This window comes from Streptomyces sp. NPDC031554, assembly GCF_055580685.1.
Genome location: NZ_JBVIKX010000019.1, coordinates 1 through 112,535, shown reverse-complemented (window position 1 = coordinate 112,535; position 112,535 = coordinate 1). Strand labels below are relative to the sequence as shown.

At 74.5% G+C, this 112,535-nt stretch carries 97 protein-coding genes and 2 pseudogenes; 57 read left to right on the top strand and 42 right to left on the bottom strand.

Going from position 1 to position 112,535, the window contains the following annotated elements:
- Positions 1-194: 194 nt before the first annotated feature.
- From ACZ5FU_RS33450 to ACZ5FU_RS33440, 3 genes are all read left to right on the top strand, one after another.
- Complete coding sequence (locus ACZ5FU_RS33450; RefSeq protein ID WP_451530842.1) at positions 195-563, top strand: hypothetical protein; 369 nt, start codon at positions 195-197, stop codon at positions 561-563.
- A gap of 146 nt (positions 564-709) precedes the next feature.
- Entirely contained in the window at positions 710-2,725 is a 2,016-nt protein-coding gene (locus ACZ5FU_RS33445; RefSeq protein WP_468645399.1) for an NADPH-dependent 2,4-dienoyl-CoA reductase, read from the top strand.
- Between the two features lie 40 nt (positions 2,726-2,765).
- Positions 2,766-3,314 (top strand): PadR family transcriptional regulator, encoded by a 549-nt coding sequence (locus ACZ5FU_RS33440; protein WP_451530840.1) that lies wholly within the window; start codon positions 2,766-2,768, stop codon positions 3,312-3,314.
- Between the two features lie 321 nt (positions 3,315-3,635).
- On the opposite strand, the gene ACZ5FU_RS33435 is transcribed toward ACZ5FU_RS33440, so the two are convergent.
- The 5 genes from ACZ5FU_RS33435 to dhaK form a co-directional block, all read right to left on the bottom strand.
- Complete coding sequence (locus ACZ5FU_RS33435; protein WP_451781020.1) at positions 3,636-4,175, bottom strand: hypothetical protein; 540 nt, start codon at positions 4,173-4,175, stop codon at positions 3,636-3,638.
- A 195-nt stretch (positions 4,176-4,370) separates the two neighbouring features.
- Positions 4,371-5,342, bottom strand: coding sequence for a fibronectin type III domain-containing protein (locus ACZ5FU_RS33430; RefSeq protein WP_469047714.1), 972 nt, complete (start codon positions 5,340-5,342; stop codon positions 4,371-4,373).
- Positions 5,343-5,938: 596 nt separating this feature from the next.
- Positions 5,939-6,349 carry a PTS-dependent dihydroxyacetone kinase phosphotransferase subunit DhaM gene (locus ACZ5FU_RS33425; protein ID WP_469047712.1) on the bottom strand — a complete coding sequence of 137 codons (411 nt, stop codon included), beginning with the start codon at positions 6,347-6,349 and terminating at the stop codon, positions 5,939-5,941.
- 8 nt (positions 6,350-6,357) lie between these two features.
- The gene (dhaL, locus tag ACZ5FU_RS33420) at positions 6,358-6,957 is read right to left on the bottom strand and encodes a dihydroxyacetone kinase subunit DhaL (RefSeq protein WP_451530837.1); all 600 of its coding nucleotides are present in this window, start codon (positions 6,955-6,957) and stop codon (positions 6,358-6,360) included.
- Between the two features lie 47 nt (positions 6,958-7,004).
- The gene (dhaK, locus tag ACZ5FU_RS33415) at positions 7,005-7,997 is read right to left on the bottom strand and encodes a dihydroxyacetone kinase subunit DhaK (protein ID WP_451530836.1); all 993 of its coding nucleotides are present in this window, start codon (positions 7,995-7,997) and stop codon (positions 7,005-7,007) included.
- A 907-nt stretch (positions 7,998-8,904) separates the two neighbouring features.
- On the opposite strand from dhaK, the gene ACZ5FU_RS33410 reads away from it, so the two are divergent.
- Positions 8,905-10,536 carry a molybdopterin-dependent oxidoreductase gene (locus ACZ5FU_RS33410; RefSeq protein WP_451530835.1) on the top strand — a complete coding sequence of 544 codons (1,632 nt, stop codon included), beginning with the start codon at positions 8,905-8,907 and terminating at the stop codon, positions 10,534-10,536.
- A gap of 100 nt (positions 10,537-10,636) precedes the next feature.
- On the top strand, positions 10,637-11,296 hold the full coding sequence (locus ACZ5FU_RS33405) for a fasciclin domain-containing protein (RefSeq protein ID WP_468839665.1): 660 nt from the start codon (positions 10,637-10,639) through the stop codon (positions 11,294-11,296).
- A gap of 633 nt (positions 11,297-11,929) precedes the next feature.
- On the opposite strand, the gene ACZ5FU_RS33400 is transcribed toward ACZ5FU_RS33405, so the two are convergent.
- From ACZ5FU_RS33400 to ACZ5FU_RS33370, 7 genes are all read right to left on the bottom strand, one after another.
- Positions 11,930-12,679 (bottom strand): anti-sigma factor, encoded by a 750-nt coding sequence (locus ACZ5FU_RS33400; RefSeq protein ID WP_469047710.1) that lies wholly within the window; start codon positions 12,677-12,679, stop codon positions 11,930-11,932.
- Positions 12,676-13,260, bottom strand: a complete 585-nt coding sequence (locus tag ACZ5FU_RS33395; protein WP_451530832.1) for a sigma-70 family RNA polymerase sigma factor — start codon at positions 13,258-13,260, stop codon at positions 12,676-12,678. The genes ACZ5FU_RS33400 and ACZ5FU_RS33395 overlap by 4 nt, the downstream gene beginning before the upstream one ends.
- Positions 13,261-13,953: 693 nt before the next feature.
- Positions 13,954-14,640 carry a DUF5825 family protein gene (locus tag ACZ5FU_RS33390; RefSeq protein WP_469047709.1) on the bottom strand — a complete coding sequence of 229 codons (687 nt, stop codon included), beginning with the start codon at positions 14,638-14,640 and terminating at the stop codon, positions 13,954-13,956.
- 143 nt (positions 14,641-14,783) lie between these two features.
- The gene (locus tag ACZ5FU_RS33385) at positions 14,784-16,724 is read right to left on the bottom strand and encodes a RiPP maturation radical SAM C-methyltransferase (RefSeq protein ID WP_469047707.1); all 1,941 of its coding nucleotides are present in this window, start codon (positions 16,722-16,724) and stop codon (positions 14,784-14,786) included.
- 319 nt (positions 16,725-17,043) lie between these two features.
- The gene (locus ACZ5FU_RS33380) at positions 17,044-19,044 is read right to left on the bottom strand and encodes an alpha/beta hydrolase family protein (RefSeq protein WP_469047706.1); all 2,001 of its coding nucleotides are present in this window, start codon (positions 19,042-19,044) and stop codon (positions 17,044-17,046) included.
- On the bottom strand, positions 19,041-20,558 hold the full coding sequence (locus ACZ5FU_RS33375) for an MFS transporter (protein ID WP_469047704.1): 1,518 nt from the start codon (positions 20,556-20,558) through the stop codon (positions 19,041-19,043). Before ACZ5FU_RS33375 ends, ACZ5FU_RS33380 begins: the two co-directional genes overlap by 4 nt.
- 961 nt (positions 20,559-21,519) lie before the next feature.
- The gene (locus ACZ5FU_RS33370) at positions 21,520-22,395 is read right to left on the bottom strand and encodes an NAD(P)-dependent oxidoreductase (RefSeq protein ID WP_451530844.1); all 876 of its coding nucleotides are present in this window, start codon (positions 22,393-22,395) and stop codon (positions 21,520-21,522) included.
- Positions 22,396-22,538: 143 nt separating this feature from the next.
- Between ACZ5FU_RS33370 and ACZ5FU_RS33365 the strand changes: the two genes are divergently transcribed.
- Positions 22,539-23,135 (top strand): TetR/AcrR family transcriptional regulator, encoded by a 597-nt coding sequence (locus ACZ5FU_RS33365; RefSeq protein ID WP_451530827.1) that lies wholly within the window; start codon positions 22,539-22,541, stop codon positions 23,133-23,135.
- Between the two features lie 75 nt (positions 23,136-23,210).
- On the opposite strand, the gene ACZ5FU_RS33360 is transcribed toward ACZ5FU_RS33365, so the two are convergent.
- Positions 23,211-23,813 carry an MTB12 C-terminal domain-containing protein gene (locus ACZ5FU_RS33360; RefSeq protein WP_468839649.1) on the bottom strand — a complete coding sequence of 201 codons (603 nt, stop codon included), beginning with the start codon at positions 23,811-23,813 and terminating at the stop codon, positions 23,211-23,213.
- Between the two features lie 633 nt (positions 23,814-24,446).
- Here ACZ5FU_RS33360 and ACZ5FU_RS33355 point away from each other — a divergent pair.
- From ACZ5FU_RS33355 to ACZ5FU_RS33335, 5 genes are all read left to right on the top strand, one after another.
- Complete coding sequence (locus ACZ5FU_RS33355) at positions 24,447-24,953, top strand: hypothetical protein (protein WP_468645417.1); 507 nt, start codon at positions 24,447-24,449, stop codon at positions 24,951-24,953.
- Between the two features lie 173 nt (positions 24,954-25,126).
- Positions 25,127-26,065 carry an SCO6745 family protein gene (locus ACZ5FU_RS33350; protein WP_451781042.1) on the top strand — a complete coding sequence of 313 codons (939 nt, stop codon included), beginning with the start codon at positions 25,127-25,129 and terminating at the stop codon, positions 26,063-26,065.
- A 276-nt stretch (positions 26,066-26,341) separates the two neighbouring features.
- A complete protein-coding gene (locus ACZ5FU_RS33345) occupies positions 26,342-26,839 on the top strand; it encodes an RpiB/LacA/LacB family sugar-phosphate isomerase (RefSeq protein WP_468645420.1) in 498 nt (165 codons plus the stop codon).
- Positions 26,840-27,127: 288 nt separating this feature from the next.
- Positions 27,128-29,512 carry a phosphoketolase family protein gene (locus ACZ5FU_RS33340; protein ID WP_469047702.1) on the top strand — a complete coding sequence of 795 codons (2,385 nt, stop codon included), beginning with the start codon at positions 27,128-27,130 and terminating at the stop codon, positions 29,510-29,512.
- A gap of 343 nt (positions 29,513-29,855) precedes the next feature.
- Positions 29,856-30,872, top strand: coding sequence for an ATP-grasp domain-containing protein (locus ACZ5FU_RS33335; RefSeq protein ID WP_468839643.1), 1,017 nt, complete (start codon positions 29,856-29,858; stop codon positions 30,870-30,872).
- 138 nt (positions 30,873-31,010) lie between these two features.
- On the opposite strand, the gene ACZ5FU_RS33330 is transcribed toward ACZ5FU_RS33335, so the two are convergent.
- Entirely contained in the window at positions 31,011-32,549 is a 1,539-nt protein-coding gene (locus tag ACZ5FU_RS33330) for a PAS domain S-box protein (RefSeq protein ID WP_451530843.1), read from the bottom strand.
- Positions 32,550-32,918: 369 nt separating this feature from the next.
- Between ACZ5FU_RS33330 and ACZ5FU_RS33325 the strand changes: the two genes are divergently transcribed.
- Positions 32,919-35,306, top strand: coding sequence for an ATP-binding cassette domain-containing protein (locus ACZ5FU_RS33325; RefSeq protein ID WP_469047700.1), 2,388 nt, complete (start codon positions 32,919-32,921; stop codon positions 35,304-35,306).
- 156 nt (positions 35,307-35,462) lie between these two features.
- Here ACZ5FU_RS33325 and ACZ5FU_RS33320 read toward each other — a convergent pair whose 3' ends face one another.
- The gene (locus ACZ5FU_RS33320) at positions 35,463-35,828 is read right to left on the bottom strand and encodes a DUF6479 family protein (RefSeq protein ID WP_469047699.1); all 366 of its coding nucleotides are present in this window, start codon (positions 35,826-35,828) and stop codon (positions 35,463-35,465) included.
- Positions 35,829-35,986: 158 nt separating this feature from the next.
- Between ACZ5FU_RS33320 and ACZ5FU_RS33315 the strand changes: the two genes are divergently transcribed.
- The 3 genes from ACZ5FU_RS33315 to ACZ5FU_RS33305 all read left to right on the top strand — a co-directional run bounded on the left by ACZ5FU_RS33315 (position 35,987) and on the right by ACZ5FU_RS33305 (position 38,687).
- The gene (locus ACZ5FU_RS33315; RefSeq protein WP_469047698.1) at positions 35,987-36,361 is read left to right on the top strand and encodes a four-helix bundle copper-binding protein; all 375 of its coding nucleotides are present in this window, start codon (positions 35,987-35,989) and stop codon (positions 36,359-36,361) included.
- 407 nt (positions 36,362-36,768) lie between these two features.
- A complete protein-coding gene (locus ACZ5FU_RS33310) occupies positions 36,769-37,674 on the top strand; it encodes a universal stress protein (RefSeq protein WP_469047696.1) in 906 nt (301 codons plus the stop codon).
- Positions 37,675-37,790: 116 nt separating this feature from the next.
- Entirely contained in the window at positions 37,791-38,687 is an 897-nt protein-coding gene (locus tag ACZ5FU_RS33305; RefSeq protein ID WP_451530399.1) for a universal stress protein, read from the top strand.
- A gap of 171 nt (positions 38,688-38,858) precedes the next feature.
- Here ACZ5FU_RS33305 and ACZ5FU_RS33300 read toward each other — a convergent pair whose 3' ends face one another.
- The 3 genes from ACZ5FU_RS33300 to ACZ5FU_RS33290 all read right to left on the bottom strand — a co-directional run bounded on the left by ACZ5FU_RS33300 (position 38,859) and on the right by ACZ5FU_RS33290 (position 41,345).
- A complete protein-coding gene (locus ACZ5FU_RS33300) occupies positions 38,859-39,350 on the bottom strand; it encodes a pyridoxamine 5'-phosphate oxidase family protein (protein WP_451530394.1) in 492 nt (163 codons plus the stop codon).
- Between the two features lie 140 nt (positions 39,351-39,490).
- A complete protein-coding gene (locus ACZ5FU_RS33295; RefSeq protein WP_451530393.1) occupies positions 39,491-39,976 on the bottom strand; it encodes an FMN-binding protein in 486 nt (161 codons plus the stop codon).
- 7 nt (positions 39,977-39,983) lie between these two features.
- Positions 39,984-41,345 (bottom strand): ferredoxin reductase family protein, encoded by a 1,362-nt coding sequence (locus ACZ5FU_RS33290; protein WP_469047694.1) that lies wholly within the window; start codon positions 41,343-41,345, stop codon positions 39,984-39,986.
- Between the two features lie 262 nt (positions 41,346-41,607).
- On the opposite strand from ACZ5FU_RS33290, the gene ACZ5FU_RS33285 reads away from it, so the two are divergent.
- The 6 genes from ACZ5FU_RS33285 to ACZ5FU_RS33260 all read left to right on the top strand — a co-directional run bounded on the left by ACZ5FU_RS33285 (position 41,608) and on the right by ACZ5FU_RS33260 (position 50,575).
- Positions 41,608-42,357 (top strand): response regulator transcription factor, encoded by a 750-nt coding sequence (locus tag ACZ5FU_RS33285; protein WP_451530391.1) that lies wholly within the window; start codon positions 41,608-41,610, stop codon positions 42,355-42,357.
- Between the two features lie 77 nt (positions 42,358-42,434).
- On the top strand, positions 42,435-43,922 hold the full coding sequence (locus ACZ5FU_RS33280) for a sensor histidine kinase (RefSeq protein ID WP_451781095.1): 1,488 nt from the start codon (positions 42,435-42,437) through the stop codon (positions 43,920-43,922).
- A 166-nt stretch (positions 43,923-44,088) separates the two neighbouring features.
- The gene (locus tag ACZ5FU_RS33275; RefSeq protein ID WP_468646468.1) at positions 44,089-45,003 is read left to right on the top strand and encodes a universal stress protein; all 915 of its coding nucleotides are present in this window, start codon (positions 44,089-44,091) and stop codon (positions 45,001-45,003) included.
- Positions 45,004-45,391: 388 nt separating this feature from the next.
- Positions 45,392-46,294, top strand: a complete 903-nt coding sequence (locus ACZ5FU_RS33270) for a universal stress protein (RefSeq protein ID WP_469047692.1) — start codon at positions 45,392-45,394, stop codon at positions 46,292-46,294.
- 626 nt (positions 46,295-46,920) lie between these two features.
- On the top strand, positions 46,921-48,498 hold the full coding sequence (locus ACZ5FU_RS33265) for a phytoene desaturase family protein (protein ID WP_468646470.1): 1,578 nt from the start codon (positions 46,921-46,923) through the stop codon (positions 48,496-48,498).
- Between the two features lie 577 nt (positions 48,499-49,075).
- A complete protein-coding gene (locus ACZ5FU_RS33260; protein WP_469047690.1) occupies positions 49,076-50,575 on the top strand; it encodes an acyl-CoA synthetase in 1,500 nt (499 codons plus the stop codon).
- Positions 50,576-50,608: 33 nt separating this feature from the next.
- On the opposite strand, the gene paaK is transcribed toward ACZ5FU_RS33260, so the two are convergent.
- Positions 50,609-51,907, bottom strand: a complete 1,299-nt coding sequence (paaK, locus tag ACZ5FU_RS33255; RefSeq protein WP_469047689.1) for a phenylacetate--CoA ligase PaaK — start codon at positions 51,905-51,907, stop codon at positions 50,609-50,611.
- A gap of 165 nt (positions 51,908-52,072) precedes the next feature.
- On the opposite strand from paaK, the gene ACZ5FU_RS33250 reads away from it, so the two are divergent.
- The 5 genes and pseudogenes from ACZ5FU_RS33250 to ACZ5FU_RS33230 all read left to right on the top strand — a co-directional run bounded on the left by ACZ5FU_RS33250 (position 52,073) and on the right by ACZ5FU_RS33230 (position 54,967).
- Entirely contained in the window at positions 52,073-53,026 is a 954-nt protein-coding gene (locus ACZ5FU_RS33250; protein WP_469047688.1) for an alpha/beta fold hydrolase, read from the top strand.
- 82 nt (positions 53,027-53,108) lie between these two features.
- Positions 53,109-53,351, top strand: coding sequence for a DUF397 domain-containing protein (locus ACZ5FU_RS33245; RefSeq protein WP_451530384.1), 243 nt, complete (start codon positions 53,109-53,111; stop codon positions 53,349-53,351).
- Between the two features lie 206 nt (positions 53,352-53,557).
- A pseudogene (locus ACZ5FU_RS33240) lies at positions 53,558-53,725 on the top strand (universal stress protein); the annotation flags it as partial.
- A 41-nt stretch (positions 53,726-53,766) separates the two neighbouring features.
- A complete protein-coding gene (locus tag ACZ5FU_RS33235) occupies positions 53,767-54,366 on the top strand; it encodes a CGNR zinc finger domain-containing protein (RefSeq protein WP_451530383.1) in 600 nt (199 codons plus the stop codon).
- Between the two features lie 103 nt (positions 54,367-54,469).
- Positions 54,470-54,967 carry a hypothetical protein gene (locus ACZ5FU_RS33230; RefSeq protein WP_401481367.1) on the top strand — a complete coding sequence of 166 codons (498 nt, stop codon included), beginning with the start codon at positions 54,470-54,472 and terminating at the stop codon, positions 54,965-54,967.
- Between the two features lie 6 nt (positions 54,968-54,973).
- On the opposite strand, the gene ACZ5FU_RS33225 is transcribed toward ACZ5FU_RS33230, so the two are convergent.
- Positions 54,974-56,944 (bottom strand): N-acetylmuramoyl-L-alanine amidase, encoded by a 1,971-nt coding sequence (locus tag ACZ5FU_RS33225; RefSeq protein WP_469047687.1) that lies wholly within the window; start codon positions 56,942-56,944, stop codon positions 54,974-54,976.
- A gap of 333 nt (positions 56,945-57,277) precedes the next feature.
- A complete protein-coding gene (locus ACZ5FU_RS33220; protein ID WP_451530381.1) occupies positions 57,278-58,423 on the bottom strand; it encodes an aminoglycoside phosphotransferase family protein in 1,146 nt (381 codons plus the stop codon).
- Here ACZ5FU_RS33220 and ACZ5FU_RS33215 point away from each other — a divergent pair.
- Positions 58,422-58,598, top strand: a complete 177-nt coding sequence (locus tag ACZ5FU_RS33215; protein ID WP_469047685.1) for a hypothetical protein — start codon at positions 58,422-58,424, stop codon at positions 58,596-58,598. The genes ACZ5FU_RS33220 and ACZ5FU_RS33215 overlap by 2 nt on opposite strands.
- A 57-nt stretch (positions 58,599-58,655) precedes the next feature.
- On the top strand, positions 58,656-60,161 hold the full coding sequence (locus ACZ5FU_RS33210) for a DNA-binding protein NsdB (RefSeq protein ID WP_469047684.1): 1,506 nt from the start codon (positions 58,656-58,658) through the stop codon (positions 60,159-60,161).
- Between the two features lie 21 nt (positions 60,162-60,182).
- Here the strand turns inward: ACZ5FU_RS33210 and ACZ5FU_RS33205 are convergent, their stop codons facing one another.
- Complete coding sequence (locus tag ACZ5FU_RS33205) at positions 60,183-61,535, bottom strand: PP2C family protein-serine/threonine phosphatase (protein ID WP_469047683.1); 1,353 nt, start codon at positions 61,533-61,535, stop codon at positions 60,183-60,185.
- 414 nt (positions 61,536-61,949) lie between these two features.
- Between ACZ5FU_RS33205 and ACZ5FU_RS33200 the strand changes: the two genes are divergently transcribed.
- Positions 61,950-62,372 (top strand): SsgA family sporulation/cell division regulator, encoded by a 423-nt coding sequence (locus tag ACZ5FU_RS33200; RefSeq protein ID WP_468839610.1) that lies wholly within the window; start codon positions 61,950-61,952, stop codon positions 62,370-62,372.
- 13 nt (positions 62,373-62,385) lie between these two features.
- Here ACZ5FU_RS33200 and ACZ5FU_RS33195 read toward each other — a convergent pair whose 3' ends face one another.
- Positions 62,386-63,417: a Gfo/Idh/MocA family protein gene (locus ACZ5FU_RS33195; RefSeq protein ID WP_469047682.1), complete on the bottom strand. Its 1,032-nt coding sequence runs from the start codon at positions 63,415-63,417 to the stop codon at positions 62,386-62,388.
- A 58-nt stretch (positions 63,418-63,475) separates the two neighbouring features.
- Positions 63,476-64,570: a baeRF3 domain-containing protein gene (locus ACZ5FU_RS33190; protein ID WP_469047680.1), complete on the bottom strand. Its 1,095-nt coding sequence runs from the start codon at positions 64,568-64,570 to the stop codon at positions 63,476-63,478.
- 258 nt (positions 64,571-64,828) lie between these two features.
- Here ACZ5FU_RS33190 and ACZ5FU_RS33185 point away from each other — a divergent pair, with 258 nt between their 5' ends.
- Positions 64,829-65,644 (top strand): alpha/beta fold hydrolase, encoded by an 816-nt coding sequence (locus ACZ5FU_RS33185; protein ID WP_451530374.1) that lies wholly within the window; start codon positions 64,829-64,831, stop codon positions 65,642-65,644.
- 15 nt (positions 65,645-65,659) lie between these two features.
- Here the strand turns inward: ACZ5FU_RS33185 and ACZ5FU_RS33180 are convergent, their stop codons facing one another.
- Both ACZ5FU_RS33180 and ACZ5FU_RS33175 read right to left on the bottom strand, forming a co-directional pair.
- On the bottom strand, positions 65,660-67,114 hold the full coding sequence (locus tag ACZ5FU_RS33180; protein WP_451530373.1) for a glutamate synthase-related protein: 1,455 nt from the start codon (positions 67,112-67,114) through the stop codon (positions 65,660-65,662).
- On the bottom strand, positions 67,115-68,737 hold the full coding sequence (locus ACZ5FU_RS33175; protein ID WP_451530372.1) for an alpha/beta hydrolase: 1,623 nt from the start codon (positions 68,735-68,737) through the stop codon (positions 67,115-67,117).
- A 265-nt stretch (positions 68,738-69,002) separates the two neighbouring features.
- Here ACZ5FU_RS33175 and ACZ5FU_RS33170 point away from each other — a divergent pair, with 265 nt between their 5' ends.
- From ACZ5FU_RS33170 to ACZ5FU_RS33160, 3 genes are all read left to right on the top strand, one after another.
- A complete protein-coding gene (locus ACZ5FU_RS33170; RefSeq protein ID WP_469047678.1) occupies positions 69,003-69,683 on the top strand; it encodes a chaplin in 681 nt (226 codons plus the stop codon).
- Between the two features lie 54 nt (positions 69,684-69,737).
- The gene (locus ACZ5FU_RS33165) at positions 69,738-70,532 is read left to right on the top strand and encodes a GNAT family N-acetyltransferase (protein WP_451530370.1); all 795 of its coding nucleotides are present in this window, start codon (positions 69,738-69,740) and stop codon (positions 70,530-70,532) included.
- Between the two features lie 380 nt (positions 70,533-70,912).
- Positions 70,913-72,625: an alpha/beta hydrolase gene (locus tag ACZ5FU_RS33160; protein WP_451530369.1), complete on the top strand. Its 1,713-nt coding sequence runs from the start codon at positions 70,913-70,915 to the stop codon at positions 72,623-72,625.
- 87 nt (positions 72,626-72,712) lie between these two features.
- On the opposite strand, the gene ACZ5FU_RS33155 is transcribed toward ACZ5FU_RS33160, so the two are convergent.
- Positions 72,713-73,153: an SPW repeat protein gene (locus tag ACZ5FU_RS33155; RefSeq protein ID WP_451530368.1), complete on the bottom strand. Its 441-nt coding sequence runs from the start codon at positions 73,151-73,153 to the stop codon at positions 72,713-72,715.
- 168 nt (positions 73,154-73,321) lie between these two features.
- Here ACZ5FU_RS33155 and ACZ5FU_RS33150 point away from each other — a divergent pair, with 168 nt between their 5' ends.
- Positions 73,322-74,275 carry a MerR family transcriptional regulator gene (locus ACZ5FU_RS33150; protein WP_451530367.1) on the top strand — a complete coding sequence of 318 codons (954 nt, stop codon included), beginning with the start codon at positions 73,322-73,324 and terminating at the stop codon, positions 74,273-74,275.
- Between the two features lie 138 nt (positions 74,276-74,413).
- On the opposite strand, the gene ACZ5FU_RS33145 is transcribed toward ACZ5FU_RS33150, so the two are convergent.
- A complete protein-coding gene (locus tag ACZ5FU_RS33145; RefSeq protein ID WP_451530366.1) occupies positions 74,414-75,109 on the bottom strand; it encodes a type 1 glutamine amidotransferase domain-containing protein in 696 nt (231 codons plus the stop codon).
- Between the two features lie 153 nt (positions 75,110-75,262).
- On the opposite strand from ACZ5FU_RS33145, the gene ACZ5FU_RS33140 reads away from it, so the two are divergent.
- On the top strand, positions 75,263-76,171 hold the full coding sequence (locus ACZ5FU_RS33140; protein ID WP_451781083.1) for a LysR family transcriptional regulator: 909 nt from the start codon (positions 75,263-75,265) through the stop codon (positions 76,169-76,171).
- A 171-nt stretch (positions 76,172-76,342) separates the two neighbouring features.
- On the opposite strand, the gene ACZ5FU_RS33135 is transcribed toward ACZ5FU_RS33140, so the two are convergent.
- The gene (locus ACZ5FU_RS33135; protein ID WP_451530364.1) at positions 76,343-77,704 is read right to left on the bottom strand and encodes a cryptochrome/photolyase family protein; all 1,362 of its coding nucleotides are present in this window, start codon (positions 77,702-77,704) and stop codon (positions 76,343-76,345) included.
- Positions 77,705-77,774: 70 nt separating this feature from the next.
- Complete coding sequence (locus tag ACZ5FU_RS33130; protein WP_468646481.1) at positions 77,775-79,301, bottom strand: SDR family oxidoreductase; 1,527 nt, start codon at positions 79,299-79,301, stop codon at positions 77,775-77,777.
- Positions 79,302-79,462: 161 nt separating this feature from the next.
- On the opposite strand from ACZ5FU_RS33130, the gene ACZ5FU_RS33125 reads away from it, so the two are divergent.
- The 6 genes from ACZ5FU_RS33125 (at position 79,463) to ACZ5FU_RS33100 (ending at position 85,190) form a co-directional block, all read left to right on the top strand.
- Positions 79,463-79,969: a MarR family winged helix-turn-helix transcriptional regulator gene (locus ACZ5FU_RS33125; RefSeq protein ID WP_451530362.1), complete on the top strand. Its 507-nt coding sequence runs from the start codon at positions 79,463-79,465 to the stop codon at positions 79,967-79,969.
- 161 nt (positions 79,970-80,130) lie between these two features.
- Complete coding sequence (locus tag ACZ5FU_RS33120) at positions 80,131-82,257, top strand: MMPL family transporter (protein ID WP_468646482.1); 2,127 nt, start codon at positions 80,131-80,133, stop codon at positions 82,255-82,257.
- 73 nt (positions 82,258-82,330) lie between these two features.
- Complete coding sequence (locus ACZ5FU_RS33115) at positions 82,331-82,498, top strand: hypothetical protein (protein WP_398098241.1); 168 nt, start codon at positions 82,331-82,333, stop codon at positions 82,496-82,498.
- Between the two features lie 472 nt (positions 82,499-82,970).
- The gene (locus ACZ5FU_RS33110) at positions 82,971-83,054 is read left to right on the top strand and encodes a putative leader peptide (RefSeq protein ID WP_451530906.1); all 84 of its coding nucleotides are present in this window, start codon (positions 82,971-82,973) and stop codon (positions 83,052-83,054) included.
- 342 nt (positions 83,055-83,396) lie between these two features.
- The gene (ssuE, locus tag ACZ5FU_RS33105) at positions 83,397-83,951 is read left to right on the top strand and encodes an NADPH-dependent FMN reductase (RefSeq protein WP_451530902.1); all 555 of its coding nucleotides are present in this window, start codon (positions 83,397-83,399) and stop codon (positions 83,949-83,951) included.
- 99 nt (positions 83,952-84,050) lie between these two features.
- On the top strand, positions 84,051-85,190 hold the full coding sequence (locus ACZ5FU_RS33100) for an LLM class flavin-dependent oxidoreductase (protein WP_468646483.1): 1,140 nt from the start codon (positions 84,051-84,053) through the stop codon (positions 85,188-85,190).
- Between the two features lie 80 nt (positions 85,191-85,270).
- Here ACZ5FU_RS33100 and ACZ5FU_RS33095 read toward each other — a convergent pair whose 3' ends face one another.
- On the bottom strand, positions 85,271-86,341 hold the full coding sequence (locus ACZ5FU_RS33095; protein ID WP_469047677.1) for an acyl-CoA dehydrogenase family protein: 1,071 nt from the start codon (positions 86,339-86,341) through the stop codon (positions 85,271-85,273).
- A gap of 119 nt (positions 86,342-86,460) precedes the next feature.
- Here ACZ5FU_RS33095 and ACZ5FU_RS33090 point away from each other — a divergent pair, with 119 nt between their 5' ends.
- Both ACZ5FU_RS33090 and ACZ5FU_RS33085 read left to right on the top strand, forming a co-directional pair.
- Positions 86,461-87,879 (top strand): aldehyde dehydrogenase family protein, encoded by a 1,419-nt coding sequence (locus ACZ5FU_RS33090; protein WP_468839674.1) that lies wholly within the window; start codon positions 86,461-86,463, stop codon positions 87,877-87,879.
- 252 nt (positions 87,880-88,131) lie between these two features.
- Positions 88,132-89,022, top strand: a complete 891-nt coding sequence (locus ACZ5FU_RS33085; protein ID WP_469047676.1) for a glycoside hydrolase family 19 protein — start codon at positions 88,132-88,134, stop codon at positions 89,020-89,022.
- Positions 89,023-89,489: 467 nt separating this feature from the next.
- Here the strand turns inward: ACZ5FU_RS33085 and ACZ5FU_RS33080 are convergent, their stop codons facing one another.
- On the bottom strand, positions 89,490-89,705 hold the full coding sequence (locus tag ACZ5FU_RS33080; protein WP_451781089.1) for a hypothetical protein: 216 nt from the start codon (positions 89,703-89,705) through the stop codon (positions 89,490-89,492).
- A gap of 273 nt (positions 89,706-89,978) precedes the next feature.
- Between ACZ5FU_RS33080 and ACZ5FU_RS33075 the strand changes: the two genes are divergently transcribed.
- Entirely contained in the window at positions 89,979-90,887 is a 909-nt protein-coding gene (locus ACZ5FU_RS33075) for an alpha/beta hydrolase (RefSeq protein WP_469047674.1), read from the top strand.
- An 82-nt stretch (positions 90,888-90,969) separates the two neighbouring features.
- Positions 90,970-91,863, top strand: a complete 894-nt coding sequence (locus ACZ5FU_RS33070; protein ID WP_469047672.1) for a helix-turn-helix domain-containing protein — start codon at positions 90,970-90,972, stop codon at positions 91,861-91,863.
- Between the two features lie 252 nt (positions 91,864-92,115).
- On the opposite strand, the pseudogene ACZ5FU_RS33065 reads toward ACZ5FU_RS33070, so the two are convergent.
- The 3 genes and pseudogenes from ACZ5FU_RS33065 to ACZ5FU_RS33055 form a co-directional block, all read right to left on the bottom strand.
- A pseudogene (locus tag ACZ5FU_RS33065) lies at positions 92,116-92,394 on the bottom strand (Tn3 family transposase); the annotation flags it as partial.
- Between the two features lie 130 nt (positions 92,395-92,524).
- A complete protein-coding gene (locus tag ACZ5FU_RS33060) occupies positions 92,525-93,010 on the bottom strand; it encodes a hypothetical protein (RefSeq protein ID WP_468839116.1) in 486 nt (161 codons plus the stop codon).
- A gap of 16 nt (positions 93,011-93,026) precedes the next feature.
- Positions 93,027-93,275, bottom strand: coding sequence for a hypothetical protein (locus tag ACZ5FU_RS33055; RefSeq protein ID WP_468839113.1), 249 nt, complete (start codon positions 93,273-93,275; stop codon positions 93,027-93,029).
- 97 nt (positions 93,276-93,372) lie between these two features.
- Between ACZ5FU_RS33055 and ACZ5FU_RS33050 the strand changes: the two genes are divergently transcribed.
- Both ACZ5FU_RS33050 and ACZ5FU_RS33045 read left to right on the top strand, forming a co-directional pair.
- A complete protein-coding gene (locus tag ACZ5FU_RS33050) occupies positions 93,373-93,765 on the top strand; it encodes a VOC family protein (RefSeq protein ID WP_451530890.1) in 393 nt (130 codons plus the stop codon).
- Between the two features lie 104 nt (positions 93,766-93,869).
- A complete protein-coding gene (locus ACZ5FU_RS33045) occupies positions 93,870-94,940 on the top strand; it encodes an adenosine deaminase (protein WP_451530889.1) in 1,071 nt (356 codons plus the stop codon).
- On the opposite strand, the gene ACZ5FU_RS33040 is transcribed toward ACZ5FU_RS33045, so the two are convergent.
- Both ACZ5FU_RS33040 and ACZ5FU_RS33035 read right to left on the bottom strand, forming a co-directional pair.
- Complete coding sequence (locus ACZ5FU_RS33040) at positions 94,922-95,437, bottom strand: mycothiol transferase (protein WP_451530888.1); 516 nt, start codon at positions 95,435-95,437, stop codon at positions 94,922-94,924. The genes ACZ5FU_RS33045 and ACZ5FU_RS33040 overlap by 19 nt on opposite strands.
- Positions 95,438-95,530: 93 nt before the next feature.
- On the bottom strand, positions 95,531-96,418 hold the full coding sequence (locus ACZ5FU_RS33035; RefSeq protein WP_451530887.1) for a LysR family transcriptional regulator: 888 nt from the start codon (positions 96,416-96,418) through the stop codon (positions 95,531-95,533).
- Between the two features lie 142 nt (positions 96,419-96,560).
- Here ACZ5FU_RS33035 and mgrA point away from each other — a divergent pair, with 142 nt between their 5' ends.
- On the top strand, positions 96,561-97,553 hold the full coding sequence (mgrA, locus tag ACZ5FU_RS33030; protein WP_451530886.1) for an L-glyceraldehyde 3-phosphate reductase: 993 nt from the start codon (positions 96,561-96,563) through the stop codon (positions 97,551-97,553).
- Between the two features lie 280 nt (positions 97,554-97,833).
- Here mgrA and ACZ5FU_RS33025 read toward each other — a convergent pair whose 3' ends face one another.
- Positions 97,834-98,217, bottom strand: a complete 384-nt coding sequence (locus tag ACZ5FU_RS33025) for a nuclear transport factor 2 family protein (protein WP_451781930.1) — start codon at positions 98,215-98,217, stop codon at positions 97,834-97,836.
- A gap of 304 nt (positions 98,218-98,521) precedes the next feature.
- Here ACZ5FU_RS33025 and ACZ5FU_RS33020 point away from each other — a divergent pair, with 304 nt between their 5' ends.
- From ACZ5FU_RS33020 to ACZ5FU_RS33005, 4 genes are all read left to right on the top strand, one after another.
- The gene (locus ACZ5FU_RS33020; RefSeq protein ID WP_451530884.1) at positions 98,522-98,932 is read left to right on the top strand and encodes a hypothetical protein; all 411 of its coding nucleotides are present in this window, start codon (positions 98,522-98,524) and stop codon (positions 98,930-98,932) included.
- A gap of 132 nt (positions 98,933-99,064) precedes the next feature.
- Positions 99,065-101,410, top strand: coding sequence for an ABC transporter ATP-binding protein/permease (locus ACZ5FU_RS33015; protein ID WP_469047670.1), 2,346 nt, complete (start codon positions 99,065-99,067; stop codon positions 101,408-101,410).
- Between the two features lie 7 nt (positions 101,411-101,417).
- Positions 101,418-102,050: an SH3 domain-containing protein gene (locus tag ACZ5FU_RS33010; protein WP_451781927.1), complete on the top strand. Its 633-nt coding sequence runs from the start codon at positions 101,418-101,420 to the stop codon at positions 102,048-102,050.
- Complete coding sequence (locus tag ACZ5FU_RS33005; protein ID WP_469047668.1) at positions 102,047-103,051, top strand: serine/threonine-protein kinase; 1,005 nt, start codon at positions 102,047-102,049, stop codon at positions 103,049-103,051. Before ACZ5FU_RS33010 ends, ACZ5FU_RS33005 begins: the two co-directional genes overlap by 4 nt.
- 6 nt (positions 103,052-103,057) lie before the next feature.
- On the opposite strand, the gene ACZ5FU_RS33000 is transcribed toward ACZ5FU_RS33005, so the two are convergent.
- Positions 103,058-104,335 carry a streptophobe family protein gene (locus tag ACZ5FU_RS33000; RefSeq protein WP_451781923.1) on the bottom strand — a complete coding sequence of 426 codons (1,278 nt, stop codon included), beginning with the start codon at positions 104,333-104,335 and terminating at the stop codon, positions 103,058-103,060.
- 162 nt (positions 104,336-104,497) lie between these two features.
- Between ACZ5FU_RS33000 and ACZ5FU_RS32995 the strand changes: the two genes are divergently transcribed.
- Both ACZ5FU_RS32995 and ACZ5FU_RS32990 read left to right on the top strand, forming a co-directional pair.
- Positions 104,498-105,784 (top strand): DUF6777 domain-containing protein, encoded by a 1,287-nt coding sequence (locus ACZ5FU_RS32995; RefSeq protein ID WP_469047666.1) that lies wholly within the window; start codon positions 104,498-104,500, stop codon positions 105,782-105,784.
- Between the two features lie 108 nt (positions 105,785-105,892).
- Positions 105,893-106,348 carry an ATP-binding protein gene (locus tag ACZ5FU_RS32990; protein ID WP_451530878.1) on the top strand — a complete coding sequence of 152 codons (456 nt, stop codon included), beginning with the start codon at positions 105,893-105,895 and terminating at the stop codon, positions 106,346-106,348.
- Between the two features lie 35 nt (positions 106,349-106,383).
- Here ACZ5FU_RS32990 and ACZ5FU_RS32985 read toward each other — a convergent pair whose 3' ends face one another.
- Positions 106,384-107,271 (bottom strand): RNA polymerase sigma factor SigF, encoded by an 888-nt coding sequence (locus ACZ5FU_RS32985; protein ID WP_451530904.1) that lies wholly within the window; start codon positions 107,269-107,271, stop codon positions 106,384-106,386.
- A gap of 227 nt (positions 107,272-107,498) precedes the next feature.
- Here ACZ5FU_RS32985 and ACZ5FU_RS32980 point away from each other — a divergent pair, with 227 nt between their 5' ends.
- A complete protein-coding gene (locus ACZ5FU_RS32980; RefSeq protein WP_451530877.1) occupies positions 107,499-107,900 on the top strand; it encodes a helix-turn-helix domain-containing protein in 402 nt (133 codons plus the stop codon).
- A gap of 21 nt (positions 107,901-107,921) precedes the next feature.
- On the opposite strand, the gene ACZ5FU_RS32975 is transcribed toward ACZ5FU_RS32980, so the two are convergent.
- Positions 107,922-108,524 (bottom strand): ClpP family protease, encoded by a 603-nt coding sequence (locus tag ACZ5FU_RS32975; protein ID WP_451530876.1) that lies wholly within the window; start codon positions 108,522-108,524, stop codon positions 107,922-107,924.
- Position 108,525: 1 nt separating this feature from the next.
- Positions 108,526-109,179 (bottom strand): ATP-dependent Clp protease proteolytic subunit, encoded by a 654-nt coding sequence (locus ACZ5FU_RS32970; protein WP_451781917.1) that lies wholly within the window; start codon positions 109,177-109,179, stop codon positions 108,526-108,528.
- 287 nt (positions 109,180-109,466) lie between these two features.
- Here ACZ5FU_RS32970 and ACZ5FU_RS32965 point away from each other — a divergent pair, with 287 nt between their 5' ends.
- Together ACZ5FU_RS32965 and ACZ5FU_RS32960 are read left to right on the top strand one after the other, a co-directional pair.
- Positions 109,467-109,955 (top strand): VOC family protein, encoded by a 489-nt coding sequence (locus ACZ5FU_RS32965; RefSeq protein WP_451530874.1) that lies wholly within the window; start codon positions 109,467-109,469, stop codon positions 109,953-109,955.
- Between the two features lie 706 nt (positions 109,956-110,661).
- The gene (locus tag ACZ5FU_RS32960; protein ID WP_451530873.1) at positions 110,662-112,320 is read left to right on the top strand and encodes a catalase; all 1,659 of its coding nucleotides are present in this window, start codon (positions 110,662-110,664) and stop codon (positions 112,318-112,320) included.
- Positions 112,321-112,535: the final 215 nt, after the last annotated feature.

The following is a 112,535-nucleotide window of genomic DNA, read 5'->3' as shown; positions in this document are numbered from 1 at the left end:
CAGCGCCCGAGACCACCCTCCTGAACCCGGCGCCGTCCGGGACCCGGGTGTCGCCCCGCACCGCCGGGGGGGGGCGGGGGGGCCGCGGGGGGGGGGGGGGCGGCCGGGGCGGGCGGGGGGGGGCGGGGGGGGGGGGGGGCGGGGGGGGCGCCCCCCCCCCCCCCCCCGCCACCGCCACGAGAGGAGCCATCACGATGGACCGCGAGCGATCCCATCCGGAGTCCGTCACCCTCGAGATCAGCGACTGCAGCAAGGAGGACGCCCGGATCGTCTTCGACACGCTGTGCGCCTGCTTCGCGTCCGACCGCTGCGCCGAGGACGTGCCCGAACAGCTCCACGAGAGTCGTCCGATGGTGTGGCTCGGCACCTTCGAGGTCGGCGACGCGAAGGACTGCGCCCGTCCGGCCCGCCTGTCGTCGCCGGTCACGGCCGACGTCCAGGGCGGCTACTGGGCGATCGACCGGTTCCGCGCGACGCTGGACTCCATGTTCCGGGTCAAGGACCTGTCCTCCGCCTCCGGCGACCAGGAGACGGAGCTGCACCTGCTGCTCGAGAGCCGGTGACGCGTCCGGGGGCGACGCCGGAAGCCGGTGACATGAGAGGGGCGACGTGAGAAAGGCGACTCCCGGGCCATTGTGCAACTAGTTGCACAACCCGTGCGCGGTCCTCTACAACTACAGGGGCACGACACCGCGCACGGAGGGCCCCGATGAGCCGATACCCGCACCTGCTGAGCCCGCTCGACCTGGGCTTCACCACCTTGCCCAACCGCGTCCTCATGGGCTCGATGCACGTGGGCCTGGAAGAGGCCGAGAACGGCTTCGCGCGCATGGCGGAGTTCTACGCCGCCCGCGCGCGCGGCGGCGTGGGCCTGATCGTCACCGGCGGCATCGCCCCCAACGACGAGGGGCGCCCCTACGAGGGCGGCGCCAAACTCACCACCGACGCGGAGGCCGAGCAGCACCGCACGATCACCGGGGCCGTGCACCGCGAGGGCGGCCGCATCGCCCTGCAGATCCTGCACTTCGGCCGCTACGCCTACCACGAGGACCTGGTCGCGCCGAGCGCGCTGCAGGCGCCGATCAGCCCGCACGTCCCCCGCGAGATGACGGACGCCGAGGTCGAGCGGACCGTCGACGACTACGCCCGCACCGCCCGCCTCGCCCGGCAGGCCGGCTACGACGGCGTCGAGATCATGGGCTCCGAGGGCTACCTCGTCAACGAGTTCATCGCCCTGCAGACCAACCGGCGCACCGACCGCTGGGGCGGCTCCTACGAGAACCGCACGCGCTTCCCCCTCGAGATCGTGCGGCGCGTGCGCGAGGCGGTCGGCGAGGACTTCATCGTCATCTACCGGCTCTCGATGCTCGACCTGGTCCCCGGCGGCTCCACGCTCGACGAGGTCGTCGCCCTCGCCAAGGCCGTCGAGGAGGCCGGCGCCACCCTCATCAACACCGGCATCGGCTGGCACGAGGCCCGCATCCCCACCATCGCCACCTCCGTGCCCCGCGGCGCCTACACCTGGGTGACCAAGCGGCTCATGGGCGAGGTGTCGATCCCGCTCGTCACCACCAACCGCATCAACACCCCCGAACTCGCCGAGCAGTTGCTCGCCGACGGCTGCGCGGACATGGTGTCGATGGCCCGCCCGATGCTCGCCGACCCCGACTTCGTCGGCAAGGCCGCGGCGGGCACGCCGGAGGCCATCAACACCTGCATCGGCTGCAACCAGGCCTGCCTCGACCACACCTTCAGCGGCCGGATCACCTCCTGCCTGGTCAACCCGCGCGCCTGCCACGAGACCGAGCTGGTGCTCGGCCCCGTCCGGCGCCGCAAGAGCGTGGCGGTCGTCGGCGCCGGACCCGCCGGCCTCGCCTGCGCGGTCTCGGCGGCCGAACGCGGCCACGCCGTCACGTTGTTCGAGGCCGCGTCCGAGATCGGCGGCCAGCTCAACGTGGCCCGCAAGGTCCCCGGCAAGCAGGAGTTCGACGAGACGCTGCGCTACTTCCGCCACCAGCTCGACGCCCACGGCGTCGACGTACGCCTCGGCACCTTCGTGAACGCCGGCGACCTGGGGGGCTACGACGAGGTCGTGGTCGCCACCGGCGTCAGCCCGCGCACCCCCGACATCCCCGGCGTCGACCACCCGAGCGTGGTCGGCTACCTCGACGTCCTGCGCGACAAAGCCCCCGTCGGCGACCGCGTCGCGATCCTCGGCGCGGGCGGCATCGGCTTCGACGTCGCCGAGTTCCTCACCGACGGCGGCGACAAGGCGAGCGAGGACCCGGCGACGTACTTCCGCCAGTGGGGCGTCGACATGGACTACCGGGCCCCCGGCGGCCTCGCCGCCCCCGAGCGGAGCGCCCCGCCGCGCACCGTCCACCTGCTGCAGCGCAAGACCGGCAAGGTCGGCGCGGGCCTGGGCAAGACCACCGGCTGGATCCACCGCACCGAACTCAAGCACCGCGGCGTGCGCATGGTCCCCGGCGTGCGCTACGACCGCATCGACGACGCCGGCCTGCACATCACGGTCGGCGACCGGAGCACCGTCCTGGAGGTCGACACCATCGTGCTGTGCACGGGCCAGGACCCGCGCCGCGACCTGTACGAGGAGCTGGTCGCCGCCGGGGTGAGCGCGCACCTCATCGGCGGTGCCGACGTGGCCGCCGAGCTGGACGCCAAGCGTGCCGTCAAGCAGGGCACGGAGCTGGCGGCGGCCCTGTAGGGGCGGACCCGCAGGCCCCGCCCGTCCCTAGGATGAGCCCATGTCACTCCCGCACGCGATCCTCACCGCTCTGCTCGAGAAGCCGTCGTCGGGGCTGGACCTGACCCGCCGGTTCGACAAGTCGATCGGCTACTTCTGGTCGGCGACGCACCAGCAGATCTATCGCGAGCTGGGACGGCTGGAGGCCGAGGGCCTCATCCGCGCGCTGCCCGCCGAGCAGCCGGCCCGCGGGCAGCGCAAGAACTACGAGGTCCTGCCCGCGGGCCGCGCCGAACTCCGGCGGTGGACGGCCGCGGCGCAGGACCCCAAGCCGCACCGCGACCCGCTGCTGCTGCGGCTGCGCGCCGCCGCCGTCGTCGGCACGGCGGGCCTCCAGGACGACCTGCGCCGCCATCTCGACCTGCACCGGAGGCAGTTGGCCGAGTACGAGGAGATCGAGAAGCGGGACTTCCCGCCCGGCGACGACAGCGCCCAGAGCAGGATCCAGCACCTGGTGCTGCGCGCCGGCATCGAGCTGGAGACCTTCTGGACCCAGTGGCTGACCGAGGCACTGGAAGGCCTGCCCGACCCCGCCGAGCAGACACCGTAGGCCGGGTGCCGGGTGCCGGGTGCCGGGTGCCGGGTGCCGGGTGCCGAGGGCGACGGGCCGGGGGTGGTTCCGTGGTGCCGTGTCCGGCACGCCGACCGCGGCCACCGGCGGCGCGCGGCGGGTGGTGTCTGTTCGGCGGGGCCGGGCTTTCGCGCTGTGCGCGGACGGGGCGAGGGTGCGACGACGCGAGGGCGCGACGACGCGGGGACACGAGGACGCGGGCGGGCGGTGGCGACGGAGATCCGCCGCCCGCCCGACCCGCGCCGGCCGTGGCGACGGGCCGGCCGTGGTGATGCGCCGGCCGTGGCGACGGGCCGGCGTTCAGAACCGGTGCGGCTTCGTGCGACGGCGCAGGAACCACACCGTCGCGGCGACCCCCGTGCCGACCAGGGCGCCGCCCGCCGCGAGCGTGACGGTGCCGTAGTCACGGGTGGCGCCGCCCATGCCGCCCAGCACGCCGCGGGTCGGCGAGGCCGTCGCGGAGATCGTCGGCGTGGTGACGGGGGACACGATCACGGACTGGGTGCCGGCGGTGCTGCCGCTGGAGCACATCACGACGACCGTGTGGGTGCCCTGGGCGACGTTGGACCAGGCCGCGGACTGGCTGACGCTGGTGCCCGACAGGGCCACCTGGCGGCCCTGGGCGAAGTTCGCCTGGTTGCTGTCGAGCAGCGCCGCCGTGCCCCAGCTGCCGTTGATCTGTGCGCACGCGCTGGTCACCACGGACACCGTGGAGCCGGACGTGCTCACGGAGATGCCCGAGACCCGTGCGGCGGCGGGCTGGGCGGTCACGGCCAGGGGCAGCGCGGCGGCGGCCGCCATGGTCAGCCCGCAGCGGGCGAGGAAAGGGCAAGTACGCATCGGATGTCCTCCGGCGGCACGGTCGGCGACCTTGCGCCGCCGGAGGGTCGGGTACGCCCGTGCTGCCATCAGGGGCAGCCAACGTCCGTCCGGCCCGGCCCGCACCCCGGCCGCCGCCGGGCAGGTGACGGATTCCGCCGGACGGCGCAGAACGGCACCCCGCCCGCTGGTGCTCCCGCGGTCGGCCCCCTCCGGTCAGGGTGCGTCCGTGCTCCCCGTGGTCACCGCCCGCTCCGCGGAGAAGGCTCCCCACGTGCCGTCCGGCAGCCGTGCCCGCAGCCGCATCCGGTGCCCGGCGCCGGCCTCGTGCCCCGCGTAGAAGCTGTGGGCGGCCCTGTCCCGCGGCGCGGTCCCGCCCCAGACCAGCGAGGTGGCCAGCTGCCCGTCGAGCTGGATCTGGTACTCCGTGACCGCCCCGTCGACCCGCGGCGGCACCCAGGACAGGTCGATGTAGTACGCCCCGTCGGCCCGGCGGGTCGTCGCCCGGAAGTCCGCCGGCGCGGTGTCCTCCCCCTCGTCGCCGTCGCCGCCCGGCGCGGTGCTCAGGCGCACGGCCGCGCCGGCGGGGGAGAGGTTGCCGGCCGCGTCGCGCGCCCGGACGGTGAAGGAGTACCGGGTGCCCGGCCGGAGGCCCGTCACCAGGGTCGCCGTCTGGTTCCCGCCGACACTGTGGATCTTCGTCCCGCCCTGGAAGACGTCGTACGACACCACCCCGTGGTCGTCCGTGGCCGCCCTCCAGGACAGCTGGACGGCCCGGCCGCCCGCCGCCCGGCCCGTGGCGCCGCCCGGCCGGGTCGGTGCCGAACGGTCCGCCGCGACCGAGGCCGGAGTCGTCGCCCGCACCGGCCGGCTGCGCGGCCCGAGCCGGCCCTCGGCGTCGCGGGCCTGGACGCTGAAGACGTAGGCGGTGGACGGCGTGAGACGGGTGACGTCGAGCATGTGCTGCGAACCGGGCACGTCCGCGACCTTCGAGGCGCCCCGGTACACCTCGTAGCCGCTCACCGCCGGGAGCGCGTTCCACATCACGTGCACGCTGGTCGCGCTGCCCGCCTCGGCGATGACCCCCGTCGGCGCCCCCGGCGCCCGTCCCTCGCCGCCGTCGTCGTCCGGCGCGGCACAGCCGCAGCACAGGGCGAGGATCCCTCCGCACAGCACGATGCGTCGCACGGCTTCGCCTCCCGGCCCGGCACGGCGGCAATGGTCCGGACCAATATGGCGTGCCGATGTGGACACATCAAGAGGGGGTGCGGTGCGGGGTTGGCGGGCGATTCGGGGAGTTACGTATGCTGATCCTCCTCGCGGCTGAACCCTGCCTCTGCGTACGGCAGTTCACGCCGGTGGCGCGGGCCGCTGTCGTCGCTGATCCCGCGCCGACGAGGCTGCCGGGCGGCCGGCGCCGGGAAGGCGCCGGCCCCCGTTCCCGGTCCGCCCGCCCCGTCCCCGGGCGTGGTTGATCCCGCGCGGTCGTGTCGCCGGTACGGGACCGCCCGCGCGGGCCGGCACCGGGGACTCGGACCGCCGACCGGCCGTCGTGGAGCCCCCGCGCGGCCGTCGAGCAGTCCGCCCGGCACGGCGCCGCCCCGCGCGCGGACACGATGGCGTGAGAGGGAGGGAACGAACCTGTGGCCGTCCGTCCGGCCGTCGCCGTCACCGTCGCCGAGGAGGGACCGGGCCGAGGCGACGGCGGGGCAGGCGCGGGTCGCCGGGGCGGCGCGCCCCCCCGTGCGGACGTGCGCCGCGCCGCGCCGCCCCGCGCCCGTCCGTCAGACCTTGCGGTAGGCGTACGCCTCCGAGGCGGCCGCCTCGACCGCGTCCAGGCCGGCCCCCGTGGAGGCCGTGACGACGGCGGCCACCGCGCCCTCCACGAACGGCGCGTCCACCAGACGCGTGCTGTCGGGCAGTTCGTCGCCCTCTGCGAGCAGCGTCTTCACGGTCAGCACGGCGCTCCCGAGGTCGGTCAGGACGGCGACCCCGGCACCGCGGTCGACCGAGGCGGCAGCGGCGGCGATCAGGTCCGCGCTCGTCCCCAGCCCACCCGCCTCCGTGCCGCCCGCCGGCGCGACGGGCACGGCGGTGCCGCCGCCCGCCAGCCCCCGGGCCAGCTCGGCGACCGAGGCCGCCACCTGCGCGCTGTGCGACACGAGCACGATCCCCACCAGCTTGTCGTCGGTCATGACCGCCCTCACTCCCCGTTCGTTTCCGCGAGCCCCGCGACCAGCAGCGCCGACGAGGTGGCGCCCGGGTCCTGGTGCCCGATGCTGCGCTCGCCCAGGTAACTCGCCCGGCCCTTGCGGGCCTGGAGCGGAACGGTGGCGAGCGCGCCCTGCTCGGCCGCGGTCCGCGCCGCCCCGAAGCCGTCGGCCAGGGCGTCCGCGGCGGGCACCAGCGCGTCGATCATCGTCTTGTCGCCCGGCGCCGCCCCGCCCAGCTGCATCACCGCGTCGACCCCGGCGCGGAACGCCTGCGCGAACTCCTCCTCGCTGACCTCGGCCGCGTCCCCGAGCGCCTTGCCGGTGCCACGCAGCAGCGTGCCGTACAGGGGGCCGGACGCCCCGCCGACGGTCGAGATGAGCCGGCGCCCGGCGAGGACGAGGACGGCCCCGGGAGTCGCGGGGGGCTCCTTCTCCAGGGCGGCGACGACGGCGGTGAACCCCCGCTGGAGGTTGCTGCCGTGGTCGGCGTCGCCGATCGGCGAGTCGAGGGCGGTGAGCCGTTCCGCCTCACGGTCGACGGACACGGCGGTCGCCGTCATCCAGCGGCGGAAGAAGTCGACGTCGAGCACGGGATCTCCTTGCGTGGTCGGTACGTTGGTCGCTCGCGTCCGCCCGGTCACATGCCCCAGCGCAGCCCCGGCGTCCGTACGGGCGCGTCCCACAGCCGCAGCGTCTCCTCGTCGACCTGGCACAGGGTCACCGAGGCACCGGCCATGTCGAGCGACGTCACGTAATTGCCGACGAGCGTACGGGCGACGGCGACCCCGCGCTCGCCGAGCACCCGCTGGACCTCGGCGTTGAAGCCGTACAGCTCCAGCAGGGGCGTCGCCCCCATGCCGTTGACCAGGACCAGGACCGGGTTGTGCGGCGGCATGTCCTCCAGCAGCGCGTGCACCGCGACGTCGGCGATCTCGCCGGACGTCATCATGGCCCGCCGCTCCCGTCCCGGTTCGCCGTGGATGCCGATGCCCAGTTCCAGCTCGCCGGCGGGCAGGTCGAAGGTCGGGCTGCCCTTGGCCGGGGTCGTGCAGGCGCTGAGCGCGACGCCGAAGCTGCGGGAGTTCTCGTTGACCTGCCGGGCGATCGCCTCGACCCGCTCCAGGGGCCGGCCCTCGTCGGCGGCCGCGCCCGCGATCTTCTCCACGAACAGCGTCGCGCCCGTGCCGCGCCGCCCCGCCGTGTAGAGGCTGTCGGTCACCGCGACGTCGTCGTCGACCAGCACCTTCGCGACCTGGATGCCCTCGTCCTCGGCGAGTTCCGCGGCCATGTCGAAGTTCAGCACGTCACCCGTGTAGTTCTTCACGATGAACAGCACGCCCGCCCCGCTGTCCACGGCCGCGGCGGCGCGCACCATCTGGTCGGGCACGGGCGAGGTGAACACCTCACCGGGACAGGCCGCCGACAGCATCCCCGGCCCCACGAACCCCCCGTGCAACGGCTCGTGCCCGGACCCGCCCCCGGACACCAGCCCCACCTTCCCCGCCACCGGCGCGTCCCGCCGCACGATCACCCGGTTCTCCACGTCCACGGTCAGTTCGGGATGCGCGGCGGCCATCCCCCGCAGCGCGTCGGACACCACGGTCTCCGGGACGTTGATCAGCATCTTCATGGGATCTCCCAATGAGCTCAGCAGATGGCCTTCGGCCTGTGTCTTCGCTGGTCAGAGTGGTTCGGTTACTGCTCGATCTCGGCGGTCCGTAGCGGTCGGGAACGGGTGGTGACGGTACTGATGCCGGCTCGACGCCGGCCCTGATGGCGCTGCGTCAGATTCTGCGACGGACCGACGGCATGCGGACCGGGGCCCTACAGAGGCAGTATCGACCTTGCGGCAGCGAAGGTCACGTGGGCGGCATCCCGGGCAGGCCGGACCCTCCGTCAGCCTTCTGCGGGAGGGGTCTGCTCGGTCGGTCCGCGGCGGGCACGGTGAGTTACTACCGACGGCGACTGATGGCGCCCTGTCGATGTTGCTGAACTGGTCCCGACGTCCCCTCCCAAGAGGGGACTGAAGGAAAACAGCTAACCTGCTTGGTAACGTCCCTGCTCAGCAAGTGTCGACCCCGCGCCCGCAGGGATGCTCCGCGCCGATGGGTGAGGGCAAGACGGAAGCCGCTGTCGACCCCGCGCCCGCGGGGATGCTCCGATCTGCGAGTGCACGCCGGCGCCGGCCGATGTTCCGGTCACCGGCGCACCGGCATCCCCGTCGACGCCCGTGGTGACACCGTCAGTGCGATCGGCTCGCCGAGCCCGGCCTTCAGCAACACCGGTGTCGGCACCGGCCGGCACGTCGGCAGGGAGGAAGCAGGGCCGCCGCGAGGTGAGCGCCGGAGGTCCGGGCCCCGCACGGCCCCCCGGGGCAGCACATCGTCCGTACTCCGGGGGCAGCGGTACCGGCGACGTCCGCCGACCGGCAACCAGGTGATCCGTTGCGGAACGCGGGGCGGACGGGTGCGAGATCTCTTTTCACCCGATCGGGTCCGGGACCAATCCGCGCCGGTGCGCGGGACCGGATTCCCCATGTGAGCGACGAGGAGAAGGACCAGCGAGTGCGGCCGGGTCGGCCGCGTCCGGTGCTGGGTGCGCTGAGCGGGGCGCTGGCCGGCTTCACCGCGCTGGCGGTGGCCGAACTGGTCGCGGCCGCGGTGCGTCCGCGGTCAGGTCCGGTCGTCGCGGTGGGTGGCGCGTCCATCGACGCGACGCCCGCCGCGGTCAAGGACTGGGCGATCCGCCACTTCGGCACCGACGACAAGCTCGTCCTGCAGCTCGGCATCCTCGCCGTGCTGACCGTGTCGGCTCTGGTGCTGGGCGTGCTCGCGGTGCGGTTCCGGCGGGCCGGAGCCGCCGGAGTCCTTCTCCTCGGGGCCGTCGGGGCGGCTGCCGCCGCCGGCCGGCCCGACTCCACCGGCCTCGCCGACACGCTGCCCTCGGCCGTGGGAGCCCTTGCCGGGGCTCTGCTCCTGTACGTCCTGACGGGACGCCTGACCACGGTGAGGCGGTCACCGGCGTCCGGGCACGAGGTGGTGCCCGAGGAGGGAGGGGCCGGTCCGTCCGCGTCCGGGGGACGGGACCGGCGGGGATTCGTCCTCGTGGCCACGTCCGCCGCGGCAGCCTCTGCCCTGGCGGGCGGGGCCGGCCGGTTCCTGAACGCCTCGCGCGGCCGGGACGCGGTTGCCGCACGGGACGAGGTCGCGCTGCCGCGGCCGGGGTCACCGGCGCGGCCGGTACCCGCGAGGGCCGCGCTGCGTGTCGCAGGGGTCAGCCCCTTCATCACCCCGAACAGCGGTTTCTACCGGGTGGACACCGCGCTGGTGGTGCCGAGGGTGGATGCCACCACCTGGCGGCTGCGTGTCCACGGCCGAGGCGTACGCCGTACGGCCGCCTACTCCTTCGACGACCTGCTGCGCAGGGAGCTGATCGAGCGGGACATCACGTTGACCTGCGTCTCCAACGAGGTCGGCGGCCCGTACGTGGGCAACGCCCGCTGGATCGGTGTGCGGCTGGCCGACCTGCTGGCCGAGTGCGGGGTGAGACCGCCCTCCCGCGGAGGCCCGGCGGACCAGCTGGTGGCGCGCTCGGTGGACGGCATGACGATCGGCAGCCCGGTCGAGGACCTCATGGACGGCCGCGACGCGCTGCTCGCCCTCGGCATGAACGGCGAACCGCTGCCCTTCGCACACGGCTTCCCGGTGCGGATGGTGGTCCCGGGCCTGTACGGGTTCGTCTCGGCCTGCAAGTGGATCGAGGACATCGAACTGACCACCTTCGACGCCCACGCCCCCTACTGGGTCAAGCGCGGCTGGGCCCGCGAGGCCCAGGTCAAGACCGCCTCGCGTATCGACACCCCCAAGCCCTTCGCCCGGCCCGGCGCCGGCACGGTGATGGTCGCCGGGGTCGCCTGGGCCCAGCACCGGGGCATCGACAAGGTCGAGGTCCGCATCGACGACGGGCCCTGGCAGCAGGCCCACCTGGCCGCCGAGGACACCCGGGACACCTGGCGGCAGTGGTCCCTCTCCTGGCAGGCCACCCCGGGCAGCCACACCCTCACCGTACGGGCCACCGACCGCACCGGCGCCGTGCAGACCGACCGGCGTACCCGCACGATCCCCGACGGCGCCGACGGACGGCATTCCGTCGTCGTGACCGTCGACTGACCGCCTGCTCCAAGAGCCGTGCGTTCCTTTCCGGACCACCTTTCCGTGACAACCCCCTTGCGCAGCCGCATCGTGCTGCCTCGTTCCCCAGGAGATCATCATGAACACCCGTGTCCGTCGTACCGCCGGTCTGTTCGCCGCGGCCGCCGTCCTTCCCCTGGCCCTGACCGCTTGCTCGGGCAGCAGCGATTCGGGCAAGTCCGCCGCCTCCACCAAGGCGTCGGCCTCGGACACCAAGGGCAGCGACGACATGGCCGGTTCCGACGGCACCGCGAGCAGCATGGACGAGCCGTTCGGTGCTGCCTGTTCCGCGGTGCCGAAGGACGGTGCCGGCTCCTTCGACGGCATGGCCCAGGACCCGGTGGCCACCGCCGCCTCCCACAACCCCGCGCTGTCCACCCTGGTGGCGGCCGTGAAGAAGGCCGGCCTGGTCGACACCCTCAACAACGCGCAGGACATCACCGTGTTCGCACCGACCGACGACGCCTTCGCCAAGATCCCGAAGGCGACCCTGGACAAGGTCCTGGCCGACAAGGCCCAGCTGACGAAGATCCTCACCCACCACGTCGTCGGCCGGAAGCTTGCCCCTGAGGACCTGGAGAACGGCTCCTTCGACACGCTGGAGAAGTCGAAGCTCACCACCTCCGGTTCGGGCGAGTCCTACACGGTCGACGACTCCGCCCAGGTCGTCTGCGGCAACGTCAAGACCGCCAACGCCAACGTGTACATCATCGACACCGTTCTCATGCCCCAGAGCTGACACCCGCGGGCCGAGGACGCCGCCCCCGCCCGGATCGCTTGACGGGAGCGATCCGGGCGGGGGCACGTCGACGGGGTGGAGGTGCGATGCCGCCCGGACCCATGGCGTCACCCCGGGCGGACGGGACCGCGTGGATCCCGACCCCGTGCCGGCCCGCACGACCTGCGAACATCCGGTGCGCACGCCGGAGTCGGTGCCCGCCCGGCGCCGACTGCCGGATCCGAACACGGCCGTGACCGTGTTCTCGGGTGGCCGTCGCCGCCGGGGGTTCCACGAGGACGGCTGCCGCAGCGGTGCGGCGGCCGCCTTCGCCCCGGGGGTGAGAGGGCGACCCCTGCGCCGGCCGGCCGGTCGCGGCGGCCGGGGCCGCCGGTCCCGCATCCGTCACGATCAGCCGTCTGCGGCGGGGAGACCTGAACGGCCTGCCGGCGCCGCGTCCGCCGAGGCGACCCGCCCGCTCCCACGGAAGCGGGAAACGGCTGCCGGAACGGCACATGACGGGGCGTCCCGGCCGGGGCGCGTGCACGGCACGCACCGTCTCCCTCTTCCCCCGGTCACCCCGCGCGGCCGGTGAACCACGTGCAGGGGTGGGGGAGTCCGCCGACCGGCAGGCTCTCCTCCCGCCCGCACGCGTCAGGACGGAACGCCGAGCAGGGCGATCGGTGCCGAGGTGGGCTGCTTCGATCCACCGGCCGGTTCCACCGTGATGCCGATGCCCGAGGCGCCGTCGACCGCACCCTCCATGAGCACGGTCTGACTGCCGCGGCCGGGGTCCATCAGCCCGGCGGAGCGCATCCTCCCGCCGTCGGCGAACCACAGCTGGTACACCTTGCCCCGTGGCGGCGTCGCCGTCCCGGAGACCGCGAACACGGCCCGGTCCCGGCCCGCGGAGACCACCAGCGTGCCCGCTCCGCCCGCCATCCTCGCCGAACGCGACCTGGCGTCGGGGGCGGCCAGCACTCCCGCCACGTCCGCCGCGTGCCGCTCCACCCGCGCCGCCCGGTCCAGGGCGCCCTGCGCGCGTCCGTACTGCCACACGGCCGTGCCGCCCGAAGCGGCCGCGGCGGCCACGCAGGCGGCCAGCGCCCACCGTCCCAGGGCCCGCCCTCCCCACCCGCCCCGGCGCACCCGCTCCGCTGCCGCGGCACCGGGCGGCACCTGCCGCACCGTGGTGATGCGCCGCAGAACCTGCTCCCGCACGGCGGGGCGCACGCGCACCGTGGCGGCCCCGGCCAGACGGCCGGCAGTGGCCGCGAACTCCGCGACCTCCTGCCCGCAGGCATCGCAGGAGGCCAGGTGACGCTCGAAGGCGGCACGTTCCTCGCCGTCCAGCGCGTGGAGTGCGTAGGCGCCTGTCATCGCGTGCAGATCCGTCGCGGTCACGCGGTCACCCCCAGGCAGTCACGGAGTCGGATGAGACCGTCGCGCAGCCGCGTCTTGACGGTCCCGACCGGCAGCGTCAGAGCCTCGGCGACCTCCCGGTAGGTCAGACCGCGGTAGTACGCGAGGGTGACCGACTGCCGCTGCAGTTCGGTCAGGGTGCGCAGGCAGCGCCGTACCTGCTCCTGCTCCAGCCGGGTCTCGACCTCCTCGGTCACCTGGTCGTAGGCGGGCTGGTGATCGAGCAGAGCGGCTTTGGTGTCACGGGCCGCCGCGGCCTCCACCGACCGCACCCGGTCCACGGCCCGCCGGTGCGCGAGGGTGAGGATCCAGTTGACCGCCGTGCCCCGCTCGGGCCGGTAGCGCGGGGCAGTGCGCCACACCTCCACCAGCACCTCCTGTGTCACCTCCTCCGACTGCGCCTGGTCACGCAGAACGGCCCGGACCACCCCGAGGACGGAACCGGCCACGGCGTCGTAGACCGCGGCGAACGCCTCCTGATCACCCAGCGCCACCTCGTGCAGCAGACTCTGCAGGTCCGGTTTCACGGACTGTCCGGCGCCGATACGTACTGGTTCCTTCACGATGGTTCTCCCGTGTGCGTGACAGGCCGGAACGGCCTTGTGTAATCCGGGGCCGCGAAGGCCGCGGATTGGTCGCACGCAAAAGGCGGGCGGCGTACGGCATTCCTCCGGGCCGGACCGACGCACGCGGCCGGTGGCAGGGCTCCGCCACCGGCGCCAGGCCGGGCCGGGCCGTCGAACGTTCCGTACCTGGTTCCGACGCAGAGCCGTCACGACGGGCGTCGGCGCCTCTCCTTCGGAATCGGGTTCGACCGGAAGCCGGAGAGCGGCAGAGCCCCTGTCGTGATCGCTGCGACCTGCGGCGGAGACCCCCCGCCGGGGCGAGGTGCGTGCCTTTACCGCGGCGGCGGGCGTGAGAGGGGTGGGCGCGTGCCGGTCGGGCCGGCGAACGTTTCGGAGGGTGGGGGCGTGTATCCGGTGCTGCGTGCCCGGAGGGCGCTCCTGCCCGTTCCTCCGACCGTGTGAGCCGCGGCGGGAGGGGCGAGCGATGGGCGTCCACGGCGCGTGACGCAGGCGGATTCCTGGTCCGGGGGGCACGTCGAACGGGACGCGGGCCCCTGTTGACGAGGGGCCGAACCGAAAAGCGTCCCGCCGGAGGACTCCGCGGGTGCGGGGCCGGCCGCCGGGACGCTCCGCCGGGAGGGGAGGAAGGGAGCAGGGGGAGGAAGGGAGGGGCGGGCGGGCCCCCGGCGCTCAGATCGTCATCGCTTCCTGTATCCAGCGGTTGACGCGGTACGGCAGCCACCACTGCACCCCGCCGACCGCGAGCACGAGCCGCTCCTCGCGGAAGTCGGCGAGCGCGTCCGGCGGCACCACCGACGCGGGAGCCCCGTACGACAGGCGTTCGATCGCTTCCCGGTAGTGCGGCTCGTCCACCGTGAACCGGCGGAGGTCTCCCCAGCGCCGGTCGCGGATCTGGACGAAGCCCGGCCCCTGCCGCCAGAGGCACTTGCCGAGGTAGTGGCCGTTGCGCCAGGTCCGCAGCGCGTCCTGCGCCGACGCCGGGTCCACCCCCTCGATCCGCTGCGGCGGCTGGAGGTGGCTCAGGAGGCTGCCGATGTCCTCGGCGGCCGTGGGGCCCCCGTCCGGATCCGGCCGCAGGTCCCACTCGACGAGCACCGCTCGGGCCGTCAGGTCCCTGACCAGACTGAGGGTCCGTACGGCACGGGCCGCCGCGTCCGGCGTTCCCGTGTCCGCGAGATCCACGACACCGGACAGCCGGACGCGGCGCGCGCCCAGTTCCCACAGCCGGTCGCACTCCTCGGCGACGGGACCGGTCAGCGCGATGTCGCCGAGGAACATCCCCGGCAGCGCGCAGGCGACGGGGTCGTAGTCACGCCAGGCGGTGGCGGACGGGGTGAGGATGGAGCGGGGACTCATCGGACTGGCCTCCAGGTGCGCCTGAACGGCCGGACGTCGGACCGCGGTGGGACGACGCCCGGGCGAGGACTGGGAGAAGGGGAGGGAAGGGGGAGGGACGCGGGAGAGGGGAGGAAGGAAGGGGAGGGAGGCGGGAAAGCAGGTCAGACTCCGGTCATGTGCGGTTCGGCTGGTTCGGCCGGCGCGGCGTCCGGTGCGGGGGCCGCGTGCCGGTGCCGCATGAAGTCCAGTCGCAGCAGGTCCTCGTTCACCGCCGAGGGCGCGATGTGCACGTACTGCCCGTTGTCGGTGAAGACCAGCCCCAGCTCCACCCAGCGGTCGAGCAGCTCCTGGACCGCGTCCTCCCGCAGCGCCCCGTCCGGTACCCGGCCCGCGGCCTTGCGGGTGACGGCCGAGGGCGTGTGCGGCTGGTCCAGCAGCCGGAACAGGGCGATCTCGTACGGGTCGGTCAGTTCCATCGCCCGCCAGTCGAAGGCCCGGCGCTTGCTGACCAGGACGATGCGGTCGCCCAGGTCGGCCTGGGTGAGACGGGCGTCGGCGTGGTGCTTGCGCCAGGCGGCGAGCGCGGCGTTGAGCGCGGTCACGGTGGGTTTGCCGATGCCCCGCTCCGGTGCCTCGAAGACGTAGGCGAGGCCGTAGAGCTCCTCCTCCGGCAGGTCGTAGGTGAAGCGGTAGTGCGCCTCCGGGCGCAGGCCGGAGAAGCCCAGCTCGGGCCGGTTGAAGTAGGGGCTGAACCGTTCGATGGCGATACGCGCCGAGAGGTCGACCGGCGGGTTGAGGTGCTCCAGCGCCGGTATCTGCGCGATGACCGGGTCGTAGTCCTCCGCGCTCTCTCCCGGGAAGCCGTGCAGGTAGTTCCAGGACACCGACAGGCCGGTCTCGGCGCCGTCGCGGAGCATGCGTACGTTCTGGCAGCCGCTGACGCCCTTGTCCATCAGGTCCAGGACGCGGCTGTTCAGGCTCTCGATGCCCGGCTGCACGTAGATCAGGCCCGCGTCGGAGAGCGTACGGAGCTGGGAGCGGCGCATGTTGGCCTTGATCTCGATGTGCAGCCGCAGGTCGTAGCCGCTCTCGATGATCCGGGGCAGGACGGTGGAGAGGTAGCCCATGTCGAGGATGTTGTCGACCACGTACATGTCGAGCACCCGGTGGCGGCGGGCCAGGTCCATGATCTCGTCGTAGAAGGTGTCCGGGCTCTTGCTGCGGAACTGCATGAAGGAACCGTTGAGTCCGCAGAACGTGCAGTGGTGCTTCTCGCCCCACCAGCAGCCCCTGGCACCCTCCACGACGAGCTTGGGCTCGACCCAGTTGCGGGCCACGGAGGCACCGAGACGTTCGAAGTAGCCGCTGTAGTCGGGCGGCAGGATGGTGGCGGGCGGCAGCGGGCTGGTGGCCATCGCGTTGGCGGTGCTCGCGCCGTCCGGACCGCGGTGGCACAGCCCGGCCACGCTGGACAGGTCCGGGTGTTCCTCCCCGAGCGCGGACAGCAGCTGCGGGAAGGCGGCCTCGCCCTCGCCCCGGATCACGTGGTCCACGAACGGGAAGTTGCGGTGCACCGTCGCGCCCTGCTCGCCGTCGCAGTTGGCGCCGCCCATGACGGTCACGATGTGCGGTGCGAGCCGCTTGACCTGGCGGGCGGCCGCGAGCGCGGCGGTGTTCTGCTGGAAGGTGGAGGTGAAGCCCACGACGTCGGGTGCCTCGTCGACGATCCGCCGGGCGATGTCCGACACGAACTCCGGTACGAGACGGTGCAGTTCGCGGGTCATCTGCATCCGGGACGCGCCGAGCTTGCCCTTCATCGCGGCGACGAACTCCTCCTCCCGCCAGGTGGGGTCGTCGTAGAGCGCGGAGGAGAAGACCCAGTCGCCGCAGCCCATGAAGTAGGAGGCCAGCGCGTAGTACTCGTAGTCCTCGGCGGTGAACTCCATGCGCCGGGTGATCCAGTCGGTGAACTCCAGGTTGGCGTGCAGGACTTCGGCACTGCCGTCCGGCACGTGCTCGTCCACGCTCCGCTTGAGGATTCCCAGGGCCAGCGACGGAAGGTCGATGGGCGACCAGGGCATGTTGACCAGCAGTACACGCATGTCAGCTCCTCGTGGGACAGCCGGAAGACGGGGAACGGGGAACGGGGAGGGCGGCGGAAGAAGGAGGGGGCGGCGGCGGGGCCTTCGGGTGACCGACCGCGGTCGTGGCGGCACGCCCCCGGCCCCGTCGGCACGCCCCCGGCCCCGTCGGGACCGACGTCCCCGTTGCGGCGGAGGTCCCTGTGGTGCCGGGCCGACCGGCCGGCCCGGCATGGTGGCCGCCGGGCCGGCCGGCGAGGATCAGCCCTCTTCCGCGTCTTCCGCGTTGCGGAACGGGATGGTGATCGTGACGCCGATGCTCGGCTTCCGGTTCTCCTCGTCACCCTCGAGCGGGTCGTTGTGGATGATGTCCTTCTGCATGGGCGGTTCTCCTCTCGGTGTGTTCGGCGGTACCCGTCCCGGCCGCCGCCGTGGTACGGACGCGGCCGGAATCCCCCCTCCGGTCGGCGGGGGGCGTCTTGGGGGAGCGGTGCGCGCCGCGCAGCTCCCGGTCGAGGAAGACCACGGCACGGCGCAGTACGGCGACGTGGTCGCCGCCCTCGTAGCCGTCGTGTCCGCTGTCGAGCCACATCGACTCGTGGCGGACTCCGGCGGCGCGCAGCGCGGCGAGGTAGCCGCGCACCTGGCCGGGCGGGCACTTGGCGTCCCGGGTGGCGGCCACGACCAGCAGCGGCGCCCGCACGCGCGAGGCGTACCGGATCGGCGAGCTGCGGGCGTACGCCTCGGGCACCTCGTCGGGTGTGCCTCCGTACAGGCGCTCGTCCAGGGCGCGCAGCGCGGGCGTGGTGGTGCGATAGGCGGCGACGCCGTCGGCGACGGGCTTGACGGCGACGCCCGCCTGCCACAGTCCGGGGCGGGTGCCCAGGGCCAGCAGCGTGAGGTAACCGCCCCACGAGGTGCCCCACAGCCCGACGGCGTCCGGGTCCACCAACCCGCGTCCGATCAGATCGGCGCGCACCGCCACCAGGTCCTCGACCTGCGTGAGTCCCACGCCCGCGCCGAAGGCCCGCCGCCAGCGGGGGCCGTAGCCGGTGGAGCCGCGGTAGTTGACGCGTGCGACGGCGAAGCCCGAGGCCACGAGCGAGTGCACGACACCGTCGTAGGCGTCGCGGTCGTGGTCGGCGGGACCGCCGTGGACGAGGAAGACGACGGGCGGCGGCACACCTCGCCCCCCGGTCGCCCGCTCCTCGCGGGCTCCGCCCCGCGGGGGCCGGGGCTCCCGAGGCAGTCCGTGGTCCTCGGACGAGCCGTGGTCCTCGGGCAGGCCGTGGTCCTCGGGCAGGCTGAGCCAGGTGTGCACGGGGCCGTCCGGGGTCGGCGTCCACAGGTCGCGGTGGTCGCCCGGCACGCGCCCCGGCACGGTGGCGAGGGCCGGCAGCGCGGTACCGGCCGTGGAGTGCATCCGCGGCGGATGGGACGTGTCCGTCCACAGGTAGTGCACGTCGCCCCCGGCTCGCGGTGCCGCGTCCAGCAGGCTGCCGGGCGGTGTCGGCACGCGCGTGAGGGTGGCGGTGTCCAGGCGGGCCCGGTGCAGGGTGCTGCGGCCGTGGCGGTCCTCGCGGATCAGGACGGCACGCCCTTCGTCCCCGTCCGGGTACCAGCGGGCGGTGATCTCGCTGTCGAACGCGCACCACGGGTACGTACGGACACCGGTCTCCGGCCGCCAACTGGCCAGCAGGTAGCGGTCGTCGTCCTCGCGCACCAGCAGCAGCTCGTCGCGTGCGGCGGTGGGCGCGAAGCCGAGCGACCACAGTCTGCCGTGCTCACCGTTGCCGGGGAGCACGGCGCGCGGCGTGCCGTCCGCGGCCAGCACGGTCACCGCGTGCGCGGAACCGGCGGGCCCGCTGAGCGCCAGCAGACCGGCCGAGGCGGTGATCCCGGACAGCGTGGCGTGCCGGTCGACGCGCGTCACCTCGTGTGCGCGAGCACCGCGCCGACCCAGGTGGACGGTGGTCGTCCGGCCGTCCCCCAGCCCCATGGCGACGATCCCGTCGTCGCTCACGGCCAGACCGCGCGGGGTGCCCGCGGGCAGGCCGGTCAGCCCGAGGAGGTCGGGGCCGCCGCGGAAGGGCTGGAACCGCCAGTGCCCCGCGCCGTGCGCGTCCTCGTCGAACCACCACACGTTCGCGTCCCGGTCGATCGTTCCGTGCAGGGTGCCCCGCGGCCGGTCGGTGACCTGGCGGGCGTGCCCGGTCCCGGCGTCCCAGGCGAACACCTCGCACCGGCCCTCCGCGTCCGCGGTGAACGCCATCCGTTCGGGGTCGGCGGCGCAGACCTCGGGCAGGGCGGCGAGGTAGACCTGGTACCGGGGGCCGGTCACGCCTCTCGCCCCCTCACCGGAACGTCCTGTGCCGGAGTGCCTTTCGGCGGGACGTCCTTCGGCGGGGAGGCCTTCGGCGGTGCGCCCGGCGCCAGTACGCGTCCCGCGCCGAGGGTCGTGTGCACGGCGAGCAGGACCAGCACTCCGGCGGAGGCCAGCGCGGGTACGGCGGCCCCCGCGTGAGCCGCCAGGAACCCGGCGAGCGCGGGCGCCACGGCGGCGGACCCGCCGGCGGCGGTGGCGAGCACGGAGCCCGCGCGGGCCTGCAGGCCGGGCGGTGTCCCCTGGACGGCACGGGCCTGGAGGATCACGGTGGCCGGCGGCATGATCAGGCAGAACGCGCCGAACAGCGCCCCGTACGTCCACGGTCCTCCGGCCGTCGCGAGCGCGGCGGCGAGCGGGACCATGAGCCAGGACACCGTCACCACCGCCCGCACGGGCCTGATCCGGCGCACCAGCCGGGGCGCGGTGAGCGAACCGACGAGTCCGGCGGCGCCGGACAGCGCCAGGACCAGGCCCATGGGCGTGCCGCCGTGGCCGCTCTCCTGCAGGGTGAAGACGGCGTCGTAGTACAGCGCGGCCAGCACGCCGTTGACGGTGGTGGTCCACACGAGCACCAGCCGCAGCAGGGGTGTCGACCGCACGAGGCGGACCCCGGCGCCCGCCTCGGTGGCCAGGACGGACCAGGTGCCGCGTGCGGAACGGGGAGCGGGTCGCGCCGCGGGCCCCGGAACAGAACCGTCCCGGACCGCGCTCCCCGTCGGCCCCGCCGCGCCGTCGGCCCGGTCCGCGGTGTCCGCGCGGTGCGTCACGCTCACCGCGTCCGCGCCGTCGGTCCGGTCGGCCCGCAGGTCCGAGCGCATGGCCCGGACGCACACGGCCGTGACGGCGTACGAGACGGCGTCCAGCACGAAGGGCAGCGCGCGCGAGAGCTGGTACAGCATGCCGCCCAGAGCGGGTCCCGCGACCAGGGCGCCCCGGTCGCCCGCCTCCAGCCCGGCCACCACGCGCGGGAGGTTCTCCGGCGTGGAGATCAGGGCCACCGTGCCACGGGCGGCCGCCTCGTGGCAGGCGGTGGCGGTGCGCTCCACTAGCACGGCGGCGAGCAGGTGGACCAGCGAGGGCCGTCCTTGCGCGACGGCCGCGGCCACGGAGCCCATCGCGAGCGCCGAGACCACCGCCGACCAGAACATCACCCGCTTGCGCGCGCCACGGTCGGCGGGGACGGCGACGAGCGGACCGAGCACCAGCCCGGCAGCCGTGGACACCCCGGCGACGAGCCCCACCACCGCCGGCGAGTGACCGAGTCCGAGGAGCAGCAGCGGCAGGACGACCCCGGACGCCTGGCTCCCCAGGGAGTCGGCGGCGTTCGCGCACCAGAAGAGCCGGACGTCACGGGTGGCGGGTCCGGTGTCCCCGGTGTCCCCGGCGGGCCCGGTGTCCTCGACCACGGCCGGCGGAGGCGGAACGGCCCGGACGCGCGAGGCCCTCGCTTCGGGAACGGAAGATCCCATGCGCAGCCCACCCCGTTTCCGCCGTCACACTCGACATCGCATGCGAGAGCGCATGCGAAATAGCGCCATGGTTGACAAAGATGTGTAGAAAAGGTGCAAGAATTGCAACACTCGGGAGCTTAATCAGGCGCCGACGGCGAGGACAAGGGTGCCCGAGCGAAGGCTGGTTCGATTTCTCGCGGATGGCGCGGGGTGCGCGCCGGGGGCCGGTGCGGCAGCACCGGGGCGAGCGTTCCCGCCGCGCCCGCCGTCCGCGATCACCGCGCCGGGGCGCGCGTCCGGGCGGCGACGGCGCGGCGCCGGGGGTTCCCGCTTCGCTCCGGCACTCGCGGCGCCGAGCGGGTCCTCCGGGCGGGCGGGTCCCCTTCGCGGATCGCCGCCGGTCACGCCGGGCATGAGCCGGAATTCGCCACTCCGCGGGGACGACGGCATCTGAACTGCGGGGGGAACGGGCCGGGACGCCGTCGGCCGGCCTCGGCCGCGCCATGTGCCCGGCGTCCCACCACGACCGCCGGGCACGGCCGCCACACCCGCCGCCGACACCGCGCGCGGCCTTTCCGATGGCGAACGCGTTCCCGCCGCCGACGCGCCGCCCGCCGCGTGCCGCGGCGGAGGAAAACATCCTGCCGGAAGGAGGCGGGTCCGTGCGATGTCCGGAATCCCACTCTCCGGATATCGCCGGACCGAGGACAATGGCTTGAGTTATTGGCCGGAAACGGACGAGAGGAAAGCGGAAGAACTCGGGCAGGAAAGGGAATTCTAGATCGTCTTCACGGCCCCGTGGCTTGCCCCGTGGCCTACCCCGTGGCGCCGGGCGACCCGTCCCGCGTCGCCGACCTCCGACCGCCCCGACCTCCGACCGCCCCGACCTCCGGCCGCCCCGACCTCCGACCGCCGAGCGCCCCGATCTCCGCCTCGTGGCCGTCCGGCGCCGGGTCTTCTCCCGGCTCCGGGTGCGGGTTCAGCCCCGGGTGCGGGTCTCCAGGGCGTGCAGGACGGCCACCATGTCCTCGTCGCCGTGTCCCTGTGCGACGGTCTCGCCGTAGAGGGCGTGGCAGACGTCGAGGAGCGGGGAGGCGAGGCCCGCCGCGCGGGCGGCCCGTGCGATCAGGCGGTTGTTCTTCAGGACGTCCGTGGCCGCCGCCTGGACGGTGAAGTCGCGGGCCAGCAGTTTGGGCGCCTTCCCCCGGGAGACCGCGCTGGCCATCGGGCCGGCGTCCAGGACGTCCCGCAGCAGGCGCCGGTCGAGCCCGTGCCGGTCGGCGAAGTGGAAGGCTTCGGCCAGACCGGTGACCAGGGTGATGAGGAAGAGGTTCACCGAGAACTTCATCAGCAGCGCGCCCGGCACCGGGCCGCACGCGAAGGTCTCGCGGCACAGCGGGGCGAGCAGCGGGCGTACGGCCGCCACGGCGTCGTCGTCCCCGGCCAGCATGGCGACCAGTTCGCCCCGCTCCGCCGGGATCCGCGAGCCGGAGACCGGCGCCTCCGCGTAACGGCCGCCCGCGGCCAGGATGTCGTCCCGCAGGCCACTGGAGTACTCGGGCGCGGTCGTGCCCATGTGCACGACGGTGCGGCCGGCGACGCGCGCCGCGAAGCCGGGGGTGCCGCGGCCGAGGACCGCGTCGACGGCCGTCTCGTCGGCCAGCATGAGGATCACCGTGCCGGCCCGCCCGAAGACCTCGGCGGGGTTCGCCGCGACCTCGGCGCCGGCGGCGCGCAGGGGATCGCAGCGGCCCGGGGTGCGGTTCCACACGAGGAGGGGCGTCCCGGCGCGGGCGAGGTTGAGCGCCATGGGCTGCCCCATGACCCCGAGGCCGAGGAAACCGACGTACGTCATGCGCTGCCTCTCCCGGCCCGCGCCGGGGCGGGGCCGTTGCCGTCGGCCCGGGCCGGCGATTATGACAGCCGTCATGATAGAGGCTTCCATGACCGCTGTCATAGGGTGGGCGTCGGCCAGTCGCGACATCCTGGAGGTCGACCATGACGCCGTCCGGACGGGGGCCGCGCGAGCGGATGGTCTTCAGCGCGGCCCAGCTCATCCGGCGCGACGGCGTCGGCGCCACCGGCATGCGCGAGGTGGCCGCCCACGCGGGGGCGCCGCGGGGCTCGCTCCAGCACTACTTCCCCGGCGGCAAGGAGCAGCTGGTCGACGAGGCGCTGGCCTGGGCGGGCCGTTACGCGGCCGGCCGGGTGACCCGGTTCCTGGCCGTGCTGCCCGAACCGACGCCGAGCGCCCTGTTCGGCGAGATGGTGCGGCAGTGGACCGACGAGTATGCGTCGGCCGGGTTCGCGGGCGGCTGCCCCGTCGCCGCGGCCACGGTGGACCGCGCCGGGTCCGTCGGGTCCGTGCGGGAGGCAGCGTCCGCCGCGTTCGCCGCCTGGAACGGCGCCGTGGCCGACGCCCTGGCCGGCATGGGCGTCCCGCCGGAACGGACCGTACCGCTGGCCACGCTCATGATCGGGGCCCTGGAGGGGGCGATCCTCATCGCCCGCGCCGAGCGGGACGTGCGCGCGCTGACGAGCGTGGCCCGCGAACTCGGCCCGCTGCTCGACGCGGCGGTGACCCGCGAGGGCTGAGGCGATCGGCGAGGGCCGGGACGATCCGCGGAGCCCTGGGCGACCCGCGAGGGCGGAACGGACGGCTGACGGGGCCTACGGCCGTGCCCCCGCGGTGGCCGACGGGGAGCCGGGCTCGTCGCACCTCGGCGCCCTGGGCGCGTCCTCGGCGTACCGCGTCAGGTCGCAGACCGTGCGCAGCGCGACCTTCCAGGTGTCGCCCTGCCGGACCGCCGCCCCCGGCCCGCCGGGCTCCAGCTCCCGGCCGTCGCGGGTGAGGGCGTAGCCGACGGCGGCCTCCTGGGACGTCGTGTACGCCACGGAGGTCACCGTGGCGCGCAGCCGGCCGCCGAGGCGGTCGGCGAAGAGGTTCTCGATCATCAGCGCGTTCTGGGGGCCGTCCTCCACCACCCCGCTGCGGTCGTCGACGGAGGAGTCCGGGGCGAACAGGGTCTCCCACGCGGCCCGGATGTCCCGCTCGGCCCCGTCCGGGTCCGCCGGAGCGGTGCCCGTGGGGGTGGGGGACCGCACGACGGGCGGTGGGGAACCGACGGTCGGGGCCGCCGCCGTGGAACCGGTGGGCGGCGGGGCCGGAGCTGTCCGCGCCGCTTCGTCGCCGCCTCCGCCGCCGCAGGCAGCGGTGAGGACGAGCGCGGCGGTGGCGGCCCAGCGGGCCGCACGTCGTGTCGCAGGGGACATGGACTCCTCCGGGTCGCCTGGAGCAGCCTTACCCGGAACGCGCCGAAACATCCCGGCGGGCATGCGCCGTGCGCGAGAGTTTAGGGGTGACGCGGGCCGGTCCGCGGGGATGCCGGGGCAGCGGTCGGGGGAGATCTCGGGGCGTGCGCCGGTCCGAGGAGCAGCCGGGGCGTGCGCCGCTTCGCGAGAGGGACGGGAGCGGCGCACGCCCCATCCGCCGGGGAGCTACGGGCGGGCGCGCGTCCCGTCCGCGAGGGTGTCGCCGCGGCGGTGCCGTCGGCCGGACCGCACGCCACGGGCGCCGGCCGGGTGCGGGTGCCCCGCGCGCGGTTCCGCGCGCGTGGAAGCGGAAGGCGACTGCGCCGGCCACAGGCGTACCGCCGCCACCGAGGCGCCCAGGGCGATCGCGCCCAGGGCGGCCACCGCCCACCCGAGTCCGGCCGCTCGGCCGGCCTGCCCGGCGGGTGAACGGGCAGGCCGTGCAGGGCCGGCCGGCGGGGCCGGGCCGGCCCGCGGTGGCCTTCCGGCGCACGGGAGTTGAACAACCCCGCGGGACCGGACGTACTCCTGGGCAGTCGTACGCCCGGCCGCCGACGGCCGGGCGCGACCCGGGACCGGAAGACGGAGAGGCACGTGCCACAGCAGCCGAGGCGAGGACGGACCGGCCGCACCCCCACCACCGCCCGCCTCCCGCGGGGCGCCGTACTCGTCGGAGGTCTGCTCCTGCTCTCCTCCGTCACGGCCTGTGGCGGCGCCGCGGAGGAGACCGCGGTGAACAGCGACCCGGCGAAGATCTCCGCCGCCCCCGCGGCCGGGGTCGTCGCCCCCGCGAAGGTCGAGGTGATCGCCGCACTCACCGGCTGCGAGGCCGACATCCGCATCGAGGCCGACGAACTGCGCCAGGGCGCGTGCACCACCGCGGACGGCGGCCACCTCATCACCACGTTCCCCGAGGAGCGGCTCAAGGAGACCTGGCTGGACTCCGCGAGCGTCTACGGCGGCACGTACCTGGTCGGCACCCGCTGGGTCGTCAGTGCCGAACCGGAGACGCTGGAACGGTTCCGCGGCAGACTCGGCGGTTCGATCAAGGAGTTGCGGGGCACGGTCGTCGGACCGGAACCGGGCGCGAGCCCTTCCTGACGACGGCCGCGGACCGACCGGCACGCACCGGCCGGCACGCACCGGCACGCGGCACGCCGCCCCGTGCGGGCCGCCCGCGGGTGCCGGGCGGACCGGCGGGGCTTGTCCGCCGTGCCCGCCGTGGCGCATGCTGCCTCCCGGCGGGCGGAAGAGCGTGAACCGGGAGGCATGTGGTGGACGGCGCGGTCGTGCGGACGATGTGGGAGCGGTTCGAACTCGTCCACGACCTGGTCTACTTCGCCCCCGAGGCACACCTGGCCGCCGGTGAACTCGGCATGCGCGGCTTCTGGATGGGCTACTTCGCGTTCCGCGCCGCTCCCCTCGGCCCCGCTCCGGCCGCCGTCGTCACCAGCTCCTTCTACGTCTTCCACCCCGACCGCGTCGCGCGTGCCGTCCCCGACGCCTGGCGGTACGCCGACCCGGCCGACGTCCTCTCGGCGCGCGAACGGGCCATGGACGCCGCGATGACCCGCGTGCTGGGTGCGGACACGGTCGGGTCCGCCGCGATGGCCGAGGCCGCCGACCTCGCCTGGGAGGCGGCGCGGGCCGCCGACACGGCGGGGCGCGTCCTCGGCGCCGCCAACCAGGCGCTCCCCCGGCCGGCGCAGCCGCACCTCAGGCTCTGGCAGGCGGTCACCACGCTGCGCGAACACCGGGGCGACGGGCACATCGCCGTCCTGGTCGGCCACGGTCTGGGCCCGGTCGCGGCGATGGCGCTGAAGTGCGCGGCGGGCGAGTCGGACGAGGAGACGCTCCGGCAGACCCGCAAGTGGGACCTCCCGGCATGGCGGGCGGCGCGGGCCGAACTGCTCGACCGCGGCTGGCTCGACGACGACGGCCGGCTCACCCCCGCCGGGAAGGCCGCCCGCGCGGCCGTCGAGGCCGGGACGGACGCCGCGGCGGCCTCCCCCTGGACGGCCCTGGGCCCCGACGCCACCGCCCGTCTCGGTCACCTCCTCACCCCGCTGGCCGACGCCGTCCGCGGCTCGGGCCTCATCCCGGACGGCAATCCGGTGGGACTCCCCGCCGCGACGGCGACGGCGACGGAGAAGCGGGAAGAGGCGGGAGAGGGCGGCGGGGAGGCGGTCGCGCCGGGGAACGCCCCGGTCTGAGCGCGCGGTGGTCGCGCCGGCGGACCGCCGGCGACGGCGGACGAACGCGTGAACGGGACCGGCCGGTGACGTCCTGCCCGCCCTCCACCGCCGCGTGTCCCCGGACCGGCCGCGCACCGAGAGGGCCGACATCGTCCCGCGTGCGCTCCCGGACCGGCCGTCACCGCGCCGGCCGTCACCGCACCGGTCGTCGCCGGGCCGAGCGGTCGCCCGGCGGGGTGCGTCCCGTCCTCCCCGGCGTGACGCCGCCCGCCCCTCCTCAGTACCCTCCGGTCCATGCGGATCTCCGTCTCCTCCGACATGGACGAACCCGTCGCCCGCGCGCTCGTCGCGGAACTGCGCGCGCGAGGGCACGACGTGGCGCCGCACGGTGCGCTGCGGCCCGGTGCGGACGCGCGGTGGGCGGTGTGCTCGGAGGCGGCGGCCCGGGAGGTGGCCGGGGGGACCTCGGAGCAGGCCGTGGTGTGCTGCTGGACGGGCACGGGCGCCTCCATCGCCGCGAACAAGGTGCCGGGCGTCCGCGCGGCCCTGTGCACCGACGCCCCCACGGCCGAGGGCGCCCGCCGCTGGAACGACGCGAACGTGCTCGCCCTCAGCCTGCGCCTGACCTCCGAGCCGTTGCTGAAGGAGATCCTCGACGCCTGGTTCGCCGCCGGGCCCAGCGAGGACGCCGAGGACCGGGGCAACGTCCTGCACGTCGACCGTATCGGCCGTGTCGACCGCGTCGGCGGGACCGGCGGGACCGGCGGGACCGGTGGCGCCACGGCCCCCTGACGGCCGGCAGCCCCCTGACGACCGCCCGTGGCGTACGACGGCGGGGGCGGGCCCCGCACCCGCGCCGGAGGCTCCGGAACCCGTCAGGGCCCCGCCGGCCCGTTCGAGGGGATCGGCCGAAGGGATCGGCCGGGCCGCCGGACCCGGCCGGCCGGTGGGGCCACCCGGTCGGGCCGGGCGGGTCGGACGCGTCGGTGGGCCCTGGCGGGTACCCGGTGACCGGGAGAGGGTGGGAGGGAACGGACCCGCCCGCGCCTCCCGCCGACAACCGATCCGGAAGGGACCCCGATGTCCGTCGACACCCGGCAGCCGTCCGACCGCCTCACCGACGACGAGCTGAGGACGCTGGACGCCCACTGGCGCGCCGCGAACTACCTGTCCGTCGGTCAGATCTACCTCATGGCCAACCCCCTGCTCACCGAGCCGCTGCGGCCGGAGCACGTCAAGCCGAGGCTGCTCGGTCACTGGGGCACCTCGCCCGGGCTGAACCTCGTGTACACCCACCTCAACCGCGTCATCCGCGGCCGCGACCTCGACGCCCTGTGCGTGTGGGGCCCCGGCCACGGCGGGCCGGCGGTGGTCGCCAACTCCTGGCTGGAGGGCTCGTACACCGAGACCTACCCCGACGTCACGCGGGACGCGGCCGGCATGGCCCGGCTGTTCCGGCAGTTCTCCTTCCCGGGCGGCGTCCCCAGCCACGTCGCCCCCGAGACGCCCGGCTCCATCCACGAGGGCGGCGAACTCGGCTACGCGCTCTCCCACGCCTACGGCGCCGCCTACGACAACCCGGACCTGCTCGTCGCCTGCGTGATCGGCGACGGCGAGGCGGAGACCGGCCCGCTGGCCGCGTCCTGGCACTCCAACAAGTTCCTCGACCCCGTCCACGACGGAGCCGTCCTGCCGATCCTCCACCTCAACGGCTACAAGATCGCCAACCCGACGGTGCTGGCCCGGATCCCCGAGCCCGAACTCGACGAGCTGCTGCGGGGCTACGGCCACGACCCGATCCACGTCACCGGCGACGACCCGGCCGCCGTGCACCGCGCGATGGCCGGGGCCATGGACACCGCGCTGGACCGGATCGCCGCGATCCAGCGCGCCGCCCGCGAGGAGGGCGCCGGCGAACGCCCCCGCTGGCCGGTGATCGTGCTGCGCACCCCGAAGGGCTGGACCGGACCCGCGCAGGTCGACGGCCTCCCGGTGGAGGGCACCTGGCGCGCCCATCAGGTGCCGCTCTCCGCCGTCCGGGACGACCCGGAGCACCTGCGCCAACTGGAGGCGTGGCTGCGCTCCTACCGGCCCGAGGAACTCTTCGACGAGCGGGGCGCCCCCCGGCACGACGTCCTGGCCCGGATCCCCGAGGGCCCCCGCCGCCTCGGCGCCACCCCGCACGCCAACGGCGGACTGCTGCTGCGTGAACTCCCGCTGCCCGACCTGGAGTCGTACGCCGTCCCCGTCGACAAGCCCGGTACGACGCTGCACGAACCCACTTACGTCCTGGGCGAGTTGCTGGAGGAGGTGATGCGCTCCACCGCCGAGCGACGCGACTTCCGGCTGGTCGGACCCGACGAGACCGCCTCCAACCGGCTCCAGGCCGTGTACGGCGCCAGCGGCAAGGCCTGGCAGGCGCAGACCCTCCAGGTCGACGAACACCTCGACCGGCACGGCCGGGTGATGGAGATCCTCTCCGAACACACCTGCCAGGGCTGGCTGGAGGGGTACCTGCTCACCGGCCGGCACGGGTTGTTCTCCTGCTACGAGGCGTTCGTGCACATCGTCGACTCGATGGTCGACCAGCACATCAAATGGCTGCGGGTGACCCGCCGGCTGCCCTGGCGGGTGCCCATCGCCTCCCTCAACTACCTTCTGACGTCGCACGTCTGGCGCCAGGACCACAACGGTTTCTCCCACCAGGATCCGGGCTTCGTCGACCACATCCTCAACAAGAGCCCCGAGGCCGTCCGCGTCTACCTGCCGCCGGACACCAACACACTGCTGTCGGTCGCCGACCACGTGCTGCGCAGCCGCGACTACGTCAACGTGGTCGTGGCCGGCAAACAGCCCTGCTTCGACTGGCTGACGATGGAGCAGGCCCGCGCCCACTGCGCCCGCGGCGCCGGCGTCTGGGACTGGGCGGGGACCGGGAACGACGGCCGCGAACCGGACGTGGTCCTCGGCTGCGCGGGTGACGTGCCGACCCAGGAGGTGCTGGCGGCCGCCCAGCTGCTCCGCCGGCACCTGCCCGAACTCGCGGTCCGCGTGGTCAACGTCGTCGACATCGCCCGCCTGCTGCCGAGCGAGGAACACCCGCACGGCATGAGCGACTTCGAGTACGACGGCCTGTTCACCACCGACAGGCCCGTCATCTTCGCCTACCACGGCTATCCGTGGCTGATCCACCGGCTCGCCTACCGTCGCACCGGCCACGGCAACCTGCACGTGCGCGGCTACAAGGAGATCGGCACGACGACCACGCCGTTCGACATGGTCGTCCGCAACGACCTCGACCGCTACCGGCTGGTCATGGACGTCATCGACCGCGTCCCCGGCCTCGCGGTGCGCGCCGCGGCCGTACGCCGGCGGATGGAGGACGTCCGGCTGCGCCACCACGACTGGATCCGGGTCCACGGCACCGATCTGCCGGAGGTCACCGACTGGACCTGGGACGGCTGACCGGCACACCGGACAGGGCGCACGGATCGGGGCGGACGGCGCAGGGGGAGGGGCAGGGAACAGGCGCGCGTGCGCCCTGGCACGGCGCCGAACCGGGTGCCTAGAGTGGTCGGTCCGCCCCGCGGCACGGATTCCCGGCGGGGCGAGCCCCAACCTTGCGTGGTCCCCGGCCGTCCCCGGCCCCGGCGGTCGTCCGGGCCGGGGACGGCCCGCACACCGGCGCGGCTCCCAGGGCGACGGGTGCGAGGACCATCCACGCGACAGGCACCACACCGTGACGGCGTTCGGGCCGCGCGACCGGGCCCGTGGCACGAGCGTGCGTCGAGAGCCACTGGAGGCCGCTGTGTCCCGACCGTGCATCGCCCTGATCGCCGACCCGACGTCGTCCGAGGGGTGCCGGGAGTACCTCGCCGACGCCGTGGAACTGCTCACCGGCACACCGCCCGTGCGGGTCGACGCCCGCCACTTCGCGACCGGGGGGTCCGGTCGCGCCCTCCGCGACGGAGACCGCTTACGCCTGCGGGTCGCCGAGCAGGGGCTGGACTTCGTGCCCGACATCGTCGTGCTGTACGAGATACCGCCGCACCGCCGCCGTGCCCTGGCCGGCTTCCAGGAACTCCTGGAGCGCCATGACGTGGTCACGCTCGGCACCGGCCCCGAGGCCTGGCGGACCGCCACGGAGAAGAACCTCACCGTGGAACGCTTCCGCCGGGACGGCATCGCCCAGATGGAGACCGTCGTCCTGTCCCGTCCCACCGCACGGGAGGCCGGCGAGGCGTTCGAACGGCTCGGGGGCGACGCGTGGGCGCGGCCCGTCGTCGGCACCGGCGGCGACGACACCTTCCACATCACCACCCGCGCCCGGCTGGAGGAGGCCACCGCCTACTACGCCGGGCACGGCACCGACTGGATGCTCTCCCGCGACGCGGGCAACTTCACCGCCGACGGACTGCGCCACCAGTTCCGTGTCTTCGTCCTCGGCAAACGCGTCGTGCACGCCCGCGAACATCTCCAGCCCGCCGCCGACACCCCCTGCAACACCTGCCGGGGAGCCACCCCGGTCCCCATCGCCCCGCCGGACCTGCCGCCCCGGCTCACCGAACTCGCCGTCGCCGCCACCGCGTCGGTCGGCCTGCCCTTCGCGGGGGTCGACCTGGCCGTGGAGAACGGCGGCGTCGTCTTCGAGGTCAACGTCCAGCCCGCCTTCGTCGACGGCGAGCTGGAGACGGTGGCCGTCCCGTACGTCGAGGCCCACCTCGACGCCCACGCGCGTGCGACGGGCGCCCTCCGCCCGGTACGGCGGCCGCACCCGACCCGGGCCGTCGGAACCGGCGGCCGGGGCTTCACCGCCCCGGCCTGAAACCGGTCGACCGCCCTCGTCCGGGGACGCGTCCTCGCCATGAGGACCCGTCTCCGGACCGTCCGTCCCCGGCCGGTCCGTCCCCGCCCTGTCCGGCTCGGTCCGGCCCTGTCCGCCCCGGTCTCCGGGTGACCCTTCCTAGGTCGCCGGGAGCTGCGCCAGCAGGAGGGTCACGTCGTCGTTGTGGCTCTCCGGGTCCGGCAGAAGACCGGCGAGCACCTGGTCGGCGGCCGTCTCCAGACAGGGCACGTCGGTGAACAGCTTCTCCAGCAGCACGGTGAGTTCGCCGATGCGCAGTTCGATGTCGCTGCCCGGCGTCTCGATCAGTCCGTCCGTGTACAGCACCAGGGTGGCTCCCGGCGGTATCTGCGTGCGGGCCTGCTCGAACGGGCCGTCGCCGACCCCGAGGGGCATGTTGACGGGGCAGTCGACCGCCCGCACCCCCTTGCCGGCCCCCGCGACCAGGACCGGCAGGTGGCCCGCCGAACAGATCGTCACCATGCCCGTCCGCGGGGTGATCACCAGGTAGCAGCAGGTCACGAGCTGGTCGGGCACGTCCAGGTCGGCGACGCAGGTGTCCAGCGCCCGCATCAGCTGCCGCGGCTGCATGCCGGTCTTCGCCAGCGCGTGCGCGGCCGAGCGCAGCTGGCCCATCACGGCGGCCGCCTCCAGCCCCCGTCCCATCACGTCGCCTATCAGCACCCCCACCCGGCCGCCGCCCAGCGGCACCAGGTCGAACCAGTCGCCGCCCACGCCGGCGCCCTGCGTGGCGGGCCGGTAGCGGCTGGCGGTGGCCAGGCCGGGCAGTGCGGGCGGAGTGCCCATCAGACTGCGCTGGAGCGTGAGGGCGATGTGCCGCTGCTGCTCGTACAGTTCGGTCAGTTCGGCCTGGGCGCGCTTGCGGTCGCTGATGTCCCGCACGATCGCGCACGCCCCGACCACCGTGCCGTGGGCGTCCCGGGTGGGCCACAGGGTCACGTCCACGTCCAGCAGCGCACCGGCGCTGGTGACCTTCAGCGTCTCGAAGTGCTCCACCTTCCGGCCCCGCCGCAGCTGCCGCAGCAGCGTCCTGACCTCACCGCGCAGCTCGGGCGGGGCCAGCAGCGAGACGTGCCGGCCGATGGCCTCGTCGGCGGTGTAGCCGTACAGGCGCTGTGCCGCCGCGTTCCAGTAGGTGACGTAGCCGTCCAGGGTGTGGGCGAGGATGGCGTCCTGCGAGGACTCCACGAGGGCGGCCAGCTCGTTGATGCGGGCCTCGGCGGCCTTGCGGTCGGAGACGTCGCGGACCGCCGCCGACACCAGCAGCCCGTCCGTGGTCTCCAGAGGGCTCAGACTGATCTCGACGGGGAACTCGGTGCCGTCCTTGCGCAGTCCGAGCAGTTCGAGACCGGCGCCCATGGGCCGGACCTGGCGGTTGGCCGTGTATCCGCCGCGATGCCCGGTGTGCTGCTCGCGGAAGCGGTGCGGCAGCAGCAACTCGACCGGCTGGTCGAGGAGTTCCTCCCGGCGGTAGCCGAAGAGCACCTCGGTCTGGGCGTTGACGAGCCGGATGGTGCCCCGGTCGTCGACGATGACCATCGCGTCCGGGGCCGCCTCCAGCAGCCCCCGGAACCGCTCCTCCGCCCCGCCCGGAGTCTTCTCGCGCACAGGGGCGCGGCAGCCGTACCGTCGTTCCACCGGTTCCGCCTGCACCAAGTCGGCCATGTTCCACCTCACCTTGCGCGACGATTCAAGCCATCTCAGCGCCTTCGCGCCCGCCCCGCTCCGGGATGTCGCTTACTGACCGTTCACGCCCGAAGCTGGCCGATCGCGGCCCGGGTGTGCGGCACGGGCCGTCGGGGCGCCGCTTCACCGACGACGCGTACGGTATGACACGGTTTCGGGCCTTCCGACCGGACAGGAACGGACCGGTTCGGTCAGGGATTTCGATCAGTGAGTTCGATCGGCGAGTTCGATCGGCGAGTTCGATCGGGAAACGGAAAGCGCCGGGAGGCGGGCGGCGCATAGCGTGGGGGCGATGCCCAGGAACACGGACGGAGACAGTTGATGAGCCCCGCGAACAGGACGGACGGGCGGCCGTCCGCGCCGCCCGCCGCCGACACCCACGACGTGATCCGCGTGCACAGCGCGCGCGTGAACAACCTCAAGGACGTCAGCGTCGAGATCCCGAAGCGCCGGCTGACCGTCTTCACGGGGGTGTCCGGCTCGGGCAAGAGCTCGCTGGTCTTCGACACGATCGCCGCCGAGTCGCAGCGGCTGATCAACGAGACGTACAGCGCCTTCGTGCAGGGCTTCATGCCGACGCTCGCACGGCCCGACGTCGACGTGCTCGACGGGCTGACGACCGCGATCATCGTCGACCAGCAGCGGATGGGCGCCGACCCCCGCTCCACGGTCGGCACCGCCACCGACGCCAACGCGATGCTGCGCATCCTCTTCAGCCGGCTCGGCGAGCCGCACATCGGCCCGCCCAGCGCCTACTCCTTCAACACCGCCTCGGTGCGGGCCAGCGGCGGCATCACCGTCGAGCGCGGCGCCAAGGAGACGGTGAAGGCGACCTACGAGCGCACCGGCGGCATGTGCACCCGCTGCGAGGGCCGGGGCACGGTCTCCGACATCGACCTCACCCAGCTCTACGACGACGGCAAGTCCCTCGCCGGCGGCGCGCTCACGGTCCCCGGCTACAGCGTGGACGGCTGGTACGGCGGCATCTTCAGCGGCTGCGGCTTCTTCGACCCGGACAAGCCGATCCGCGAGTTCACCGAGCGGGAACTGCACGACCTCCTCCACAAGGAGCCGACCAAGATCAAGGTCGACGGCATCAACCTGACGTACGAAGGGCTGATCCCGAAGATCCGGAAGTCGATGCTCTCCAAGGACGTCGACGCACTCCAGCCCCATGTGCGCGCCTTCGTGGAGCGCGCCACCACCTTCACCGTCTGTCCCGAGTGCGACGGCACCCGGCTCAGCGAGGGCGCCCGCTCGTCGAGGATCGACGGGATCAGCATCGCCGACGCCTGCGCCATGCAGGTCACCGACCTCGCCGCATGGGTCCGCAAGCTCGACGTGCCGTCGGTGGCGCCGCTGCTGACGACGTTGCGCGGCACCCTCGACTCGTTCGCGGAGATCGGCCTCGGCTACCTCTCGCTGGACCGGCCGGCGGGCACCCTGTCCGGCGGCGAGGCACAGCGCGTCAAGATGATCCGCCACCTCGGCTCCTCGCTCACCGACATCACCTACGTCTTCGACGAGCCCACCACCGGCCTGCACCCCCACGACATCCGGCGGATGAACGACCTGCTGCTGCGCCTGCGGGACAAGGGCAACACCGTGCTCGTCGTGGAGCACAAGCCGCAGACGATCGCGATCGCCGACCACGTCGTCGACCTCGGCCCCGGCGCCGGCGGCGCGGGCGGCACCGTCTGCTACGAGGGCACCGTCGAGGGGCTGCGGGCCGCCGGCACCGTCACCGGCCGCCACCTCGACGACCGGGCCGCGGTGAAGGAGTCCGTGCGCAGGCCGACCGGGGCGCTGGAGATCCGCGGCGCCACGGCGCACAACCTCCAGGGCGTCGACGTGGACATCCCGCTCGGTGTGCTCGTCGTCGTCACGGGGGTCGCCGGCTCCGGCAAGAGCTCGCTCGTCCACGGGTCGGTCCCCGCCGACGCGGGAGTGGTGACGGTCGACCAGAGCCCCATCAGGGGATCACGGCGCAGCAACCCGGCGACCTACACCGGCCTGCTCGACCCGATCCGCAAGGCGTTCGCCAAGGCCAACGGCGTCAAGCCGGCCCTGTTCAGCGCCAACTCCGCGGGCGCCTGCCCCACCTGCAACGGCGCGGGCGTCGTCTACACCGACCTGGCGATGATGGCCGGCGTGGCCGGCCCCTGCGAGGAGTGCGAGGGCAGGCGGTACCGGGCGGAGGTGCTCGGCCACCGCCTCGGCGGCCGGGACATCAGCGAGGTGCTCGCGATGCCGGTGACCGAGGCCGAGGAGTTCTTCGGCTCCGGCGAGGCACGCGTCCCCGCCGCGCAGCGCGTCCTCGCCCGGCTCGCCGACGTCGGGCTCGGCTACCTCACCCTCGGGCAGCCGCTCACCACGCTGTCCGGCGGCGAGCGGCAGCGGCTCAAGCTCGCCACCCACCTGGGGGACAAGGGCGGCGTCCACGTCCTCGACGAGCCGACCACCGGCCTGCACCTCGCCGACGTGGAGCAACTGCTCGCACTGCTGGACCGGCTGGTCGACGCCGGCAAGTCGGTCGTCGTCGTCGAGCACCACCCGGCGGTCATGGCGCACGCCGACTGGATCATCGACCTCGGTCCCGGCGCGGGCCACGACGGCGGCCGGATCGTCTTCGAGGGGACTCCGGCCGACCTCGTCGCCGCCCGCTCCACCCTCACCGGCGAGCACCTGGCGGCGTACGTCGGCGTCTGACGGTCCGGGCCGGCCGGGGCGCGCGCCCCGGCCGGCCCGGACACGGACGAGGAGGCGGGCGGGAGCGGGCCGCCTCCCGGCGCGACCGCGGACCGGTCTGCGTCCGGTCGCCCTCACCCCGGGCCCGGGGCGCCGTGCGGTCCGGGCCCGGGAAGGTCAGTGCCCGCCCAGTCCGCCCCCGCCGAACGAACCACTGCTGCCGGCGCTCCAGCGCGGCCGCGACTTCGACGTGCTCGGCCGGGTCCGCATGTTGGTCAGTTCGTACGGCGTGAGGGCGTGGCCCCCCTTCTCGGTCCGCGGTACCTCGTCGGGCTCCCGGATCTCCTGCACCTCGTGCACGGGTCCCTCCGGAGGCAGGTGCGGCTGCTCCTCGGGGCGCGGCCGGGGCAGCTCGCGCTGCTTGACGCGCGCGCCCAGCCAGAAGCTGCCGGCGAGCAGGGCCACGAGGGCCACACCGACCACGAACATGGCCACGCTGAGCAGACCGCTCGTGGCGGCCAACTGCATGTCTGGGCTAGTCATATCGGGTCAATACCCTACTAATCGGGCGTGAACCGCTTGGTGGCACCCGTAGCTCTCCGTACGGGGTCGACGCCGGACCGGTGCCGGTCCGGCACCGCGTCCCGCGAGGCCCGGCCGCCGCCGGGTTTGGCGCCGCTCGCCCCGGCTACCCGCGCGGTGTGACTTCGACTGCATCCCAACGGGAACTCTTCCGGTTTCTGGAGGACCGCTTCGCCTGCGCGCAGGCGTGCACCGAGTGCGCGCGGACCAGCGCGCTGCGCGCGAGCCTGGTGAATCCGGACGGAAGCGAAGAACAGGAGTTCGCGCGCCGCAAGGGGATCATGTGCGCGGAGGTCTGCGACGCGACCTGCCGTGTGCTGTCCGAGGACAACCGGGTGGACGAGGCGGGCATCCGGGTCCAGGTGGAGTGGTGCCGGACCGTCTGCCTGGAGGCCGCGCACGCCTTCGACCGGCACCCGGGCGCCGAGGACGGCGCGGCCGCCTGCCGCGCCTGCGCCCAGGCCTGCACCGACTTCCTCCGGACGCTGGAGTGAACCGGAGGGAGGGGCGTCTCCGCCGGCGCCCCCGGATGCCTCCGGCGATGCCCCTGAGGGGGCCGGCGCGCCGGCAGAGGTGACGGCCGGGGGCGCGGGCCTCGGCCGCTGACTGCCCCCTTCCGACGTCCCCCCTTCCGGCGTCCGCCCCACGTACGACGCCGGCTCCGGCCGGCCGCCCCCGCGCCCACGGCCGCTCCCGTGCCCACAGTCGTACCGGCGCCCGCCGGCGTACCGGTGACCACCGGCGCACCCCACCGGACGGGGGCCGGTCGGCGCCGGCCCGGGACCGGTGGGCCCTGGCCGGGCGACGCCGTGGAGGGCGACGCTGGTGTCGGAGGACCCCTCGCTCAGGATCCCTCATCCCGGACCCCGGGCCCGAGGCCCCCGACGAGGAGGTGGAGATCATGCGCCGCACCGTCACCGCCGGTCTCGACGGTTCGCGGGAGAGCCGCGCCGCCGTGGAATGGGCGGCGCGCGAGGCGAGGCTGCGCGGCCTCCCGCTGAGGATCGTGCACGTCCGGCAGCCGGCCCCGGAGCCGATGTCCCGGGCACCGCTGCCCGGCGCCGGGACGCGGGCGGAGCGGACCGGGCGCGTCCTCCGGGAGGCCGTCCGGGGCGTCCGCCTGCGCCACCCCGGTGTCGAGGTGACCGGCGAGCAGCTCCCCGGACAGGCCGCCGACGTCCTCGCCGAGGCGGCGGGGAGCGCCGAACTGCTGGTGCTGGGCTCCCGCGGTCCCGGCGGGAGCGGCGGATCCACGGTCGGTTCCGTGGGCCTGTCCGTCGTCGCGCACGCGGACCGCCCCGTCGTCCTGGTCCGCGCTCTGGAAGCGGCCGCCGACGAGCACGAGCCGGACCCGGCGGGGATCCCGTCCGCCGCGACGCCGTTTCGGCCGGTGGTGCTCGGACTCGACGCCGGCCACCCGGACGAGACCTTGATCGGGTTCGCCTTCGACGCCGCCGTGCTCCGCGAGACGTCCCTGCGCGTCGTCCACGGCTGGAACCCGCCGCCGTCCCACGCGTACGGCGCCCCCGTCGACCCCGCGCTCCACGAGGCCCTGGCCCTGGGCGAGGCCGAGACCCTCGCCGAGGCGCTGCGGCCGTGGCGGCGGAAGTTCCCGGACGTCGAGGTCGTCGAGACGTCCCGCTGCGGCGGCGCGGCCGTCCAGGTCGTGGACGCCGCCCGCGAGGCCTGCCTCGTCGTCGTGGGCCGCCGCGTCCGGCGCGGCCCGTTCGGCGCCCACGTCGGCCACGTCACGCACGAGGTCCTCCACCACGCGACGGCCCCCGTCGCCGTGGTCCCCCACCACTGACCCTCCCGAGGAGGAGAAGCCATGAACGCAGCGGTCCTCCGAGTGTCCGCCGGGCCCCTCGTCGCCGCGGTCCGGGCCCGTGCCGTCGCCGCTCGGGACGAGGGGCGGTGAGCACGATGGACCTCCCCCTCGTGGTGGGTGTGGACGGTTCCGAGCCGAGCCTGCGGGCCGTGGACTGGGCGGCCGACGAGGCAGCCCTGCGCGGGGTCCCGCTCCGGCTGGTGTACGCCTCCCTCTGGGAACGGTACGAGGGCGACTCCCTCGCGGAGGAGCTCGCCGAGGACCTCACCGGCGACCTGGAGGGGCCGGACGGGCAGGTGACGGCCGAGGCCGTCGTGCGGGTCGCCGCGCGCAGGGCCGCGCTGCGCCGGCCCGACGTCGAGGTCTCCACCGACGTGCTGCCCGAGGAACCCGACTCCGCGCTCGTCCGCGAGGGACGCAACGCCTGCGCCCTGGTCCTCGGCCACCGGGGCCGCAGCGGCCTCGTCGAGGTGCTGCTCGGCTCGGTCGGCCTGAGCGTCGCCGCCCACGCCGACTGCCCGGTGATCGTGCTGCGCGGCGGTCACGACAACCGGGTCCGGACCGGGCGGCACAGCCGCGTCGTCGTCGGCGTCGGCGACAAGGGCACCGACTCCGCCGCGCTGCGCTTCGCCGTCCGGGAGGCCGTCCTGCGCGACGCGACGCTGGAGGCCGTACGGGCCTGGCGGTGCCCCGCGCACGAGAGCACCGACCACCCCCTGTTCGTCGGGGAACCCGCCAGGCTGCACGAGCTGCGTGCCGCCGAGATCCTGGAGCAGGCGCTCGCGGACGTGCCCGCCGGCCTGGAACCGCACCGGCGCACGGTGGAGGGCCCGGCCCGCGGGGTGCTCCTGGCGGCCTCGCACGAGGCCGACCTGCTGGTGGTCGGCGCCCGCCGCAACCCCGGACACCTCGGCCTGCAACTGGGGCGCGTGGCCCACTCGGTGCTGCACCACGCCGCCTGCGCGGTGGCGGTCGTACCCGAACGGGCGTGAGGGGCGCGGCCGGCCGGGCGGCGGCCCGCCGTCGGAGGTGCGGCCGGGACGGTCCGCCGCGCCGGGGAGGGCGGCGGCGTCCACGACCTCGGTGCCGTCGGGACGTGGGCGGCGGGCGGCGCCGACGCGCCGGCCCACGGGCGGGGGAGCGGAACCGGCCGCCCCCGGGCCTCACCCGGGCGGGGACGGATCGTGGGCCGTCAGACGGACTCCGGTGATCAGATCGGGGCCGATGCGGACGGCGTGATCCATCCGCTGCGTCGCCCAGGGGCGCAACAGGGCCCGGTAGCGGGCGAGTTCGTCCGCGTCGGTGACCAGCCGCGCATAGCCCGTGACGACCACGCTCCAGCCGAGATGGGTCTCGGGGTCGATGTCGTCGGCCTCGTAGGCGACGACGGCCCCCTCGGCCCCGCTCTGCCGGGCGTACCGGGTCAGCGCGGCGTCCCCGTGGGTGCGGATGACGATGTCGCCGTCGACCAGGACGTGGTTGACGGGGCGGACGGTCGGCAGCGCGTGCCGGGTGAAGACGATCCGTCCCAGGGACACGCCGCCCAGCAGCCGCAGCGCCTCGGCCGTGTCCAGCTCGACGCTCGTCCGTGTCTCCGGGACGTCCGGCCGGCCGCCGTCGCCGGCCCTGGCGGGTGTCCGTGTCGTGGGGTTCATCACCGGTCTCTGTCTCCCGCGGCCGCGCGTGCGCCTGACCGGGCCATTCGAACCGGGCGGGCACCCGCCTCACCAGGGCCGACCGGCCCTGCGGGGCGTCCGATGGTCCCGGCCGGGCCGGACGGCCCGCCCGGCGGCCGTCAGCCGCCCGCGGAGTCCAGCGCCGACTGGAGCGACCGGCGGTAGCCGTCGCTGGTGTAGGTGGCGCCCGAGACCGTGTCGATGTCCGCGCTCTGGGCGCTGAGCGCCTCCCTGGTCAACTGCGGGACGGCGTAGCCGTTGATCTGCTGGTCCCTCGGGTTCTCCTGCGGGTAGGCGACCGCGGTGACGTCGGTGAGCCTGCCGTCCGTCACTGTGACGCGGACCTGGACGGGGCCGTAGCGGGTCCGGACCGAGTCCCCGGTGAGCGTCCGGGTCCCGGTGACCGTCGATCCGCCGGAGCTCCCCGCCCCGGCCGTCCCGCCCGAGGCGCCGGAGCCGGCGGACACCGCGGGAGAGGGCGCGAGCCCGGCGACGGCCGGCGTCGTGTGCGGCTTCAGCGACAGCACCAGCACGATCCCGGAGACGGTCGCGGCGCTCGCCAGCACGACGCGGCGCAGCGGATGGTTCTTCCTCAAGGTGTGCAAGACGGCCTCACAGTTCGAAGGACTCGTGGTGGATGCGGCGGTCCGGGACCCCCGCGGCGCGCAGCGCCTCGTACAGGTCCCGGGCGAACCCGTGCGGGCCGCACAGGTACACGTCGTGGGCGGCCAGGTCGGGGACGGCCGCGCGCAGGGACCCGGCCGTGAGGTCCGGGCGCCGGCCGTGCGGGCCGTTGAGTGCGTAGAGCACCCTGGCCCCGCGCCACCGTGCGACGGCCTCCAGCTCCCCGCCCAGGGCGAGGTCCTCCGCCGTGCGGGCGCGGTAGACGAGCGTGACCTCGCCGGGCAGCGTCTCGAACAGGGCCCGCAGCGGGGTGATGCCGACGCCGCCCGCGATCAGCAGGGACCTGGACGAGGTCCGCCGGTCCGCGGTCAGCGCCCCGTAGGGCCCCTCCGCCCACACCCGGGTGCCCGGCCGCAGCAGGGCGACGGCGGCGCTGTGGTCGCCGAGCGCCTTGACCGTGATCCGCAGCAGGTCCCGACGCGGCGGCGCCGACAGGGAGTACGGCGTCGAGGTCCAGCGCATGCCGTCGGTGAGGAAGCGCCACCGCAGGAACTGGCCGGGCAGCGCGCCCATCTCGTCCAGCCGCCGGCCGCGGACGACGACGGAGTACACGCCCGGCGCCTCCCGGTGCACGGAGTCGACCCGCAGCCGGTGCCGCAGGTTGAGCCGGACCGGGGCGAGGATCCGGAACCACACCACCAGGGCCGCGGCCCCCAGGTACAGCGCGTACCAGGCCGCCCGTGCCCACCCACCGCCGGTGAAGTCGGATCCCAGGGCGAGCTGGTGGCCGAAGGCGAGGAAGACCGCGGCGTAGGTGAGCAGGTGCACGTAGTACCAGAACTCGTGACCGACCCGGCGGCGCACCGCGCGGGCCGAGACGATCCCGACCGTGAACAGCACGACGGTGCCGGCGGTGGCCTTGAGCATCTCCGGATAGTCCAGGACCACCGTGACCGCCTCGTCCACGATCGAGGAGCGGTCCTGGGCGGCGTACCCGAGCAGGATCAGCACGACGTGGGCGGCCAGCAGGCAGATCGTGTAGCGGCCCGCCATCGCGTGCCAGCGCGTCACCCGGTCCGACCCGATCCGCCGCTCCAGCAGCGGGACGCGGGCCATCAGGGCGACGAGCACGGCGCAGGCGTACCCGGACAGCAGTCCCGCGATCCGCCCGGCACCCGTCAGCCAGCCCGCGGCCCCCACCACCGACCCCGTGTCGTACCACCACAGGGCGACCACGGCGGCGGCCCCGCCCCACAGGGCGGCCAGCACGGGGCCCGCGGGGGAACGCCCGGGTGCGGGAGGCACGGCGGGCGCGGGGGCGACCCCTGGTCGCGCGTACGTCGTCGTCATCCGTGTGTCCCTTCGGTTTGCCCGGTCCCCCCGGGCTCTTCCGCACGTCCGCTGCGGCCGTACGGGACGACACTGTGCCGACGCAACCTCTGAGCCCGCTCTCAGCGCGCGGCCGCCCCGGCACGGGTTCGCCGCAGGTGGGAAGGGGTGCCGAGGCGATCCGGGCGGAGCGGTGGCACGGCGGACCCAGAGCGGACTCAGAGCGGATTCAGAGGTCCGGGGGCGGCCCCGGCCGCGCCGGGGCCGCATCCTGGTACGTGAGATGAACACTCCCCGCCACCGCGGTTCCGGCCGCCCCGCCCTCACCCGGACCGACGGCACCCCCCTGCGGGTCCTCGTCGTCGACGACGACCCCGACCTCGCCGAGGTGCTCTCCGGCGCCCTGCGCTACGAGGGCTGGGAGGTGCGCACGGCCGGCGACGGCGTCTCGGCCGTCGCCGAGGCCCGCGAGCTGCTGCCCGACGCCGTCGTCCTGGACGTGATGCTCCCGGACACCGACGGCTTCTCCGTGCTGCGCTCGCTGCACGGCGTGCGTCCCGACGTCTGCGTGCTCTTCCTGACCGCGCGGGACGCCGTCGAGGACCGCATCGCGGGCATCACGGCGGGCGGCGACGACTACGTGACGAAACCGTTCAGCCTGGAGGAGGTCGTGGCCCGGCTGCGCGGTCTGCTGCGCCGGGCCGGCATGGCCCGGCAGAGCGAGGACGGGCCGCGGCTGACCGTCGGCGACCTGGTCATGGACGAGGAGGCCCGCGAGGTCACCCGCGGCGGTGACCTCGTGGAGCTGTCCCCGACCGAGTTCGAACTGCTGCGGCTGCTGATGCGCAATCCGCGGCGGGTGCTCAGCAAGACCCAGATCCTCGACCGCGTGTGGTCCTACGACTTCGGCGGCCGGGCCCACGTCGTCGAGCTGTACATCTCCTACCTGCGCAAGAAGGTGGACGCGGGCCGCCCACCCATGATCCACACGGTGCGGGGCGCCGGATACGTGCTCAAGCCGGTGACCCGGTGAACACCGGCGACCCGGCGGGCACCGGACCGCGGCGGGTCTTCGCACGCCGGGCGCGCCCGGCCAGGACGGGGCGGCGGCTGCCGCGCCCGCCCTGCCCGCACACCCTGCGGGCGCGGCTCACCGCCGGACTCGTCGTCCTGCTCGCGGTCAGCTGCGCGGCCGTCGGGGTGGCGGCGGTGCTGGAGCTGAACGGCTTCCTCACCGGCCGCCTCGACCAGCAGCTGCGGGAGGCGGGCCCCCGGTTCCCGGCCAGCCTGGAGCACGCCGGGCCGCTGCCCTCGGACCGCGACGGCGACGAGGACGGCGACGGGGACACCCGCCGCCAGACCGTCGGGACCTTCGGCGCCCGGCTCGTCGGGGAGACGGTCACCAACGCCGCGGTGGTGGCGTCCGGCGGTCGCACGGGCACGGTGAGCGTGTCGCTCGGGGAGTACGACGGCCGCCGGCTGGCAGGGCTGCCGGCCGACGGCGACGGGCACACGACCGAACTCTCTTCCCTCGGCGAGTACCGCCTGATGGCGTTCCGCGGCGTGGACGGCGACGTCCTGATCACCGGGCTCCCCATGGAACCGGTGGAGGCCACCGTCCACCGGCTGGAACTGGTCGCCGCGGTCGTCTTCGGCGCGGCGCTGCTCGTCGCCGGCTTCGCCGGGGCCCTGTGGGTGCGCTGGTCGCTGCGACCGCTCAGCCGGGTCGCCGCGACCGCCACCCGGGTCAGCGGCCTCCCGCTGTCCAGCGGCGAGGTGGAACTCTGGCCGCGCGCGCCCGAGGCCGACCCGCGCAGCGAGGTGGGACGGGTCGCCGACGCCTTCAACACCATGCTCGGCCACGTCGAGGACGCGCTGACCAAGCGGCACGCCAGCGAGGAGCGGCTGCGCAGTTTCGCCGCCGACGCCAGCCACGAACTGCGCACGCCCGTGGCGACGGTCCGCGGCCACGCGGAGCTGGCCCTGCTGCACCCCGGCCCGGTGCCGCCGAAGGTGGTGCGGGCCCTGGAGCGCATCGGGGCCGAGGCGGCCCGCATGGGCGAGATGGTCGACGACCTGCTGCTCCTCGCCCGCCTCGACGCCGGCCGTCCCCTGGAGCGCCTGCCCGTCGACCTGACCCGGCTGGTCCTGGATGCCGTGACGGACGCGCAGGCCGCGGGCCCCGGACACCACTGGACGCTGGAACTGCCCGAGGAACCGGTGACGGTGACGGGCGACGTCCACCGCCTCCACCAGGTACTGGCCAACCTGCTGGCCAACGCGCGCCTGCACACACCCGTCGGCACCACGATCACCGTCTCGGTGGAGACCGACGGCACGACGGCGGAGCTGAGGGTCCACGACGACGGCCCCGGCGTCCCCGCGGACGTCCGCCCCCGGGTCTTCGAGCGCTTCACCCACGGGGAACGCCGCCGTGCGGAAGGCGTGCCGGGCGGCACCGGAACCGGTCTCGGCCTGTCGATCGTGGCCGCCGTGGCCGAGGCGCACGGCGGCGGCGTCACCCTCGACAGCGTTCCTGGGGCGACCACCTTCACCGTACGGCTCCCGGCCCGACCGGCGGCGGCCGACCACCCGTGACGGACCGCCGCACCCGTGACGGACCGCCGCACCCGTGACGGACCACCGCACGCGGGGCGCGTCCGCGACGCGCCGGGGCCGTTCGGCCGCCGACGGGGACCTCCGGCCCTGCCGGTCCGCGGGCGCGGCCCGCCAGACTGGGGGCACCCCTGAAGGAGGTCCGTACATGCTCGCCATCACCGTCGGTCTCGACGGCTCGCCCGAAAGCCTCGCCGCCGCCGACTGGGCCGCTCGCGAGGCGGCGCAACGAGAGACACCCCTGTGCCTCCTGCACGCCGGGGAGGCGCCGCGCCCTCTCTACGCGCCGCTCGCGGACCTTCCGGCACCGGGCGTGCTCGACGCGCAACGCGCGTGGGCGACCCGGCTGTTGAGCGAGACCGCCTCCCGGCTCGTGGAGCGCCACCCCGGCCTGCGGGTCACCACCCGGCAGACCGAGGAGCCGGTGGTCCCCGCCCTCCTGGCCGCCGAGGAGGACACCGAACTGCTGGTCCTCGGCTCCCGGCGCCTCGGCGCGGTGTCGGGCTTCCTGGTCGGCTCCGTCGCCCTCGCCACGGTGGCGCGTGCCGGACACCCCGTCGTCCTCGTGCGGGCCGACGGCCGCCCCGAGGACGAGCACCTGCCGGACGCCACGGGGGCCGGCGCGACCACCACCGCCTACCGCGAGGTCGTGCTGGGACTGGACCCGCGGAGCCCGGCCGACGCCGTCGTCGCGTTCGCGTTCGAGGCCGCCCGGCGTCGCGCGACGGGCCTGCGGGTCGTCCACGGCTGGGACCCGGCGGTGGACCAGGGCCACGGCGCCGTCCTGGAGTCGGGACTCGAGGCCGGACCGGCGGAGGACGCGCGACACGGACTCAGCGACGTGCTGCGGCCGTGGCAGGACAAGTTCCCGGACGTGGAGGTGCGCGAGCAGGCCGTCATCGGCGGTGCCGGCCGTCATCTCGTGCACGCGTCGAGGGACGCGTCCCTGGTCGTCGTCGGACGCGAGAGGCGCCGGGCACCGGTCGGCGGGCGCATCGGTCCGGTGACGCACGCGGTGCTGCAGCACGCCTCCGCGCCGGTGGCGGTGGTCCCGCACGACTGACACGCGGAGGCGGGCGGTCCTCGGGGGGCCGCCCGCCTCCGCCGCGGGACGCCCGACCGGCCGTCCGGCCTCCCGGAGTCCGGGGAGGCGGGACGCGGCGGACCGGACGCGGCGGGCCGGCCGAGGGGGCCGGCCCGCCGCGTTCTCGCGCGCCGCGCGGACGCCACCGGACCAGTGGCGTTCCCGGCCGTCGTGGTCCGCCGGCCGGCCCCGCCCTCCTCCGCCCGCGCCCGTCCGGCGTGAACCGGGGCCCCTTCGCCCCGGATCGACGGAGCGTCACGGAAAAGGGCCGGACGGCCCCCGGAGGGGACCGGGCAGCCTCTGCCGCGGCGCCGCCCGCCGCGCGACCCTGGTACCGGAAGACGAAGTGAATGTGGGAGGTGCGGAGATGCTGCTGCCCGTGACCGTCGGAGTCGACGGATCCCCCGAGAGCCTGGCCGCCGCCGCGTGGGCGGCCCGCGAGGCCGCCCGGCGGGACCGGCCGCTGCACCTGGTGCACGCCCTGGCCTGGCAGCCCCCGCACCGGGACGGCGACGGCACGGGCGCCGCCCGGCGGCATCTGGCCCGGCGCGTGCTGCGACAGGCGGAGGAGCGGGTCCGCGCCGAACGCCCCGGCGTGCGCCTCACCGACGAGCAGGTGGAGGGCCCGGCCACCGCCGCCCTGACCGCGGTCGCGGACCGGTCCGGCCTGCTGGTCCTCGGCTCACGCGGACTGAGCGGCTTCACCGGGTTCCTCGTCGGCTCCGTCGCGCTCGGCGTGGTCGCCAGGGCCGCGTGCCCCGTCGTCCTCGTGCGGGCGGACGAGGAGGCGGCGGACGAACACCTGCCGGCCCGCGACGGGGGCGCCTCGACGCAGACCGGACACCGGGACGTCGTGCTCGCCGTCGACCTCGGCGAGGCCTGCGACGAGGTCATCGGGTTCGCCTTCGAGGCGGCCCGGCTCCGCGACGCGCGCCTGCGCGCCGTGCACGCCTGGCACACGGCCGGCCCGGTCGGCCTCGGCACCGGCGACATCGGCCTGGTGCGGGAGTCCTGGCAGGGCGAGGAATGGCTGGGCTTCCTCAAGGCCGCGCTCCAGGTGTGGCGCGACAAGTACCCCGACGTGGAGGTCCTGGAGACGGTGGTGGAGGACAGGGCGTCGAGCGCGCTCGTGCGGGCGGCGACCGGAGCGGGCCTCCTCGTCGTCGGCCGCCGCGTCGCCGAACACCCCGTCGGCCCCCGTACCGGACCCGTCGCGCACGCCGCGATCCACCACGTCGGCTGCCCGGTGGCCGTCGTCCCGCACTCCTGAGAGGACCGGCCGGCGCGCCCGTGGGGCGGGCCCGGAAGCCGGGGCCGGCCGCCGGTCCCCGCCGACGGGGCGTGGGGAGGCACACCTGCTTCGAGAAGGCGCGGCCCGCACCCGCCGCCGGGACGACCCGCACGCGCCGGACGACTTCCCGCGCCGCCCGCCGACACCCTCCGGCCCTGCCCGGCCTGTTCCGTTCCTGCCTGCTCCGTTCCTGCCCGGCCCGCGCCGTGCTGCAGCGGCACGTGGCGGACCCGGCACACGGGCTCCCCGCCGCCGTACGCGCACGCGTCGTACGAGGTCCCGCCCCGCCGCCCGGGAATGTCACGGGCGGCGGTCGCGCGCCACCAGCGCCGTCCTGCGCGCCGTCCCGGCGGGTCCGCGGTGGCGGTTGCCGCCCCGGCGCGTCCCGCGGGCCGCGGCCCGGCCCGGCCCGGCCCGGCTCCGGGGCGCGTCCGGCGCCGGACCGAGCCGCCCGGTGGGCCGGGCACCGGGAACCACCGCCGGGGCGGGCCGCCGCCGGCCGGGGGACGGACGGGCGTTGGGTGCGGCGTCGGCCGGACGACGGGTGCGGCGTCGGCGGCGGTCCGCCCCTGGCCGGTCCTGATCGCCCCGTGTTACGAAGGACCATGTCTGCACACGAGGGAGACCCCGGACGTCGTTCCTACGACGTCGTCATCGTCGGAGGCGGTCACAACGGGCTGGTCGCCGCCGCCTACCTGGCGCGGGCCGGGCGGTCCGTGCTGGTGCTGGAGCGGCTGGACCACACCGGGGGCGCCGCCGTCTCCACCCAGCCGTTCGCCGGCGTGGACGCCCGGCTGTCGCGCTACTCCTACCTGGTCAGCCTGCTGCCGTCGAAGATCGTGCGGGATCTCGGGCTGGACTTCCGGGTCCGGGGGCGCACCATCTCCTCGTACACGCCCGTGGAGCGCGACGGGCGGCCGACCGGGCTGCTCGTGGGCGGCGGCGAGGCACGCACCCGCGAGGCGTTCGCGCGGCTGACCGGCGGTGAGCGGGAGTACGCGGCCTGGCGGCGCTTCTACGGCATGACCGGGCGCCTCGCCGGACGGGTCTTCCCGACGCTCACCGAACCGCTGCCCACCCGCGAGGAACTGCGCCGCCGCGTCGACGACGAGGAGGCCTGGCGGATGATCTTCGAGGAGCCCCTCGGAGCCGCCGTCGAGGAGCACTTCGCGGACGACCTGGTGCGGGGCGTCGTCCTGACGGACGCGCTGATCGGCACCTTCGCCGACGCCCACGACGCCTCCCTCAAGCAGAACCGCTGCTTCCTCTACCACGTGATCGGCGGCGGCACCGGCGCCTGGGACGTGCCCGTCGGAGGGATGGGGGCGCTCACCGACGCCCTCGCCGATGCGGCCCGCGGCGCGGGCGCCGTCCTCGCCACCGGCCACGAGGCCGTCCGGATCGACACCGACGGCCGCGGCGCCGAGGTGGTCCACCGCACCGCCGACGGCGAGGGCGTCACCGCCGCCCGGCACGTCCTCGTCAACGCCTCCCCGCAGGCACTGGCCGCCCTCACCCGGGACGTCCCGCCGGCCCCCGCCGAGGGAGCCCAGCTCAAGGTGAACATGCTGCTGAGCCGGCTGCCCCGGCTCCGCGACACCCGCGTCGACCCGCGCGAGGCCTTCGCCGGCACCTTCCACATCGCCGAGGGCTACGCCCAACTGGCCGCCGCCCACGCCCAGGCCGCGGCCGGCGACCTGCCCGCCGCCCCGCCGTCGGAGATCTACTGCCACTCCCTGACCGACCCGACGATCCTCGGCCCCGACCTGGCCCGGCGGGGCTTCCACACCCTCACCCTGTTCGGCCTGCACACCCCCGCCCGGCTGTTCGAACGGGACAACGACGCCGTGCGCGGGGAACTGCTCGCGGCCACCCTCGCCCAACTGGACGCCCACCTCGCCGAGCCGCTCGCCGACTGCCTGGCCACCGACGCCGACGGCCGCCCCTGCATCGAGGCGAGGACCCCGCTGGACCTGGAGCGCGACCTCGGACTGCCCGGCGGCCACATCTTCCACCGCGACCTGGCCTGGCCGCACGCCCGGGACGGCGTCGGACGCTGGGGCGTCGAGACCGCGCACGCCAACGTGCTGCTGTGCGGAGCCGGCGCGGTGCGCGGGGGCGGGGTCAGCGGGGTGCCGGGCCACAACGCGGCGATGGCGGTCCTGGAGGACCTCACCGGCTGAGGCCCGCGACGCCCTTCCCGAGACCGTGGCCGCCCGTGCCGGCCGCCGCCCGTGCCGGCCGCCGCCCGTGCCGGCCGCCGACGGCACCGGCAGCGGCCGGCGGATCGCCGCAGCACGCCCCGGCCCCCGCCCCATGCCCCGGCGTCCGGGGCGTGCGTCCCGGCTCGCTCCGGCGCACCACGACCGAGGCCGGCCCGCCCTCCGGCGCCCCGGTACGGCTGCCGTCGCGGACGACGAACCGCTGCTCGCCGGGCGGGGAGTCGAGCGCGCCGCCCGCCGCGCGCGGTCCGGCGGCCGCCTCCGCGACGGCGGTGGCGACGGCGGTGGTGAAGGCGGTGGCGAAGGCCGGAGCCCCGGTGGCGAGGGTTGTGCACAGTGCCCACCGGGTCGGCGGCCGGGCACGGCACCTCGGGCGGACGCGCGTCGTGCCTCACGACACCGCCGGGGGAAGGGCGGTCGAGCGTGGCAGCGGGTCCGCGCCGCGCCAGGACGGCGCGTCGGCACCGGGCGCGGTCAGGACGTGCCCCCGCCGCGCCGGGCTTGACCTGCCCCGGCGGCCCGCCGAGGATCATGTGCCATGACGCCCGGACACGGCAGCACCGTCGACGGGGTGCTGCGCCGCAGCGCCCGACGCACTCCCGCCCGCGTCGCGGTGGAGTACCGCGACCGCACCTGGACCTACGGGGAACTCGACGAGGCGGTCTCCCGCGCGGCGAGCACCCTGCTCGGCCGGGGCCTCGCCCCCGGCGACCGGGTGGGCGCCTACGGCCACAACTCCGACGCCTACCTCATCGCGTTCCTGGCCTGCGCCCGCGCGGGCCTGGTCCACGTGCCCGTCAACCAGAACCTCACCGGCGACGACCTCGCGTACATCGTCGGCCAGTCGGGCAGCACCCTGGTCCTCACCGACCCCGGCCTCGCCGGCCGCCTCCCCGACGGCGTACGGACCCTGCCGCTGCGCGACGCCGAGGGCTCCCTGCTCGACCTGCTGGCGGACGCCCCCGCGTACGACGGTCCCGAGCCGCGCGCCGAGGACCTGGTCCAGCTCCTCTACACCTCCGGGACGACGGCCCTCCCCAAGGGCGCGATGATGACGCACCGCGCCCTGGTCCACGAGTACCTCAGCGCGATCACCGCCCTCGACCTGAGCGCCGGCGACCGCCCCGCGCACGCGCTGCCCATGTACCACTCGGCGCAGACGCACGTGTTCCTGCTCCCGTACCTCGCGGTGGGTGCCACCAACCTCGTCCTCGACGCGCCCGACGGCGACCTCCTGTTCGACCTGATCGAGGCGGGCCGCGTCGACAGCCTCTTCGCCCCGCCCACCGTGTGGATCGGCCTGGCCGGCCGGCCGGACTTCGCCACCCGCGACCTCGGCGGACTGCGCAAGGCGTACTACGGGGCGTCGGTCATGCCGGTGCCGGTCCTGGAACGGCTGCGCGAACGCCTCCCCGGGCTCGCCTTCTACAACTGCTTCGGGCAGAGCGAGATCGGCCCCCTCGCCACCGTCCTCGCCCCCGACGAGCACAAGGGACGCATGGACTCCTGCGGGCGCACCGTCCTGTTCGTGGACGCGCGGGTGGTCGACGGGAACGGCGAGGAGGTGCCCGACGGCACGCCGGGCGAGATCGTCTACCGTTCCCCGCAGTTGTGCGAGGGCTACTGGGACAAGCCCGAGGAGACCGCCGAGGCCTTCCGCGACGGCTGGTTCCACTCCGGTGACCTGGCCGTACGGGACGCCCACGGCTACTTCACGATCGTCGACCGGGTGAAGGACGTCATCAACTCCGGTGGTGTGCTGGTCGCCTCACGGCAGGTCGAGGACGCCCTCTACACGCACGAGGCCGTCGCCGAGGCCGCCGTGGTCGGCCTGCCCGACGAGAAGTGGATCGAGGCCGTCACCGCGGTCGTCGTCCCCCGCGGCGAGGTCACGGAGGACGAACTCGTCGCCCACGCCCGCGAGAGGCTTGCCGCGTTCAAGGCGCCCAAGCGGGTGCTGTTCGTGGAGGAACTGCCGCGCAACGCCAGCGGGAAGATCCTCAAACGGGAGCTGCGCGACCGCTTCTCCGGCGCCTGACGCGCCGCCCCGGCCGCCGTCCGCGCGGGGCGCCTACCCGTGCGGACGCAGGTCGACGATCCGGCGGATCTTGCCCACCGACCGCTCCAGCGACTCCGGGTCCACGACCTCGACGGCGACCGACACCCCGACCCCGTCCTTCACGGCCGCGGCGATCGAGCGGGCGGCCGCGTCACGGTCCCGGGGCGAGGCGTCGGGGCGGGCCTCGGCACGGACCGTGAGGGCGTCGAGACGGCCCTCGCGGGTCAGCCGCAGCTGGAAGTGCGGGGCGACACCGGGGGTGCGCAGCACGATCTCCTCGATCTGGGTGGGGAAGAGGTTCACCCCGCGCAGGATCACCATGTCGTCACTGCGGCCCGTCACCTTCCGCATCCGCCGGAACTCCCGTGCCGTGCCCGGCAGCAGCCGGGTCAGGTCCCTGGTCCGGTACCGCACCACGGGCATCGCCTCCTTGGTGAGCGAGGTGAACACCAGCTCGCCCTCCTCGCCCTCCGGCAGCACCTCGCCGGTGATCGGGTCGACGACCTCCGGGTAGAAGTGGTCCTCCCAGATGTGCAGACCGTCCTTGGTCTCCACGCACTCCTGGGCGACGCCGGGGCCGATCACCTCCGACAGCCCGTATATGTCGACCGCGTCGATCGCGAACCGTTCCTCGATCTCCCGGCGCATCTCCTCCGTCCACGGCTCGGCGCCGAAGATCCCCACTCGCAGGGAGGTGCCGCGGGGATCGACGCCCTGCCGCTCGAACTCGTCGAGCAGTGTGAGCATGTAGGACGGGGTCACCATGATGATCCCCGGCTTCAGGTCCTGGATCAGCCGGACCTGACGCGACGTCATGCCGCCGGAGGCGGGGACGACCGTGCAGCCGAGCCGTTCGGCGCCGTAGTGGGCGCCGAGGCCGCCGGTGAACAGGCCGTAGCCGTACGCCACGTGGACCGTGTCGCCGGGGCGTCCGCCCGCCGCCCGGATCGAGCGGGCCACCACGTCGGCCCACAGGGACAGGTCGTTCTCCGTGTACCCGACGACGGTGGGGCGGCCGGTGGTGCCGCTGGAGGCGTGGACGCGCCGGATCCGCTCGCGCGGCACGGCGAACATCCCGTACGGGTAGTTCTCGCGCAGATCCGCCTTGGTGGTGAACGGGAACCGGGAGAGGTCGGCGAGTTCCCGGCAGTCGTCGGGGTGGACCCCCATCTTGTCGAACGCCTCCCGGTAGAAGGGGACATGGGCGTACGCGTGTCGCAACGAGGCGCGCAGACGCTCCAGCTGGAGGGCGCGCAGCGCGTCCAGGCCGAGCCGTTCGCCCTCGTCCCACAGGTCCCTCGCATCCACCACGGACGCCTCCTCGCCAACCGTGCCCGTCCGGACGACCGACCATTCGGTCGTCATCTCCCCGGCCATTGATCCAGACGCACGCCGGTGAGGCAAGGGGCCGGGCCGTACTTCCGGGACCCGCGGAACCCCGTTGCGCCCGGACCGGTCGGCGCCGAGGATCCGGTCATGCCGATCTTCGCCGCACCCGACGGGACCCCGCTCGCCCACCACGTCCGGGGCGAGGGCGAACCCCTCGTCGTCCTGCCCGGCGGCCCCATGCAGGCCTCGAAGTACCTCGGCGACCTCGGCGGCCTCACCGCCCACCGCCGCCTGATCCTGCTCGACCTGCGCGGCACCGGCGCCTCCTCGGCCCCGGCCGACCCGGCGACGTACCGCTGCGACCGGCAGGTCGAGGACGTGGAGGCGCTCCGTGTCCATCTGGGCCTCGAACGGATGGACATCCTGGCCCACTCGGCGGGCGGCAGCCTCGCCCTGCTCTACGCGGCCCGCCACCCCCGACGCGTGGCCCGGCTCGTCCTCGTGACCGTCGTTCCGCGGCTCCTGGGCCGGTCGGCCGAGCCCGCGGAACGGCTGGCGGCGGCGCGGCTGCGCGCGGACGAGCCGTGGTTCACGACGGCCTTCCCCACCTTCGAGACCTGGGTGACCGCCGGTGAGGCCGCCGACCTCACGGCCGTCGACGCCTTCTTCTACGGCCGCTGGGACGACACCGCCCGCGCCCACGCGGCCGCCACGGACGAGCAGACCGACGAGGAGGCGGAGGGCCGCTTCCACGACCCGGCCGCCTACGACCCGCCCGCCCTGCGGGCCGCCCTCGCCGGCGTCGACGCCCCGGTGCTCGTGCTCGCGGGCGAACTGGACGGCGGCCCCCGTCCGGAACCGGCCCGGCTCGTCGCCGACGCCTTCCCGAACGCCGCTTTCGCCGTACAGCCCGGCGCCGCCCACTACCCGTGGCTGGACGACCCGATGTGGTTCACCGCCCGCGTCGAGGCCTTCCTGGCCGGTGACGGGACACCTCCGGCCGCCGCGGAACAGCCCCGCGGGAGCCTCGGGCACGCCCATGGCGGCGAGCCGGGTCCTTCTCCCCGCGGGCTTCCCCCGACGGTGCCGCCGCGGTCCTGAAAGGTCCCCCTCGCGTGCTCTGTCGGCGCCGGGAGCCGGTCGCTAGGCTGACCGCGGACGACGAACCGGGAGGAGCACGGACGTGGCCGAGAGCACGATCCAGCAGCAGCCGCTCGCGAGCTGGGACAAGCCGGAGCTGGACCTCAGCAACGCCGAGTGGCGGTCCAGCAGCCGGGGCCGGGGTGATGTCCAGATCGCCTTCGTCGAGGGATTCGTCGCGATGCGCAACAGCGGCCGCCCCGAGAGCCCTTCCCTGATCTTCACACCCGCCGAGTGGGGCGCGTTCGTGTCGGGGGCGCGCGAGGGGGAGTTCGACCTGACCTGAGGACGGCCGGCCGCGCCGGGCGGCCGACCGCGCCGGGCCGCCGGGGCCTCCGCCCGTTCTGCCGCCCCGCCCGCTCCATGACCCCGCCCGCCCGCGGGACGGGCCGTCCAGGGAGCCGCCGAGCCCGGCCCGACGGCCGGATCATTCCCCCGTCGGGCCGGACCGGCGGTGTCATCCCTCGTTTTCCGGACATGCGACCGGGAAGAGCCGGCCGGCTCGTCGCCGCCTCCCGGGACGCCGAACCGGTCGTGGTGGGCCGCCATCGCCGGCGCCTGCTCGCGCCCACCCGCATGCTGGGCTCCGTCACCCACGCCGTCCTGCTGCACGCGGCGAGCCCGGTGGCGGTGGTGCCACCGGGGCCCGCGGAGGAATGACCACCCCCGCCGGCCGTCGCCGGCGGCCTATCATCGGCCGCATGCAGGACGCGCTCCCCGCCTACGGCCGCCTCGCCCTCGACCTCGCGCTGACCGTCCGGCACGACGGTCACGGCGGGGTCGCCGACGACCTCGCCGACCCCGCGGGACTCACCGCCTGGGTCCGCGCCCGTGCCGACGCCCTCGCGGTCGACCCGGGCTACACCGCCGACGCCCGGGACCTCACCGCCGTACGCGACCTGCGCGCCGCCGTCCGGACCCTGTTCGCGCACGCCGTGCGCCCCGCCGCGCCGAGCCCCGCCGACGCGGCCCGGCTGCTGTCCGTGGCCGAGGCCCTGCACCGCCTCAACACGGCCGCCGCCCGGCTGCCCACGGTCCCCGTCCTGCACTGGACCGACGGCGCCGGTCCGCGTGCCGGCCGGCGGCCCGTGCCGGGCGGCGACGGCCTGGACGCCGCCCTCGCCCAGGCCGTGATCGCCTTCCTGGCCGGCCCGGACCGGCAGCGCCTGCGCGCCTGCCACGCCCCGCGCTGCGTCCGCTACTTCCTCAAGGACCACCCGCGCCAGGAGTGGTGCGGGCCGTCCTGCGGGAACCGCGCCCGGGTGGCCCGCCACCACGAACGCCACAGGCAGGCCTCGTAGCCCGAAAGGCCCCGCACCCCCGGGCGGGGGCCGCGCGCGACCGCTCCGGACGGGCGACCGGCCGCAGGACGCCGACCGCCCCCCGTACCCGTACCATGGCCCCATGTCGTTCCTCCGCCGCCGCAGCGCCACGCCCGCCGGGCCCGACTTCGACGTCCTGGCCATGGACCCGGGCGACTGGCCCGGCAACCTCGGCGCCGGCCTGCTGCCCGCCCCCGACGGCACGTGCCAGGGCGTCTTCCTGCGCTACGACCTCTTCGGCGGCCGCGGCCCCGCGATGATCATCGGCAACCTCCCCGAGGGCTCCCCGGCCCGCGAGGTCGCCCGGGACGAGGTTCCCTTCGAGGTGGCCCAACTGCTGCTCGCGCTGGAGAACGAGGAGGAGGTGACCGTCGTCGGCACCGAGGACATGCCGGTGATGCAGGGCGACAACCTCCTCATCGTGCGCCGCCTCAAGCTCTCCGAGAGCCGCATCTCCTGCGTGCAGTTCGACCGCAGCGACAACGTCCTGGTGACCATCGCCGCCTGGGACCGCCCCATCACCGACGACCTGTACGCCCTGCTGAAGCCGCTCCCGGCGGAGCTTTTCCAGCAGGGCTGACCGGACCTACGGAGTCGACACCCGTACGTCCGCGGCCCGGACGAACGCCACCCGGTGGCCGTACTGGATCTCGTAGTACAGGTCCTCGCCGACGACCACCCGGTGCGAGTCGGCGGTGAAGTCGACCGCGTAGTAGTACTCGCCGGGCACCTTGCCGCCGGCCACGTACTTCTGTCCCGCCGGCAGCCGGTACGGCAGCGGCGACACCGACTGGACGGGCACGCCCGCCGGATAGGCCGCCGCCTCCGGGTAGGCGCGCCCGTAGACCGGCACGCTCTCCACGCCGTCCTTCGGGGTCACCAGCAGCGCCTTGGCGGGCACGGCCGCCGGCCGCGCCGCGGGGTTGCGGAACCAGGCCTTCTGGCCCAGGTACCAGATCGCCGTCCAGTCGCCGAAGCGGTCGGCGACCGCGTACTGCTGGCCGGTGGAGACCCGTGAGGAGATGTCGTTCACGCCCGTCGTCGGGGTCGTGCCCAGGCCGACGTCCGTGATCAGGGCGGAGTTCTCGTCGTGGTCGGAGTACAGCCGCACCGCGCTCGACCCGTGCGCCGCGCACGGCTCGCCCTCGGCCGTGCAACCGGTGTACACCGGCCGGTTGGCGGAGTGGTCCGGCAGGATCGTCACCGCCCCGGCCTTCTTGCCGGCCGTGGCCTCGAAGGGCCGGCCCAACAGCTCGAAGTAGTGCCGCCAGTCCCAGTACGGTCCCGGGTCGGTGTGCATGCCCGGCACGGTCGCCGTGGTCGGGCCGGGCACGGTGTCGTGCCCCAGGATGTGCTGCCGGTCCAGCGGGATGCCGTACTTCTTCGCCAGGTACGTCACCAGGCGCGCCGACGACCGGTACATCGCCTCGGTGTACCAGGAGTCCGGGAAGGCGAGGAAGCCCTCGTGCTCCAGGCCGATCGACGTGGCGTTGACGTACCAGTTGCCCGCGTGCCAGGCCACGTCCTTCGCCTTCACGTGCTGGGCGATGTGGCCGTCGGTGGAGCGCAGCGAGTACTGCCAGGACACGTAGGTGGGGTCCTGGACCAGGTTCAGGACCCCCTCCCAGCCGCCCTCGGTGTCGTGCACGACGATGTACTTGATGCTCTGCGACGCCGGGCGGTCGCCCAGGTCGTGGTTGCCGTAGTCGTCGTCGCCGAACTGTTCGTACGGCGCCGGGATCCACTCGCAGGACACCGACCCCGGGCACTCGGTGCCGTCCGCGGCCGCCGCGCGCAGACCGGTCCGCCGCAGCTGCCCCGTGTCGGGCGCCAGTCCCGGCCGCGCGGCCAGCGCCACCCGCTGGCCGGCGTCCGTGGTCCGCTCCTCACCGGCGCGGATCACGGCGTACACGTCGTCGGCGTACCGGGCGGCCGTCGTGGTGTCGTCGGCGCCGGAGAAACGCGCCACGGCGCCGTACCAGTCGGCCGGATCGTCGGTCAGCGGCTCGCCCAGGTCCCGCTGCGCGGCGGCGAGCAGGGCGGCGCCGCCGGCCACGTTGGCGGCCGGGTCGGTGCGCAGTTCCCCGGGGCTCAGTCCGGTCAGCTCCGCGGCCTCGGGGAGCGTCCTGAGGCGGGCCGGGATCCCGGTGCCGGCCGGGAGGGCCGCCTTCGGGCGCAGGGCGGCGCGGGCGTCGTCGCCGCGCGGGTCCTCCGTGCCCTCGCTGTGGTGCGGGGCGGTGGCCAGGGCGGTGCGGGCGTCCGTGAGGTGCATCGGACCGTAGCCGCCGGTCACGCTCGGCGCGCCGCCGTGCGCGTCCCAGCGGGACTGGAGGTAGGAGACGCCCAGCAGCACGCTCTGCGGCACGTCGTACGCGGCGGACGCGGCGGCGAACGCCTGCTGCAGTCCCGTCGCCGACCGGTCCGCGGCGCCCGGTGCGGGGGACGCGGCGAGCAGCGGGAACAGCAGAGCCGCCGAGGCGACGGCGCCGGCGGCTCTGCGGGCGCGTGCGGCACCGGGGGTGCGCACGGGTCCTGGGTGGGTGAGGGATCCTCGCAATGCGGCCTCCTGGGACGAGCGGGCGGGGCGGGGCGTGCGGGGCCGGACGTGACTTACGTGGTACCGGCCTGCCGACGATCCGTCAATCATGCCCACAACAGGCCGATCTCCCATGTCAGCGAGGGCCGGGCGAGTTTCGTGGCGGGTGGCTTCACCGCCTGCGGTCCGTCACCGGCGCACACCGACGGCTCCGGTGCGAGGACGGCCGGCGCACGAAGGTCCGTGGTGCGCCGGAGCAGCGGCGCACCACGGACCTCCCTCCTCGACGGGGGCGGACCGGCGGGTGCGGACCGGCACGGGCCGCTCCGTGCCGGGCCGTCGGCGCGGAGCCGGTCAGCGGGTGCCGACCGCCGCCCGGACGGCCCGCCGGGCCATCTGGCAGTCGTCGTGCAGCCGCCGCAGCAGCAACCGCTGCTCCTCGCCGGACGGCACGGCGCCCGGGTGGGCCGCGGGCCCTGGAGCCGCGGGTGCCGCGTCGTGCATCGAACGCTGCACGGCCATCTCGTAGGTGCGGATCTCCCGGGTCAGCACCAGCATCAGGTTGACCAGGAAGGCGTCGCGCGAGGCCGGGCCCGCCGACTGGGCGATCTGGCTGATCTGGCGGCGTGCCGTCGGCGCCTCACCGAGGACGGCCCACAGGGTCGCCAGGTCGTAGCCCGGCAGGTACCAGCCCGCGTGCTCCCAGTCCACCAGCACGGGACCGGCCGGCGACAGGAGCATGTTGGACAGCAGGGCGTCGCCGTGGCAGAACTGGCCCATGCCCTGCCGGCCCGCGGTCGTCGCGATGCCGTGCAGCAGCTTCTGGAGGTCCCCCAGGTCCCGGTCGGTCAGCAGACCCAGCTCGTGGTAGCGGGAGATCCGGGCCGCGTAGTCCAGCGGGGCGTCGAAGGTGCCGGCCGGGGGCCGCCAGGAGTTGAGACGGCAGACCGCGCCGAGCGCCGCCCGGACGTCCGCGCGGGGCGGGGCCTCCACGGGATGCCGCTGCAGGGCCGCCACGCGTCCCGGCGTCCGTTCGATGACGAGGGTGCAGTTGTCCGGGTCCGCCGCGATCAGTCTCGGCGCCCGCACAGGGGGGCGGTGCCGGACGAACGTGCGGTACGCAGCTATTTCGTGCCGGATCCGCTCCGCCCACGCGGGGGAGTGGTCCAGTAAACACTTGGCGACGGCCGTGCTGCGCCCGGTCGTGCCGACCAGGAGCACGGAGCGGCCGTTGCGGCGCAGCACCTGCACGGGCGCGAACTCCGGGCAGATCCGGTGCACCGAGGCGATCGCCGTGCGCAGTTGGGCGCCCTGCGGGCCGGACAGGTCGAGTCTCCCGCTGAGGGGCTGCGTGCCGAGCCCCGCGGGGCGCCGGGCGCCGCGGCCCGCGCCGAGCACGGGAGGTGCCGGCCGGAGGGGGTCGAGGTAGGGGCCGCCGCCGCCCGGGCGGGAGTGCGGCGACCGGGGCGGGGCGGACACGGAGGACGATGCTGCGTACATGGGCGAAACAGATCCCTTCGTGTGCCTGCTGCGTCGACGCGCCGCCCGGCCCGGCCTCCCGGGTGCACCCTGGGGAATGTCCCTCGGCGACCGGGTCGGGATGGCGCACTCCTACCTGACACCTGTCGCCCAGTGGCACACCATCTGGCGCACCCTGGCGAACCCTGGCGAATAGTCGCCCGGCAACTTGCGCGGGGCTACTGTCAACTCAGCCGAGAACCTGGGGGCTTACGTGAGCGGACAACCCAACACCCGCCTGGCGGACCTGTTCGGCCTGGCCGGCTGGTCCAAAGGGGAACTCGCGAGGCTGGTCAACCGGCAGGCGGCGGCCATGGGCCACCCCCAGCTGTCGACCGACACCTCCCGGGTGCGGCGGTGGATCGACATGGGAGAGATCCCGCGCGATCCCGTGCCGCGGGTGCTGGCTGCCCTGTTCACCGAGCGTCTCGGCCGTGTCGTGACCATCGAGGACCTCGGTCTGGTCCGGCACGGGCGTGCGGGGAAACGGCCACGCGACGGGAGTGCGGAGCACCCCGACGGCGTGCCGTGGGCGCCCGAACGGACTGCCGCGGTCCTCACCGAATTCACGGGAATGGACCTCATGCTCAACCGACGCGGCTTGGTGGGCGCGGGTGCCGCGCTCGCCGCGGGATCAGCACTCAGCACAGCCATGTACGACTGGCTGCACACCGACCCCACCCTCTCCCCCCTCTCCGCCGACACCTCCGTCGTCGATCACCCCCTCCTGCACGCCGACTCCGCCGGCTTCGACCGTTACGAGGCCGCCCCCGTCGGTACGGAGGAGGTCGACGAACTGGAGCGCTCGGTGGAGGTGTTCCGGGCCTGGGACGCCGCCCGTGGCGGCGGACTCCAGCGCAAGGCCGTGGTGGGCCAGCTCAACGAGGTGGGCGGCATGCTCGCCTACCGTCACCCGTCCCATCTCCAGCGGCGCCTGTGGGGCGTCGCCGCCAACCTCGCCGTGCTCGCGGGCTGGATGTCGCACGACGTCGGCCTCGAACCCACGGCCCAGAAGTACTTCGTGATCGCCGCCCATGCCGCGCGGGAGGGCGGCGACCGGCCCCGGGCGGGGGAGGCCCTGTCCAGGGCGGCCCGTCAGATGGTGCACCTGGGCCGGCCCGACGAGGCCCTGGACCTGATGAAGCTCGCCCAGTCCGGCTCCGGTGACGCGGTGCTGCCGCGGACGCGGGCGATGTTCCACACCGTCGAGGCCTGGGCCCAGGCCTCGATGGGCAAGGGGCAGGCCATGCGCCGCACGCTCGGGCAGGCGGAGGACCTGTTCGTCTCCGGCCGGATCGACGCGCAGACACCGTCCTGGATGCAGACCTTCAAGGACGAGGACCTGTACGGCATGCAGGCCCTGGCCTACCGCACGCTCGCCGAGTTCGAGCCGGGGGCGGCCGTGCACGCCCAGTACTACGCGGAGAAGGCCCTCGCCCTGCGCGTCGACGGGCGGGAGCGGTCGAAGATCTTCGACCACCTGTCCATGGCCTCGGCCTGCTTCATCGCGGACGACCCCGAACAGGCGGACCGGTACGCGCGGTTGGCCCTGATGTCGATGGGGTCGAACTCCTCCCGGCGCACCTGGGACAGGCTGCGCGAGATGTACCGGCTCACCGCCGAGTACGCGAACTACCCGCGGATCAGCGAACTGCGCGAGGAGATCCGGCAGGCGCTGCCGAAGCCGAGGGGAGGCAGGAACAACACCGCTCGGGCATAGGGGAGTCGCCGGTCCGTCGGCTCATCGGGTGACCCGGGCGACGAGCACGCGGGCGCCGTCGCCGCACTCCCGCGCGATCAGCCGGGCACAGTCCTGTGCCGTGCGCAGGTCGGCGAGGCGGGGGGCCAGTGCCAGGAGGCGATCGGTGCCGTCGGGGGCCGGCCCGCCGGTGTGCAGCACGAGCACGTCGCCCTCCCGCAGGGCCGCCTCGCCCCGCCGGGGGGCACTGCCGGGCGGGGCGCCGTCCGGTGCGTCCAGCCGGCGCCCCCTCCCGGCGCGGAACAGCAGCGGGGCGGGGTGTCCGGCCCGTGCCCACGCCAGGGTGCGGGTCGTGGGCCGGTAGCGGCAGTACACGGTGGAGCACCGGACCGGCGGGTCGTCGGCGCTCAGCAACCGGCCGAGCCAGGACAGCAGTCGGTCCGGGCCGGCGCCGGACATCGCCATGCCGCGCAGGGCGCCGAGCGTCGTCGCCGGGGTGGCGGTGGTGTCCGGTCCGTGCCCGGTGAGTGTGCCGGTGCCCAACAGGGTGTCGCCGTCCGGTAGTTCCAGGACGTCGCACCAGCCGCCGTCGACCGGGGAACCCGTCGTGGCGGGCAGGTGCCGGGCGGCGATGTCGAGGGTGCCGGTGGTGCGCGGGAGCCGCGGGGAGCCGTGCGGGGAGGGCGGCGCGGTCTCCGGCGGCGCGATCTCCGGCGGCCCGGCCGCGGGCCGGTGCGCGGCCGGCGCCGGGTGCCGTCGCAGGTGGAGCGAGTCACGGGTGGCGCGCACCGCCCGCCGGCTGCGGCGCAGTTCGCTGACGTCCCGCACCACGGCCCACATCGAGGTGGTGCCGCCGCGGGCGTCGAGCACGGGCTCGCCCATCATGTGCACGGTCCTGACCTCGCCGTCCGGCCGGACGATCCGGAACTCGCCGTCGATGGGGGCGGCGTCGACGAGGCAGCCGGTGACCATGGCGGTCAGGTGCGGGCGGTCCTCGTCGAGGACGAGGGACGGGAGTTCGTCGAGGGTGAGCGGCGGGGCGGCGGGGTCGCGGCCGACGATGCCGTACAGCTCCGGGGACCAGACGGCCTCGTCGGTCAGCAGGTTCCACTCCGCGCTGCCGACCCGGCCGAGCGCGGACTCGAACGGGGCGGGGGGCGGCGGGCCGTCCCGCAGCTGCGCCAGGTGCGCGTCGAGGTCCTCGAGCTGGTGCAGTGCCAGGTCGCACAGCGCGCGCTGCCAGCGTCCCCGCGGGTCCGAGGCGTCGTCCTGCGCGTCCTCCCGCACGGCGTCCACGTCGCCCTTGAGGCGTCGCGCCTGCGTGATCAGCGCGTCGACCCGGCCGCGTCCCGGCGGCCGGGCGGCGGGACGGTCCGCGGAGAGAGGGGACGGCATGACGCACTCCGATGGGGGACGGGGCGGCCGCACTGACGAAGGGGCCGTTACGACTGTGGCACAGCCCGCGACGCGGTGTAAGGGATTTGGCAACACACGATCCGGTGATGCGTCCGGCATATGCCACCGTCTTCAACGGCAGCTCGGAGGGTGCCGATGACGTACGCCGCCACGGGGTCGGGACGTAGACGGCGTACGCGACTTGAGTGACTTCCGGGGGGCACGCGGAGGTGATCACCCGGGTGTTCGACGGTCGCGTGTTCCGCGTGGGGGCCGGGAAACGGCGACGGGCGGGGGTCCCGTGACGCAGGTCACAATAATTCACGCGGCTTTCCCGTAATGCGATCGGCCTCAGCGAAGTCCTACAAGCACACACCGGAAACGGCCGACCACTCACCGCCGCGGAGACCGCCCATGGATCCCGTCCACGTCACCGTCGAACAGCCCGCCCGCGCCCGGCTCGTCACCGCCGAGGAGCGGGAACTGCCCGTCCCCACGACGCTGCGCTACACCTCCGCCGACCCCCTCGCCGTGCACCTCGACTTCCCGCCGGAGGTCTCCCTCCAGGGCGAGGCGGTCACCTGGACGTTCGGCCGCGCGCTGCTGGAGGAGGGACTGGAGGGACCGGCCGGCGACGGTGACGTGCACATCTGGCCGTGCGGCCGGTTCCGCACGGTCGTGGAGTTCCACTCGCCGTTCGGGCTCGCCCTGCTGCAGTTCGACACGGCCGCGCTGCGCCGCTTCCTGCTGCGCAGCCACGCCGTGGTCCCCGCGGGCCGGGAGGACGTCGGCGCGGCCGTCGAGGAGGGCCTGCACGCCCTGCTCGGCAACGTGTGAGACCGCCCCGGCGTCAGCCGTACAGGGCCGGGCGCGGGGCGAGGTCGACGGCCACGCGCGTGCCGGCCGTACCGGCCGTGCTCGCGTCGAGTGCCCGCACCCCGGCATCGGCGACGACGGAGGCCGCGTAACCGTCCCAGGCGGTCGGGCCGGTGACCCGGCCCCGCCGGGCGGCGTCCACCCAGGCCTGCACCTCGCGGTCGTAGGCGTCGGCGAACCGGACGAGATAGTCCTGCGGCACGTCCGTGCCGGCCGAACCGCGCGCGGTGACCAGCGGCCCGTGGTCGTCGCCGACGCGCGCGCTGCCCGCCTCGCACACGGCCTCGCACCGCACCTGGTAGCCGAAGCCGCAGTTCACGAAGACCTCCACGTCGACCAGGGCGCCGCCGTCGGTCTCGAAGACCACGAACTGGGGATCCAGCAGGCCCTGCGGGGCGCCGGACGACGGCCGGGGCCGCAGCACCGTGACCGCGGTCAGCTCCTGGCCGAGCAGCCAGCGGGCCGCGTCGATCTCGTGCGACACCGAGCTGTCGATCAGCATGGCGCTGGTGAAACCGGGCGGCGAGGAGACGTTGCGGTGGGTGCAGTGCAGCATCAGGGGCCGGCCGAGCCGCCCGTCCGCCAGCAGCCTCCTGAGCCCGCGGTACCCGGCGTCGTAGCGCCGCATGAACCCGATCTGGGCGAGCCGCCGGCCGAGCCGGGCCTCCGCCTCCAGCACCCGCAGCGCCCCGGCCGGGTCCGGCACCATGGGCTTCTCGCACAGCACCGGAAGGCCGCGGGCGAACGCCGCCAGCAGCGCCTCCTCGTGCGCGGGACCCGGCGAGGCGATCAGGACGGCCTCCACGCCGGGCGCGTCGAGCGCGGCCTCGGCCGCGGTGTGCACCGAGGCCCCCTCGACACCGGCGACGGCCTCCCGCGCACGGTCGGCGTCCGGATCGGCCACGGCGGCGACCCTGGCTCCGCTCACCACGCGGTCGAGACGGCGTATGTGGTCGGCGCCCATGTGCCCGGCACCCAGCACCGCCACGCCCAGCAGTTCACCCACGCACGCGCTCCTCCCGGCCGACGATCACGCGTAGCGTACGCCGACCGGGTGAGGGGTCTCAGTAGCGCAGCACGCCCGCGATGCCGTCGGCGTCGGTCAGGGTGCCGTCCGGGACGAAGCGGACCTCGGCGCCCGTCTCCAGGCACTGCTCGACGATCTCGTCCACGATGTCGTCGCGGGAGTCGAGGTCGCCGCTCTCGGCCGGGATCAGGTGCTCGCCGTCGTCGCGGACGGTGACGCGGTAGTTCTCCTCCACGGCGAGCAGGCGGACCCGGCCCTCGCGGGCGTTCTGCCACAGCTCGTCGACCCCGGCCGCGAAGGTGCGCCGGCCGCGGGCGGAGTCCAGTTCCTCCGCCACGGCGGTGGTGTCCCGGTGGGCCTCGGCCTCGTGCACCGGACGGACCGCCTCCCACACCGTCTCCGGGGTGGCGTTGGTGAGACCGCCGTGCGGCACGTGCACGGCGTCGCGGGTGCCTCCGCCGATCTCCTCCAGGAGGGAGAGCGCCGCCGTCTCGCCGGTGACGTAGAGCCGGCGCGGGGCCTCGCGCAGCAGCCGGCCCATGGCGGTGTCGGCGTCGCGCAGGAAGCGGCGGGTGTCCTCGTCGCGGAAGGTGCTGGGCAGGTCGCCGGTGCGTTCCATCCGCTCGGCGTCGAAGTTCTCCCGGTTCCTGACCAGCGGGAAGCCGTGGGAGTTCTCCTCGGTGACCCGGCCGGCGCCGCCGTTCCACAGGGTGACGCGGTCGGCGGAGAGCGACAGCACCCAGAACGGCCGCTCGGCGGCCTGCGCCGAGACGAGGTTGCGGGTGAGGAAGGTGTCCGAGAGGACGACGCGTTCCGGGACGGGGCGGCCCAGCGACCACACCTGGTGCTCACCCGGTGCGGCGAAGATCGCCAGGCCGTCCTCGGTGTACGTCAGGTCGACCTCCGCGAGGGCCCGGTCGAGTTGTTCCGCCACGTCCGCGCGCCGTTCCCGGGTGACCGCCGGATCGGCCTCCAGCTGCTTCTTGGCCTCGGCCACGACATTGCGCAGCCGGACCCGGTCCTGGCTGTTGTAGGGCTCGCGGCGATGCGTCGGCGTCAGCACGGACACCGCGGGGTAGGGCCGCGGGCGGCGCAGTTCGGAGAGGGTCGCGGGGCTCAGTTCGTGCTCCATACGAGCACGATAGGGCCGAATCGGAGGTACGGCATTTGGGGCAACGGAACGGGGTAATGCGGGGCGGGGTCTCCCGAGTTCGCCGGGAGGCCGGGCGGGGCCCGGCCACCCGGACGCGCCCCCGGCCGGAACGCCGCCCCCGCCGGTTCCGGGCCCGTCCCCGGCTCCCCCGGGGGCCGACGGTGACGCCGCCCCCGTCGGCCGGTTACGGTACGCGTCAGTAACCGGAGGACCGGACGCACCCGCGGGGAGACGCCCATGCCGCAGCTCGAAGTCGACGGCGCAGCACTGACGTACGACGACGAGGGACCCCGCGACGGCGGCGGGGTGCCCCTGGTGTTCGTCCACGGCTGGACGGCGAACCGGCACCGCTGGGACCACCAGACGGCGCACTTCTCGGCGTCGCGCAGGGTGATCCGGCTCGATCTGCGCGGGCACGGCGACAGCACCGGGGCGGGCGTGCGGACGATCCGGCACCTGGCGGACGACGTCCTCGCCCTCCTCGACCACCTGGAGGTCGGGCGGTTCGTGCTGATCGGCCACTCCATGGGCGGCATGATCGCGCAGACCGTCGCCCTCGACACTCCCGAGCGCGTCGAACGCCTGGTGCTGGTGAACTCCATCGGCCGGATGACGTACAACCGGGGCAGGGGCCTGCTGATGGCCGCCTCCACCCTCGTGCCGTACAAGCTGTTCGTCGCCGCCAACATCCAGCGCGCCTTCGCGCCCGGCCACCCGCGCGAGGAGGTCCGCGCCTGTGTCAGGTCCTCCGCGGACACCCCGCGCGAGGTGGTCATGACCCTGTACGGGGCCATGCGGGCGTTCGACGTCCTGGACCGGGCCGCGGAGATCCGCACGCCGACCCTGATGGTCCACGGCTACCACGACGCCCAGCTCCCGGTGAAGCAGATGCTGCGGCTGGCGAAGGCCTGCCCGGACGCCACCGTCCGCATCCTCGACGCGGGCCACGAACTGCCCCTGGAGAAGCCGGCCGAACTGACCGCGGCCATCGACGCCTTCGTGACCGTCCCGCCCGTGACCGTCCCGCCGGCCCCGACGGCCACCGCCGGCTGAACCGGTGGCCACGCCCTAGCCGAAAGCGTCCGGGTCCGCCGCCTTCCAGTCCGCCGCCCAGGACTCCGGCGGCCCGGACAGCAGCGCTCCCGGCTCCAGCCACTCGTACAGCTCCGCGTAGGACCGGAGCGTCCCCGGCGCCGTCCGCCGCACCAGATGGGCGGGTGTGAGCCCGGCCGGTTCCCGGACGCCCAGCGCGGCCATGACCCGCACGGCGTCGCGGACCGTCTCGCGCTGGTAGCGGTGCACCCGCCGGGCCTTGTCGGCCACGTCCAGGGCGCGCGTCCGCAGCGGGTCCTGCGTCGCGACGCCGACCGGGCAGGTGCCGGCGGCGCACCGGCCGGTCCGCACACAGCCGACGGCCCGCATCATCGCGCGCGCCGCGTTGGTGAAGTCGGCGCCCTGGGCGAGCCGCCGGACCACGTCCGTGCCCGTGGCCACCCGGCCGCTCGCCCCGATCCGGACCCGGTCCCGCAGCCCCGCGCCGACCAGCGCGTTGTGCACGGTGATCAGCCCCTCGGTGAGCGGCAGCCCGACCTCGCCGGCGTACGGCGGCGCCGCGCCGGAGCCGCCCTCCGACCCGTCCACCACCACGAAGTCGGGCGCGACGCCCTCCGCGACCATCGCCCGGCACACCGAGAGGAACTCCCGGCGCGAGCCCACGCACAGCTTGAGACCGGTCGGCTTGCCGCCCGCCAGCTCCCGCAGCCGCGCCAGGAACAGCACCAGCTCCCGCGGCGTGGCGAACTCCCGGTGCCCCGGCGGCGACACCACCGGTTCGCCCACCGGCACCTTGCGCTCCCGCGCGACCGGGGCGCTCACCTTCGCGCCCGGCAGCAGCGCGCCGCCGCCCGGCACGGCCCCCTGCGACAGCTTCAGCGACACGCACCGCACCTCGGGCAGCGCCGCCTTGTCCGCGAACTCCCGCGCGTCGAAACCCCCGTCGTCGGTCCGGCAGCCGAAGTAGCCCGTCCCGATCTCCCAGACCAGGTCGCCGCCGCCGCGCAGATGGTGCTCGGTCAGCCCGCCCTCGCCCGTGTCCTGCGCGAACCCGCCCAGCGCGGCGCCCCGGTTGAGGGCCCGCACCGCCCGGGACGAGAGCGCCCCGAAGCTCATCGCGGACACGTTCAGCAGCGCCATGTCGTACGGCAGCCGGCAGTCGGGGCCGCCCACCCGCACCACGGGCGTCTCCTCGGGCGGTTCGACCGGGCCGAGCGACGACACCAGGAACTCGTCCCCGGCGCCGGCCGGTTCGGCGCCGCCGCGCCGGGGCACCCACGGCAGCCGCCCCGTGAGGGGGTACGCCCGCAGCAGCGAGTCCCGGCGCTGCATCAGGTCGCGGACGCCCACACAGGTGAGCAGCAGCAGCGGCCCGGCCGCCGACCACCACCACGCCGGACCGGCGCACGCGGCGAGCACCGCGCCCACCGCGCCGACGGCGGCCAGCAGCAGGGGCAGGTGGCGGCCCACTCAGTCGTCCTCGTCGGCCCCGCAGGAGCTGCCGCTCGGCGGGAGGGAGCCGTACAGGAGGAAGTCGTCGACCTTGCGGTGCACGCACTTCGACGAGCCGTACCCCGTGTGCCCCTCGGCGCGGTTGTCCAGCACCACGGCCGACGGCCCGAGCCGCTCCGCCGTCTCCAGGGTCCAGTGGTACGGCGTCGCCGGGTCCCCGCGGGTGCCGACCAGCAGCATCTTCGGGGTGTCGAGGTCCTTCACCTCGTCGCGTATGTAGTCCGTGCCCGGGGGGCGGCCGTAGCACATCAGGACCTGGGTGAGCCGGTACCGCCCGAAGACCGGCGACGCCTCCTCGTAGTCGGCGCGCAGCCGCTTCAGGTCGGCGGTGATCCGCTCGGCGGTGGGGCGGTCGGGGTCGTCGGCGCAGTTGATCGCCATCAGCGCCGCCGGCAGGTTGTCCAGGGGGATCTCCTCCTCGTCGACCAGCCCCCCGCTCGGGTCGCCGTCTCCCGGGTCCCCGTTCCCCGGGTTCCCCGGACCGCGCACCGGCGGGGACAGGCCGCCGGTCGCGAACGCCATGACGCCGCTGGTGTCCCCGTTCTCGACGAGCTGTGCCAGCGCCCGCTCCAGGGACGGCCACAACTCCTTGCTGTACAGCCCCTGTCCGAGGGCGCCCACCAGGTCCTGCCCGGTGAACGCCTCGCCGAAGTCGGTCGGCACCGGGTCCTCGTCCATGGACCGGACGAGCCGCAGCACCTCCTCGCGGGCGGTGCGCGCGTCCTGTCCGAACGGACAGGCGATGTCCTTCACGCACCAGTCCACGAAGTCGTCCAGCGCCACCTGCTGGCCCCGGGCGCTCGCGACGCCCTGTTCGGCGAGCGGCTCGGTGAGCGTGTCCACGCCGTCCAGGACGAGCCGTCCCACCCGGTGGGGGAACTGGGCGGCGTACACCGCGCCGAGCCGGGTGCCGTAGGAGAAGCCCAGGTAGTTGAGCTTCTCGTCGCCGAGGGCCGCGCGGATCACGTCCATGTCCCGCGCCGCGTCCACCGTGCCGATGTGCGGCAGGACCGGACCGGAGTGCTCTGCGCACGCGGCGGCGGCCTTCTTCAGCCGTGCCAGCAGCTCCTGCGGATCACCGAGGGCCTCCGGGGCGTTATCCAGGGCCGCGTACGCGTCGTTCTTGGCGCCCCCGCAGCTGACCGGGGAGGAACGGCCGACCCCCCGCGGGTCGAAGGTCACCACGTCGTAGCCGTCGGTGAGGTCCATGAACTCCTTGCCGCCGTAAGCGAGTCCGGGAACACCCGGGCCACCGGGGCCGCCGAAGTTCAGCAGGACGGACCCGCGCTTGTCGCCGGTGGCGCGGTACCGGGCGAGCGCCAGGTCCAGGGTGGCGCCGTCGGGGCGCGCGTAGTCGACGGGGACGGTCGCCTCGGCGCACTGGAGGTCGTCGGGCATGCCGTCGCCCGTGCACTTCGTCCACCTGATCTTCTGGTCGTGGAACCGGGACAGGTCCGCCGTACGGCCGCCGTCCGGGTCCGTGGTCGCCGTGGGCAGCGCCGGGACGAGCAGGGCCAAGGTGGCGACGGCGGCGAGCGCGCCGCGTCGCAGTGCGGGTCGCGTCGACAGCTTGACCAGCATCAATGCCTCCCAGACGCCTCGCAGCGGACCGGGGACCGGTGCCCCGGCCCACGATAGGCGGGCTCCCCGGGACGCGCCTTCCGGGCGTCGGACGGGCCCCGCGCGAGAACCGTCCGGCGGGCGCCGCTCGGGTGCCGGTCCGCCCGTTCGAGAAGAGTGACACCCGTTGGGGTGAAAGACCGTTTGGCCATAACTCGCACGCTTCCGTCGCGTTCTACGGGGTGGCGGGCGAGTGCCCGCGACCATGTCTGGAAGGCAGGGACCCATGAGACGGGTTACCCGAAACGGTGTGATCGCCGTCGCCGCCGCCTCGAGCGCGCTGGCCGTAGCCGCACCCGCGTTCGCCGGCTCCGCGGCGGACGGAACCGCGGCGGACTCGCCCGGGCTGATCTCCGGCAACAGCGTCCAGCTGCCGGTGCACGTGCCGCTGAACCTGTGCGGGAACACCGTGAACGTGGTGGGGGTGCTCAACCCCGCCGTCGGCAACACGTGCGTCAACGCGGACTCGGCCGCCGCCCCCGCGAAGGCCGGCGGCGGCACGCGCTCCCACGGGGGCGCCGGTTCCCACGGCGGCGCGACCGCCCACGGGGGTACGCGGAACTCACCCGGTGTCCTCTCCGGCAACGGCGTCCAGTTGCCGGTCCAGCTCCCGGTGAACGTGAGCGGCAACAGCGTCGACGTCGTCGGCGTCGGCAACCCGGCGTTCGACAACACGTCCGTCAACGTCTCGGACGAGGAGCCACCGCCCCCCGCCGAGCCGGAGCCGGACCAGCCGGTACGGCACACCCCGCCGGCCGCGTCCCCCGCCGACCCGGCCCCGCGGACCCCCTCCGCCCTCGCCCACACGGGCGCCGACGCCACCGCCCCCGCTCTCGCGGGCGCCGCCGCGCTGGTCCTCGGCGGAGCGGTCCTCTACCGCCGGTCCCGGCCCCGCGCGGAGCGCTGACCGGCCGCCGGTAATTCCGTTGATCACATGGGGGCCTCCTGCTGGAGTGTCCCCATGGACAACGCCGCGGTACTCGCCCTGTACGACCGGGACATGCGCGAGGGCGCGCTCCCCGAGAGCCCCGGCGCACGCGTCGAACGCGTCGGGCGGGTGGTCCGCCACGTCGGCTCCGAGGGCGGCTGGAACGGCGTCGTGTGGTCCGGTCTGGACGCCGCGGACGCCGACGCGGCGATCGCCGAGCAGGTCGCGTACTTCCGCGGGCTCGGCCGGGACTTCGAGTGGAAGCTCTACGGGCACGACCGGCCCGCCGACCTGGGACGCCGGCTCGTGGCGGCCGGGTTCGTGCCCGAGCCGGAGGAGACCCTGATGATCGGGGAGACCGCCGGTCAGCTCGTGGCGGCCGGCCTGCCCGAGGGCGTCCGCATCGTTCCCGTCACCGACCGGGCGGGCGTCGACCTGATGGCCGAGGCGAACGAGCGGGCGTTCGGCAAGGACGCCGGCTGGCTGCGGGACCTGATGCGGGACCGCCTCGCCACGGACCCGGACAACGTCGTCGCCCTCGTCGTCCTCGCCGGTGACGAACCGGTCAGCTCGGCCCGCATGGAACTCGTCCCCGGCACCCGGTTCGCCGGTCTGTGGGGCGGCGGCACCGCCGAGGCCTGGCGCGGCCGCGGCATCTACCGGGCCCTGGTCGCCCACCGCGCCCGCGTCGCCGCCGACCGCGGCTACCGCTACCTCCAGGTCGACGCCTCCGACCAGAGCCGGCCCATCCTCCAGCGCCTCGGCTTCGCGCCCCTGACCACGACGACGCCGTACGTGTACGACCCCCACCGGGCCCAGGCGAATTGATCACGGGCGCCGTCGACACCGGCGACCGGCCGCCGCCCCGTCGGCTCGCCCCGCACCGTGGCGGACCGGATCGACCGGCCGCGCCCGGCGGGCATCGGCGTCGTCCGGCTCGACACGCCGGTGGGGACCGATGAGGACCGCTCGCCGCGACGTGAGGTGGCGGGCCTGCCGCGGACCGGGCGGGAGCAGCGGCGCCGGAGGCGGCGACCGCCGCCTCCGCGGCCACCGTTCGCGAGGGGCCGCCGGCACCGGCGCCCGCGGGGCCGCCGCACCCGTTCGGACGCGTGTCGGTTGCCCGGGGGCCGGCCCGCCGGTGGTATGGCTGCGGGGCCGCTGCCACAGGGCCCGGCTCCCGTCAGCCGTCAGGGAAGGGCCCGCCCATGCCACGGACCGTCGTACGGACACCGCTCGGAGGGGCCGCCGCGGCGGCCGGAGCGCTGGTGATGCTGCTGGGGACGGCCGCCCCGGCGTCCGCGGGCGGTCCGGGCGGTGACGCCGGCGTCGTCCTGCGCTGGAAGCCCTGCGAGGGCGAGGCGCAGGCCCGGTTCGAGTGCGCGGTGGCGAACGTGCCGCTCGACCACACCCGTCCCGGGCACCGCACCATCGAGCTGGCCGTCATCCGGCACCGCGCCGCGAAACCGGTGGGGAAGGCCGGCACGCTGTTCTTCAACCCCGGCGGTCCGGGCGGCCCGGGCACCGTCGGGCTGCCGGAACTGTACGAGAAGTTCCCCCGCGCGCTGCGCGACCGCTACGACATCGTCAGCTGGGACCCGCGGGGTGTCGGCGAGAGCACGGCCGTGCGCTGCTTCGCCACCGCCCGGGAGGCCGCCGCACGGCAGGCCGAAGTGCCCCCGTTCCCGGTGGGGGAGCGGGAGCGGCGCGCGTTCACCGCCGCGTACGCCGACCTCGCGCGGCGCTGCGAGCGGCGCGACCCGGAGCTGCTGCGCCACGTCTCCACCGCCGACACCGCCCGCGACCTGGAGCTGCTGCGCCGCGCGACGGGGCAGGAACGGCTGGACTACTGGGGCGTCTCCTACGGCACGCTGCTCGGCGCGACCTACGCGAACCTGTTCCCCGGGCGGGTCGGCCGCCTGGTGCTCGACGGGAACGTGGACCCGCGGGCGTGGACGGACCGGGACGCCGCCGGCGAGCCCGAACGGAACACCTTCCTGCGGCTCGGCTCCCACGTGGGCTCGGCCGACACGCTGGAGCAGTTCCTCGACCACTGCGGCCGGGCGCCCGTGACGGAGTGCGTGTTCTCGGCGGGCGGCCCGGCGGCCACCCGGGCCAAGTACCGCTCCCTGCTGCGGCGCCTGGCGGAGCGGCCGGTCGGGAGGTGGACGTACGCGCGGACGGTGAGCGAGGTGCGCGGCGGGCTCTACACCGTGCACCCCGGCTGGGCCGGGATCGCGGACACGCTCCAGGGGCTGTGGGACGGCCGGGCGCCCGTCGAAGCGGGCACCACGGCGGCGGAACCGGCGCGGTACCCCGGCTTCGAGCAGTCGCTCGCGGTGCTGTGCGCGGAGAGCCCCAACCCGCGCTCGCCGGAGCGCTATCCGGCCCTGGAACGACGGGCGGTGGCGGAGGCCGGCGCGCTCGGCAGCTGGTGGGCCTGGGCCAACGAGCCGTGTGCCGGGTGGCCGGCCCGGGCGGCGCGGCCGTACACCGGCCCGTGGGACCGCCCGACCGCCCACCCGGTGCTGGTGGTCAACTCCACCCACGACCCCTCGACCCCGTACCGGTCGGGCCGCGCGATGGCCGCGGAGCTGGGCGACGCGCGCCTGCTGACGCTCGACGGGTACGGGCACACCGCGCTGGACAACCCCAGCGCCTGTGTGGGGCGGCACGTGGTGCGCTACTTCCTGACCGGCGCGCTGCCGCCGGTGGGCGCGCGCTGCACCCAGGACCTCCCGCCGTTCGTCGAGCGGGTCCCGCAGCCCACGGCGCCGGCCGCCTCGGCCGGTACGCCGACGAGGACCGGGCCGCCGACAGGGCAGCCGGAGCCGCTGCTGCCGGCGTACGCCGTCTGGCCGCCGGAGATCGTCTCGGGCCTGCTGCCGCCGCACGCCGCGGCGGAGGGCGGCCGCCGCTGACGTGCGGCCGGGCCGGGCCGGGCCGCCCGCACGGCGGAAGGCGGCCCGGCCGGACCGCCTTCCTGCCTCCTCGTCGTGCCGCGGGCGTCACGCGCGGGGAACGCTCTTCGCCGCCGTGCCGGCGCACATCAGCCCGAGGACCAGCGCCAGTGCCCCGATGATGATGTTGTTGACGGCGACACCGGCGTCCGGGCTGTCGCCGACGACCCACGGGGCGACGATCATCCACACGCCGAGCGCGCACATGGCCCAGCTCAGTCCGTACATACGGGCCGGAGCCGCGGTGAAGCCGAGCGCGAGCAGACCGATCGCTATGCCGACGATCAGGTTGTGCGTCACGAGCGCGGGCTGGCCGGCGGTGTAGTGGAGTATCCACGGGGACACGGCGCAGTACAGACCGAGCAGGAAGACCGGTCCGTCGACGAGCGCCACATCGCGAGCACCGAGCATGCGGTCGTACCGAGTCCGCATCTCGGGAACATCCGGGTGAGTCGACATGTCGCTTCTTGAGTGCGAGACGTTGGCCATGACCCATCTCCTTCGGCTTGCAGGCCCGACCGCGCGGTGCGGTGTGCGGTATGCGCCGCGCTCTCCCATTGTGCTCTTATTTTTCCTTTATGTGTAGAGTTCCGCGTCCGTCGCCCCGGGTGCGGACGTGCCGCGCCCCGCCTCGTTCCGGCGTCGTATCGTCGGCTCATGCGAGAGTCCCCGAACCCCGACGACGTCGGCCTGACGACCGGCACACTGGCCCGTCGGCTGGGCGTGGCGCCCACCACGTTGCGTTCCTGGGACCGCCGCTACGGGCTCGGGCCGGTGGAGCGCGACGGCGGACGGCACCGCCGCTGGCGCCCGGACGACGTGGCCGTGGTCGAGGCCATGTGCCGGCTGACGTCGGCCGGTGTGCCGCCCGCGGAGGCGGCCAGGGCCGCGCGCGCGGGCGTCGGCACACCGCCCCGGACGGCCGGGATCCCGCCGGGCCGCTCGCGCGCGGCCGGTGCGCTGCCCCTGGGGGCCGACGTCCGCCAGGAGTGCCGGGGCCTGGCCCGTGCCGCGGTGCGGCTGGACGCGCCCGCCGTGGAGGACCTGCTGGCCGAAGCCGTCGAACGGCACGGGCTGCCCGTGGCCTGGGAGGAGGTGATGGTGCCGGCCCTGCACGCCGTGGGACGCAAGTGGGCGTCGTCCGGCGACCGGTACGTGGAGGTCGAGCACCTGCTGTCCTGGCACGTCTCGACCACCCTGCGCCGCGTCACCGGTCCGCCCGCCGCGGGCCGGCGCGCGGAGGGCGCCGGGCCCGTGATGCTGGCGTGCGTGCCGGGGGAGCAGCACACCCTGCCGCTGGAGGCGCTCAACGCGGCCCTGCTCGAACGCGGCACGGCCACCCGCATGTTCGGGGCGGCCGTCCCGGCCGAGGCGCTCGCCGCGGCGGTCGGCCGGCTGGGCCCGGTCGCCGTGGTCCTGTGGGCGCAGGCCCGCTCCACGGCCAGCCCGGCCCTCGCCCAGCAGGTCGCGGACATGCGGTGGGGGGTCAGCGGCGCGCGGCGCGGGCCGACGGTGGTGCTCGGTGGCCCCGGATGGGCGGGGCGCTCCGCGCGGGGACTGCCGCGACCGGCCGGGCTGAAGGAGGCCCTGACCCTGCTGTCCGGCGGGTGAGGGCCGCCGCGCACCGGCCGGACCGGCGCTCCCGCCGGGGCCGGGTGCCGCTCCCGCCGGGGCCGGGTGCGGGACGACCCGGAGCGCCCGGAGCACCGGAAGGGGGGTGTCCGGGGCTTCGGGCGCTCCGCGTCCGGATCAGGCCAGCTTCTTCAGCAGCTCGGCGGCGAGCGGGGCCGAGGAGGACGGGTTCTGGCCGGTGACGAGGTTGCCGTCCACGATCACGTGCGGCGCCCACGGCTCGCCGATCCGCACGTCGACGCCCGCCGCGGTCAGCCGGTCCTGCAGGAGCCACTTGGCCCTGTCGGCGAGGCCGGCCTGCGTCTCCTCGTCGTTGGTGAAGGCGGTGATGCGGCGGCCGGCGAAGACGTTGGTGCCGTCCTCCTTCACGGCGGCCAGCAGGGCGGCCGGGCCGTGGCAGACGACGCCCAGCGGCGTGCCGGACTCCAGGGCCGTCGCCAGGATGCGGCCGGAGACGGCGTCGACGGCCAGGTCCTCCATCGGGCCGTGCCCGCCGGGGTAGAAGACGGCCGCGTAGTCGGCGAGGTCCACGTCCTCCAGGCGCACCGGACTCCGCAGCTCGGTCATCTTCTCGAGTCCGGCCGCGACGCGGTCGGCCCCCTCCTGGCCGCCGTTCGCCCCGGCCGCGAGACTGCCCTTGTCCACCGGCGGGACCACACCGCCCGGCGTGGCGACGACCACCTCGTGGCCCGCCGCGCGGAACGCCTCGTACGGGGCGACGGCCTCCTCGGCCCAGAAACCGGTGGGGTGCAGGCTGCCGTCGGCGAGCGTCCAGTGGTCGGCACCGGTCATCACGAAAAGGATCTTTGCCATGGTGGGTCTCTCCAGGGGTCGTTCCCGACGTTCCGGGTGCGGAGCGTCGGTGTGTCGATGCCCCGAACCTAAGCCGTCAAGCCATAGGCAACCAATGAGAATTCCAATGCCAGGTATGGGAATCCCGATGGCCCACGCGGAATACTGCGTACGGTGGAACCGAGCCATCACCTGGATCTGAACCTGCTGCGGACCTTCCTGGCGGTCTACCGCGCGGGGTCCTTCACCGGCGCCGCCCAACTGCTCGGGCTGTCGCAGCCGACCGTGACGACGCAGATGCGGGCCCTGGAGCGGCAGGCCGGGCGGGAACTGTTCGAGCGGCTTCCGCGCGGCGTCACCCCCACCGCCGTCGCCGACGCGCTGGCCGCGCGGATCGCGGCGCCGCTCGACGAGCTGGCCACGGTGGCCGGCCCCGGCACGGCCGCGGCGGGGCGCGCCGATCCCGTGCACCTCGCCGGTCCCGCGGAGCTGCTGTGCCTGCGCGTGCTGCCCGCCCTCGCGCCCCTGGCGGCCGAAGGCGTCCGGCTGCGCGTGGCGCCGGGCCTGACCGAGCCGCTGCTCGACGAACTGCGGGCCGGACGGCACGACCTGGTCATCGCCACGACCCGCCCGCGCGGCCGCACCCTGACCTCGACGCCCTTCATGGACGAGGAGTTCGTCCTGGTCGCCGCGCCCGTCTGGGCCGGGCGGCTCGGGGACCGGCCGGCCGCCGAACTGCCGGCGGCCCTGCACCCGGTCCCGCTGGTCACCTACGCGCAGGACCTGCCGATCGCCCGCCGCTACTGGCGGCACGTCTTCGGCCGACGGCTGTCCGGTCCCGCCGCCGTGACCGTGCCCGACCTGCGGGGAGTGCTCGCCGCAGTCGTCGCGGGCGCGGGTTTCACCGTCCTGCCGCGCTACCTCTGCGTCGACGAGCTGGCCTCGGGCGCCCTCGTCGCCCTGCACGAGCCGGAGGACCCGCCGATCAACACCGCCTTCCTCGTCCAGCGGCCCGGAGCGGTGGAGAACCCGGACGTCGTCCGCGTCGGCGAACTGCTGCTGGGCGCGGGCCGCACGTGGTGAACGGATCGACGCGCGCGGACGGGGGACGGACGGCCGCGGAGGCCGACGCCGCCGTCACCGCCGGACCGCACGTCCGGCGAGGGGCGCATGTCCGGCGAAGGCCGCCCGCCCTGCGACGGTCGCGGGGCGCGCCGCCCCGCCCGCCGCCCGTCCACCGGCACCACCCGCACCTCAGTCGAGCCCGCGCGCCCGCCGGAAGCGGGCCAGCCCCTCGGACAGCTCGACCACCCGGTCGGGGTAGCCGGCCGCCCGGTCCGGGCCGCGCAGCTTCCACGGCTCGTGCACCGCCGCGCCCCCGATCCCCGCCAGCTCCGGCACCCAGCGCCGCACGTACGCCCCGTCCGGGTCGTACCGCCTGGCCTGGGCGACCGGGTTGAGGACCCGGTTGGGACGGCTGTCGGTGCCGGTGCCCGCGACCCACTGCCAGTTGAGCTGGTTGTTGGCCAGGTCGCCGTCGACGAGCAGTTCCAGGAAGTGGCGCGCACCGATCCGCCAGTCGACGTACAGCGTCTTGGTGAGGAAACTCGCCGTCAGCAGCCGGCCCCGGTTGTGCATCCAGCCCTCGTGGCGCAGCTGCCGCATCGCCGCGTCCACGATCGGATAGCCGGTACGGCCCTCCCGCCACGCCTCGACGTCGTCGTGCGCGGTCCCTTCGGTGCGCCAGCTGTCGTGCCGGGTCCGGTAGTCGGCGACGGCGGCGGCCGGACGGGCCGCCAGCACCTGACGGTGGAAGTCGCGCCAGGCGACCTGCCGTACGAACGCCTCGGCGCCCGCTCCCCCCGCCGCGCGGGAGCGGAGCACGAGTTCGACGGGGGAGAGGGTGCCGAAGTGCAGATGGGGCGAGAGACGGGAGGTGGCGTCGCCGGCCAGGTCGTCGTGCCCCTCCTCGTACCCGGCGATCCCGTGGCGCAGCCAGTCCGCCAGCCGTGCCCGCCCCTCGCGCTCGCCGCCCGCCGCCAGCCCCTCGGACACGCCCGTGTGCGCCGGGAGCTCCTGCGAGCCGACGCCGTCCGGGACGGTGACGGCGCGCGGCGCGTCGAGCGCCTCCCGCAGCCGCTCCCGCGACCAGCGCCGGAAGTACGGCGTGAACACGGCGAAGCGGTCCGACCCGGCCGGTGTCACCGCCCCCGGCGCGACGGCGGCCGTCACGGCGTCGTGCACGTGCAGCCGTACGCCGTTCGCCTCCAGGGCGTGCCGCAGCCGCTCCTCGCGGTGCTGCGCGTACCGGCTGACGTCGGCCGCCAGATGGACCTCGTCGGCACCCGCCTCGGCGGCGACCCGGCACACCTCCTCGACGACGTCCCCCGACCGGAGCACGAGCCGTCCGCCCCGTTCGCGCAGCCCCGCGTCCAGGTCCCGCAGGCAGTCGGAGAGGAAGGCCAGCCGGTTGGGCGCGGCGAACCCGGCGGCGTCGACGGCCCGGTCGCGCACGAACAGCGGGACCACCTCCCGGGCGCCCTCCAGGGCCGCCCGCAGCGGCGGATGGTCGTGCAGCCGCAGATCGGAGGTGAACAGGACGACGGACACGTTCATGACGCCGGCTTCCGACGGGGGTGAGGGGCCACCGGGTGCTTCCGCGCCCGGACGCCCGGCGGATGCGCGCTCACGCCGCGGACGTCCGCCGGGGGGCCTCGGCCGCCGCGGCCCGGGCGATGTTGCGGGCCATGCCGCCGAACACCACCGCGTGGAAGGGGGAGACGCTCCACCAGTAGGCCTGGCCGAGCAGCCCGTGCGGATGGAACAGGGCGCGCTGGCGGTAGCGGGTGCCGCCCGCCGCGTCCGTCTCCGCGTACATCTCCAGCCAGGCCAGACCGGGCAGCCGCATCTCGGCGCGCAGCCGGAGCAGTCGTCCGGGCTCGATCTCCTCGACCCGCCAGAAGTCCAGCGAGTCGCCGACCCGCAGCCGCGCCGCGTCGCGCCGGCCCCGGCGCAGTCCCACCCCGCCGACCAGCCGGTCCAGCCATCCGCGCACCGCCCAGGCCAGTGGGAAGGAGTACCAGCCGTTGTCGCCGCCCACGCCCTCGATCACCCGCCACAGCGCCTCGGGGGAGGCGTGCACGGACACCTCCCGGCAGTCGGTGTACAGGCTGCCGCCCGCCCAGTCCGGGTCGGTCGGCAGCGGGTCGCTGGGGGCACCGGGCAGGGAGGCGGAGGACCAGCGGGTGACGACCTCCGCGTCGCGCACCCGCCGCAGCGCCAGCCGCACCGCCTCGTCGAAGCCCACCGGATGTCCCGGCGGGTCCGGCACGTACCGGGCGATGTCGTGCTCGCGGCACACCACCTCGTGGCGCAGCGACTCGGTGAGCGGCCGCGCGATGGAGGCGGGCACCGGCGTGACGAGCCCCACCCAGTGACTGGAGAGCCGGGGGGTGAGCACGGGCACCGGGACGATGACGCGCCGCGGCAGACCCGCCACCGCGGCGTAGCGGATCATCATCTGCCGGTACGTCAGCACCTCCGGCCCGCCGATGTCGAAGGACCGGTTGACGTCCTCGGGCATCCGGGCGCTGCCGACCAGGGCGCGCAGCACGTCCCGGACGGCGACGGGCTGGATCCTGGTGTGCACCCAGCTCGGCGTGACCATGACGGGCAGGCGCTCGGTGAGGTAGCGGAGCATCTCGAAGGAGACCGACCCCGAGCCGATGACCACGGCCGCCCGCAGCACCGTGGTCGGCACCCCCGAGTCCAGCAGGATGCGGCCGACCTCGGCGCGCGAGCGCAGGTGCGGCGACAGCTCCCGCTCGGGGACCCCGGCCGGGGTGAGGCCCCCGAGGTACACGATGCGGCGCACTCCGGCGGCGCGGGCCCGCTCGCCGAAGATCCGTGCCGCCCGCCGGTCGGTCTCCTCGAAGCCGCGGCCCGAGCCCAGGGCGTGCACCAGGTAGTAGGCGACGTCGACGTCCCGCATCGCCTCCGCGACCGAGGCGGCGTCCGTGACGTCCCCGCGCACCGCCTCCACCCGTCCGGCCCACGGGTGGTCGCGCAGCCGCTGCGGCGAACGGGCCAGGCAGCGCACCCGGTGGCCGGCCGCCAGCAGCTCGGGGACGAGCCGGCCGCCGATGTAGCCCGTGGCACCGGTGACCAGGCAGCGGAGGGATTCCCGGCCGTGCTCCCGGCCCTGCGCGGTCATGAGTCCTGGCCCTGTGCGGTCATGAGTCCTCGGTCCTTCGCGTCGACGTCCCCGCCCGGTATGTCTTCCCCGGGTCTCTTCCCCGTCGGGGCGGGCGGCGGATGCGCGCCGTGGTCCGAGGCCACGATCGGGTGATCGCGGACAGCGGCTACGCTGATCGCGTGGCCACAGGGGACGATCGGGAGCAGCACGAACGGGGACGGGACGCGGGCGCGCCCGCGCCACCGGCCGACCTGCAGGCCTTCGCGGTCCGGCTGCGGCGGATGAACGGCGAGATCAACCGGCTGGTGCACGGGTTCGCGGGCGACCAGGGGCTGCACGCCACCGACGTCCAGGCGCTGGCGGCGATCCTCGACGCCGAGGAGCCCATGACCCCCAAGCGGCTGCGCGAGCACCTCGGGCTGACCTCCGGAGCCGTCACCGCGTGCGTCGACCGGCTGGAGCGCGCCGGTCACGTCCGGCGGGTCCGCGAGAGCGCCGACCGCAGGGTGGTGCACCTGCACTACGTGCCGGACGCCCGGTCCGCGGCGCGGGCCCACTTCCGGCCCCTGGCCGACGCCACGCAGGCCGCCCGGTCGCGGTTCACCGAGGAGGAGCTGTCGGTGGTGCTGCGCTTCCTGGCGGCGATGAACGAGGAACTCTCGGCGATAGCCACCGTCGGCCGCTGAGAGCCGGGAGCCGGGAGTCGGGAACGGGGCACGTTCCGGCGCATCCGCCGACCCGCCCGGGGCAGAAGAACGGACGCAGTCTAAGCTCTCCCCGTCCAAGATGACTCAATGATTGAGATTGTTAGTCATCGAGATACCTGTCCCTTCGCAGCAGGAGAACGATGTCCACCACCCTTCGACGCGCCCGACGGCTCGTCCCGGTCCTGCTCGTCGCCGTATGGCTCGTCCTCGGCGGCGTCCTCGGACCGTTCGCCGGACGCCTGGGCGAGGTCGCCACCAACGACCAGGCCGCCTTCCTGCCGCGCAGCGCCGAATCGACCGAGGTCATCAGCGCCCAGCGGGCCTTCCGCCAGGACGAGACCCTGCCGGCCATCGTCGTGTGGACCTCGGACCGGGACGCCGGTGTGGCGGACCGGCGCGAGGCCGCGGCCCAGGCCCTCGCCTCCCTCGCCGACGCCCCGGGGGTGGCGGGCCGGGTCTCGCCCGCGCTGCTCTCCGAGGACGGCAAGGCCCTGGAGGGCGTGGTGCCGCTGCGCCCCGACCTCGGGGAGGAGCTGGCCCCGGCCCTGGAACGGATCCGCGCCGCGGCCGAGCGGGTCCCCGGCACCACCGTCGAACTGGCCGGACCGGCCGCGACCCAGGCCGACCTCTCCGACGCGTTCGCCGGCATCGACGGTCTGCTGCTGGCCGTCGCGCTGGTGACCGTCCTGGTGATCCTGCTGCTCGTCTACCGCAGCGTGCTGCTCCCCCTGGTGATCATCGTCGGCGCCGTCCTCGCGCTCGGCCTCGCCTGCGCCGTCGTCTACGTCCTCGCCGACCACGACGTGGTGCGCGTGGACGGACAGGTCCAGGGCATCCTGTCGATCCTCGTCATCGGCGCGGCCACCGACTACGCCCTGCTCCTGACCGCCCGCTACCGGGAGGAACTCGCCTCCCGCACGGACCGGTTCGCGGCCATGCGGGCCGCGCTGGGCCGCTCCTGGAGCACCGTGGTGGCCAGCGCCGCGACCGTCGCCCTGGGGCTGCTCGCCCTGCTGCTGAGCGACCTCACCAACAACCGCGCGCTGGGACCCGTCGGGGCCATCGGCATCATCGCCGCCGTGGTGAGCACGCTGACCTTCCTCCCCGCCGTCCTGGTCCTCCTCGGTCGCGCCGCCTACTGGCCCGCCAAGCCGCGACCGGCCGACGGACAGGGCGCCGGAGGGCGGGTGTGGCAGCGGGTCGCGGCCCTGGTGGACCGGGCCCCCCGCAAGGTGTGGGCGGTGTCGCTGGCCGCACTGCTCGCCTGCGCGGCGTTCGCCCCCACCCTCACCTCCAAGGGCGTCCCGCTGGACGAGACCTTCGTCAACGACGCCCCCTCCGTGGCGGCCCAGCAGACGCTCGCCCGGCACTTCCCCGGCGGTTCGGGCAACCCGGTGGTGGTCATCGCCGACGCCGGCCGGCTGACGAAGGTGGTCGAGGCGTCCCGTACGACCGACGGCGTGGCCTCGGCCGCGGCGGTGAGCGCGTCCGGGGCGCCCGGCGGGAAGCCGCTCGTCGTCGACGGACGGGCCCGCGTCGACGTCACCCTCGAGGCGGCGGCGGACAGCGACGCGGCCAAGGACACGGTGGCGCGACTGCGCACCGCTCTGCACGCCGTCCCCGGCGCGGACGCCCTGGTGGGCGGCTACACGGCCCAGCAGTACGACACCCTGCGCACCGCCGAGCGCGACCGCACCCTGATCGTGCCGGTGGTCCTCGCCATCATCTTCGTCATCCTGACCGTGCTGCTGCGCTCCCTGCTCACCCCCGCCCTGCTGGTGGCCACCGTGGGGCTGAACTTCCTCGCCACCCTGGGGATCTCCGGCCTCGTCTTCGAGCACGTGTTCGGCTTCACCGGCACCGATCCGTCCGTTCCGCTGTACGGGTTCGTCTTCCTCGTGGCGCTGGGCGTCGACTACAACATCTTCCTCATGTCCCGGGTGCGGGAGGAGTCCCTGCGGCACGGGGTCCGCGAGGGCGTGCTGCGGGGAGTGACCAGCACCGGCGGCGTCATCACCTCCGCCGGCGTGGTGCTGGCCGCCACCTTCGCCGCGCTCGGCGTGATCCCGCTGGCCTTCCTCGTGCAGATCGCCTTCATCGTCGCCTTCGGGGTGCTGCTCGACACGCTCGTGGTGCGTTCGCTGCTGGTGCCCGCCCTGGTCCGGGACCTCGGCGCCCGCGCCTGGTGGCCGGGGCGGCTCGGCCGCGACCGGGACCGGGACCGGGAGCGTGACCGTCCGGACGTCGCCCGGGTGGACGCGTCCTGAACATGCTTCGGCCCGCAGCGGGCAGCCGTAGGTGACGGACCTGTTCGTATCGAATCGGGAGGTGTCCGCCGCTATGGGCGCGAAGGTGTTGGAGCGTTTCCCCGCAGGAGCCCCGCGCGGATCGTGGCCGGCCGAGGAGTCCGCGGCCAGGCGGCGGGCCGAGGGGGAGCCCGCGACCGTGGTGATGGACCTGAAGTCGGACGCCTTCCTCGTCGTGGTCCAGTCGGGCGACGAGGACTGAGACCGGGACGGGACGGACGGCCGGTGCCCACCCCGCGGGGTGGGCACCGGCCGTCCGCGCACCCGCGGCGGAGTGCGCGGGGACGGGGCCACGTCCGCCGGGGAGCCGGTGCGCACAGCGGTGCACGAGGGGGCCGGACCGCCTGCCGGTCGGCGGCGCGCCCGGCAGGCCCGCCGCCGGATCGCGCACCGTCCCGCCCGACACCGCCCGGGAGGGCCGCGGTCGCCCGGCGGCGCGGCGCGACGGACCGGACCGGGTGCCGCCGTGAGGTGTTCCGGCCGCTCCGTCGGCGCCCCGGCGGGAGGCGGACGCCGCCACCCCCGGTTCGGCGGTCCGCCCGTCACTTCCCCGCGGAAACCCGCGGTCTCCCCGCGGAAACCCGCGGTCTCCCCGCGGAAACCCGTGGTCCGCGATGCGAGACCGGTCGGGTTCTCCTTGACTGCCGAGACCGGCGACTGCCACGATCGACGTCATGAACATGCGACTGGACCTCACGCGGCGACGCCACGTCGACCTCGCGCGCGTCTCCAGCGCCTCCTGTCGCGCCGCGGCCTGATTCCCCGGTCCGCCGCACCCCTCCCGCCGCGCCGCCCGCTCGCCCGACCGCGGCCGCTCGCCGGTTCCCCGCGGCACCGCCCGAACGCGCCACGCCCCCTTCCCGCACCGCGGACCCGGTCCGCACCGTGAACCCGGCGTGCCCGAAAAGGCGTCCGCGCACCGGGAGTTCCGCCCACCTCGACCGTCCCTCCGGCCGGATCGCCGGGGTGAGGGGCCTCGCCGAGGGCACACCGCCCGGGCCCTCCCCGCGCAACTCCCGGTGCGACCCTCCCGGTTCTCCCGTACCGCTCCGCGAGCGCCTCCCGCACGGGGCGCCCGTCCTCCTCCCGAAAGAGGCCCCATGGCCACCGTCCTGTCCGTCTCCGGCAGCCCGTCCGCCACCTCCCGCACCGGCCGCCTGCTGCGCCACCTCGACCGGCGCCTGGCCGCCCAGGGACACGAGGTCGTCCCGCTCGACGTCCGCACCGTCCCGGCCGAGGCCCTCCTCGGAGCCGACTTCCGCCACCCCGCGATCGTGGAGGCCGCCGAGCTGTTCGCGCGCGCCGACGGTGTCGTCGTGGCCACGCCCGTCTACAAGGCGTCGTACTCCGGTGTCCTCAAGGCGCTCCTGGACCTGCTGCCGCAGTACGCGCTGACCGGGAAGACCGTGCTGCCCCTGGCCACCGGAGGCTCCGTCGCGCACGTCCTCGCCATCGACTACGCCCTGCGGCCCGTCCTGAACTCCATGGGCGCGGCCCACATCGTGCAGGGCTGGTTCACCCTCGACAAGGACATCACCGCCCACGAGGACGGCTCGATCGGCCTCGCCCCCGCCGCCGCCGAGGCGCTCGGCCAGGTCGTCGACCAGTTCTCCCTCGCCCTCGGCCGCACACCGTACCTGGCCGCGGCGAGCTGACACCCCCGCGACCGTCCCCGCCACCGTCCGTGCGACCGCCTCCGCGACCGTCCGTGCGACGGCGGTGAAGCCGCGGACATCGCTGATCGGAGACCTGACGTGCCCCTCACCTTCCACTGGTTCCTGCCCACCAACGGAGACAGCCGCCACGTCGTCGGCGGCGGCCACGGCACCTCCGTCACCGCCTCCGGACAGGACCGGCCCCCCACGATCGGCTACCTCGGCCAGATCGCCCGCGCCGCCGAGGACCTCGGCTTCGAGGGCGCGCTCACCCCGACCGGCGCCTGGTGCGAGGACGCGTGGCTGACCACCGCCATGGTCAGCCGGCACACCGAGCGGCTGAAGTTCCTGGTCGCGTTCCGGCCCGGCTTCGTCTCGCCCACCCTCGCGGCGCAGATGGCGTCGACCTTCCAGCGGCAGTCCGGCGGACGCCTGCTGCTGAACGTCGTCACCGGCGGCGAGAGCCAGGAGCAGCGCGCCTACGGCGACTTCCTCGACAAGGACGACCGCTACCGACGTACCGGCGAGTTCCTCCAGATCGTCCGGGGGTTGTGGGAGGGCCGTACCGTCGACCTGAAGGGCGAGCACCTGCGCGTCGAGGACGCCAGGCTGGCGCGGCTCCCGGACCCCGTGCCCGAGGTGTACTTCGGGGGCTCCTCCGCGATCGCCGGGGAGATCGCGGCCCGGTACGCCGACGTGTACCTCACCTGGGGCGAGCCGCCCGCCCAGGTCGCCGAGAAGATCGCCTGGATCCGGGGACTCGCGGCCCGGCGGGGACGGACCCTGCGGTTCGGCATCCGTCTGCACGTGATCACCCGCGACACCTCCGGAGCGGCCTGGGCGGAGGCCGACCGGCTCCTCGCCGGCTTCGACCCCGCCACCGTCAGGTCCGTCCAGGCCGGGCTGGCGCGCAGCGAGTCCGAAGGGCAGCGGCGGATGCTCGCCCTGCACGGCGGCGGCCGCGACGGGCTGGAGATCCACCCCAATCTGTGGGCCGGGATCGGCCTGGTCCGGGGCGGCGCGGGGACCGCGCTGGTGGGGAGCCACGCGGAGGTCGCCGACCGGATCGAGGAGTACGCGGCGCTGGGCGTCGAGGAGTTCGTCCTGTCCGGTTATCCGCACCTGGAGGAGGCCTACTGGTTCGGGGAGGGGGTGCTGCCGAGGCTGGCCGGGGAGGGGCTGTGGACGCATCCGGCGGGGGAGAAGGGAGCTCCGGCACGGGCGTCGTTCGCCGGCTGACCGGCTGACTGATCGACCGGTCGACTCGCCGGTTGACGGGCCGATCCGCCGGCTGTGGCCGTCCGCCGCCGGGCCCGCCGTCAGGTCCCCGCCCGCCCCGACCGGGCCCCTCCCGACCGGGCCCGGTCCGCCAAGGCGTCGAGATGGGCTCCGCGCGACTCCCGCGTCTGGCCCTGGACCATGAGGAACAGGGCCTCCCGCGCCAGCCGTTGGGCCCTGTCCGTCAGCGCCAGGGACCGTCCGCCGCCCGCCACCACCGCCGCCGTCGTGGCCGCGTGCAGCACCTCGTACGCCCTGATCCGGACGGCCAGGCGCTCCTCCAGGTGCTCGTGCGGCACCGGGTGGTCGGCCAGGGCGTAGGCCCGGTCGCGGACCTCGGTGAGACGGGCGCGCAGGGCGGCCGCCGTGTCCTCGTCCAGCAGGGCGAGGGCCGCCTCCGTCACGCCGAACACCGCCGGATTCGCGGCCACCGTCCTCGGGCGGTCGGCGGCGGCCCACCGCGCGAACGGGGTCCGCAGCGCCACCGCCTCCTCGGGCAGCCGGAACCCGTCCAGCTCCAGGGAGACCGTGCGGGCCGCGGTCAGCGCGGTCAGCCGCATCGGTGCCGAGGCCCGCAGCCCCGGCTGTTCCCGCGCCTCGGCGAAGGCGAACAGCGCCTCGTCGGCCTCGGTCACCCCGGCCAGCAGCATGATGTCGTTCAGCCCCCACCCCGTGTACCAGGGGACCCGCCCGTCGAAGCGCCAGCCGTCGCCGTCCCGGGTGACCCGCACCGGGATCCTCGGGTGCGCGCGCAGATGGGCGTAGGCGACACCCGAGAGCAGCTCGCCGCGGGCCAGGGGACCCAGCAGCCGTTCGCGGACGGGGCTCTCGCTCCCGGCCAGCGTCAGGACCGGCGTGTGGTGCTGCGTCTGCACGAACCAGGTCGCGCAGCACGCCCCGGCGAGGATCTCCGCCGTCTCCCGCACCACCGGCGCGGGCGCGGCCGAGCCGCCGTACTCCGCGGGCGCGTGCATGCCGAGCAGGCCCGAGCGCCGGATCTCCGCGAGGTGACCGGCGGGGACCTCCGTCCGGTCCACCTCCTCGGCGTGCGGGGTGAGGACGGTCCGCGCGAGGTGCCGGGCACGGACGACGAGCGGGTGCGGTGCGGTCATGGACCGGATTCTCCCCGACCGTGGTGAACCCACCCGCCGATCCGGGCGGCCGGACCGCGCTGAACCCGCCGGCCGATCCATGCGGCCGCACCGCGTGCGAAACGGCCGGGCCGGGGAATATGTTTCGGTGCATGAAAGGTTGGCGTATACATCGAGCCGACCGCTCGCCGTCCGTACCCAGGGCTGAGAAGCCCGCGCACCACCAGCGAGGCACCGTGACCACCGCCATCCCCGAGCAGCCCGCCGACGTCGTCGCCCGGCTGCGCGCCACCTTCCGCACCGGCCGCACCAAGCCCGCCGCCTGGCGCACCGGGCAGCTGCGCCGGCTGCGCGCGATGCTCACCGAGCAGGGCGCGGACCTGGCCGCCGCCCTCCACGCCGACCTCGGCAAGAGCAGCACGGAGGCCTACCGCACCGAGATCGACTTCACGGTCCGCGAGATCGACCACACCCTCGACCACCTCGACGACTGGCTGCGCCCCGAGCCCGCCCCGGCCCCCGCCCACCTCGGCGCCGACGCCCGCGCCTGGACCCAGTACGACCCGCTCGGCGTCGTCCTCGTCATCGCGCCCTGGAACTACCCGGCCCAGCTGCTGCTCGCCCCGCTCGTCGGCGCCCTCGCCGCGGGCAACGCCGTCGTCGTCAAGCCCAGCGAGCTGGCCCCGGCGACCTCCGCCGCGCTGGCCCGGCTGCTGCCCGCCCACCTCGACACCGACGCGGTCGCCGTCGTCGAGGGCGGCGTCCCGGAGACCACGGCGCTGCTGGCCGAGCGGTTCGATCACATCTTCTACACCGGCAACGGCACCGTCGGCCGCGTCGTGATGCGGGCCGCCGCCGAGCACCTCACCCCGGTCACCCTCGAACTCGGCGGCAAGTCACCGGCGTTCGTCGACCGCGACACCGACCTCGCCGTCGTCGCCGACCGGCTGGTCCGCGGCAAGTTCCTCAACGCCGGCCAGACCTGCGTCGCCCCCGACTACGTCCTCACCGACCCCGCCACCGCCGCCGCCCTGGAACCCCTCCTCGCCCAGGCCGTCGAGAAGGTCTACGGCGCCGACCCGCAGACCTCCGGCGAGTACGGACGGATCGTCAACGAGCGCCACTTCGACCGGCTCACCGGCCTGCTCGGCTCCGGCCGCGTCGTGGTCGGCGGCGGCAGCGACCGTGCGGACAAGTACATCGCGCCGACCGTCCTGGCCGACGTCGACCCCGCCTCGCCCGTCATGGGCGAGGAGATCTTCGGCCCGATCCTGCCGATCGTGACCGTCGACGACCTCGACGGGGCGATCGCGTTCGTCAACGACCGCGACAAGCCCCTCGCGCTGTACGTCTTCTCCGGCTCCGAGGAGACCCGCGCGCGCATCGCCGCCGAGACCTCCTCCGGAGGCCTCGGCCACGGTCTGCCGCTCGCCCATCTCACCGTCTCCGACCTGCCGTTCGGCGGGGTGGGGGAGAGCGGCATGGGCAACTACCACGGCCGGTACTCGATGGAGACCTTCAGCCACCGCAAGGCGGTGCTGGAGAAGCCGCTGGGCTGAACCGCCGTACGGGCCTTGCGCCCGGGGCGCGGCCGGCCCGGCGGCGGCCCGGACCACCGGCCCGGCCGTGGCCCGGCCGGGCCGATTGGTCTACACCCTTGACTGGTACAGACCAAAGCGGTTGAGTGTGCCTCCACACCCCCCACCACGGCCGCCCCCGAGCCGCGGCCGGCTCCGCCGGCGCGCGCACGAGGCCCGGCTCCGCCCTGCCCCGAGCCGGGGACGGCCGTGCTCCGCGAAGGAGTTGATCCCGTGTCGAGGCGCCGTGTCTCCGCGGTCGTGACCGCACTCGTCCTCTCCGCTGCCGTGCCGGTGCTCCTGCCGGCCACCAGCGCGTCCGCCGCCGCCTGTTCGAGCTACCCCGCCTGGGTGGCCGGCAAGGCCTACCGCACCGGCGACGTCGTCCGCTACACCGACGGCAGGGCCTACGTGGCCGAGCACGACAACCCGGGCTACGACCCCGTCATCAGCACCTGGTACTGGGAGCCGTACGCCTGCGACAACGGCCCCGGGACGCCGGTCGGCAGGTTCGTGGTCACCGAGGCGCAGTTCAATCAGATGTTCCCGGGCCGGAACTCCTTCTACTCCTACGGCGGCCTCACCGCCGCCCTCGGCGCCTACCCCGGCTTCGCCACCACTGGCAGCGACACCACCAAGAAGCAGGAGGCGGCCGCGTTCCTCGCCAACGTCAGCCACGAGACCGGCGGTCTGGTGCACGTGGTCGAGCAGAACACCGCCAACTACCCGCACTACTGCGACTGGAGCCAGCCCTACGGCTGTCCGGCCGGCCAGGCCGCCTACTACGGGCGCGGCCCCATCCAGCTCAGCTGGAACTTCAACTACAAGGCCGCGGGCGACGCGCTCGGCATCGACCTCCTCAACAACCCCTGGCTGGTGCAGAACGACGCGGCCGTGGCCTGGAAGACGGCCCTGTGGTACTGGAACACCCAGAGCGGTCCCGGCTCCATGACACCGCACAACGCCATGGTCAACGGCGCCGGTTTCGGCCAGACCGTACGCTCCATCAACGGCTCCCTGGAGTGCGACGGAAAGAACCCGGCACAGGTGCAGAGCCGGGTGACCAAGTACCAGCAGTTCGCCCAGATCCTGGGCGTCTCCCCGGGCGGCAACCTCTACTGCTGAACCCGGGAGGGCGGGTGCCGCGCCCTGTCGGCGGCCTCGGATCCGGGCACCGCGGGCGTCGCGGTCACCCGGAACCCGGCGCCGCGGCCGTCGTCCGCATCCGCCCCGACCCGCCGCCCCCACGACACGGCCGTCGTCCGCATCCGTCCCGCCGCGACGCGGGCGACGGCCGTGCCGTCCTCGTCCTCGGTTCACCCGGCGACGGGCGTGTCGTCCTCCGTCCCGGCGCACCGGGCGATCGCGGCCTGTTCGGCCGTCGCCCGTTGCACCGGGCGGCCACGGCCGTTCGGTCGCCGTCCCGCGATGCGGCGGACCTGCCGCCCCGGGCCTTCCTCCCCGTTCGGCGGGCGGCCCGGCCGCGGCTTCCTTTCCGGCCTCGGGGAATATCGGTACAGCGGTTGACGCCAAGCCGGTGATCATGCTCCTGGCCTCGGGAGTATCGGTACAGCGGTTGGCGCTGAGAACGATTACGGCCCGGTCTGCGTGAGCGCGCTGACGCGGTTCTCGTACTCGCGGCGCGCCTTGCGCTGCGCCGGGATCGCGGGGAGGTCGTGGCCGCTGGAGGTGCCCGGGTCCTCCTCGAAGACGACCGGGTCCTCGATCCCGGCCTCGGCGAGGACGAGGTCCTGGCGGGCGGTGGACTGCTGGTCGGTCGAGACCCGCTTGTGGACGAGATCGGCCACGCTGTTTCCCCGCTCATGCCGCCGCATCGGACTCTGGGTGTCATCCAACCCTGTCGTCAGCCGTCATCGGATCTCGTTGGATCGGAGCCGCCGTCGGGCCCGGAATCACTGGGTTCATCGGACGCCCGCCGTGGCTGTCGTCATTCGATCGTTTGACGACAGGAGTGGCTGGCCTCGGGGCCACGCGACGTGTGGGATACCTAGGAAAGATTCTTCCCATTGTGGACAAGCCGCGCCGCAGGCACTGTCGAAATACCGACAGAGGAGTACAGAGTGCAGCGCAAGATCAGCTTTGGCCGGGACGGTATGACCCTGGTGGGCAACCTGTTCACCCCGGACGGCTTCGATGAGAACCGCCGCTACCCGGCCGTGATCGTGCAGGGGTCGTTCACGTCGGTCAAGGAGCAGATGGCAGGGATCTACGCGGAGAGGTTCTCCGGGCAGGGCTTCGTCGCCCTGAGCTTCGACTACGCCCACTACGGTGAGAGCGAGGGCCAGCCGCGTCAGTACGAGTCGCCGGCCGAGAAGCTCAGCGACCTGAAGGCGGCGGTCACGTTCCTGACCGGGCTCCCCCACGTGGAGGGCGTCGGCATGGTCGGGGTGTGCACGTCGGCCAGCAACGGGGTCTACCTCGCCGCGCAGGACCCGCGCGTCAAGGGTCTGGCGACGATCGCCGGGTTCCTCGCCGACCCGGACGTGTTCGCCGGCACCTACGGCGAGGACGGTCTGGCCGCGCGCCGCGAGCAGGCCGCCGCGGCCCGGAAGAAGTACGAGGAGAGCGGCGAGGCGACCCTCATCACGGTCTACAGCGAGACCGACAAGGACGCGGCGAACTACGCCCCCGTCCAGGGCGCCTACGACTACTACACCAACACCTCGCGCGGCAACGTTCCGCAGTACAGGAACGAGCTGGACGTCTCGTCGTGGACGACCTGGCTCACCCTCGACGCGCTGGGCCAGGCCCCGTCCGTCACCACCCCGACGATCGTCGTCCACTCCGACGGCAGCGCCCTGCCCGAGAACGCCAAGAAGCTCCACGAGACTGTCCAGGGGCCCAAGGAGCTCGTCTGGTCCGACGGGAACCACTTCGACTACTACGACTCGCCGAAGCAGATCGACAACGCCATCGCGCATGTAACCCGCTTCTTCCGCGCCCACCTCACCGAGAGGCAGCCGGCCTGACCCCCGGCCCCCCACCCGACCTCGCGAGACGCCGTGTCCCAGGACCGCTGGTCCTGGGGCGCGGCCGAAGGCTGTGAGAGACGTGAGCGCGAAGAACCCGCACCTCGAAGAACTCGGCCAGTTCCTGAAGGCACGCCGCAGCGAACTCAACCCCGCCGACCTGGGGCTGGATCCGGGAGACCCGGGATCCCGCCGCGTATCCGGATTGCGGCGCGAAGAGGTCGCGGCGCTGGTGGCGATCAGCCAGGACTACTACGCCCGCATCGAGCAAGGACGCCTCGCTCCGTCCGAGCCGGTCCTCGAAGCCCTCTCCGACGCTCTGCGCCTCACCCCCGACCAGCGCACCTACGCCGAAAGCCTCGCCCGGCAGGCCGAACGCCGCACCCCGCCCAGGAACCGTACGACAGCAGTACGCCCGCAGCTCCAACGTCTCCTGGACCAGCTGACCGACACACCGGCGTTCGTAGTGGGCAAGTACCTCGACATCCTCGCCTGGAACCCGCTCGCCGCCGCCCTCCTGCTCGACATCGACAAGAAGCCCCCCAAGGAGCGCAACCACATCCGGATGCTGTTCACCGACCCCCGGATGAAGGACTACTACCCCGACTGGGAGGCCATGGCCCGCGACGGCGTCGCACTGCTGCGCATGCAGGCCGCCGCCAATCCCACCGATCCGCAGCTGACCTCGCTCGTGGGAGAGATGTCAGTGGTCAGCTCGCAGTTCCGCCGTTGGTGGGCGGCCCGAAACGTCGCCCAGCCGAAGTTCGGCACCAAGACCATCCGCCACCCCGACCTCGGCGACCTCACCGTCGACTGGGACAGCTTCCACTGGGCGGGCGACCCCGACCAGTACCTGACCATGTGGTCAACCGCACCCGGCTCACCCACCCACGAAAAGCTCCGCGTCCTCGCCTCCTGGCTCGCAGCCGCACCGGCCCGCGACGACACCGGAAACCAGGGCCGGAGCGTGCCCTGACCCGCCTAGGGTCTGTCGTTTGGATCAGGCCGCAGGAAATCGCCTGTGTCTTGCAGCCCGGTTGAGTGGGGGTCGGTGCGTGCAGCTGCAAGGCGGAGGAGGGCGTCGACGCGGAGCGTCGGCAACCGACGACAACGCCGCAGATGCGCGTGCCGACCCCCACGTCTGCGGTGTGATCCAAACGACAGGCCCTAGCAGCGGCCTCCGGCGCAGGCTGCCCTCCAGCCGTGCAACCGCAGCGGCCCCATCTGCTCACACCTGCTCCGGTATGCCGTCGTCGTTCTCGTCCAGCTCGGCCGCGTGCGGATCGCGCAGCGGGCGCAGGGCGCCGGCGGCCGGGATCGAGGCCGTAAAGCTGTAGCGGCCGAGTAGGTTCAGGTGGCGGTGCTTGAGCGGGGACAGGCGGGCGATGTTCTCGTCGCGGGTCTCGTGGCCCTCGGCGCGGAGCGCCTCGACGGCGGCGTCGATGTACTTCGTAGTCCAGAGCACGATGGCGTTGAGGACCAGGCCGAGCGCGCCGAGCTGGTCTTGTCCGAACTAGCCCAGCTCGGCGGCAGGTCCGCCTGTGAGCCGTCGCACCACGGAAAGTAGTAGTGAAGAAGTTGGGTGAACGGGTTCCGTCGGGCGTGTCGTGCAGGTCGTCCGCACGTGCTTCGCGGTCTTACTGGGAGAACGCGTAGGTCCGGACGGGGTCGAGGTGCAGTTCGAAGGGCCCGAAACAGTCGGCCGCGAGGGCCGCGACCGGAGCGCCGCAGGGGCAGGCCCGGTTGAGTCCCTCGTCGCCTGTCGGCCCGCAGCACCCACTGCTGTTCTCCCAGTTGGGCAGTGGCTGAAGGCCGGCGGCGTCATCAGGGTGCACCAGCACTGTGTGTCGGCTGCCGGCCGAGATGACGAAGCCTTCTTCACGGCAGACCACAGGTCCGCGCGACTGAGCTGGCTTCGGGTCCTCCTGATCGTCCTGTACGACATAGGGAGGTCCCCAGGGCTCGGGGTCGATCGCGTAGTGGCCCCGCGGAACGGTGGAAGGCGCCCGGCGTGTCTCCTTGTCCCGGTCGCGCTCGTCGTCGGAGACCTTAGGGACGGCGGCAAGCTCGGCCAGCTCCGGCGTGATCGCGGTGCCGCACTTGGAACAGAGGAAGACGGTCATCCCCTCGTTGTAGTGCTCAGGACTGCTGCTTCGCATCCTCGTTTCGCTGCTCGGAGTCGAGGCGCGCGACGACGCCACGGAGATCGGGCATGCCCAGGTGGACGGTGGTGTGCCGGGCCGCGAGGTCGCGCATGGCGGCGAGTTTCTGCTCGGCGGCGGCGAGGCCGGCCTCTATCGCGGCGACCTCGCCGAGCCACCTCTCTGCTTCGGCCCGGACCCGGCGGGCTAGAAGGTCGACTTCGATCTCGTCGAGGCGGGGCAGCATCTCCTGCGGGCTCGAACCGGTTCCTCCGGAAGCGACTGGCGTCCATCAAGTTTTACGTATAACCTCTCCCGCTAATCAGCTCTCCCGAAAGGTCCCGATGAGCCGCATCGCGCTGGTCACCCTCGTCGTCGACGACTACGACGAGGCGATCCGCTTCTACACCGAGGCCGTCGGTTTCCGCCTCGCCGAGGACGAGGCGCGTCCCGACGGATCGCGCTGGGTCGTCGTACGGCCCGGCGGTCACCAGGACGGCACCGGCCTGCTGCTGGCCAGGGCCAAGGACGACGCCCAGCGATCCCGGGTCGGCGACCAGACCGGCGGACGGGTCGGCTTCTTCCTGCACACCGAGGACTTCACCGGGGACCACGCCCGGATGCGCGCGGCCGGGGTGACCTTCCTGGAGGAGCCCCGCCACGAGTCCTACGGCTCCGTCGCCGTCTTCCAGGACCTGTACGGGAACCGCTGGGACCTGCTCCAGCCGGCCGGCTGACCCCGCCGACCCCGTTTCCTTCTCGCCCCCGCCCCGCCCCGCGCGCGCCCCGCGCCCGGAACCCCGCACCACCGTCCCCAGCTCCGCCCGAGGAAAGATCCACCATGACTGCTACGCGCGTAGACTCCGCCACCCTCCGCCGGCTCCCCAAGGCCGTGCTGCACGACCACCTCGACGGCGGTCTGCGCCCCGCCACCGTCGTCGAGCTGGCGGCCGAGGTCGGCCACGCCCTGCCGACCACGGACCCGCAGGAGCTGGCCGCCTGGTACGTCGAGGCCGCCGACTCCGGTGACCTGGTCCGGTACATAGCGACCTTCGAGCACACCCTCGCCGTCATGCAGACCCGCGAGGGCCTGCTGCGCACGGCGGAGGAGTACGTCCTGGACCTGGCCGAGGACGGCGTCGTCTACGCCGAGGTGCGCTACGCCCCCGAACTGATGCTCGCCGGTGGTCTGACCCTGGCCGAGGTCGTCGAGGCCGTCCAGGAAGGCCTCGCGGCCGGCATGGCCAAGGCGGCCGCCGCCGGCACCCCGGTCCGCGTCGGCACCCTGCTGTGCGGCATGCGGATGTTCGACCGGACCCGCGCCACCGCCGACCTCGCGGTCGCCTTCCGGGACGCCGGCGTCGTCGGCTTCGACATCGCCGGCGCCGAGGACGGCTTCCCGCCCGCCGACCACCTGGACGCCTTCGCGCACCTGCGCCGCGAGAACGTCCCCTTCACCATCCACGCCGGCGAGGCGCACGGCCTGCCCAGCATCCACCAGGCCCTCCAGGTCTGCGGCGCCCAGCGCATCGGCCACGGCGTGCGCATCACCGAGGACATCGTCGACGGCAAGCTCGGCCGTCTGGCCGGCTGGGTGAGGGACCGCCGTGTCGCGCTGGAGATGTGCCCGACCTCCAACCTCCAGACCGGCGCCGCCACCTCCATCGCCGAGCACCCGATCACCGCGCTGAAGGACCTCGGCTTCCGCGTCACCCTCAACACCGACAACCGGCTGGTCTCGGGGACGACGATGACGCGCGAGATGTCGCTGCTGGTCGAGGAGGCGGGCTGGACGGTCGAGGACCTGCGCACCGTCACCGTGAACGCCCTCAAGAGCGCCTTCGTCCCGTTCGACGAGCGCAAGGCCCTCATCGAGGACGTCGTCCTGCCGGGCTACGCGGCCGCGCTCTGAAGCAGCCCGCGCACATAGGCGGCCTGTCCGACGTGCTGGAGATCGTCGGACAGGACGCTGACCAGGCGTACGCCGAGCGTGACCGGCGGGTCCCAGCGCTCGTCCACGACGCGTTCCAGGTCCGCCGCGGTCACCCCGCGCAGCGCCCGCAGGGTCTGCGCGTGGACGGCGTCGTAGTACCCGGTCAGCAGGCCACCGTCGGCGACCCGCACCTCGGCGACCTGCGCCGCGCTGTGCCCGTACCCGGTGTCCCGGCGCGGCAGACGCAGGCCGAACCGTTTCTCCCAGTCCTGCGAGAGCCACACCTGGTCCAGGCCGAAGGCGTCGGCCACGTGGTCGTCCTGGACGCGGGCGAGGTGCCAGACCAGCCAGGCGACCGGGTTCGTCCCGGCGGCCGGCCGGACGGCGAGGTCGTCCGGGCCGAGGCCCTCGACGGCGGCGTGGACCTCTTCCCGGACGCGGCCGTAGCCGTCGATGAGGATGTCCTTGGCATGCATACGTCCACCATCGCGCACCCGCCGCCCCGGTGCCGCCCGCCCGGGCCGATCCGGTGCCGCCCGCCCGGAGCGGACCGGACCGGACCCGGGACCTTATCCGTCGCGCTCCGTCTCCAGCAGGGCCATCAGCGCGCGGGCGGCCGGGCTGGTCGCCCGCGCGGGCGGCAGCAGGGCGACCGTCTCGTACACCACCTCGCCCGTCCCCTTCAGGGGCAGCGCGGTGAGGGCCTCCCGCTTGTGCCGGAAGTGGCGCGGCACGACGGCGATGCCGAGGTTCTCGTCCACCAGGTCCAGCAGGCTGTGCACGTCGTTGACCTCCAGCGCGACCGTCCGGCGGATCCCGGCCGCCGCGAAGGCCGCGTCGGTGGCGCGGCGCGGACCCCAGTCGGGGTGGAAGTCGACGAACACCTCGTCGGCGACGTCGGCCGGGGTCGGCGCGGCCGCGGCGCCGGTGAGCCGGTGGTCGGGGTGGCACAGCACGTACATCGGCTCACCGGTGAGCGGGGCGGAACGCAGCTGCTCGCCGTCCTCCTGGGTGCGGTAGGCGAAGGCCAGGTCCAGCCGCCCGGCGGCCACCTCCTCGGCGAGCGCGCCCGAGCCGGACTGCCGGAGCCGGATCTCCACGTCCGGGTGGCGCCGCCGGAACGCGGCCAGCAGCCCCGCCACGTGCACCCCGGCGATGCACTGCTCGGTGCCCACCGAGAGGGTGCCGCGCACCACGCCCTGCACGGCCGCCACCGCCTCGTGCGCGGCGCGCACCTGCACCAGGATCCGTTCCGCCTCCGCCAGCAGCGCGCGGCCCGCCTCGGTCAGGGTCACCCGGCGGGTCGTGCGGACGAACAGGGGCGCCCGCAGCTCCCGCTCGAGCGCCCGGATGGAGGCCGACAGCCCCGACTGGGAGACCATCAGGCGTTCGGCGGCCCGGGTGAAGTGCTGGTCCTCGGCGACCGCGACGAAGTGCTGGAGATGGCGCAGTTCCATGATTGAGAAGCCTATCCGCTGAATTCCATCGGATTCTTCTGTTGGACCACTGCTCGCGGGCGGGCGAGAGTGGGGGACGGTCCCGGGCCCGATCCACCGCGGCCGGGACCGTTCCTCCGAGCCAACCCCTCCTGGAGTCGCGTTGTACACCGCACACCCCGACCGCTACGCGCACATGCCCTACCGGCGCACCGGACGCAGTGGCCTGAAGCTCCCCGCGCTGTCGCTCGGACTGTGGCACAACTTCGGACCCGACCGTCCCGTGGAGACCCAGCGGGCCATCCTGCGCCGCGCCTTCGACCTCGGCATCACCCACTTCGACCTGGCGAACAACTACGGCCCGCCGCCCGGCGCCGCGGAGTCCGCGCTGGGCGAGTTCCTGAAGGCCGACTTCGCGCCGTACCGCGACGAACTGGTGATCTCCACCAAGGCCGGCTATCTGATGTGGCCGGGCCCCTACGGCGAGTGGGGCTCGCGCAAGTACGTGCTGTCCTCGCTGGACCGGAGCCTGCAGCGGATGGGCCTGGACCACGTCGACATCTTCTACTCGCACCGCCCCGACCCGGAGACTCCGCTGGAGGAGACGATGGGCGCCCTGCACTCCGCGGTCCAGCAGGGCAAGGCGCTGTACGTCGGCGTCTCCAACTACTCGGCCGAGCAGACCCGCGAGGCCGCCCGCATCCTGGGCGAGCTGGGCACCCCGCTGCTCATCCACCAGCCGCGCTACTCGATGCTCGACCGGCGCCCCGAGAGCGAGGGCCTGCTGGACGCGCTGGACGAGCTCCAGGTCGGCTCCATCGTCTTCTCCCCGCTGGAACAGGGCGTACTCACCGCCCGCTACCTCGACGGCATCCCGGAGGACTCGCGGGCCGCGAGCGACAGCCCCTTCCTGAGCTCCGACGCCCTCACCGGTGAACTGGTGGGCAAGCTCCGCGCCCTCGACGACATCGCCAAGTCCCGCGGCCAGTCGCTGGCCCAGCTCGCCCTGGCCTGGGTGCTGCGCGGCGGCCGGGTCACCTCCGCGCTGGTCGGCGCGAGCAGTGCCCGGCAGATCGAGGACAGCGTCGGCGCCCTGGACAACCTGGAGTTCGAGGCGGACGAACTGGCCCGCATCGACGCGGTGATCAACGGCTGAGCGGTTCCGCCGGCCGCGCGGTGACGGAATCGACCGTCTCCTTTCGAAGGGTTGGAAGACCTCGAAGACCTCGTGGCTCTCGCGCGGAACCGATCGAAGATCTCGTGCGGTACGGCGGTGAATTCCGCTTCCGCTTTTCCGGCGCCGTGCGCGGCATCCTCCGCGCACGGCGCCCTCCGTCCGAGGCGGTCACCGCCTTTCGGGCGATCACCGCCTTTCCCCGGGCGGCCCGCCGTGACCTTTCCCCGGGCGGGCCGCCGCGAACGGAGGAATTCACCGGTCACGCCCCGGCGGGCACCCGGTCGAGGAATCCGAGGACGGCGACGATACGGTCGTCGGCGTCCAGCGTGAGCACGTCGGAGCCGGCCACCGGCGCCGACCCGTCCGTCTCGCTCACCAGCTCCCAGGAGAAGCGGGCCGTGTCGTGATGGCCGTCGACGGTGCCGGTGAGCCGGAAGGAGAAACCGGGGAACTGCTCCCGTGCCGCCGTGACGACGGCCGTGATCGCCTCGTGGCCGCGTACGTCGGCGAGGGGGTCGGTGTAGCTGCCCCGCGGCGCCCAGGCGTCGGCCACGGCCTTGGCCCGCGTTCCGGCCTCGTGGGCGTTCCAGGCCTCGAAGTAGCGGGCGACGGCGTTCTGGTAGCGATCGGTCTGCGTGGACATGGGAAATCAGCCCCAATGGGTCGTCGATCCTGGTCAGGACCCGGATTCCGGCTTCGCCGATCCGGTGTGACCACCTTGCCCGCGCCCGCCCGCCCGGTCGATTACCCCGCGGGTAATGGCGGGGCCGGGCAGGGCCCGCAGCATTTCGGCCATGAACGGCGGGGAATATGCCAGGAGACTGGCCAAAAAAGCATGGTGACAGTGTTTCAGTAGTCAACATACTCAAACGTAAGGGGCAGTTCACCCCGCAGGAGCCGCACGGAAAGCGAGGCCCGCACCGGCAGCGAGCGACGGGGAGAAGGACGTGCACGACGAATTCCTGTGCCATGTCACCGCGTACGGAGTGTGCGACGGGCGCCGCATCGGCGTCCCGCTCGGCACCTACCGGGCCCCGACGCTGGCGCTCGCCCTGTGGTGGCTGCGGGACCGCGCCTCCTGGATCGCCGAGCGGCTCGATCCGCAGCCGGAGAGCACGGGCATCCCGCCCAACGCCCTCGTCCCGGTCTCCGACACCGTGCCGGACGTCCCCCGCCTGCTGAGGACCTGGTGCGCCGATGTCGGCCGGCAGGAACTGGTCGCCGACGAACTGGCGGCCGGGCGGCTGGTGCGGATCGCCGCCAGCGACGAGACCACCGAGTACGAACTGCTCGCCGAGTCCGTCGACGCCCTGCGCATGCAGCGGACCGCGCCGCCGCTGGTGATGCCGGTCGGCTGACCGGCGTCCGTCGCCGCGGCCCGCGGCCCGGGGGCCGGAACTCCCACCGCGGCCCGGGGCCGGACCTCCCGCCCGCCTCCCCGTCCGCGTTCCCGCCCGGCACACAAGGGTGCGAATCGATAGAATTCCGGCATGGCGGAGTCGCCGATCACGTCCACCGCGCCCGAACTCGTGCTGGAGACCGAGACGGGCGTCACGGTGATGACCCCGGGGCACGAGTACCGCGTCGGCCGCGACCCGCTCAGCGAGATCGTCCTCGACGACGCCCGCGTCTCCTGGCACCACGCGGTCCTGCGGCCGGACGGCGACCACTGGACCCTCGCGGACGAGCACAGCACCAACGGCACCTACGCCGACGGCCGCCGGGTGCGGGAGCGGAGCGTCGGCCCCGGCAGCGTCATCCGCTTCGGCAGCCCGCACGACGGCCCGTGCGCCGTCCTGACCGGCCGCCCGCCGCCCGCTGCGCCCCGCCTCTCCGCGGTGGCCGACCCCGCCGTGACGGGGACGTTCCGCCGGCCCACCACCGTCCGCCCGCTGCCCGCCCGCACCGTCCGCATCGGCCGCGCCCCCGACAACGACCTCGTCCTCGACGACCTCGTCGTCTCCCGCCACCACGCCGAACTGCGCGCCCTGCCCGACGGCGCCTACGAGATCGCCGACCTCGGCAGCCACAACGGCACCTACCTCAACGGCCTGCCCGTCACGGCCGCCCCCCTCGGGACCGGGGACGTCGTCGGCATCGGCCACTCGGCCTTCTGCCTGATCGGCGACGAACTCCGGGAGTACGTCGACACCGGCGAGGTCTCCCTGGACGTGCAGGACCTCACCGTCGCCGTCGACCGCGGCCGCAAGGTCCTCCTCGACCACGTGTCCTTCCCGGTGGGGGAGAAGTGCCTCCTGGCGGTCGTCGGACCCAGCGGCGCCGGCAAGTCCACCCTGCTCGGCGCCCTCACCGGACAGCGGCCCGCCGACCACGGCACCGTCGTCTACGACGGCCGCGACCTCTACCGCGACTACGCCGAACTGCGCCAGCGCGTCGGCCTGGTCCCGCAGGACGACATCCTGCACGCCCAGCTCACCGTCCGCGCCGCGCTGACCTACGCCGCCGAACTGCGCTTCCCCCAGGACACCGCCCGGGCCGAACGCCGGGCGCGCGTCGAGGAGGTCATCCGCGAACTGGGTCTCGAACAGCGTGCCGACCAGAGCGTGCACAGCCTCTCCGGCGGCCAGCGCAAACGCGTCAGCGTCGCCCTGGAACTGCTGACCAAACCGTCCCTGCTCTTCCTCGACGAGCCGACCTCCGGACTCGACCCCGGCATGGACCGCTCGGTGATGCACATGCTGCGCGGCCTCGCCGACGACGGCCGCACGGTCGTCGTCGTCACGCACAGCGTCCTCAGCCTCGACGTCTGCGACCGTCTCCTCGTCCTCGCGCCCGGCGGCCGGATCGCCTACTACGGCCCCCCGGACGACGCCCTCGCCTTCTTCGGGTTCGCCGACTGGCCCGAGGCCTTCGAGGCCTTCGAACGGGACCGGGACCGCGACTGGGCCGGGGAGTACGCCGCATCCCCCCTCCACCGCCGGTACGTCGTCGACTCCAGCGCCCAGCCGCTGCTGCCCCACTCCGACTCCGACGCCGTCGTCGTACCGGCGCCGCCCCGCCCGCGCAGCCGCGGCGCCCAGCTCGGCACCCTCGTCCGCCGCTACACGGCCGCGCTGAGCGCCGACCGCACCTTCCTCGTCATCATGATCGCCCTGCCGTTCGTGATGGGGGCCATGGCCCGCGCCCTGGCCGGCGACCGGCTCACCCGGGACACCGCGATGAACGCGCTGCTGATCCTGTGCGTCGGCGGCGTCCTCACCGGCGCCGCCAACGCCGTACGCGAACTCGTCAAGGAACGCGTGATCTACCAGCGCGAACGTGCCGTCGGCCTGTCCAGATCGGCGTACCTGATGTCGAAGGTCGTCGTGCTGGGCGCGGTCACCGTCGTGCAGGCGGTCGTGCTCACGCTCGTCGCCCTGCTCGGCGTCGACCTCGACGCCCCCGGCGGGAAGGGCGTCCTGATGCCCCCGCTGATCGAGATCACCGTCGCGGTCGCGCTGCTCGCCTTCACCGCGATGATGCTCGGCCTGGTGGTCTCCGCCCTGGTGCGCAAGGAAGAGGTCACCATGCCGCTGCTGGTGCTCCTCGCCATCGTCCAGGTCGTCTTCTGCGGCGCCCTGCTGACGCTGGACGGCGTGCCGGGCCTCGAACAGCTCGCCTGGCTCATCCCCTCCCGCTGGGCGTTCGCCGCCATGGCCGGCACCCTCGACCTCGCCCGGACCGTGCCCGGCGACCTCACCGGCGACCCGCTGTTCGCGCACTCGGCGGGGGTGTGGCTGCTCGACGTGGGCATGCTCGTCGTGCTCTCGGCGGTCCTCGGACTCGCCGTCTCCCGGCTGCTGCGCCGGCACGAACCCGCCGTGATGCGGAAGTAGGTCCGCGATGACGTCCCCCGGCTTCCGGCCCACGCACGTCGTCCCCCAGCGGGGCATGCCCGCCTGGGAGACCCCCGACCCGGCCCGGCCCACCGTCCCCCTCGACCCGCTGCTGCCCGTCCGGCTCGTCGAGCGGCGCGGCGACTGGGCACAGGTGCTGTGCTCCAACGGCTGGTCGGCCTGGGTGGACGGCCGCCACCTCGTCGCCGTGCCCCAGGACCCGCCCCTGCCGGACGCCCCCCTCGCCGGCACCGCCGACCCGCGCCCCCTGCTCGGCCGCACCGAACAGGCCCTCGCCCGCTACCGCGCCGCCGTCGAGGACCTCGCCGGCGGCGGCCTCGACGGCGAGACCTTCCACCGCCGCACCCGGGGACTGCGGATCGGCGTGGTCGTCGACGGCGAGTCCGTATGGCTCTACGACCCCGCCCGGTTCCGCTGGGTCTACGGCGACGGCAGCCGGCTGAGCACCTACGCGGCCGACGACCCGCCCGCCGCGGCCCGGGACGACGGCCGCGACGGCGACCGGGACAGCGACCGCGACGGCGACCGGGACGCCGGTCCGCGCGGCGGCCCGGACGCCGACCCCGACGTCGGGCACGCCCCGACCCGGGTCGTGACGCCCGACGGTGAACGCCGATGACCCGCGAGACGACGAGCGTCTTCTCCGGCCGGCCCGCCGACCTGGCCGGCCACCAGGTGGCGGGCTACCGCATCGAGCGGGAGATCGGACGCGGTGGCATGGCCGTCGTCTACCGCGCCCGCGACCTGCGCCTGGAGCGGACCGTCGCGCTCAAACTGCTCGCCCCCGAACTGGCCCGCAACGACACCTTCCGCAAGCGTTTCACCCACGAGTCCCGGGTCGCCGCCGCGATCGACCACCCGCACATCGTGCCGGTCTTCGAGGCCGGCGAGACCGACGGACTCCTCTACATCGCCATGCGGTACGTCGCCGGCGGCGACCTGCGCCACCTCCTCGACGGCCGCGGACCGCTCCAGTCGGCCACCGCCGCCCGGATCGCCGCCCAGGTCGCCTCCGCCCTCGACGCCGCCCACGAGCACGGACTCGTCCACCGCGACGTCAAACCCGGCAACATCCTCGTGGACCGCGGCACCGACAGCGACCACCCCGAACACGTCTACCTCACCGACTTCGGCCTGACGAAGAAGTCGCTGTCCCTCACCGGCTTCACCACCGTCGGCCAGTTCGTCGGCACCCTCGACTACGTCGCCCCCGAGCAGATCTCCGGCCGCCCGGTCGACGGCCGCTGCGACGTGTACGGCCTGGCCTGCGTCGTCCACGAGACCCTCGCGGGCCACCCGCCGTTCCGCCGCGACGACGACATGGCCCTGCTGTGGGCCCACCAGTACGACGAGCCGCCCCCGCTCACCACCGTCCGACCCGACCTGCCGCCCGCCGTCGACGAGGTCTTCGCGCGGGCACTGGCCAAGACCCCCGACGCCCGCCACCCCACCTGCCTGGCGTTCGTCGCCGACCTGAGGACGGCACTGCTGTCCGACGCGGAGCGGCACCACCCGCCGACGCGGGCGGACCGCGGACCCGCGGCAGCGGGACAGGACCGCCCCCGGCCCGCGCCCCGGTGGGCGGCCCCGGTGTTCGACGCCCCGGAGGACCGTGCCTGACGCCGTCTAACGGATGCCGTCGCCCACCCTTCCCCGGCCGGCCCTCCCGCGGGCCCACAGACCGCCGAGGAAGCCGGCGGCCAGCCCCCACAGCGCGGCGAGGCCCAGCGCCGACCACACCTCGGGGCGCAGGAACAGGTCCCCGGTGAGGCCCGAGCCGCCCAGATCGCTGATGCCGAACAGCGTCAGGCCGTAGTGCGCGGAGACCCGGCCGGTCAGGCAGATCGCCAGCACCGTCGGCACCAGGGCCACCGCCATGTGCACCGCGTGCCGCCAGGCGGGCGTCCGGGCCGGTGAGCGGGCCGCCATCACGAACGCCGCCGCCGACAGCAGCACCGCGTCCACGGCGATCAGCCACCACACCCGGCCGTCCTGCTCGCCGAGCGTGCGCAGGTTCAGCGCGGCGGTGTCCGCGCCGCGCAGCACCTCGTCCAGCACGTGCGGCATCGGCAGCCCGAACGGCCCCTGCACCCGGCCCTCCCAGGTGGCGCCCAGCCCGACGGTGAACGCGAGCCACACCAGGTTGGGCAGGCCGAGCAGCACCACGGCGAGGATCTCCGCGGCCCGGCCGCGCACCGCCGCGGTCACGAGCGCGACGACGACCCCCAGCGCGACGCACGCGAGCAGCAGCACGACCATCGCGTACGCCGCCGGCCGCACCGACTCCTGCAGGCGCAGCAGCCGCGGCGGCAACGGCGCCCCCCGGCAGACCAGCAGCGCCAGTGCCAGCACGCCGGCCAGCCACAGCAGTCCGGACCACAGGGTGAGCGGCACATCGGTGGTGAAACCGGCCCTCGGGGTCACCCCGAACACCTCGCCGAGGTCGTTCAGCGTGTCGTCGCCCAGCGACACCGCGAACGTCCGGCGGGCGGCGAGGGCGAGGGCCGCCAGACCGAGGAGCCACACCACGGCGATCCGGGCCGCCCAGCCGGCGAGCTCGGCCGCCGAGGCGACCGCCCGGTGCCGCAGCGGCCGGAGGAACCCGGCGGCGGTCACCAGGACGCCGACGAGCGTCACGGACAGCGGGGTCACCGTGAGGCCCGCCCGCGTGCCGGCGATCCCCCCGGCGTCGCCGGAGAGTTCCACCGAGCCCCCGACCGCGGTGACGACCGTCGCCGCGACCACCCTCGGATAGGCCCCGCCGGGCAGACCGGCGGCGCCCGCCGCCCAGAGTCCCAGCGCGGCCGTGACCGCCATGGCGGTCAGCGCGGCCACCGCCACGGCGACCGCCGGCACCCAGCCGTGGCGGGACGGCGCCCCGCCGGGGGAGAGGTTCGGGCTCACCCTCGCCACGCTAGGCAGGGCCCGGCCCGCACGCCCGCCGGGAGGGCCGTCCGCGTCCACTTGCGGAGCAAGTGTGACAGCGGCACACAATGAAGACGTTGTGGACGAGCGGCGCGCGGCGTGATGGGAGCGGCGTCGCGGGAGATCCCGTCGGGAGTGCTCGTGAGTGTCGAACCGCCCTCCTCCGGCCGCCCCTCCGGCCCGCCCTCCGGCCCGCTGTCCGGCCCCTCGCAGCCGCCCCCCGGCCCGCCCGCCCCGCCGCCCGGCGGATCCTCGGGCGGCTCGACCTCCCCCGGCGGCGGCCCGGGACCGCACCGGCCGTGGTGGCGGTCCGCCTCCCGTGTCGCGCTGCTCACCACCGCCCTCGTCGTCGCGGCGGCCGTCGCGATCGTCCTCGCCACCCGCTCCGGCGGGGGCGGCGGATCCGGCGGCGAGAGCGAGGTCTTCCTCCAGGCGGCGGGCAGGACCGGCCCGGACCCCTTCACCGAGTCCACCGTCACCGCCACCGACGGCCCGACCTCGCTCGCCACCACGGCGCCGGCGACCGCCTCCGCGCCCGCCAACGCCGTGCGGGGCGTCGACGGCGGCGCCTCCGGCCTGTACGGCGGCACCCGGGACGCGGCCGCCTGCGACGTGGAGAAGCAGGTCACGGAACTGCGGGCGGCCCCCGACCGGAACCGGGCGTTCGCGTCCGTCCCCGGCATCGCCCCGGCCGAGGTCCCCGCCTACCTGAGGTCCCTCACCCCCGTGCAGCTGCGCATGGACACCCGCGTCACCAACCACGGCTACCGCGACGGTGCCGCCACCTCGTACCAGGCCGTCCTGCAGGCCGGCACCGCCGTCCTCGTCGACGGCCGCGGCGTGCCCCGCGTGCGCTGCGCCTGTGGCAACCCGCTGACCCCGCCCGTCGCGCAGCGGACCACCCCCGAGCCCGTCGGCGACTCCTGGCCGTCGTACCGCCCGGGGAACGTCGTCGTGGTCACCCCGTCGACGACCGTGATCGACGTCTTCGTCCTCTACGACCCCGGCGCCGACCGGTGGTTCGCCCGGCAGCGGGGCGACACCGGCGGCGAGGACCGGCCCACCGAGCCCCCGGCGAAGCCGCTCGAACCGTCCGCGGGCGTCACCGCGCCCACGTCGCCGTCGACCTCCCGCGATTCCGGGCCGCCGGACTCCACCAGCCCCTCGCCGCCCCCCGGGTCCGAGGAGCCGCCCCCGTCACCGGAATCCCCGAAGCCCTCCGAGCCCCCGGAACCCTCCGAGCCCTCGGGTCCTTCGGGGCCGTCGGGTCCGTCGGGTCCGTCGGGTCCGTCGGGTCCGTCGGGTCCGTCGGGTCCGTCGAGTGAACCGCGGACCGGTGAATCCGCGTCCTCCGGGACGACCGACACCACGTCCCGTTCCGTGGTCCCCTCGGACGGACAGCCCCCGAGCTCCTCACCCGTACTATGAGGCAGCCCATGCCGGCCGGGCCGAAGCCGGGGGACTGCACGGCCCGCTTCGGGGTACGAGGACTGGTGCAGCAGCGTCCGGCCAGGCCGGCCTCCGAGAGAGAACAGCATGATCAAGCACCTGGACGGGGCAGTGATACCGACCGGTTTCGACGTACCTGTGGAGCCGCTCCGCCGCGCGGCGCACTACACCGGTGAACCGGGCTCCATCGCCGAGGCCCGCGACTTCGCCGCCCACTTCGTCGACCAGCTCAGGACCGAGTGGTGCGCGGGCATGGACGACCGTTTCGGCGACGACGTCATGCTGGTCGTCAGCGAGCTGGTCACCAACGCCGACCGGCACAGCAACGGCCCCTACATCCTGGAGCTGGAGGGCACGGACACCTCGGTGACGGTCGCCGTGTACGACAGCAGCGACCGGCTGCCCCTGCGGTTCCCCAAGGACCCCCGCCGCGTCGGCCACCACGGCCTGGAGATCGTGCACGCCGTCGCCACCGAGGTCACCGTCGACCGCATCCCGGTCGGCAAGCGGGTGCGCGCCGTCCTCGGGGTCGCCACCGGCTGACGCCGTGGGGCCGGCGGCCCCACGGCGGCGGGCCCTCAGGCGCAGCCGAGCTCGCCCAGCATCCCCTCGCGCAGCCGCACGATGATCCGCTTGATCAGGCGGGAGACGTGCATCTGCGAGCAGCCGAGCCGCTCCCCGATCTCCGCCTGGGTGGCCTCCTCCACGAACCGCAGGTGGATGATCTGCCGGTCGCGCTCACTGAGCTCCGCCATCAGCGGGGCCAGCGAGTGGAAGTCCTCGACGAGCCGCAGCCCCTCCTCCTCCACACCGATGAAGTCGGCCAGCACCGCTTCGCCGCCCTCGGTGCCGTCACCGGTGAGGGCGGCGTCCAGGGAGGAGGAGTTGTAGCCGTTGGAGGCGATCTGCGCCTCGATCACCTCGGACTCCGAGAGGTTCATCAGCGTGGCCAGCTCGGCGACGGTCGGATCCCGGTCGAGGCGGCTGGAGAGCTCGTCGCGCGCCTTGGCCAGCTCCACCCGCAGCTCCTGGAGCCGCCGGGGCACGTGCACGGCCCAGGTCGTGTCCCGGAAGAAGCGCTTGATCTCGCCCACGATGTAGGGCAGCGCGAAGGAGGTGAACTCGACCTCGCGCGAGATCTCGAACCGGTCGATGGCCTTGATCAGCCCGATCATCCCGGTCTGGACCACGTCGTCCATGTCGTCGCCGCGACCCCGGAACCGCCCGGCCGCGAACCGCACCAGCGACATGTTCATCTCGATGAGGGTGTTGCGCGCGTACTGGTACTCGTGCGTCCCCTCCTCCAGCTCCGTCAGCCGCCGGAAGAACTGACGCGACAGCTGACGCGCGTCGCGGGGGGCCACGTGCCGGGGGTCCTCGACTCCCGGCAGCGCCGCGCCACCCGTGCCGGCTCCGGCGGTGTCCTGGACGACCTGTGCCTGCGACCCGATCACGGCGGTGTGCATTACCTCTCCCACGAAAGTCACGTTTCGACGTCTGGTGCATCCGGTGCGTGAGCGGACCGGATGCGGCAAGTCCATTCTCCGGGCGAATACCCCGAGTCGTCGAACGCATGCCCGTCAAAACGCGCCGGTTTCGTTTTTTCTCCCCTCCGCGGGAAACGGCCGCGATTTCCCTGAGGGCGGAACGCCGGGACCCTCCCCCCGACGGCCGCCCCTCCTAGGCTGGGACGGTGAGCAACCAAGCGCCGAACCACGCCCGCGTGATCCCGCTGCGCCCCTCGGCCGAGCGCCCGGGAACCGCCCGCCCCGCCGACCGGCCGCCCGCCCCCAGGGAGCCCCTCTGGCGCGACCTCGTCGGCGACGTCCTGCGCCGCGAACGCCAGGCCCAGGAGCGCACGCTGCGGGACGTCGCCGACGCCGCCCGCATCTCCATGCCGTACCTGTCGGAGGTGGAGCGCGGCCGCAAGGAGGCCTCCTCGGAGGTCCTCGCGGCCGCCGCCCGCGCGCTCGGTCTGAGCCTCGGCGACCTGCTGGCACGCGCCCAGGGCGAGCTGGTCCGGCTCACCGCCCGGACCTCGCGCGGCCGTACGACGACCACGTCCTCGCTCGACGGACTCTGCCTGGCCGCCTGACGGCACGCCCCGGCCGGTGCCTCACCCCCGCCCGGGGCGCCGGCTCAGCACCTCGTCGGCCAGGCCGTACGCCACGGCCTCGCGCGCGGTGAACACCTTGTCGCGGTCCATGTCCGCGCGCAGGGTCGCGACGTCGTGGTGCGTGTGCCGGGCCAGCACCTCCTCGACCTGGGCGCGGATGCGCACCATCTCCTTGGCCTGGAGCGCCAGGTCCGACACCGTGCCCTGCCGCCCGCCACTGGCCGGCTGGCCGAGCAGCACCCGCGCGTGCTCCAGCACGAACCGCCGCCCGGGGTCCCCGCCCGCCAGCAGCACGGCCGCGGTGGAGGCCGCCTGGCCGACGCAGAACGTCGCGAGGGGGGCCTGGACGAACGTCATCGTGTCGTAGACGGCCATCAGCGAGGTGAACGAGCCGCCGGGGGAGTTGATGTAGATCGCGATCTCGCGCTCCGGCGCCGACGCCTCCAGATGGAGCAGTTGCGCGATGACGACGCCTGCGACGCCGTCGTCGATCTCGGTGCCGAGGAAGATGATCCGCTCGGCCAGCAGCCGGCTGTAGACGTCGTAGGACCGCTCGCCCTGCGGGGTGCGCTCCACCACGCTCGGAATCGTGTACGTCCCCATGTCAGAGCCCCATCCGTCGCTTCGAGGCGGCCGGGCGGACGTCGGCCAGCGACTCCGCCACCCGGTCGACGATGCCGTACTCCCTGGCCTCCTCGGCCGTGAACCAGCGGTCGCGGTCGCCGTCGCGGGAGATGGTCTCCGGGCTCTGACCGGTGTGCTCGGCGGTGATCCGCTCGATGGTCCGCTTGGTGAACTCCAGGTTCTCGGCCTGGATCTCGATGTCCGCGGTGGTGCCGCCGATGCCGGCCGACGGCTGGTGCATCATCACGCGCGCGTTCGGCAGCGCGTACCGCTTGCCGGCCGTGCCGACGCTCAGCAGGAACTGGCCCATACTGGCGGCGAATCCCATCACCAGCGTCGAGACGTCGTTCGGGACGAGCCGCATCGTGTCGTAGATGGCCAGGCCCGCGTGGACCGAGCCGCCGGGGCTGTTGATGTACAGACTGATGTCGGTGTGCGGGTCCTCCGCCGACAGGATCAACAACTGCGCGCAGACCCGGTTCGCGGACACCTCGTCGACCTGGGTGCCGAGCAACACGATGCGCTGGTCGAGCAGGTGGGCCGCGAGGCGGTCGTCGAAACGGCTCGGAGGGGTGTCACCCTCCTCGGCCCGTGGCGGCAGGACCGGTGCGGCACCGGTGAGGTGTCGGGACATGGGCGCTCCTTGTGGAAGGGGAGTGCGGCGGTGTCGACCGCCGCACCGTCCACTCTGGGCGCGAGACCGCCCCCGTGGCGGATCTCCCTGCCCTCGGCAGATTCGCCGACGGCAGAGGGCCTCCCGCCACGGCCCGGGCGCGGCCGGTTCTCCGGACGGGCCCGCACCGGGCGGTCGCGAGCCGGACGGGCCGAAACCGGTGCGCCGTCGGACGATGAGTTCCGGGTGCCGCGCCGGTCGACACTCATGACCGCGCTTCACGCGCCCCCGCACTCCTGGAGGAACCCATGACCACCGACGGATTCACCACGTGCCTCTGGTTCGACGGCCGGGCGGAGGAGGCGGCCCACCACTACACGTCGATCTTCAAGAACTCGAGCGTCGGCGACGTCGCCCGCTACACCGAGGCCGGTCCGGGCCCCGCCGGCTCCGTGATCACCGTGGAGTTCACGGCCAACGGCCAGAAGTTCGTCGCCCTGAACGGCGGCCCGCAGTTCACGTTCAACGAGGCCATCTCGTTCCAGATCGGCTGCGCCGACCAGGAGGAGGTCGACCACTACTGGGACAAGCTCATCGAGGGCGGCGGCGAGCCCGGCCCCTGCGGCTGGCTCAAGGACAAGTACGGCGTGTCCTGGCAGGTCGTGCCCACCGAACTGATCCGGATGGTCACCTCCCCGGACCAGGAGAAGGCCGCCCGCGCCACCAAGGCCATGCTCGCCATGGGCAAGCTCGACATCGCCGCCCTGCGGAAGGCCTACGAGGGGGAGGGGGAGTAGGCGGGCGGACGCTCCCGGGGAGGGGGCGGGCCCGGGCGGCCCGCCCCGCGCGTCGACCCGGCGCAGCCCGGCGACGAACGCCCCCAGGTCCGCGGCCGGCTCCTCGGGCCGCTCCAGGGCGCCCGCGACGGGATTGCGGCCGTCCGGCCACCGGTGGACGGACCACGGCCGGGGGAACCCCTCGCCGGGAGCGGCCCCGCTCCAGCGGCCCCGCTCCAGCGGCACCGGCGCGGCGACGGACAGCCGCGGTACCGGCCGCTCCAGCCGGAGCCGCTCGTGGGCCACGCTCCCCACCGCCCCCGGACGCCGGGGCGGCCGCACCACCTTGTCGGGACCCGGCCGGAACATCGCGTTCTCCGTCCCCGACGACGCCGGCCGCTCCACCGGCAGCGACGCCCACCGCGGGAACCGCGCGGTGACGAGCCGCCGTACCGGTGCCGCGTCCACGTCGACCTCGTCCGGGCGCATCCTCACCGCACACATGCCGCTCGTCCCAGGTGAACGGCCCGGCGGCGGTCCGGCGGACGTCGCGGGCGGGCGCCCCCGCCGTCCGGATGCAGCGCGCGGTGCCCGGCCCCAAGCTGACTCGTGTGACTCGTCCCGGCCCATCGGGTACCCGGGCCGTCCGTTCGAGATTCCGGCGGTGGCTGCGCGCCAGCCCCGCGCCCCGTGACCGCGGGGAACCGACGTGAAGGAGCGCAGGGACATGACCGACGTATCGAGCAAGGGGCCCGATCGCGGCGACGACCGGCAGGTGCTCACCAACCGGCAGGGCCACCCGGTCCACGACAACCAGAACCAGCGCACCGTCGGCGCCCGCGGCCCCGCGACCCTGGAGAACTACCAGTTCCTCGAGAAGATCAGCCACTTCGACCGCGAACGCATCCCCGAGCGCGTCGTCCACGCCCGCGGCGTCACCGCCTACGGCTACTTCGAGGCGTACGGCACCTGGGGGGACGAACCGATCGGCAGGTACACCCGCGCCAAGCTGTTCCAGGAGCGCGGCAAGCGCACCGACCTGGCGGTCCGTTTCTCCACGGTGATCGGCGGGCGCGACTCCTCCGAGGCCGCCCGCGACCCGCGCGGCTTCGCCGTGAAGTTCTACACCGAGGACGGCAACTGGGACCTCGTCGGCAACAACCTCGGCGTCTTCTTCATCCGGGACGCGATCAAGTTCCCGGACGTCATCCACGCCCTCAAGCCCGACCCGGTCACCTTCGAGCAGCAGCCGCGCCGCATCTTCGACTTCATGTCGCAGACCCCCGAGGCGATGCACATGCTGGTCAACCTGTTCAGCCCGCGCGGCATCCCCGCCGACTACCGCCACATGCAGGGCTTCGGCGTCAACACCTACAAGTGGGTCGACGGCGAGGGCCGCACGATGCTGGTCAAGTACCACTGGATGCCCAAGGCCGGGGTGCGCAGCATGACCGAGGAGGACGCCGCCAACGTGCAGGCCGACTCCCTCGGCCACGCCACCAAGGACCTCTACGAGAGCGTCGCGCGCGGTGAGCACCCCGAGTGGGAGCTGCTCGTGCAGATGATGGAGGACGGCGAGCACCCGGAGCTGGACTTCGACCCCCTCGACGACACCAAGACCTGGCCCGAGCAGGAGTTCCCGCCCAAGCCGGTCGGCAGGATGGTGCTGGACCGGATGCCGGAGAACTTCTTCGCCGAGAACGAGCAGATCTCCTTCGGCACCGGAGTCCTCGTCGACGGCCTGGACTTCTCCGACGACAAGATGCTCGTCGGCCGCACCTTCTCCTACAGCGACACGCAGCGCCACCGCGTCGGCCCGAACTACCTCCAGCTGCCCGTGAACCACGCGAAGAACGCCGACGTGCGCACCAACCAGCGCGACGGGCAGATGACGTACCACGTGGACGGCGGCGGCGAGAACCCGGCCGTCAACTACGAACCGTCGATCACCGGCGGACTGCGGGAGGACCGGTACCCCACGCACGACGAGCAGGGCCCGGAGATCAGCGGCCGGCTGACCCGCAAGCGCATCCCGCGCACCAACGACTACCAGCAGGCCGGTCAGCGCTACCTGCTGATGCAGCAGTGGGAGCGCGACGACCTGGTCAAGAACCTCACGGCGGCGCTCGCCCAGTGCGACCGGCCGGTGCAGGAGCGCATGGTGTGGCACTTCCTCCTGGTCGAGAACGACCTGGGGCTGAGGATCGGTGAAGGCCTCGGCATCACCCCCGAGGACGTCGCCGACCTCGAACCCCTGGCGAGCCAGGACCTGACCGAGGAGGACCGCGACCGGCTCGCCCACCTGGGCAAGAACCCGCCCCGCGACGTGGAGGGCCTCACGATGACCCACTGCGTACCCGACGAGCGGCACGTCGTGACCCGCTGAGGGGCCCGGCACGGCGGCCCGCCGGGACACCGGGGCGGGCCGGCCCGCCGGAGACCCGGGACGGCCGGACGGAGCGCCCCGGAGACAGGCCGTGGGGCCCCCCCCCCCCGGCGGGGGGGGGGGGGGGGGCGCGGGCCGGGGGGGGGGGGGGGGACTGTAGGCCAGGGGGTTTTAGTTGGCGCCCCACAACACAACCCGACAGGAGGGGTTATGGG

Coding starts and splice junctions, on each gene's coding strand:
- ACZ5FU_RS33450 (WP_451530842.1), top strand. CDS start 195: ATGGACCGCGAGCGATCCCATCCGGAGTCCGTCACCCTCGAGATCAGC.
- ACZ5FU_RS33445 (WP_468645399.1), top strand. CDS start 710: ATGAGCCGATACCCGCACCTGCTGAGCCCGCTCGACCTGGGCTTCACC.
- ACZ5FU_RS33440 (WP_451530840.1), top strand. CDS start 2,766: ATGTCACTCCCGCACGCGATCCTCACCGCTCTGCTCGAGAAGCCGTCG.
- ACZ5FU_RS33435 (WP_451781020.1), bottom strand. CDS start 4,175: ATGCGTACTTGCCCTTTCCTCGCCCGCTGCGGGCTGACCATGGCGGCC.
- ACZ5FU_RS33425 (WP_469047712.1), bottom strand. CDS start 6,349: ATGACCGACGACAAGCTGGTGGGGATCGTGCTCGTGTCGCACAGCGCG.
- dhaK (WP_451530836.1), bottom strand. CDS start 7,997: ATGAAGATGCTGATCAACGTCCCGGAGACCGTGGTGTCCGACGCGCTG.
- ACZ5FU_RS33405 (WP_468839665.1), top strand. CDS start 10,637: ATGAACACCCGTGTCCGTCGTACCGCCGGTCTGTTCGCCGCGGCCGCC.
- ACZ5FU_RS33390 (WP_469047709.1), bottom strand. CDS start 14,640: ATGAGTCCCCGCTCCATCCTCACCCCGTCCGCCACCGCCTGGCGTGAC.
- ACZ5FU_RS33385 (WP_469047707.1), bottom strand. CDS start 16,724: ATGCGTGTACTGCTGGTCAACATGCCCTGGTCGCCCATCGACCTTCCG.
- ACZ5FU_RS33375 (WP_469047704.1), bottom strand. CDS start 20,558: ATGGGATCTTCCGTTCCCGAAGCGAGGGCCTCGCGCGTCCGGGCCGTT.
- ACZ5FU_RS33370 (WP_451530844.1), bottom strand. CDS start 22,395: ATGACGTACGTCGGTTTCCTCGGCCTCGGGGTCATGGGGCAGCCCATG.
- ACZ5FU_RS33365 (WP_451530827.1), top strand. CDS start 22,539: ATGACGCCGTCCGGACGGGGGCCGCGCGAGCGGATGGTCTTCAGCGCG.
- ACZ5FU_RS33360 (WP_468839649.1), bottom strand. CDS start 23,813: ATGTCCCCTGCGACACGACGTGCGGCCCGCTGGGCCGCCACCGCCGCG.
- ACZ5FU_RS33345 (WP_468645420.1), top strand. CDS start 26,342: ATGCGGATCTCCGTCTCCTCCGACATGGACGAACCCGTCGCCCGCGCG.
- ACZ5FU_RS33340 (WP_469047702.1), top strand. CDS start 27,128: ATGTCCGTCGACACCCGGCAGCCGTCCGACCGCCTCACCGACGACGAG.
- ACZ5FU_RS33325 (WP_469047700.1), top strand. CDS start 32,919: ATGAGCCCCGCGAACAGGACGGACGGGCGGCCGTCCGCGCCGCCCGCC.
- ACZ5FU_RS33320 (WP_469047699.1), bottom strand. CDS start 35,828: ATGACTAGCCCAGACATGCAGTTGGCCGCCACGAGCGGTCTGCTCAGC.
- ACZ5FU_RS33310 (WP_469047696.1), top strand. CDS start 36,769: ATGCGCCGCACCGTCACCGCCGGTCTCGACGGTTCGCGGGAGAGCCGC.
- ACZ5FU_RS33305 (WP_451530399.1), top strand. CDS start 37,791: ATGGACCTCCCCCTCGTGGTGGGTGTGGACGGTTCCGAGCCGAGCCTG.
- ACZ5FU_RS33300 (WP_451530394.1), bottom strand. CDS start 39,350: ATGAACCCCACGACACGGACACCCGCCAGGGCCGGCGACGGCGGCCGG.
- ACZ5FU_RS33290 (WP_469047694.1), bottom strand. CDS start 41,345: ATGACGACGACGTACGCGCGACCAGGGGTCGCCCCCGCGCCCGCCGTG.
- ACZ5FU_RS33285 (WP_451530391.1), top strand. CDS start 41,608: ATGAACACTCCCCGCCACCGCGGTTCCGGCCGCCCCGCCCTCACCCGG.
- ACZ5FU_RS33275 (WP_468646468.1), top strand. CDS start 44,089: ATGCTCGCCATCACCGTCGGTCTCGACGGCTCGCCCGAAAGCCTCGCC.
- ACZ5FU_RS33270 (WP_469047692.1), top strand. CDS start 45,392: ATGCTGCTGCCCGTGACCGTCGGAGTCGACGGATCCCCCGAGAGCCTG.
- ACZ5FU_RS33265 (WP_468646470.1), top strand. CDS start 46,921: ATGTCTGCACACGAGGGAGACCCCGGACGTCGTTCCTACGACGTCGTC.
- ACZ5FU_RS33260 (WP_469047690.1), top strand. CDS start 49,076: ATGACGCCCGGACACGGCAGCACCGTCGACGGGGTGCTGCGCCGCAGC.
- ACZ5FU_RS33250 (WP_469047688.1), top strand. CDS start 52,073: ATGCCGATCTTCGCCGCACCCGACGGGACCCCGCTCGCCCACCACGTC.
- ACZ5FU_RS33235 (WP_451530383.1), top strand. CDS start 53,767: ATGCAGGACGCGCTCCCCGCCTACGGCCGCCTCGCCCTCGACCTCGCG.
- ACZ5FU_RS33230 (WP_401481367.1), top strand. CDS start 54,470: ATGTCGTTCCTCCGCCGCCGCAGCGCCACGCCCGCCGGGCCCGACTTC.
- ACZ5FU_RS33215 (WP_469047685.1), top strand. CDS start 58,422: ATGGGCGAAACAGATCCCTTCGTGTGCCTGCTGCGTCGACGCGCCGCC.
- ACZ5FU_RS33220 (WP_451530381.1), bottom strand. CDS start 58,423: ATGTACGCAGCATCGTCCTCCGTGTCCGCCCCGCCCCGGTCGCCGCAC.
- ACZ5FU_RS33205 (WP_469047683.1), bottom strand. CDS start 61,535: ATGCCGTCCCCTCTCTCCGCGGACCGTCCCGCCGCCCGGCCGCCGGGA.
- ACZ5FU_RS33200 (WP_468839610.1), top strand. CDS start 61,950: ATGGATCCCGTCCACGTCACCGTCGAACAGCCCGCCCGCGCCCGGCTC.
- ACZ5FU_RS33190 (WP_469047680.1), bottom strand. CDS start 64,570: ATGGAGCACGAACTGAGCCCCGCGACCCTCTCCGAACTGCGCCGCCCG.
- ACZ5FU_RS33185 (WP_451530374.1), top strand. CDS start 64,829: ATGCCGCAGCTCGAAGTCGACGGCGCAGCACTGACGTACGACGACGAG.
- ACZ5FU_RS33175 (WP_451530372.1), bottom strand. CDS start 68,737: ATGCTGGTCAAGCTGTCGACGCGACCCGCACTGCGACGCGGCGCGCTC.
- ACZ5FU_RS33170 (WP_469047678.1), top strand. CDS start 69,003: ATGAGACGGGTTACCCGAAACGGTGTGATCGCCGTCGCCGCCGCCTCG.
- ACZ5FU_RS33165 (WP_451530370.1), top strand. CDS start 69,738: ATGGACAACGCCGCGGTACTCGCCCTGTACGACCGGGACATGCGCGAG.
- ACZ5FU_RS33160 (WP_451530369.1), top strand. CDS start 70,913: ATGCCACGGACCGTCGTACGGACACCGCTCGGAGGGGCCGCCGCGGCG.
- ACZ5FU_RS33155 (WP_451530368.1), bottom strand. CDS start 73,153: ATGGCCAACGTCTCGCACTCAAGAAGCGACATGTCGACTCACCCGGAT.
- ACZ5FU_RS33150 (WP_451530367.1), top strand. CDS start 73,322: ATGCGAGAGTCCCCGAACCCCGACGACGTCGGCCTGACGACCGGCACA.
- ACZ5FU_RS33145 (WP_451530366.1), bottom strand. CDS start 75,109: ATGGCAAAGATCCTTTTCGTGATGACCGGTGCCGACCACTGGACGCTC.
- ACZ5FU_RS33135 (WP_451530364.1), bottom strand. CDS start 77,704: ATGAACGTGTCCGTCGTCCTGTTCACCTCCGATCTGCGGCTGCACGAC.
- ACZ5FU_RS33130 (WP_468646481.1), bottom strand. CDS start 79,301: ATGACCGCGCAGGGCCGGGAGCACGGCCGGGAATCCCTCCGCTGCCTG.
- ACZ5FU_RS33120 (WP_468646482.1), top strand. CDS start 80,131: ATGTCCACCACCCTTCGACGCGCCCGACGGCTCGTCCCGGTCCTGCTC.
- ACZ5FU_RS33115 (WP_398098241.1), top strand. CDS start 82,331: ATGGGCGCGAAGGTGTTGGAGCGTTTCCCCGCAGGAGCCCCGCGCGGA.
- ACZ5FU_RS33110 (WP_451530906.1), top strand. CDS start 82,971: ATGAACATGCGACTGGACCTCACGCGGCGACGCCACGTCGACCTCGCG.
- ssuE (WP_451530902.1), top strand. CDS start 83,397: ATGGCCACCGTCCTGTCCGTCTCCGGCAGCCCGTCCGCCACCTCCCGC.
- ACZ5FU_RS33095 (WP_469047677.1), bottom strand. CDS start 86,341: ATGACCGCACCGCACCCGCTCGTCGTCCGTGCCCGGCACCTCGCGCGG.
- ACZ5FU_RS33090 (WP_468839674.1), top strand. CDS start 86,461: ATGTTTCGGTGCATGAAAGGTTGGCGTATACATCGAGCCGACCGCTCG.
- ACZ5FU_RS33060 (WP_468839116.1), bottom strand. CDS start 93,010: ATGACCGTCTTCCTCTGTTCCAAGTGCGGCACCGCGATCACGCCGGAG.
- ACZ5FU_RS33055 (WP_468839113.1), bottom strand. CDS start 93,275: ATGCTGCCCCGCCTCGACGAGATCGAAGTCGACCTTCTAGCCCGCCGG.
- ACZ5FU_RS33050 (WP_451530890.1), top strand. CDS start 93,373: ATGAGCCGCATCGCGCTGGTCACCCTCGTCGTCGACGACTACGACGAG.
- ACZ5FU_RS33045 (WP_451530889.1), top strand. CDS start 93,870: ATGACTGCTACGCGCGTAGACTCCGCCACCCTCCGCCGGCTCCCCAAG.
- ACZ5FU_RS33040 (WP_451530888.1), bottom strand. CDS start 95,437: ATGCATGCCAAGGACATCCTCATCGACGGCTACGGCCGCGTCCGGGAA.
- ACZ5FU_RS33035 (WP_451530887.1), bottom strand. CDS start 96,418: ATGGAACTGCGCCATCTCCAGCACTTCGTCGCGGTCGCCGAGGACCAG.
- ACZ5FU_RS33025 (WP_451781930.1), bottom strand. CDS start 98,217: ATGTCCACGCAGACCGATCGCTACCAGAACGCCGTCGCCCGCTACTTC.
- ACZ5FU_RS33015 (WP_469047670.1), top strand. CDS start 99,065: ATGGCGGAGTCGCCGATCACGTCCACCGCGCCCGAACTCGTGCTGGAG.
- ACZ5FU_RS33010 (WP_451781927.1), top strand. CDS start 101,418: ATGACGTCCCCCGGCTTCCGGCCCACGCACGTCGTCCCCCAGCGGGGC.
- ACZ5FU_RS33005 (WP_469047668.1), top strand. CDS start 102,047: ATGACCCGCGAGACGACGAGCGTCTTCTCCGGCCGGCCCGCCGACCTG.
- ACZ5FU_RS32990 (WP_451530878.1), top strand. CDS start 105,893: ATGATCAAGCACCTGGACGGGGCAGTGATACCGACCGGTTTCGACGTA.
- ACZ5FU_RS32985 (WP_451530904.1), bottom strand. CDS start 107,271: ATGCACACCGCCGTGATCGGGTCGCAGGCACAGGTCGTCCAGGACACC.
- ACZ5FU_RS32975 (WP_451530876.1), bottom strand. CDS start 108,524: ATGGGGACGTACACGATTCCGAGCGTGGTGGAGCGCACCCCGCAGGGC.
- ACZ5FU_RS32970 (WP_451781917.1), bottom strand. CDS start 109,179: ATGTCCCGACACCTCACCGGTGCCGCACCGGTCCTGCCGCCACGGGCC.
- ACZ5FU_RS32965 (WP_451530874.1), top strand. CDS start 109,467: ATGACCACCGACGGATTCACCACGTGCCTCTGGTTCGACGGCCGGGCG.
- ACZ5FU_RS32960 (WP_451530873.1), top strand. CDS start 110,662: ATGACCGACGTATCGAGCAAGGGGCCCGATCGCGGCGACGACCGGCAG.